The organism is Paraburkholderia sp. GAS82 (assembly GCF_050436285.1).
Lineage (GTDB): Bacteria > Pseudomonadota > Gammaproteobacteria > Burkholderiales > Burkholderiaceae > Paraburkholderia > Paraburkholderia phenazinium_B.
The window spans coordinates 1-111,967 of sequence record NZ_JBNDLX010000017.1; the positions used below are offsets into that span (position 1 = coordinate 1).

At 62.3% G+C, this 111,967-nt stretch carries 110 protein-coding genes, 1 other RNA gene and 1 pseudogene (1 of these 112 cut by a window edge); 41 read left to right on the forward strand and 71 right to left on the reverse strand.

From position 1 onward, the window contains the following. The 3 genes from P3T17_RS35815 to P3T17_RS35825 all read right to left on the reverse strand — a co-directional run. Positions 1-299: NAD(P)(+) transhydrogenase (Re/Si-specific) subunit beta (locus P3T17_RS35815; RefSeq protein WP_429411659.1), on the reverse strand; the 299-nt coding region annotated here is incomplete at its 3' end. After that, complete coding sequence (locus P3T17_RS35820; protein WP_074262435.1) at positions 296-625, reverse strand: NAD(P) transhydrogenase subunit alpha; 330 nt, start codon at positions 623-625, stop codon at positions 296-298. The genes P3T17_RS35815 and P3T17_RS35820, both read right to left, overlap by 4 nt. A gap of 12 nt (positions 626-637) precedes the next feature. Continuing rightward, the gene (locus tag P3T17_RS35825; protein ID WP_429411661.1) at positions 638-1,780 is read right to left on the reverse strand and encodes a Re/Si-specific NAD(P)(+) transhydrogenase subunit alpha; all 1,143 of its coding nucleotides are present in this window, start codon (positions 1,778-1,780) and stop codon (positions 638-640) included. 187 nt (positions 1,781-1,967) lie between these two features. Here P3T17_RS35825 and P3T17_RS35830 point away from each other — a divergent pair, with 187 nt between their 5' ends. The 3 genes from P3T17_RS35830 (at position 1,968) to P3T17_RS35840 (ending at position 5,335) form a co-directional block, all read left to right on the forward strand. Beyond that, on the forward strand, positions 1,968-2,516 hold the full coding sequence (locus P3T17_RS35830) for an NUDIX hydrolase (protein ID WP_429411663.1): 549 nt from the start codon (positions 1,968-1,970) through the stop codon (positions 2,514-2,516). Beyond that, entirely contained in the window at positions 2,513-3,658 is a 1,146-nt protein-coding gene (gene mnmA, locus P3T17_RS35835) for a tRNA 2-thiouridine(34) synthase MnmA (RefSeq protein WP_429411665.1), read from the forward strand. Before P3T17_RS35830 ends, mnmA begins: the two co-directional genes overlap by 4 nt. 66 nt (positions 3,659-3,724) lie before the next feature. After that, on the forward strand, positions 3,725-5,335 hold the full coding sequence (locus P3T17_RS35840) for an FMN-binding glutamate synthase family protein (protein WP_074262438.1): 1,611 nt from the start codon (positions 3,725-3,727) through the stop codon (positions 5,333-5,335). Between the two features lie 64 nt (positions 5,336-5,399). Here P3T17_RS35840 and P3T17_RS35845 read toward each other — a convergent pair whose 3' ends face one another. Beyond that, a complete protein-coding gene (locus P3T17_RS35845; protein WP_429411667.1) occupies positions 5,400-6,020 on the reverse strand; it encodes a glutathione S-transferase C-terminal domain-containing protein in 621 nt (206 codons plus the stop codon). Between the two features lie 198 nt (positions 6,021-6,218). On the opposite strand from P3T17_RS35845, the gene P3T17_RS35850 reads away from it, so the two are divergent. The 5 genes from P3T17_RS35850 (at position 6,219) to purH (ending at position 12,061) form a co-directional block, all read left to right on the forward strand. Beyond that, positions 6,219-7,631 carry an aminopeptidase P N-terminal domain-containing protein gene (locus P3T17_RS35850; RefSeq protein WP_429411669.1) on the forward strand — a complete coding sequence of 471 codons (1,413 nt, stop codon included), beginning with the start codon at positions 6,219-6,221 and terminating at the stop codon, positions 7,629-7,631. Positions 7,632-7,650: 19 nt separating this feature from the next. Next, positions 7,651-8,898 (forward strand): UbiH/UbiF/VisC/COQ6 family ubiquinone biosynthesis hydroxylase, encoded by a 1,248-nt coding sequence (locus tag P3T17_RS35855; protein WP_429411671.1) that lies wholly within the window; start codon positions 7,651-7,653, stop codon positions 8,896-8,898. Positions 8,899-9,143: 245 nt separating this feature from the next. Next, positions 9,144-10,208: a tRNA dihydrouridine synthase DusB gene (gene dusB / locus P3T17_RS35860; protein WP_429411673.1), complete on the forward strand. Its 1,065-nt coding sequence runs from the start codon at positions 9,144-9,146 to the stop codon at positions 10,206-10,208. After that, positions 10,205-10,438 (forward strand): Fis family transcriptional regulator, encoded by a 234-nt coding sequence (locus P3T17_RS35865; RefSeq protein ID WP_007180440.1) that lies wholly within the window; start codon positions 10,205-10,207, stop codon positions 10,436-10,438. Before dusB ends, P3T17_RS35865 begins: the two co-directional genes overlap by 4 nt. Positions 10,439-10,495: 57 nt before the next feature. Continuing rightward, positions 10,496-12,061, forward strand: coding sequence for a bifunctional phosphoribosylaminoimidazolecarboxamide formyltransferase/IMP cyclohydrolase (gene purH, locus P3T17_RS35870; protein ID WP_429411675.1), 1,566 nt, complete (start codon positions 10,496-10,498; stop codon positions 12,059-12,061). A gap of 158 nt (positions 12,062-12,219) precedes the next feature. On the opposite strand, the gene P3T17_RS35875 is transcribed toward purH, so the two are convergent. Next, entirely contained in the window at positions 12,220-12,459 is a 240-nt protein-coding gene (locus P3T17_RS35875; protein ID WP_074262443.1) for a hypothetical protein, read from the reverse strand. A gap of 159 nt (positions 12,460-12,618) precedes the next feature. Here P3T17_RS35875 and ruvC point away from each other — a divergent pair, with 159 nt between their 5' ends. From ruvC to ruvB, 3 genes are all read left to right on the forward strand, one after another. Beyond that, the gene (ruvC, locus tag P3T17_RS35880; RefSeq protein ID WP_429411677.1) at positions 12,619-13,161 is read left to right on the forward strand and encodes a crossover junction endodeoxyribonuclease RuvC; all 543 of its coding nucleotides are present in this window, start codon (positions 12,619-12,621) and stop codon (positions 13,159-13,161) included. A gap of 90 nt (positions 13,162-13,251) precedes the next feature. Continuing rightward, positions 13,252-13,833, forward strand: coding sequence for a Holliday junction branch migration protein RuvA (ruvA, locus tag P3T17_RS35885; RefSeq protein WP_429286594.1), 582 nt, complete (start codon positions 13,252-13,254; stop codon positions 13,831-13,833). A gap of 210 nt (positions 13,834-14,043) precedes the next feature. Then, entirely contained in the window at positions 14,044-15,108 is a 1,065-nt protein-coding gene (gene ruvB, locus P3T17_RS35890; protein ID WP_074262446.1) for a Holliday junction branch migration DNA helicase RuvB, read from the forward strand. 167 nt (positions 15,109-15,275) lie between these two features. On the opposite strand, the gene P3T17_RS35895 is transcribed toward ruvB, so the two are convergent. The 3 genes from P3T17_RS35895 to tyrS all read right to left on the reverse strand — a co-directional run bounded on the left by P3T17_RS35895 (position 15,276) and on the right by tyrS (position 17,755). Then, a complete protein-coding gene (locus tag P3T17_RS35895; RefSeq protein WP_074262447.1) occupies positions 15,276-15,947 on the reverse strand; it encodes a histidine phosphatase family protein in 672 nt (223 codons plus the stop codon). A gap of 82 nt (positions 15,948-16,029) precedes the next feature. Further along, the gene (dtd, locus tag P3T17_RS35900; RefSeq protein ID WP_074262448.1) at positions 16,030-16,494 is read right to left on the reverse strand and encodes a D-aminoacyl-tRNA deacylase; all 465 of its coding nucleotides are present in this window, start codon (positions 16,492-16,494) and stop codon (positions 16,030-16,032) included. Between the two features lie 13 nt (positions 16,495-16,507). Further along, positions 16,508-17,755, reverse strand: coding sequence for a tyrosine--tRNA ligase (gene tyrS, locus P3T17_RS35905; protein WP_429411791.1), 1,248 nt, complete (start codon positions 17,753-17,755; stop codon positions 16,508-16,510). Positions 17,756-17,922: 167 nt separating this feature from the next. On the opposite strand from tyrS, the gene P3T17_RS35910 reads away from it, so the two are divergent. Then, positions 17,923-19,056, forward strand: a complete 1,134-nt coding sequence (locus P3T17_RS35910) for an anhydro-N-acetylmuramic acid kinase (protein ID WP_429411679.1) — start codon at positions 17,923-17,925, stop codon at positions 19,054-19,056. An 85-nt stretch (positions 19,057-19,141) separates the two neighbouring features. On the opposite strand, the gene erpA is transcribed toward P3T17_RS35910, so the two are convergent. The 3 genes from erpA to rplM form a co-directional block, all read right to left on the reverse strand. Further along, entirely contained in the window at positions 19,142-19,507 is a 366-nt protein-coding gene (gene erpA, locus P3T17_RS35915; RefSeq protein ID WP_074262450.1) for an iron-sulfur cluster insertion protein ErpA, read from the reverse strand. A 200-nt stretch (positions 19,508-19,707) separates the two neighbouring features. Next, positions 19,708-20,100 (reverse strand): 30S ribosomal protein S9, encoded by a 393-nt coding sequence (gene rpsI, locus P3T17_RS35920; protein WP_074262451.1) that lies wholly within the window; start codon positions 20,098-20,100, stop codon positions 19,708-19,710. 11 nt (positions 20,101-20,111) lie between these two features. Then, a complete protein-coding gene (rplM, locus tag P3T17_RS35925; RefSeq protein WP_074262452.1) occupies positions 20,112-20,540 on the reverse strand; it encodes a 50S ribosomal protein L13 in 429 nt (142 codons plus the stop codon). A 602-nt stretch (positions 20,541-21,142) separates the two neighbouring features. Here rplM and P3T17_RS35930 point away from each other — a divergent pair. Beyond that, positions 21,143-21,565 (forward strand): OsmC family protein, encoded by a 423-nt coding sequence (locus P3T17_RS35930; protein WP_429411681.1) that lies wholly within the window; start codon positions 21,143-21,145, stop codon positions 21,563-21,565. A gap of 81 nt (positions 21,566-21,646) precedes the next feature. Here P3T17_RS35930 and rnpB read toward each other — a convergent pair. From rnpB to pyrC, 3 genes are all read right to left on the reverse strand, one after another. Next, positions 21,647-22,058, reverse strand: an RNA gene (gene rnpB, locus P3T17_RS35935) — RNase P RNA component class A. Between the two features lie 125 nt (positions 22,059-22,183). After that, a complete protein-coding gene (locus P3T17_RS35940; RefSeq protein ID WP_429411683.1) occupies positions 22,184-23,044 on the reverse strand; it encodes a DUF3025 domain-containing protein in 861 nt (286 codons plus the stop codon). A gap of 19 nt (positions 23,045-23,063) precedes the next feature. Further along, positions 23,064-24,134, reverse strand: coding sequence for a dihydroorotase (gene pyrC / locus P3T17_RS35945; RefSeq protein ID WP_429411685.1), 1,071 nt, complete (start codon positions 24,132-24,134; stop codon positions 23,064-23,066). 164 nt (positions 24,135-24,298) lie between these two features. Here pyrC and P3T17_RS35950 point away from each other — a divergent pair, with 164 nt between their 5' ends. Continuing rightward, the gene (locus tag P3T17_RS35950; protein WP_429411687.1) at positions 24,299-25,234 is read left to right on the forward strand and encodes a class II glutamine amidotransferase; all 936 of its coding nucleotides are present in this window, start codon (positions 24,299-24,301) and stop codon (positions 25,232-25,234) included. 42 nt (positions 25,235-25,276) lie between these two features. On the opposite strand, the gene P3T17_RS35955 is transcribed toward P3T17_RS35950, so the two are convergent. The 5 genes and pseudogenes from P3T17_RS35955 to P3T17_RS35975 all read right to left on the reverse strand — a co-directional run bounded on the left by P3T17_RS35955 (position 25,277) and on the right by P3T17_RS35975 (position 29,818). Further along, positions 25,277-26,002, reverse strand: a complete 726-nt coding sequence (locus P3T17_RS35955; protein ID WP_074262456.1) for an amino acid ABC transporter ATP-binding protein — start codon at positions 26,000-26,002, stop codon at positions 25,277-25,279. Next, positions 25,999-26,136: pseudogene (locus P3T17_RS35960) on the reverse strand (amino acid ABC transporter permease); the annotation flags it as partial. The gene P3T17_RS35955 and the pseudogene P3T17_RS35960, both read right to left, overlap by 4 nt. Positions 26,137-26,172: 36 nt before the next feature. Beyond that, positions 26,173-27,066 (reverse strand): glutamate/aspartate ABC transporter substrate-binding protein, encoded by an 894-nt coding sequence (locus P3T17_RS35965; protein WP_074262457.1) that lies wholly within the window; start codon positions 27,064-27,066, stop codon positions 26,173-26,175. A 288-nt stretch (positions 27,067-27,354) separates the two neighbouring features. Then, entirely contained in the window at positions 27,355-28,659 is a 1,305-nt protein-coding gene (locus P3T17_RS35970; RefSeq protein ID WP_429411689.1) for a Glu/Leu/Phe/Val family dehydrogenase, read from the reverse strand. A 202-nt stretch (positions 28,660-28,861) separates the two neighbouring features. Beyond that, positions 28,862-29,818, reverse strand: coding sequence for a LysR family transcriptional regulator (locus P3T17_RS35975; protein WP_429286599.1), 957 nt, complete (start codon positions 29,816-29,818; stop codon positions 28,862-28,864). A 187-nt stretch (positions 29,819-30,005) separates the two neighbouring features. Between P3T17_RS35975 and purB the strand changes: the two genes are divergently transcribed. The 4 genes from purB to P3T17_RS35995 all read left to right on the forward strand — a co-directional run bounded on the left by purB (position 30,006) and on the right by P3T17_RS35995 (position 32,856). Then, positions 30,006-31,394 (forward strand): adenylosuccinate lyase, encoded by a 1,389-nt coding sequence (gene purB, locus P3T17_RS35980; RefSeq protein ID WP_429411691.1) that lies wholly within the window; start codon positions 30,006-30,008, stop codon positions 31,392-31,394. A 196-nt stretch (positions 31,395-31,590) separates the two neighbouring features. Continuing rightward, on the forward strand, positions 31,591-32,073 hold the full coding sequence (tssD, locus tag P3T17_RS35985; protein ID WP_429411693.1) for a type VI secretion system tube protein TssD: 483 nt from the start codon (positions 31,591-31,593) through the stop codon (positions 32,071-32,073). Between the two features lie 10 nt (positions 32,074-32,083). Then, a complete protein-coding gene (locus P3T17_RS35990; RefSeq protein ID WP_429411695.1) occupies positions 32,084-32,569 on the forward strand; it encodes a DUF2778 domain-containing protein in 486 nt (161 codons plus the stop codon). Beyond that, entirely contained in the window at positions 32,566-32,856 is a 291-nt protein-coding gene (locus P3T17_RS35995; protein WP_429411697.1) for a hypothetical protein, read from the forward strand. Before P3T17_RS35990 ends, P3T17_RS35995 begins: the two co-directional genes overlap by 4 nt. Here P3T17_RS35995 and P3T17_RS36000 read toward each other — a convergent pair. The 4 genes from P3T17_RS36000 to edd form a co-directional block, all read right to left on the reverse strand. Then, the gene (locus P3T17_RS36000) at positions 32,853-33,350 is read right to left on the reverse strand and encodes a gluconokinase (protein ID WP_074262463.1); all 498 of its coding nucleotides are present in this window, start codon (positions 33,348-33,350) and stop codon (positions 32,853-32,855) included. The two genes, P3T17_RS35995 and P3T17_RS36000, sit on opposite strands and share 4 nt — an antisense overlap. 10 nt (positions 33,351-33,360) lie before the next feature. Next, a complete protein-coding gene (locus P3T17_RS36005; protein ID WP_429411699.1) occupies positions 33,361-34,728 on the reverse strand; it encodes a GntP family permease in 1,368 nt (455 codons plus the stop codon). A 328-nt stretch (positions 34,729-35,056) separates the two neighbouring features. Beyond that, on the reverse strand, positions 35,057-35,698 hold the full coding sequence (gene eda, locus P3T17_RS36010) for a bifunctional 4-hydroxy-2-oxoglutarate aldolase/2-dehydro-3-deoxy-phosphogluconate aldolase (protein WP_074262465.1): 642 nt from the start codon (positions 35,696-35,698) through the stop codon (positions 35,057-35,059). Positions 35,699-35,700: 2 nt separating this feature from the next. Then, a complete protein-coding gene (gene edd, locus P3T17_RS36015) occupies positions 35,701-37,584 on the reverse strand; it encodes a phosphogluconate dehydratase (protein ID WP_429411701.1) in 1,884 nt (627 codons plus the stop codon). Between the two features lie 290 nt (positions 37,585-37,874). Between edd and P3T17_RS36020 the strand changes: the two genes are divergently transcribed. Next, positions 37,875-38,720: a MurR/RpiR family transcriptional regulator gene (locus tag P3T17_RS36020; RefSeq protein ID WP_429411703.1), complete on the forward strand. Its 846-nt coding sequence runs from the start codon at positions 37,875-37,877 to the stop codon at positions 38,718-38,720. A 163-nt stretch (positions 38,721-38,883) separates the two neighbouring features. Here the strand turns inward: P3T17_RS36020 and P3T17_RS36025 are convergent, their stop codons facing one another. The 10 genes from P3T17_RS36025 to bamE form a co-directional block, all read right to left on the reverse strand. Beyond that, on the reverse strand, positions 38,884-40,479 hold the full coding sequence (locus P3T17_RS36025) for a YadA family autotransporter adhesin (protein WP_429411705.1): 1,596 nt from the start codon (positions 40,477-40,479) through the stop codon (positions 38,884-38,886). Between the two features lie 707 nt (positions 40,480-41,186). Beyond that, positions 41,187-41,603: a CopD family protein gene (locus P3T17_RS36030; RefSeq protein WP_074262469.1), complete on the reverse strand. Its 417-nt coding sequence runs from the start codon at positions 41,601-41,603 to the stop codon at positions 41,187-41,189. A 60-nt stretch (positions 41,604-41,663) separates the two neighbouring features. After that, on the reverse strand, positions 41,664-42,986 hold the full coding sequence (locus P3T17_RS36035; RefSeq protein ID WP_302050856.1) for a glutamate-5-semialdehyde dehydrogenase: 1,323 nt from the start codon (positions 42,984-42,986) through the stop codon (positions 41,664-41,666). Positions 42,987-43,125: 139 nt separating this feature from the next. Next, complete coding sequence (gene holA / locus P3T17_RS36040) at positions 43,126-44,253, reverse strand: DNA polymerase III subunit delta (protein ID WP_429411707.1); 1,128 nt, start codon at positions 44,251-44,253, stop codon at positions 43,126-43,128. A 48-nt stretch (positions 44,254-44,301) separates the two neighbouring features. Next, a complete protein-coding gene (lptE, locus tag P3T17_RS36045; protein WP_074262472.1) occupies positions 44,302-44,853 on the reverse strand; it encodes an LPS assembly lipoprotein LptE in 552 nt (183 codons plus the stop codon). An 88-nt stretch (positions 44,854-44,941) separates the two neighbouring features. Then, positions 44,942-47,533, reverse strand: a complete 2,592-nt coding sequence (gene leuS / locus P3T17_RS36050) for a leucine--tRNA ligase (protein WP_429411709.1) — start codon at positions 47,531-47,533, stop codon at positions 44,942-44,944. A gap of 142 nt (positions 47,534-47,675) precedes the next feature. Beyond that, complete coding sequence (locus tag P3T17_RS36055) at positions 47,676-48,107, reverse strand: ExbD/TolR family protein (protein WP_429411711.1); 432 nt, start codon at positions 48,105-48,107, stop codon at positions 47,676-47,678. Positions 48,108-48,177: 70 nt separating this feature from the next. Further along, the gene (locus tag P3T17_RS36060) at positions 48,178-48,840 is read right to left on the reverse strand and encodes a MotA/TolQ/ExbB proton channel family protein (RefSeq protein WP_429411713.1); all 663 of its coding nucleotides are present in this window, start codon (positions 48,838-48,840) and stop codon (positions 48,178-48,180) included. Positions 48,841-48,904: 64 nt separating this feature from the next. Then, positions 48,905-49,702 carry a 4-hydroxy-tetrahydrodipicolinate reductase gene (gene dapB / locus P3T17_RS36065; protein WP_429286611.1) on the reverse strand — a complete coding sequence of 266 codons (798 nt, stop codon included), beginning with the start codon at positions 49,700-49,702 and terminating at the stop codon, positions 48,905-48,907. Positions 49,703-49,878: 176 nt separating this feature from the next. Beyond that, positions 49,879-50,688: an outer membrane protein assembly factor BamE gene (gene bamE, locus P3T17_RS36070; RefSeq protein WP_074262477.1), complete on the reverse strand. Its 810-nt coding sequence runs from the start codon at positions 50,686-50,688 to the stop codon at positions 49,879-49,881. A 162-nt stretch (positions 50,689-50,850) separates the two neighbouring features. On the opposite strand from bamE, the gene fur reads away from it, so the two are divergent. Beyond that, positions 50,851-51,279: a ferric iron uptake transcriptional regulator gene (gene fur / locus P3T17_RS36075; protein ID WP_074262478.1), complete on the forward strand. Its 429-nt coding sequence runs from the start codon at positions 50,851-50,853 to the stop codon at positions 51,277-51,279. A gap of 133 nt (positions 51,280-51,412) precedes the next feature. On the opposite strand, the gene P3T17_RS36080 is transcribed toward fur, so the two are convergent. From P3T17_RS36080 to P3T17_RS36090, 3 genes are all read right to left on the reverse strand, one after another. Next, positions 51,413-51,922 carry an ureidoglycolate lyase gene (locus P3T17_RS36080; RefSeq protein WP_429411715.1) on the reverse strand — a complete coding sequence of 170 codons (510 nt, stop codon included), beginning with the start codon at positions 51,920-51,922 and terminating at the stop codon, positions 51,413-51,415. Positions 51,923-51,961: 39 nt separating this feature from the next. Next, positions 51,962-52,972: an allantoicase gene (alc, locus tag P3T17_RS36085; protein ID WP_429411717.1), complete on the reverse strand. Its 1,011-nt coding sequence runs from the start codon at positions 52,970-52,972 to the stop codon at positions 51,962-51,964. Between the two features lie 126 nt (positions 52,973-53,098). Continuing rightward, positions 53,099-54,427 (reverse strand): C4-dicarboxylate transporter DctA, encoded by a 1,329-nt coding sequence (locus tag P3T17_RS36090; protein ID WP_429411719.1) that lies wholly within the window; start codon positions 54,425-54,427, stop codon positions 53,099-53,101. Between the two features lie 227 nt (positions 54,428-54,654). Here P3T17_RS36090 and P3T17_RS36095 point away from each other — a divergent pair, with 227 nt between their 5' ends. Next, on the forward strand, positions 54,655-55,347 hold the full coding sequence (locus tag P3T17_RS36095; protein ID WP_429411721.1) for a FadR/GntR family transcriptional regulator: 693 nt from the start codon (positions 54,655-54,657) through the stop codon (positions 55,345-55,347). 123 nt (positions 55,348-55,470) lie between these two features. Here P3T17_RS36095 and gap read toward each other — a convergent pair whose 3' ends face one another. Further along, positions 55,471-56,481 (reverse strand): type I glyceraldehyde-3-phosphate dehydrogenase, encoded by a 1,011-nt coding sequence (gene gap, locus P3T17_RS36100; protein WP_429411723.1) that lies wholly within the window; start codon positions 56,479-56,481, stop codon positions 55,471-55,473. Between the two features lie 104 nt (positions 56,482-56,585). Next, positions 56,586-58,607, reverse strand: coding sequence for a transketolase (tkt, locus tag P3T17_RS36105; protein WP_429411725.1), 2,022 nt, complete (start codon positions 58,605-58,607; stop codon positions 56,586-56,588). A 287-nt stretch (positions 58,608-58,894) separates the two neighbouring features. On the opposite strand from tkt, the gene speE reads away from it, so the two are divergent. The 3 genes from speE (at position 58,895) to P3T17_RS36120 (ending at position 61,043) form a co-directional block, all read left to right on the forward strand. Further along, complete coding sequence (gene speE, locus P3T17_RS36110) at positions 58,895-59,764, forward strand: polyamine aminopropyltransferase (protein ID WP_429286615.1); 870 nt, start codon at positions 58,895-58,897, stop codon at positions 59,762-59,764. Positions 59,765-59,869: 105 nt separating this feature from the next. Beyond that, positions 59,870-60,283, forward strand: a complete 414-nt coding sequence (locus P3T17_RS36115) for a VOC family protein (RefSeq protein ID WP_074262486.1) — start codon at positions 59,870-59,872, stop codon at positions 60,281-60,283. Between the two features lie 19 nt (positions 60,284-60,302). Further along, the gene (locus P3T17_RS36120) at positions 60,303-61,043 is read left to right on the forward strand and encodes a 16S rRNA (uracil(1498)-N(3))-methyltransferase (RefSeq protein WP_074262487.1); all 741 of its coding nucleotides are present in this window, start codon (positions 60,303-60,305) and stop codon (positions 61,041-61,043) included. A 99-nt stretch (positions 61,044-61,142) separates the two neighbouring features. Here the strand turns inward: P3T17_RS36120 and P3T17_RS36125 are convergent, their stop codons facing one another. The 3 genes from P3T17_RS36125 to P3T17_RS36135 form a co-directional block, all read right to left on the reverse strand. Then, the gene (locus tag P3T17_RS36125; RefSeq protein ID WP_174567496.1) at positions 61,143-61,712 is read right to left on the reverse strand and encodes a barstar family protein; all 570 of its coding nucleotides are present in this window, start codon (positions 61,710-61,712) and stop codon (positions 61,143-61,145) included. A 7-nt stretch (positions 61,713-61,719) separates the two neighbouring features. Further along, positions 61,720-62,136: a ribonuclease gene (locus P3T17_RS36130; protein ID WP_429286616.1), complete on the reverse strand. Its 417-nt coding sequence runs from the start codon at positions 62,134-62,136 to the stop codon at positions 61,720-61,722. Positions 62,137-62,497: 361 nt separating this feature from the next. Continuing rightward, complete coding sequence (locus P3T17_RS36135) at positions 62,498-64,792, reverse strand: NADP-dependent malic enzyme (protein ID WP_074262492.1); 2,295 nt, start codon at positions 64,790-64,792, stop codon at positions 62,498-62,500. A 221-nt stretch (positions 64,793-65,013) separates the two neighbouring features. Between P3T17_RS36135 and thiL the strand changes: the two genes are divergently transcribed. From thiL to P3T17_RS36155, 4 genes are read left to right on the forward strand one after another with little or no spacing between them, the layout of a single operon-like run. After that, on the forward strand, positions 65,014-66,012 hold the full coding sequence (thiL, locus tag P3T17_RS36140) for a thiamine-phosphate kinase (RefSeq protein ID WP_429411727.1): 999 nt from the start codon (positions 65,014-65,016) through the stop codon (positions 66,010-66,012). Next, the gene (locus tag P3T17_RS36145) at positions 66,002-66,580 is read left to right on the forward strand and encodes a phosphatidylglycerophosphatase A family protein (protein ID WP_429411729.1); all 579 of its coding nucleotides are present in this window, start codon (positions 66,002-66,004) and stop codon (positions 66,578-66,580) included. The genes thiL and P3T17_RS36145 overlap by 11 nt, the downstream gene beginning before the upstream one ends. A 27-nt stretch (positions 66,581-66,607) precedes the next feature. After that, positions 66,608-67,108 carry a CinA family protein gene (locus P3T17_RS36150; protein ID WP_074262495.1) on the forward strand — a complete coding sequence of 167 codons (501 nt, stop codon included), beginning with the start codon at positions 66,608-66,610 and terminating at the stop codon, positions 67,106-67,108. Between the two features lie 2 nt (positions 67,109-67,110). Continuing rightward, positions 67,111-67,635 carry a cupin domain-containing protein gene (locus P3T17_RS36155; RefSeq protein WP_429411731.1) on the forward strand — a complete coding sequence of 175 codons (525 nt, stop codon included), beginning with the start codon at positions 67,111-67,113 and terminating at the stop codon, positions 67,633-67,635. A 3-nt stretch (positions 67,636-67,638) separates the two neighbouring features. Here the strand turns inward: P3T17_RS36155 and P3T17_RS36160 are convergent, their stop codons facing one another. The 18 genes from P3T17_RS36160 to mpl form a co-directional block, all read right to left on the reverse strand. After that, a complete protein-coding gene (locus P3T17_RS36160) occupies positions 67,639-67,920 on the reverse strand; it encodes a helix-turn-helix domain-containing protein (protein WP_074262497.1) in 282 nt (93 codons plus the stop codon). Continuing rightward, positions 67,917-68,243 (reverse strand): type II toxin-antitoxin system RelE/ParE family toxin, encoded by a 327-nt coding sequence (locus P3T17_RS36165; RefSeq protein ID WP_074262498.1) that lies wholly within the window; start codon positions 68,241-68,243, stop codon positions 67,917-67,919. The genes P3T17_RS36160 and P3T17_RS36165 overlap by 4 nt, the downstream gene beginning before the upstream one ends. A gap of 64 nt (positions 68,244-68,307) precedes the next feature. Continuing rightward, on the reverse strand, positions 68,308-69,123 hold the full coding sequence (pyrF, locus tag P3T17_RS36170; protein ID WP_429411733.1) for an orotidine-5'-phosphate decarboxylase: 816 nt from the start codon (positions 69,121-69,123) through the stop codon (positions 68,308-68,310). 89 nt (positions 69,124-69,212) lie between these two features. Continuing rightward, positions 69,213-70,277: an aldose 1-epimerase gene (locus P3T17_RS36175; protein ID WP_429411735.1), complete on the reverse strand. Its 1,065-nt coding sequence runs from the start codon at positions 70,275-70,277 to the stop codon at positions 69,213-69,215. 105 nt (positions 70,278-70,382) lie between these two features. Further along, a complete protein-coding gene (locus P3T17_RS36180) occupies positions 70,383-71,306 on the reverse strand; it encodes an SMP-30/gluconolactonase/LRE family protein (RefSeq protein ID WP_429411737.1) in 924 nt (307 codons plus the stop codon). Continuing rightward, positions 71,303-72,103 (reverse strand): SDR family NAD(P)-dependent oxidoreductase, encoded by an 801-nt coding sequence (locus P3T17_RS36185; protein WP_429286623.1) that lies wholly within the window; start codon positions 72,101-72,103, stop codon positions 71,303-71,305. The genes P3T17_RS36180 and P3T17_RS36185 overlap by 4 nt, the downstream gene beginning before the upstream one ends. A 40-nt stretch (positions 72,104-72,143) precedes the next feature. Then, positions 72,144-73,160 carry an L-arabinose ABC transporter permease AraH gene (gene araH, locus P3T17_RS36190; protein ID WP_074262503.1) on the reverse strand — a complete coding sequence of 339 codons (1,017 nt, stop codon included), beginning with the start codon at positions 73,158-73,160 and terminating at the stop codon, positions 72,144-72,146. A gap of 72 nt (positions 73,161-73,232) precedes the next feature. Continuing rightward, the gene (araG, locus tag P3T17_RS36195) at positions 73,233-74,762 is read right to left on the reverse strand and encodes an L-arabinose ABC transporter ATP-binding protein AraG (protein ID WP_429286624.1); all 1,530 of its coding nucleotides are present in this window, start codon (positions 74,760-74,762) and stop codon (positions 73,233-73,235) included. Between the two features lie 196 nt (positions 74,763-74,958). After that, positions 74,959-75,957 (reverse strand): arabinose ABC transporter substrate-binding protein, encoded by a 999-nt coding sequence (locus tag P3T17_RS36200; RefSeq protein ID WP_074262505.1) that lies wholly within the window; start codon positions 75,955-75,957, stop codon positions 74,959-74,961. Between the two features lie 193 nt (positions 75,958-76,150). Then, entirely contained in the window at positions 76,151-76,987 is an 837-nt protein-coding gene (locus P3T17_RS36205; RefSeq protein WP_429411739.1) for an SDR family oxidoreductase, read from the reverse strand. Continuing rightward, the gene (locus tag P3T17_RS36210; RefSeq protein ID WP_074262507.1) at positions 76,984-77,664 is read right to left on the reverse strand and encodes a 2-dehydro-3-deoxy-6-phosphogalactonate aldolase; all 681 of its coding nucleotides are present in this window, start codon (positions 77,662-77,664) and stop codon (positions 76,984-76,986) included. The genes P3T17_RS36205 and P3T17_RS36210 overlap by 4 nt, the downstream gene beginning before the upstream one ends. Positions 77,665-77,708: 44 nt before the next feature. Beyond that, positions 77,709-78,836: a 2-dehydro-3-deoxygalactonokinase gene (locus P3T17_RS36215; RefSeq protein ID WP_429411741.1), complete on the reverse strand. Its 1,128-nt coding sequence runs from the start codon at positions 78,834-78,836 to the stop codon at positions 77,709-77,711. Continuing rightward, positions 78,833-79,786, reverse strand: a complete 954-nt coding sequence (locus P3T17_RS36220; protein ID WP_429411743.1) for an IclR family transcriptional regulator — start codon at positions 79,784-79,786, stop codon at positions 78,833-78,835. The genes P3T17_RS36215 and P3T17_RS36220 overlap by 4 nt, the downstream gene beginning before the upstream one ends. 1,082 nt (positions 79,787-80,868) lie before the next feature. Further along, the gene (gene mtgA, locus P3T17_RS36225) at positions 80,869-81,591 is read right to left on the reverse strand and encodes a monofunctional biosynthetic peptidoglycan transglycosylase (RefSeq protein ID WP_074265842.1); all 723 of its coding nucleotides are present in this window, start codon (positions 81,589-81,591) and stop codon (positions 80,869-80,871) included. Positions 81,592-81,596: 5 nt separating this feature from the next. Further along, positions 81,597-82,541: a shikimate dehydrogenase gene (aroE, locus tag P3T17_RS36230; protein ID WP_429411745.1), complete on the reverse strand. Its 945-nt coding sequence runs from the start codon at positions 82,539-82,541 to the stop codon at positions 81,597-81,599. Beyond that, a complete protein-coding gene (locus tag P3T17_RS36235; protein WP_429411747.1) occupies positions 82,538-84,661 on the reverse strand; it encodes a ribonuclease catalytic domain-containing protein in 2,124 nt (707 codons plus the stop codon). Before P3T17_RS36235 ends, aroE begins: the two co-directional genes overlap by 4 nt. 138 nt (positions 84,662-84,799) lie before the next feature. Continuing rightward, complete coding sequence (locus P3T17_RS36240) at positions 84,800-85,399, reverse strand: YqiA/YcfP family alpha/beta fold hydrolase (protein ID WP_074262512.1); 600 nt, start codon at positions 85,397-85,399, stop codon at positions 84,800-84,802. Beyond that, positions 85,396-86,835 carry a UDP-N-acetylmuramate:L-alanyl-gamma-D-glutamyl-meso-diaminopimelate ligase gene (gene mpl, locus P3T17_RS36245; RefSeq protein ID WP_429411749.1) on the reverse strand — a complete coding sequence of 480 codons (1,440 nt, stop codon included), beginning with the start codon at positions 86,833-86,835 and terminating at the stop codon, positions 85,396-85,398. Before mpl ends, P3T17_RS36240 begins: the two co-directional genes overlap by 4 nt. 232 nt (positions 86,836-87,067) lie before the next feature. Here mpl and P3T17_RS36250 point away from each other — a divergent pair, with 232 nt between their 5' ends. The 9 genes from P3T17_RS36250 to P3T17_RS36290 all read left to right on the forward strand — a co-directional run bounded on the left by P3T17_RS36250 (position 87,068) and on the right by P3T17_RS36290 (position 94,802). Then, complete coding sequence (locus tag P3T17_RS36250; protein WP_074262514.1) at positions 87,068-87,721, forward strand: UDP-N-acetylmuramate--alanine ligase; 654 nt, start codon at positions 87,068-87,070, stop codon at positions 87,719-87,721. A gap of 10 nt (positions 87,722-87,731) precedes the next feature. Then, positions 87,732-88,283: a TlpA family protein disulfide reductase gene (locus P3T17_RS36255; RefSeq protein WP_429411751.1), complete on the forward strand. Its 552-nt coding sequence runs from the start codon at positions 87,732-87,734 to the stop codon at positions 88,281-88,283. A 194-nt stretch (positions 88,284-88,477) separates the two neighbouring features. Next, positions 88,478-88,933, forward strand: a complete 456-nt coding sequence (gene aroQ / locus P3T17_RS36260; protein WP_074262516.1) for a type II 3-dehydroquinate dehydratase — start codon at positions 88,478-88,480, stop codon at positions 88,931-88,933. 70 nt (positions 88,934-89,003) lie between these two features. Beyond that, positions 89,004-89,471, forward strand: a complete 468-nt coding sequence (gene accB / locus P3T17_RS36265; protein ID WP_074262517.1) for an acetyl-CoA carboxylase biotin carboxyl carrier protein — start codon at positions 89,004-89,006, stop codon at positions 89,469-89,471. 111 nt (positions 89,472-89,582) lie between these two features. Continuing rightward, entirely contained in the window at positions 89,583-90,950 is a 1,368-nt protein-coding gene (gene accC, locus P3T17_RS36270; RefSeq protein ID WP_074262518.1) for an acetyl-CoA carboxylase biotin carboxylase subunit, read from the forward strand. Positions 90,951-90,953: 3 nt separating this feature from the next. Continuing rightward, positions 90,954-91,856 carry a 50S ribosomal protein L11 methyltransferase gene (gene prmA / locus P3T17_RS36275; protein ID WP_429411753.1) on the forward strand — a complete coding sequence of 301 codons (903 nt, stop codon included), beginning with the start codon at positions 90,954-90,956 and terminating at the stop codon, positions 91,854-91,856. 48 nt (positions 91,857-91,904) lie between these two features. Then, entirely contained in the window at positions 91,905-93,140 is a 1,236-nt protein-coding gene (locus P3T17_RS36280; RefSeq protein WP_429411755.1) for a zinc-ribbon and DUF3426 domain-containing protein, read from the forward strand. An 80-nt stretch (positions 93,141-93,220) separates the two neighbouring features. Continuing rightward, positions 93,221-93,721 (forward strand): thiol peroxidase, encoded by a 501-nt coding sequence (gene tpx / locus P3T17_RS36285; protein ID WP_074262521.1) that lies wholly within the window; start codon positions 93,221-93,223, stop codon positions 93,719-93,721. 142 nt (positions 93,722-93,863) lie between these two features. Continuing rightward, positions 93,864-94,802: a carbohydrate kinase family protein gene (locus P3T17_RS36290; RefSeq protein ID WP_429286635.1), complete on the forward strand. Its 939-nt coding sequence runs from the start codon at positions 93,864-93,866 to the stop codon at positions 94,800-94,802. Positions 94,803-94,945: 143 nt separating this feature from the next. Here the strand turns inward: P3T17_RS36290 and P3T17_RS36295 are convergent, their stop codons facing one another. The 7 genes from P3T17_RS36295 to P3T17_RS36325 form a co-directional block, all read right to left on the reverse strand. Then, entirely contained in the window at positions 94,946-95,512 is a 567-nt protein-coding gene (locus P3T17_RS36295; RefSeq protein ID WP_074262523.1) for a histone H1-like DNA-binding protein, read from the reverse strand. Between the two features lie 30 nt (positions 95,513-95,542). Next, positions 95,543-95,860, reverse strand: coding sequence for a hypothetical protein (locus P3T17_RS36300; protein WP_429411757.1), 318 nt, complete (start codon positions 95,858-95,860; stop codon positions 95,543-95,545). A 102-nt stretch (positions 95,861-95,962) separates the two neighbouring features. Beyond that, positions 95,963-97,219: a ribonucleotide-diphosphate reductase subunit beta gene (locus P3T17_RS36305; RefSeq protein ID WP_429286636.1), complete on the reverse strand. Its 1,257-nt coding sequence runs from the start codon at positions 97,217-97,219 to the stop codon at positions 95,963-95,965. 521 nt (positions 97,220-97,740) lie between these two features. Beyond that, on the reverse strand, positions 97,741-100,755 hold the full coding sequence (locus tag P3T17_RS36310) for a ribonucleoside-diphosphate reductase subunit alpha (RefSeq protein ID WP_429411759.1): 3,015 nt from the start codon (positions 100,753-100,755) through the stop codon (positions 97,741-97,743). 528 nt (positions 100,756-101,283) lie between these two features. Next, a complete protein-coding gene (gene ampD, locus P3T17_RS36315) occupies positions 101,284-101,880 on the reverse strand; it encodes a 1,6-anhydro-N-acetylmuramyl-L-alanine amidase AmpD (protein ID WP_429411761.1) in 597 nt (198 codons plus the stop codon). Next, a complete protein-coding gene (locus P3T17_RS36320; protein ID WP_074262528.1) occupies positions 101,877-102,227 on the reverse strand; it encodes a PP0621 family protein in 351 nt (116 codons plus the stop codon). The genes ampD and P3T17_RS36320 overlap by 4 nt, the downstream gene beginning before the upstream one ends. Before the next feature lie 7 nt (positions 102,228-102,234). Next, a complete protein-coding gene (locus P3T17_RS36325; protein WP_429286639.1) occupies positions 102,235-103,152 on the reverse strand; it encodes a cytochrome C assembly family protein in 918 nt (305 codons plus the stop codon). An 81-nt stretch (positions 103,153-103,233) separates the two neighbouring features. On the opposite strand from P3T17_RS36325, the gene ffh reads away from it, so the two are divergent. Both ffh and P3T17_RS36335 read left to right on the forward strand, forming a co-directional pair. After that, on the forward strand, positions 103,234-104,601 hold the full coding sequence (gene ffh / locus P3T17_RS36330) for a signal recognition particle protein (RefSeq protein ID WP_074262530.1): 1,368 nt from the start codon (positions 103,234-103,236) through the stop codon (positions 104,599-104,601). Positions 104,602-104,753: 152 nt separating this feature from the next. Then, positions 104,754-105,305, forward strand: coding sequence for a hypoxanthine-guanine phosphoribosyltransferase (locus P3T17_RS36335; RefSeq protein ID WP_429411763.1), 552 nt, complete (start codon positions 104,754-104,756; stop codon positions 105,303-105,305). A gap of 122 nt (positions 105,306-105,427) precedes the next feature. Here the strand turns inward: P3T17_RS36335 and P3T17_RS36340 are convergent, their stop codons facing one another. Both P3T17_RS36340 and P3T17_RS36345 read right to left on the reverse strand, forming a co-directional pair. Beyond that, on the reverse strand, positions 105,428-106,027 hold the full coding sequence (locus P3T17_RS36340) for a MarC family protein (RefSeq protein ID WP_074262532.1): 600 nt from the start codon (positions 106,025-106,027) through the stop codon (positions 105,428-105,430). Positions 106,028-106,039: 12 nt separating this feature from the next. Continuing rightward, a complete protein-coding gene (locus tag P3T17_RS36345; RefSeq protein ID WP_074262533.1) occupies positions 106,040-107,776 on the reverse strand; it encodes a proline--tRNA ligase in 1,737 nt (578 codons plus the stop codon). Positions 107,777-108,077: 301 nt separating this feature from the next. Here P3T17_RS36345 and P3T17_RS36350 point away from each other — a divergent pair, with 301 nt between their 5' ends. After that, positions 108,078-108,737, forward strand: a complete 660-nt coding sequence (locus P3T17_RS36350) for an RNA pyrophosphohydrolase (protein WP_429411766.1) — start codon at positions 108,078-108,080, stop codon at positions 108,735-108,737. 76 nt (positions 108,738-108,813) lie between these two features. Then, complete coding sequence (locus P3T17_RS36355) at positions 108,814-109,365, forward strand: CNP1-like family protein (RefSeq protein ID WP_074262535.1); 552 nt, start codon at positions 108,814-108,816, stop codon at positions 109,363-109,365. Positions 109,366-109,413: 48 nt separating this feature from the next. Here P3T17_RS36355 and proB read toward each other — a convergent pair whose 3' ends face one another. From proB to rpmA, 3 genes are all read right to left on the reverse strand, one after another. Then, positions 109,414-110,532: a glutamate 5-kinase gene (gene proB / locus P3T17_RS36360; RefSeq protein WP_429286642.1), complete on the reverse strand. Its 1,119-nt coding sequence runs from the start codon at positions 110,530-110,532 to the stop codon at positions 109,414-109,416. Positions 110,533-110,610: 78 nt separating this feature from the next. Next, on the reverse strand, positions 110,611-111,735 hold the full coding sequence (gene cgtA / locus P3T17_RS36365; protein WP_074262537.1) for an Obg family GTPase CgtA: 1,125 nt from the start codon (positions 111,733-111,735) through the stop codon (positions 110,611-110,613). Positions 111,736-111,916: 181 nt separating this feature from the next. Then, a protein-coding gene (gene rpmA, locus P3T17_RS36370; RefSeq protein WP_074262538.1) for a 50S ribosomal protein L27 crosses the window boundary here: on the reverse strand, positions 111,917-111,967 show its final stretch. Its footprint extends 213 nt past the window's final position; only the last 51 of its 264 coding nucleotides appear in the window; its start codon lies off the right edge, out of view; it ends in the stop codon at positions 111,917-111,919.

Consider the following 111,967-nt stretch of genomic DNA (forward strand, 5'->3'; position numbering starts at 1 on the left):
ATGGCGGCGACCAGTTCAGGCATCTTGGTCATCTCGACGCGCGCGGCGACGAACGCTCCGATCGCGCCGCCTACCACCAGCGCCGCAAACAGCAGCCCGAGGCCCAGTCCGAGATTCGAGCCGAGTCCAGCCGCTTGCTTGAGGATCAACGCGATGGTGGTAAGGATCGCGATCGCCATCCCGGCCATACCGAACGTATTGCCGATGCGCGCGGTCTTCGGATTCGAGAGCCCTTTGAGCGCCTGAATGAAGCAGACCGAAGCAACCAGATAAAGCAGCGTGACGACGTTCAGACTCATTGCGCCTTCTCCTTTGCCGCTGCGGGGAGCTTCTTCGGCTCTTTCTTCTTGAACATCTCCAGCATTCGCCTGGTGACGAGGAAGCCGCCGAACACGTTGACCGCTGCCAGCCCGACCGCCAGGGTCCCGAAGAACTTGCCTGTGCCGCCCACCGTCAGGCCGGCCGCAAGCATCGCGCCCACAATGACGATCGCGGAAATCGCGTTGGTCACGGCCATCAGCGGCGTATGCAGTGCCGGGGTGACGTTCCAGACCACGTGGTAGCCCACGTAGATCGCCAGGATGAAGATGATCAGGTTGATGACCGTATGGTTGATGACTTCCATCGCGGGCTCCAGTTATGCCTTGCGCGTGACTTCGCCGTCACGGGCCAGCAGCGTGGCCGCGACGATGTCGTCCGCGAGATCGATGTTGAGTGCGCCTTCCTTGTTGATGATCAGCTTCAGGAAGTCGAGCAGGTTGCGTGCGTAGAGCGAGGAGGCGTCGGCGGCCACCATCGAGGCCAGGTTCGTGAAGCCGACGATCTGCACGCCGTTTCTGGTCACGATCTTGTCCGCTACGGTGAGCGGACAGTTGCCGCCGCGCTGGCCTTCGTACTCGGGGCCACGGCCAGCGGCCAGGTCGATCAGCACGGAACCGGGTTTCATGGCCTGCACGGTTTCGACCGAGATCAGCGTCGGTGCAGGACGGCCGGGGATCAGCGCGGTCGTGATGACGATATCGGCCTGCTTGGCGCGTTCGTGGACGAGAGCGCCCTGGCGTTGGAGCCAGCTCGGCGGCATGGGCCGAGCATAACCGCCCACGCCCTGTGCGGCCTCGCGCTCCTCGTCGGTCTCATACGGCACGTCGAGAAACTTGGCGCCGAGCGATTCGATCTGCTCTTTCACCGCCGGACGCACGTCCGAGGCTTCGATCACGGCGCCCAGGCGCTTGGCAGTCGCGATCGCCTGCAGACCCGCCACGCCGGCGCCGAGAATCAGTACGCGCGCCGCTTTCACCGTGCCTGCGGCCGTCATCAGCATCGGCATGAAGCGGGGGTAGAGATCGGCGGCGAGCAGCACGGCCTTGTAGCCGGCAATGTTGGCTTGCGACGACAGCACGTCGAGGCTCTGCGCACGGGTCGTGCGCGGCGCGGCTTCCAGCGCAAAGGCTGTCACGCCAGCCGTTCCGAGCTTCGCCGCGTTGTCGGCATTGAAAGGATCGAGCATGCCCACCAGCACCGCGCCGCGTTTCAGATGCGGCAGCTCGGTCTCAGTCGGGGATTGGACCTTGAGGACGAGATCGGCGCCGAAGGCGGTGACTGCATCGACGATCTCCGCGCCCACCGCGCTGAAAGCCTCGTCAGGAAAGCTGGCGCCAGTTCCGGCGCCGCTTTGGATCGTGACCCGGTGGCCCTGCGATACGTATTTCTTGACCGTCTCGGGGGTGGCGGCAACGCGTGTTTCATGCGCTCGCGTCTCGGCTGGCACTCCGATGTGCATCGTTGAATCCTCCTCGGCCTTCCTGTTGTTACGACAGAGCTGCCGACGAGGCACGCCGGCTTGAACTTGCAACGGCAACGACGCCACTGTAACCGAAACCGGGGGGTTCCCCGAAATCAGGGACAATCCGGGGGGCAGCCGACCGCTTCCGGGCAGCCAGCCGTCATAGACGGTAAAATACCGCCCCATGAATCCGGAAACCTGGGCTGCGCACGTCACCGTGGCCGCCATCGTCGAGCGCGACGGACGCTTCCTCCTCGTCGAGGAACATACGGACGACGGGCTGCGTCTGAACCAGCCCGCCGGCCATCTGGAGGCGGGCGAAACGCTCGTCGAAGCGGCCGTGCGCGAAACGCTCGAAGAATCCGCGCATCTGTTCAGGCCCGAGGCGCTGGTAGGCGTCTATATGGCGCATTTCGGGCGGCCCGCCCCTGCCGCCGCTGTGCAGGAGGCGGGCGGTGGGAATACGGACGGCAGCGCGACTGGCGCCACTTATCTGCGCTTCACTTATTGCGGCAGTGCCGGGGCGGCCGATCCCAACCGCGCGCTCGATCCCGATATCGTCCGCACGCTGTGGATGAGCGCCGACGAGTTGCGCGCGTGCCCCGAGCGGCATCGCACCCCGCTCGTGATGCGCTGTATCGACGATTACCTCGCAGGCCGGCGTTTCCCGCTCGACTTCGTGCATACGCATTCGGTCGGGCCCACCCGATCAAGCAAGTCAGGCAACCCATGAGCAAGCAGAAAGTCGTAGTAGGCATGTCGGGCGGCGTCGATTCGTCGGTCACCGCATGGCTGCTCAAAGAGCAAGGTTACGACGTCGTCGGTCTTTTCATGAAGAACTGGGAAGACGATGACGACGGCGAGTACTGCTCGACCCGGCAGGACTGGATCGACGTCGTTTCGGTGGCCGATCTGATTGGCATCGACGTCGAGGCGGTCAACTTCGCCGCCGAATACAAGGACCGAGTTTTCGCCGAATTCCTGCGCGAATACTCGGCCGGCCGCACGCCGAATCCGGACGTGCTGTGCAACGCCGAGATCAAGTTCAAGGCCTTCCTCGATCACGCCATGACGCTTGGCGCGGAAACCATCGCGACTGGCCACTATGCCCGCGTGCGCGAAGTCGAAGGCCGCTTTGAACTGCTAAAGGCGTTCGACCACACGAAAGATCAGTCGTACTTCCTGCATCGCCTGAATCAGGCGCAGTTGTCGAAGACGATGTTTCCGCTCGGCGAAATCCCCAAGACGAAGGTGCGTGAGATCGCCGAGCAGATCGGTTTGCCGAATGCGAAGAAGAAGGATTCGACCGGCATCTGCTTCATTGGCGAGCGGCCATTCCGCGATTTTCTGAACCGCTATCTGCCGACCAAACCAGGGCCCATGAAGACCACCGACGGCAAGGTGGTTGGCGAGCATATCGGCCTCGCGTTCTACACCTTCGGCCAGCGCAAGGGTATCGGTCTGGGCGGCAGCAAGGAAGGCAGCGGCGAGCCGTGGTTCGTGGCGGGCAAGGATATTCCGTCGAACACGCTCTACGTCGCGCAGGGCCACGATCACTCGTGGCTGCTGAGCCATTCTCTGAGTGCCGGCAATACCAGTTGGGTGGCGGGCCATCCGCCCACCGAAGACTTCGCGTGCGGCGCGAAAACGCGCTACCGCCAGGCCGACGCAGCCTGCACATTCAGCACCTCGGGCGAGGCAGACGGCCACTTCGCGCTGAATTTCGAAGACGCGCAGTGGGCTGTCACACCAGGGCAATCGGCAGTGCTCTACGATGGCGAAATCTGTCTTGGCGGTGGCATCATCGAACACGCAGCAACTGCACAGCCGGCCGTGCGGCAACCTCAAAGCGCTGCACTGCTGACCGCGCGGTAAGGGGCGCGCTCAGCGGCGCAGCAAGATAACAATCAGCGGTCAACCGCTCTCTGCAACGGAGTCCCCATGTTTTCTCGACGCTACCTGGCCATGTGGTGTGCAGTTGCCCTGCTCGTCGCGTGCGCGGCGCTGGCCGCGACACAACACCTGTCGTGGTTCTGGATCATCATTCCCGTGCTGCTGGTCGCGCTCGGCCTGTTCGATCTGACCCAGGAGCGCCACGCGATCCTGCGCAACTATCCGTTGTGGGGCCATTTCCGTTTCATGTTCGAATTCGTCCGGCCTGAGATCCGCCAGTATTTCGTCGAGGACGATACCGAGGAAAGGCCGTTCTCGCGCGCGCAGCGAAGCATCGTCTATCAGCGCGCCAAGAACGACGTCGACAGCCGTCCATACGGCACCGAGCTCGACGTGAAGGCGGTCGCGCACGAATGGATTAGCCACTCGCTCGCGCCGACCAAACTCGACGGCCACGACTTCCGCATCGTCGTGGGCCCGGATCGCAAGCAGCCCTACTCGATGTCGATTTTCAACGTGTCGGCGATGAGCTTCGGCTCGCTCTCGGCTAACGCAATCATGGCGCTCAATCTCGGCGCCAAGAAGGGCAACTTCGCGCACGACACCGGCGAAGGTTCGATGTCGAAATATCACCGCGAGCACGGCGGCGACATCATCTGGGAAATCGCTTCGGGCTACTTCGGATGCCGCAACGACGACGGCAGCTTCAACGCCGACAAGTTCGCGAAACAGGCGCACGAGCCGCAGGTGAAGATGATCGAGGTGAAGCTCTCGCAGGGGGCGAAGCCGGGCCACGGCGGTGTGCTGCCGGCCGCCAAGATCACGCCGGAGATTGCCGAAACGCGTGGTGTGCCGATGGGCCGCGACTGCATCTCGCCCGCGACCCACTCCGAGTTTTCCACGCCGCGCGGCCTGCTCGAATTCGTCGAACGTCTGCGCAATCTCTCAGGCGGCAAACCGACCGGTTTCAAGCTGTGTATCGGCCACCCGTGGGAGTTCTTCGGCATCGCCAAGGCGATGCTGGAGACGGGCATCCTGCCGGACTTCATCGTCGTCGACGGCGCGGAAGGCGGCACCGGCGCGGCGCCGCTGGAGTTCACCGATCACGTCGGCGTGCCGCTGCAGGAAGGCCTGCTGCTGGTGCATAACACGCTGGTAGGCATCGGCCTGCGGACGCGGATTCGCATTGGCGCGAGCGGCAAGATGATCACCGCTTTCGATATCACCAAAACCCTCGCGATCGGCGCCGACTGGGTCAACTCGGCGCGCGGCTTCATGTTCGCGGTCGGCTGCATCCAGGCGCAGACCTGTCACACGGGGCGTTGCCCGACCGGCGTGGCCACCCAGGACCAGGTGCGCCAGCGCGCGCTCGTGGTGCCGGACAAGTCCGACCGCGTCTTCAACTTCCATCACAACACCTTGCACGCGCTGCAGGAGATCATTCAGGCGGCGGGTCTCAAGCATCCGGCGGAACTGCGTGCGCATCACATCGTGCGGCGAGTGTCGTCGCATGAGGTGAGCCTGATGTCGGATCTGCTGAAGTATCTCGAGCCGAATGATCTGCTGAACGGCAACCACCGCTACTCGATCTACGAGAAGTGGTGGCCGGTGGCAAGCGCCGACTCGTTCGCGCCAAAGATCGAGCTCGCGGCGACCTGATACCTGCAACGAACCTGCGGACGAAGGCGGCGAAGCCGTCGTGCGTCACGCCTGCGCAGCGAGATCAGTCCGCCGGAAACGTATCGATAAACGACTGCCGCTGCGACAGCTTCTGGAAGTGTTTGTCGAGATTCGGATAGGCCTCGCGCCAGTTGAGCGCCGGCATGCGGAAATCGAGGTAGCCGAGCGCGCAGCCCATGGCGATATCCGCCAGCGTGTAGCGACTACCCGCACACCACGGGTTGCTACCCAGCCCTTGCGACATCGCCACCAGCCCGTCGTCGATCTTGCGTTGCTGGCGCGCGAGCCACGCCTCCGAACGGTGTTCCTCCGCCCGTAGCGTGCCCTCGAGCCGGATCAGCACGGCGGCATCCATGACGCCGTCCGCAAGCGCTTCCCAGCAGCGCACCTCGACACGCTCCCGGCCCGACGGCGGAATCAGCTTGCCGACCGGCGACAGCGTATCCGCGTACTCGCAGATCACGCGCGAGTCGAATACCGCCTCGTCGTCGTCCATCACGAGGCACGGCACCTTGCCGATCGGATTGAAGGCATGGATGCTGGTATCCGGCGCCCAGACGTTTTCGAGCACCAGCTTGTAGTCGATCTTCTTTTCGGCGAACACGATCCGTGCCTTGCGGACAAACGGACTGCCGAGCGAACCGATGAGTTTCATCATCACCATTTGCCTTTTCTGGAATTGGGCGGAAGTATACGTTGGTTGACCGCGATACAGACGGCCGCTCCCATCTTCTGGACTGGCGGCGGCCGGACCTGTGGACGGATTGCAACATTGCCGTGTGCCGCGCCGGACGTCTATCCGGCCAAATGGCCAGGGGGTGCGCGCCGCAATCCTGGCTCAATTGGGCGCTACAATCTCGCTATGAACCAGCCGAACGAACCCACTCTCGCCATCGACGTTTACCGCAAGCGCCGCGAGCGCGTGCTCGCTGCGCTGCGCGCGGCAGGCGGCGGCGTCGCCATCGTCCCCACCGCACCGGAGGTGGTGCGCAACCGGGACGCCGATTATCCGTACCGGCACGACAGCTACTTCTACTACCTGACCGGCTTTACCGAGCCGCAGGGTCTGCTCGTGCTCGACGCCAGCGCAGGCGGGAGCGGACCGGCTTCGATCCTGTTCTGCCGGGCCAAGAACGAAGAGCGCGAGATCTGGGACGGCTTCCGCTTCGGCCCCGAGGCCGCGCGCGAGGCGTTCGGCTTCGACGCGGCGTTTGCAGTCGAAGATATCGAAAGCCAGATGCCGCTGATCCTCGCCGACAAGCCCGCGCTGCACTACGCGCTCGGCAGCTCGGCGGATCTGGACGAAAAGGTCCGCCGCTGGCTCGACGCGGTGCGTGGCAAAGCCCGCAGCGGCGTCGCCGCTCCGGCTGCCGCGCATGACCTGCTGCCGCTGCTCGACGAGATGCGGCTCTTCAAGGACAGCCACGAACTGTCGATCATGCGTCGTGCCGGCCAGATCTCGGCGCAGGCGCATCGCCGCGCGATGGCCGCGTCTTTTGCAGGCGTGCGTGAGTACGAACTCGAAGCCGAACTGCTGTACACATTCCGCAAACACGGTGCACAAGGGCCGGCATACGGCTCGATCGTCGCAGCGGGCGGCAATGCCTGTGTGCTGCATTACGCAGCCGGCAACACGATTGCCCGCGACGGCGACCTGATCCTGATCGACGCCGCCTGCGAGCTCGACGGCTACGCTTCCGATATTACGCGCACGTTCCCGGCGAACGGCCGCTTTACGCCGGCGCAGCGCGAGCTGTACGACATCGTGCTCGCCGCCCAGGAAGCCGCCGTCGCCGCCACCCGGCCTGGCGCCGCCTTCGACGACCCGCATAACGCCGCGCTGCGCGCGTTGTCGCAGGGCCTGCTCGATACGGGCATCGTCGACCGGGGGCTCTTCTCGTCCGTCGACGATGTGATCGTGGAGCGCGCCTACGCGCCCTTCTACATGCACCGCACCAGCCACTGGATCGGCATGGACGTGCACGACTGCGGCGACTATCGCGAACGCGGCGCACCGCGCGATGCACAAGGCGCGCTGCCGTCGCGCACGTTGCATCCGTCGATGGCGTTGACGATCGAACCGGGTCTCTATATTCGCCCGACGGAAAACGTCCCCGAGCGTTACTGGCATATCGGCATCCGCATCGAAGACGACGCTGTCGTCACGCCGAACGGCTGCGAACTGTTGACGCGCGACGTGCCGGTCAAGGCCGACGAGATCGAAGCGCTGATGCGGGAAGCGCAGGCAACAGCCAGCGCCACGCGCGCGGTTTGAACGGACCGACCGATCGCTCATGAACGACGCTTCTCAACCGGCCGGCGTTGTGCAAGCCGGCTCACAAGACGCCACTGGCGGCGCAGATTCTGCTGAAGCGTCGTTCGATTTCGACGTGACCATCGTCGGCGCGGGGCCGGTCGGGCTCGCGTTGGCCGGTTGGCTCGCGCGGCGCAGTGCGACCCAGGGACTGTCGATCGCGCTGATCGACGCACGCAAGCCGGAAGACGCTTTGCGCGATCCACGCGCAATCGCCGTGTCGCAAGGCAGCCGGATGATTCTGGAGCCGCTGCGCTGGCCCTCGGACGCGACCGCGATTCACCACATCCATGTATCGCAGCGCGGACATTTCGGCCGTACGCTGATCGACCACACCGAGCATGGCTTGCCCGCGCTTGGGTATGTGCTGCGCTATGGCTCGATCGTGCAGTCGCTCGCTGAGGCAGTGCGGCCGACTTCCGTGCACTGGTTCCAGTCCACCTCCGCCCAGACGCCGGTTCAGGAAGAAGACGGCGTGACGCTGCCGGTAGAAACCGAACACGGCGCACGCACGCTGCGCACCCGTATTCTGGTGAACGCCGAAGGTGGGCTGTTTCATGAGCAACAGAAACGCGGCGGCACCGGCGGCACGCGTGATTACGGTCAGACGGCGCTCGTCGGCACGGTCACGGTATCGAGGCCACGCCCGCATGTCGCGTGGGAACGTTTCACCGATCAGGGACCGATTGCGCTGCTGCCGACCGGCGGCGCGCGCGATGCCGACTACGCGTTGGTCTGGTGCTGCGCCCCGGAGGAAGCCGCGCGCCGCGCGCAATTACCCGACGATGCGTTTCTGCGCGAACTCGGCAGCGCGTTTGGCGACCGGATGGGACGCTTCACTCAGATCAAAGGCCGCGCTTCGTTCCCGCTCGGCCTGAACGCGCTCGATACGTTGGTCAAGGGCCGGATCGCGGCGATCGGCAATGCAGCGCAGACGTTGCATCCGGTAGCGGGCCAGGGGCTCAACCTCGGGCTGCGCGACGCCCACGCCCTCACCGACGCGCTCTCGCAACACGGTGCGACACCGCTCGCACTAGCGTTGTTCGCCCAGCGCCGCGCGCTCGACCGGCGTCTGACGATCCGCTCCACCGATACGCTCGCGCGCCTCTTCACGGTCGACCTCCCGGCTCTCGGCACGCTGCGCGGGCTCGCGCTGACGGCGCTCGAATTCGTGCCGCCGGTCAAGACCGCACTGGCACGCCAAATGATGTTCGGACAGCGCCGCTAGACGGCTCAGGAATCGCATCGCGCGGAGATCGTGCGCCGGGCCAGTGCATCGGCGCGCCCCGCTGCCCGCTTGCGGTGATTCGCGTTCCGCGGGTCTATGAACCTAGGCACTTTCATAGAAGATTTAATGGCTTAGGAGCGTCTCAAGTCCGGTGGCGGGAATCCGTTAACGCTAAAATAGCCGTTTTCCCTCGTGATCTGCGACCGTTTCTCATCGATTCGATGTGCCGCGGCTGCGCCCCTGTCATGCCCACTCTCGGCTCCCACAATCTGCGCAACAACCTGTTCGTCGCCCCCATGGCGGGTGTGACCGACCGGCCGTTCCGTCAGCTCTGCAAGCGGCTGGGCGCGGGCTATGCCGTGTCGGAAATGGTCGCATCGAACGCGCAGTTGTGGAAAAGCGAAAAAACCATGCGCCGCGCGAACCACACGGGCGAGGTCGAGCCGATCGCCGTACAGATCGCCGGCGCCGATCCGGACATGATGGCGGAGGCGGCTCGCTATAACGTCGCCAACGGCGCGCAGATCATCGACATCAACATGGGCTGTCCGGCCAAGAAGGTGTGCAATGTGGCGGCCGGCTCCGCGTTGCTGCAGAACGAACCGCTCGTGCAGCGCATCGTCGAGGCGGTGGTCGGCGCGGTTGGCGTGGGTCCCGACGCGGTGCCCGTCACGCTGAAAATCCGCACCGGCTGGAATCGCGACAACAAGAACGCGTTGAGTGTGGCGCATCTGGCCGAAGACGCCGGCATTTCCATGCTGACCGTGCACGGCCGCACGCGCGCGGACCTGTACCACGGCGACGCTGAATACGAAACCATCGCCGCCGTGAAGGCCGCGGTGCGCATCCCGGTGGTCGCCAACGGCGACATCACTTCGCCGCATAAGGCGCGCCAGGTGCTCGCCGCTACCGGCGCGGACGCGATCATGATCGGCCGCGCGGCGCAGGGCCGTCCGTGGCTGTTTCGCGAGATCGGGCATTTCCTGCAAACCGGCGAGCTGTTGCCGCCGCCGCGCATCGACGAGATCCAGCAGGTCATGAACGAGCATCTCGAAGATCACTACGCGTTCTACGGCGAATTTACAGGCGTGCGCACGGCACGCAAGCACATCGGCTGGTACACTCGCGGCCTTTCTGGCGCCAATGTGTTCCGCCACCGCATGAATACGCTGGACACGACGCGCGAACAACTGCTCGCCGTCAACGAGTTCTTCGACGCCCAAAAGGCGTTCTCCGACCGCCTCGTCTACGTGGAAGAGGATGTCAACCCGAACGGCGAGCCGGACCAATCCGACCGACTAGCAGCATGAGCAAGAACAATATCGAACAATCAGTCCGCGACAGCCTGGGAATGTACTTCCAGGACCTCGACGGCTCCAATCCGCACGACGTCTACGACATGGTTATTTCGTGTGTCGAAAAACCGTTGCTCGAGGTGGTGCTCGAGCAGGCCGGCGGCAATCAGTCGCTGGCCGCCGAGTATCTCGGCATTAACCGCAATACGCTGCGCAAGAAGCTGCAACAGCATGGTCTGCTGTAGCGCATTGTAGTTTCCTGACGCCCCTGCCACCTCCCCTTCGGCTTCTCATTCTTCATCATGATCAAGCAAGCGCTCATCTCCGTTTCCGACAAGTCCGGCATCGTCGATTTCGCCAAATCGCTGTCGGACCTCGGCGTCAAGATCCTGTCCACCGGCGGCACCGCGAAACTGCTCGCAGATGCGGGTTTGCCCGTTACCGAAGTGGCCGACTACACGGGCTTCCCGGAAATGCTCGACGGGCGCGTGAAAACGCTGCATCCGAAGGTGCATGGCGGCATCCTCGCGCGGCGCGACCTGCCGGAACACATGGCCGCACTTGAAAAGCACGGCATTCCGACAATCGATCTGCTGGTCGTGAATCTGTATCCGTTCGTGCAGACGGTGGCGAAGGAAGAGTGCTCGCTGGAAGACGCGATCGAGAACATCGATATCGGCGGCCCGACCATGTTGCGCTCGGCGGCGAAGAATCACCGTGATGTGACAGTGGTGGTCGACCCGGCGGATTACGCGGTGGTGCTTGAAGAGATGCGTGCGAACGGCAATGCGGTGGGCTACAAAACCAACTTCCGTCTCGCGACAAAAGTGTTCGCGCACACCGCGCAGTACGACGGCGCGATCACGAACTATCTGACGAGCCTGACCGAAGAGCTGCAACATTCCTCGCGCAACACCTATCCGGCTACGTTCAATCTGGCGTTCGACAAGGTGCAGGATCTGCGCTACGGCGAAAACCCGCATCAGAGCGCCGCGTTCTATCGTGATCTGTCGGTGCCGGCCGGTGCGTTGGCAAACTATGAACAGTTGCAAGGCAAGGAACTCTCGTATAACAACATCGCCGATTCCGACGCGGCGTGGGAATGCGTGAAGACGTTCGACGTGCCGGCCTGCGTGATCGTCAAGCACGCGAATCCGTGTGGCGTCGCCGTGGGCGCGGATGCGAATGAAGCGTATGCAAAGGCGCTGCAGACCGATCCGACCTCGGCGTTTGGCGGCATCATCGCCTTTAACCGTGAAGTGGACGAAGCAACGGCGCAGGCCGTGGCCAAGCAGTTTGTCGAAGTGCTGATTGCGCCTTCGTTCAGCGTGGCCGCGCGTCAGGTGTTCGAGGCGAAGAAGAATGTTCGTCTGCTGGAGATCGCTCTCGGCGATGGTCATAACGCGTTCGACCTGAAGCGCGTCGGTGGTGGTCTACTGGTGCAATCGCTCGATTCGCACAATGTGCAGCCGCATGAGCTGCGCGTCGTCACGAAGCGTCATCCGACGCCGAAGGAAATGGACGATCTGCTGTTCGCGTGGCGTGTGGCGAAGTACGTGAAGTCGAACGCAATCGTGTTCTGTGGCAACGGCATGACGCTCGGTGTCGGCGCGGGCCAGATGAGCCGCGTGGACTCGGCACGGATTGCGAGTATCAAGGCACAGAACGCGGGTTTGACGCTGGCGGGTTCCGCCGTGGCGTCGGATGCGTTCTTCCCGTTTCGCGACGGCCTCGACGTGGTAGTCGCAGCAGGCGCGACCGCGGTGATCCAGCCGGGCGGTTCGATGCGCGATGATGAAGTGGTCGCAGCGGCCGACGAGCACAACATCGCGATGGTGTTGACGGGTGTGCGGCACTTCCGGCACTGATTGATTTGCGCGTGGGCTAGCGGGGGTTACGCGGCGGTTCTGAAGCTGGCGCGTTACGTTAGGCTCGATGGCTTGAAAAAGAATGGCCCGGCAGATTTTCTGCCGGGCCGTTTTGTTTATTACGCGCAATTTTCTGCGTCAAGGCGCGCCGCCCGATCCTAGTCGTCCGGGTTCTTCCTGGCGTAACCGGCACTCACGTCGGGGTGCGTGCTGATGTACGTGCTGAGCCCTTTGCCATTGCAAGCTAATCGCGTCATCTCGGCCACATGATCCGGCCCGACGCTCGCCTCGGTGTACCAATAGATCACCCCGGTCCTGAAGCGAACCGCGATGCAGCCCTCACCGAGCGCGTAGGCCTCGACGCCTGAGTCACCGCTTAGATTCCGATAGCGTTCCACGTTTGCACGTCCCGGTTGCTGCGAATCTCGCCCTTTGTTCAGCTTGCCACGTTGCGGACAATCCAGCGAGCCTATTTATTCCCGTCTCCACAACTCGCGAACGCCGCCTGGCCGCCGGTTCGTTGTAGTATCGCAAGCACCTGGTTCACAGCGTATCTCATGAGAATTCTCGGCATCGACCCCGGCTTGCGTGTGACCGGCTTCGGCGTAATCGACCAGAACGGTCACAAGCTCACTTATGTGGCAAGCGGCGTCATCAAGACGGCTGACGCCGACCTGCCGTCGCGTCTGGGCACGATTTTCGAAGGTATTTCGACGCTGATCCGTCAGCACGCCCCCGATCAATCCGCGATCGAAAAGGTGTTCGTCAACGTCAACCCGCAATCCACGCTCCTGCTCGGCCAGGCGCGTGGCGCTGCCATCTGCGGGCTGGTTGCTGGCGGTGTGCCAGTGGCCGAGTACACCGCACTGCAGTTGAAGCAGGCAGTGGTGGGCTATGGCCGCGCGACCAAGGAGCAGATGCAGCAGATGGTGGTGCGTCTGCTGAGCCTCTCCGGCGTGCCGGGGACAGACGCCGCCGACGCGCTCGGAATGGCGATCTGCCATGCGCATGGCGGCAGCACGCTTACCACGCTGGGCGGTATTGCGCCCTCGCTGGCGAAGAAGGGCCTGAGGGTGCGGCGTGGGCGTCTGGTGGGTTAGGCGTGGTTAGGCCCGCCCCGCTGAGTCCCGCCGTTCGCTCTGCCCGCTCCCTGCGCTACACTCGCCCTTTCTCTCACGATTGAATCCGCCATGATCGGTCGCATTGCCGGCGTCCTGCTGGAAAAAAACCCGCCACACCTGCTCGTCGACTGCAATGGCGTGGGCTACGAAGTCGACGTGCCGATGAGCACGTTTTACAACCTGCCCTCCACCGGCGAACGGGTGGTCCTGCTCACGCAGATGATCGTGCGCGAAGACGCTCATCTGCTGTACGGCTTCGGCACCGCCGAGGAACGCGCCACTTTCCGTGAGCTGCTGAAGATCACCGGCATCGGCGCCCGGATGGCGCTCGCCGTGCTCTCCGGCATGAGCGTGCACGAACTGGCGCAGACCGTCACGCTACAGGATGCGGCGCGCCTCACGCGCGTGCCCGGCATCGGCAAGAAAACCGCCGAGCGGCTGCTGCTGGAACTGAAGGGCAAGCTCGGGGCCGACCTCGGCTCGATGGCTGGAACGGTGTCGGCGTCCGACCACGCTTCCGATATCCTGAACGCATTGCTCGCATTGGGTTACTCCGAGAAAGAAGCCTTGGCAGCGGTCAAGAACGTGCCCGCCGGCACCGGCGTGTCCGAGGGCATCAAGCTTGCATTGAAGGCGCTCTCGAAGGGTTGACGGGAATCGCCGCGGCCGAGGCTGCTCAAAGGTCGCTTGAAGGCCGCTCGAAGGCCGCTCCATGCTGCCAAGGCTTGGCCCATAACGCTTGAGCCGCCGCAGCGAAACGTCTTGCGTGCGACGGCTTAAAGCATCGCACGCTACGGCCCAAAGCGCACCCTGGCCATTCGGCCAGCTTCGGCGGCGAGCACCACGCGGTACAATGCAAACATGATCGAAACCGACAAACTCGCCGCTGAGCGCATCATCGCTGCCACGCCCGTATCGCCGAACGAAGAAGCGTTCGAGCGGGCGTTGCGTCCGCGTCAGCTCGACGAGTACGTCGGGCAGGAAAAGGTGCGCGGCCAGCTCGAAATCTTCATCGAGGCCGCCCGCCGCCGCTCCGAATCGCTCGACCACGTGCTGCTGTTCGGGCCGCCGGGTCTGGGCAAAACCACGCTCGCGCACATCATTGCGCGGGAAATGGGTGTCAATCTGCGGCAAACGTCCGGGCCAGTGCTCGAGCGCGCGGGTGACCTCGCTGCGCTGCTCACCAACCTCGAAAAGAACGACGTCCTGTTCATCGACGAAATCCACCGGCTCTCGCCTGTCGTCGAGGAAATCCTGTACCCGGCACTCGAGGATTATCAGATCGACATCATGATCGGCGAAGGGCCGGCCGCTCGCAGCGTGAAGCTCGACCTGCAGCCCTTCACGCTGGTTGGCGCCACCACACGCGCCGGCATGCTGACCAATCCGTTGCGGGACCGCTTCGGCATCGTCTCGCGGCTCGAGTTTTACAACGCCGAGGAACTGGCGCGCATCGTCACGCGCTCGGCGTCGCTACTGCAGGCGCAGATTCATCCGGACGGCGCGTTCGAGATCGCGAAGCGCGCCCGAGGCACACCGCGTATCGCCAACCGTCTGCTGCGCCGCGTGCGCGACTTTGCCGAGGTCAAGGCGGACGGCAACATCACCGCCAGCGTGGCCGACGCCGCGCTCAAGATGCTGGATGTGGACCCGGTCGGCTTCGATCTGATGGACCGCAAACTGCTCGAGGCGATTCTGCACAAATTCGATGGCGGCCCGGTGGGCGTCGACAATCTGGCTGCGGCAATCGGTGAAGAACGCGACACAATTGAAGACGTGCTGGAGCCGTATCTGATCCAGCAGGGCTTTTTGCAGCGTACGCCGCGTGGCCGCGTCGCTACGCTGCTAACGTATCGTCACTTCGGTCTCGCCGCGCCGGATTCTTCCAGCCCGGTGCGGGATCTGTGGGATTCGGGCGCACCCTGAGTGAGCGAACGTATGGTCGGAGGGTCCGACGAGGACATGCGACCAGGTCAACACCCAAGGCCTAACCAGTGAGGCTAGTCGTTGCAGGACAGGGCACCGTTGTACGCGGTTTCCAAACGCGCCGCTGAACGCTTAACGTCCTCACTCCCGCTTCCGCGCAGTCTCCATCAAAGCCCCGGCGTAACAATCTTGCGTAACGTGTCGTCCTCACTCGGCGCGTCCAGATGCGACACGTCAGCCCACGATTTCACCGTCGCCTTGCCGCCGTCGAAGTCCACCACATTGACGCTCGTATTGAGCAACGCATAGTCACGCGGCACTTCCAGCGACAGGTCACGCGCGAACCGGTAGACGCAATCCAGCACGCCGCCGTGCGCCACGCACGCAACACGGCCGCCGGGATGCGCGGCGACGATCGGCGCAATCGCATCCATGACGCGATGGTAGAACGTTCGCATCGATTCACCCTCCGGCGGTGCAAAGCCCGCGTCGCGGCTTTGCCAGCGCTCGTATTCATCCGGATAGCGTTCGGCGATTTCGTCGCGGTCATAGCCCTGGAACGCGCCGTAAGAGCGCTCGCGCAAACCTTCGCGCAGTTGCAGCGGCAAGCCGAGGACATGCGCGATAGGCTGCGCGGTCTGCTGCGCGCGCTGCAGGTCGCTCGAATAGATTGCATCCAGCCGGGCACCTTGCTGCGCTTCGTCTGCGAGGCGGTGCGCAAGACGCTCGGCCTGCTCGAGACCGCTCGTCGCCAGCGGAATATCAATGAACCCCTGAATCCGCTTGGCGCGGTTCCATTCGGTCTCGCCGTGCCGGATGAAAAGAATCTGTGTGGACATGAGATGGGAGTGGGCGTCGCTAGCCGGTTGTGCCAAGACGCTATTGTCGCAAAACCGGCTCAGAGCCGTGCGAAGGGTTAGGTCAGGTTGAGGCGTGCGTCTGCAGCCAGAACGTCACCGGCCCGTCGTTGACGAGCGAAACCTGCATCTCCGCGCCGAATTCGCCAGTCCCGACAATCGGATGCTTCGCGCGTGCCGCTGCCACGAAGTAGTCGAACAGACGTTTGCCCTCGTCAGGCGGCGCGGCCGGCGTGAAGCTCGGACGCAGGCCGCTGTTCGTGTCCGCTGCCAGAGTGAATTGCGACACCAGCAGCAGGCCCCCAGCGCGGCCTGCGCCGTCGATATTCTGCACGGAGAGATTCATTTTGCCGGCCGCATCGCTAAACACGCGATAGCCGAGCATCTTGGCGAGCAAGCGGTCGGCCGCGGCTTCGGTGTCGCCGCGCTCGGCGCATACCAGCGCCAGCAGGCCAGCCTCGATGGCGCCCGTGACACGTTCGCCGACCCGCACTTCCGCGCGCCGGACCCGCTGAATCAGCCCGATCATGAGCGGTGCTCCATCACGCCGTCAGCGTGACGCGCGCAAAACGACGCTTGCCAACCTGCACGACATACTCGCCCGCTTCGACCTTGAGGCCCTTGTCCGACACCGTGGCGCCATCGATCTTCACCCCGCCCTGCTCGATGTTGCGCAGCGCCTCGCTGGTCGACGGCACCAGGTTTGCCTGCTTCAGCAGTTGGCCAATCGCAAGCGGTGCACCCGCTAGCGTGACGACCGGAATATCGTCAGGCACACCGCCCTTCGCGCGATGATTGAAATCTTCGAGCGCGCGCTCAGCGTCAGCCTGCGAATGGAAACGCGCAACGATCTCTTGCCCGAGCATCACCTTGAAGTCACGTGGATTGCGCCCGCCTTCGATTTCCTTCCTGAAGCCGGCGATCTCGTCCATCGGGCGGAACGACAGCAGTTCGAAGTAACGCCACATCAGGTCGTCCGAAATGCTCATCAGCTTGCCGAACATATCGGTCGGCTTTTCGCTGATACCGATGTAGTTGTGCTTCGACTTCGACATCTTCTCGACGCCATCAAGCCCTTCGAGCAGCGGCATGGTCAGGATGCACTGCTGTTCCTGGCCGTACTGCTTCTGCAGCTCGCGACCCACCAGCAGGTTGAATTTCTGGTCGGTGCCACCGAGTTCGAGGTCGGCATTGAGCGCGACCGAGTCGTAACCCTGCATCAACGGATAGAGGAATTCATGAATCGAGATCGGCTGGCCGCCCTGATATCGCTTGGTGAAGTCTTCGCGCTCGAGAATGCGCGCGACCGTGTAGCGCGACGCCAGCTTGATCATGCCATCGGCGCCGAGCGGCATCGACCATTCGCTGTTGTAGCGAATTTCGGTCTTCTCGCGATCCAGCACCAGCGCGGCCTGCTCGAAGTAGGTCCTGGCATTGGACTCGATCTGCTCGCGCGTGAGCGGTGGACGCGTGGCGTTGCGGCCCGACGGGTCGCCGATCAGCGAGGTGAAATCGCCGATCAGGAAGATCACCGTATGCCCGAGATCCTGCAACTGGCGCATCTTGTTCAGCACGACGGTATGGCCGATGTGGATATCGGGCGCCGTCGGGTCAAGACCGAGCTTGATGCGCAGCGGCGTGCCGGTGGCCGCGCTCTTCGCGAGCTTCTGTGCGAATTCTTCCTCGATCAGCAACTCATCGACGCCGCGCTTGGTAACGGCTAGCGCGTGGCGGACTTCGTCGGTGATCGGGAAGGCGGGAGTGGGCTTGGGGGTGGACTCGGTGCTCATGCTGGAACGGGAGGTCGCAAAAGGGAGATTGTCCCATAGATGCGCGCCGCCGCGCGGCCGGGAAGCGGTCATCCGGCTCCACCGCCGTCACCAGGACTACCTCACCGGCGCGAGCGCTGCTAATCTGCGAAGACGGTTCGCAATCAACAACTGACAGGAGCAGCAACGTGGCGCAAGAGAGTACGGCGGACGGCGTCTATCTCGGACTGATGTCGGGTACCAGCATGGACGGCGTGGATGGCATCGCCGTCGAATTCGCCAAAGGCAAGCCGCCGGTCGTGCTTGCAGAGGCGTTTGTCGGCTTCGCGGAGAGCCTGCGTCAGGCACTGTTCGGTCTGCAGCACCCGGGAGAGAACGAGATCGAACGCGAGGCGCTGGCGGCCAATGCGCTTGCCACACGGTACACGGTCTGCTGCCATGAATTGCTGCGCGCGGGCAATCTGTCTGCCGCGGACGTGCGGGCGATCGGCGTACATGGTCAGACCGTGCGGCATCGTCCCGAAAAGGGCTATACACGCCAGATCAATAATCCGGCGTTGCTGGCGGAAATGGCCCGCATCGACGTTATCGCTGACTTTCGCAGCCGCGATGTCGCCGCAGGCGGTCAAGGCGCACCCCTGGTGCCGGCCTTTCACGCAACGGTGTTCGGGGCGCCGGGCGAAACGCGCGTGGTCTGCAACCTGGGCGGGATCAGCAACATCACGATCCTCAACGCTGCCGGCAGTGTGCGCGGTTTCGACTGCGGGCCGGCGAATGCGCTGCTCGACGAGTGGGCGCAACGGTACGTGGGCAAGCCTTACGACGAAAACGGGCATTTTGCAGCAAGCGGACAGGTACACCGGCCGTTACTGCATGCGCTGCTCGACGAACCGTTCTTCGAGCAAAAGCCGCCCAAAAGCACCGGCCGCGATCTGTTCAACCCCGCGTGGCTCGACGCCAAACTGCAGGGCTTCGCAGGCGTCGCACCCGCCGACGTGCAGGCCACACTCGTTGCGCTGACGGCTATTACGGTGGCGCGGGAGATCGAGCGGCATGCGTCGGATGTCCGCGCGGTCTACGTCTGCGGCGGAGGCGCACGCAACCCGGTCTTGATGAAGGCGATTCAAGGCGCACTGGAGGAAACCGGCGTGAGCGGCGTGCCCGTTCTGACCACCGAGGCGCTCGGCGTGCCGCCCCACCAGGTCGAACCACTGGCGTTCGCGTGGCTGGCGATGCGCTGCGTGGCCCGCGAGCCGGGCAACCTGGCGGCCGTCACGGGCGCTGCGGGCGAGCGGGTACTGGGCGCGATTTATCCGCGCTGAGGGCTCTACCGGAAAGCGGGCACGCAAATAAAAACGGGGCTTAAAAGCCCCGTTTTCGCGTACCGCCAGTGCAATTTTCGATCGTTTAGACCGAGAACGACGAACCGCAACCGCAGGTAGTCGTGGCGTTCGGGTTCTTGATCACGAACTGGGCGCCGTTGATATCGTCCTTGTAGTCGATCTCAGCGCCAACCAGATACTGGTAGCTCATCGAGTCGATCAGCAACTGGACGCCGCTCTTGTTCATCACGGTGTCGTCTTCGTTGACGGCTTCGTCGAACGTAAAACCATACTGGAAGCCCGAGCAGCCGCCACCCTGCACGAATACGCGCAGTTTCAGCTCCGGGTTGCCTTCTTCGTCGATCAGCTGCTTGACCTTGTCAGCCGCTGCGTCGGTAAAAACGAAGGGGCTAGGCATCTCGGTCACAGGGGTGTCGGTGACTGCGTTCATTCGAACTCTCCAAAAAAGCTTCTAACCGCTATTGTAGGGCTGATCTCAATATCGTGCCGAAGCCCACAAAATCAATGGGTTCTCTCCGAGGCGCAGCGATCGCCCCCGCATGACGCCCAGATACGAAAAAAGCCGCCAACGCAAACGCGCCGGCGGCTTTTGCAGTGACCCGGCCCGAAGGCCAGAGCACACCGAAGCGATTAACGCTTCGAGAATTGCTTCCTGCGACGTGCCTTGTGGAAGCCGACCTTCTTACGTTCGACTTCACGAGCGTCACGCGTAACGAAGCCAGCCTTCGACAGTTCCGGCTTCAGCGTTGCGTCATAGTCCATCAGCGCGCGGGTGATGCCGTGGCGAACCGCACCGGCTTGACCCGTTTCACCGCCACCCGACACGTTGACCTTGATGTCGAACGTGACAGCGTGGTTCGTGAGTTCCAGCGGCTGACGCACGATCATCAGCGACGTTTCGCGCGAGAAATACTCAGCGATGGGCTTGCCGTTGACAACGATGTCGCCCTTGCCTGCCTTGATGAACACACGTGCAGTGGCGCTCTTGCGGCGGCCCGTGCCGTAATTCCAGTTACCGATCATGTGGGCTCCCCTTAGATCTCGAGCGCTTTCGGCTGTTGTGCCGAATGCGGATGCGTTGCTTCAGCGTAGACCTTCAGCTTCTTGATCATCGCGTAGCCGAGCGGGCCCTTCGGCAGCATGCCTTTGACCGCTTTCTCGAGCGCACGGCCCGGGAAGCGTTCCTGCATCTTGCCGAACGTCGTTTCATAAATACCGCCCGGGTAACCCGAGTGACGGTAGTACTTCTTGTCCGTGGACTTGTTGCCCGTCACACGGAGCTTGCCGGCGTTGATAACGATGATGAAATCACCGGTGTCGACGTGCGGAGTGAATTCTGGCTTGTGTTTGCCGCGAAGACGGTGTGCCACTTCGCTGGCGACACGCCCGAGAACCTTATCCGTCGCGTCAATCACGTACCATTCGCGCGTAACCTCATGGGCTTTTGCGGAAAATGTCTTCATGATCGATCCAAAAATAATTGCTGCGCCCAGTGTTTTTTTCCTGCTTGTAATGTGCGCATCGAGGCGCGTGCAGGCTCTCCCTGTTCTTCCTCCGCGGGCACGAATGCGGAAAAGCCTTGGATTATAAAGGAAATTCCGGCCTCAGGTCAAAATTTGAGGCGACCGGCGAGCAGGCGAAAAAAAACCCGAACGAGCGGTTCGGGTTTAATCCACCAAAGGAGGAGGGTGGAGGAGACATGCGGAGGTTGTCTGACTGCGGCAACCAATGAAAACGATTATATGAGCCGACCTTGTGCGACGCAAGAATATTTGCATTGCGAAATGCGATTTCATAATGTGGTTGTCACCAAGACCTCTCAACCGGCCTGCAATCTTCTTTAAGATCAAATATATAGCCTCAATCTGGCGCGGTTTCCGGTGTGAAAAAGTAGAGTAAAACCCCTAACCGGATCAGGGCAATCCCCGACCGCCAAACCATGCCGCACCGCAGCACACAAGGTGCCAACGAGCATAAAGGCGTGCCCGAGTGCCCTCGGGCGAACGCGCAGGCCTCGGGCTACAATGGCATTTCGAATACAAGTTATGCGAGCTGGGGTACAGGGATGGAATGCAAAGTAAGCTGGATGGGGCAGGACGGCATGGCGTTCGCCGCCGAAACGGGTAGCGGCCACCTCGTCGCCATGGACGGCGCGCCCGAAGGTGGCGGCCGCAATCTGGCCCCGCGGCCCATGGAAATGGTGCTGCTCGGCACCGGCGGTTGCACCGCGTACGACGTGGTGATGATCCTGAAGAAGAGCCGCCAGGAAATCGCCGGATGCTCGGTGACCTTGAAAGCCGAGCGAGCCAGCGAAGATCCGAAGGTGTTCACGAAGGTCCACTTTCACTTCACCGTGACCGGCAAGAACCTGAATCCGGCCACCGTCGAACGGGCGATCAACCTGTCGCACGACAAGTACTGCTCAGCGTCGATCATGATCGCCAAGACTGCTGAACTGACGCACTCGTTCGATATCGTCGTGGGCTGAATCGGGCGACAACGCAAAGCACCGAAGAGCACCAAAAGGAAATGCCGGCATCCTCACGGATACCGGCATTTTTCTAGTCAGCGGCAAAGCAGGCCGATAAGCCGGATTCTGTGCACACGCCGCGCCGAAGCGCCGCGCGCGTGGCAGTCATTCCTCTAGACGCGCCATTACTGGCGCGCTCAAGCTTCCTACCCGCAGACGTGACGGGGGCCCCATCCTGCATCTCGAAGATGCTAGCCTGCCTACTTGGAATTGCTCCGGGTGGAGGTTACCGTGCCGGTCTGCCTCGCAGCAGCCGCGGTGCGCTCTTACCGCACCGTTTCACCCTTACCTGATCCCGGCTTGCGCCGGGCCATCGGCGGTTTGCTTTCTGTTGCCCTGTTCCGCGTGTTGCCACGGATGGCCGTTAGCCATCACCCTGCCCTATGGAGTCCGGACTTTCCTCGCCCTCGTTGGCCGAAGCCGCAGAGGCCGCGACTGCCTAGCCTGCTTTGCTGGCGGGATTTTAACATTAGTGGTGGCGACGGCTTTGAGCGGATGAAGCAGACGTGCGGCGATTTCGACATGCAGGAAGCCGATTGAGCGCGGCCTGGATCGATGATCGTGCGGTTTTTTGGGTTACCGGACCCGGCGCCCCGTGCGAAACACAGCGGGATCGTCATAGAAAGATGGCACTTCGTTTTCGGGCCACCAGCCGGGGATACCCAGCACCGGAAGCGGCGCGAACAGACGGCTCGTCAGTTCCTCGGTGGACAACAGAGCAGTGCTAATCGCCTCGTCGAGCCACGCATCACGCGATGCCCTCGGCCAGGAGAAATACTCGGCCGGGACGTCGACAATCCATGTGTGACCGGTACACGCCTTATATGGCGCGATCAGTTTCTCCAGCAGCGCGTGGCCAAAGCAACGCACCTCGCAACGCGTGCTCCACGCTGTGCGGTTGGCGACCAATAACGTTGACCAGTCGAAGCCGCGCAGTGCGCTGCTCAGCGCCGGGTCGGCGCATGCGAACAACAGCGCGTTCTCGTCGAACAAGGTCAGCGCGTCCCGCACGCCACCACGCGTCGGACCGACGCCCAGCGAATCTATCGCTGTGGACTGCCGCGTGTTCAGCGCCGCCTTGATCCGTGGAAACGCAAACCAGACCGACGCGTTGAAAAAATCATGCAGATTATGGCGAGTCGGCACGCAGCCGGTCGAAGCGATATGCGCCTCGTAAGCTGCGCCCGGTGGTAGGTCGTCCTGGGCGATGAACGCGAGCCGTTGACCGCGGCCCGTGGTCTGGCCGGACTGCTGCGCATCGACATTCATTTCCGCGAGCAGCGCGGCGTAGCTCATCAACGCTGCCTGCTGCCAGCGCACGCCACGTCCGGCAAACTGAGCGAACCACGGCAGCGACCAGTCGATATCGGCGAAGCCCGGTTTGCGGGCTTGCGCAGCCTCGTTGGCACCGGCGCGTGCAGATGCGGGTGCGGTCACCACCGTCCCCACCCCAGCCTTAAATCAACCGCCAACCAATCGGCTCCCCACCACGCAACGGCACAACCGGCGTATCGCCAACCGCCACCTCAGCCGGCAACGTCCATTGTTCACGGCGCAGCGTGACCTTCTCGCCGGCATGCGGCAAACCGTAGAAATCCGCGCCGAAAAAGCTCGCAAATCCTTCCAGCTTATCAAGCGCGCCAACCTGATCGAACGCTTCCGCATACAGCTCAAGCGCATGCAGCGCCGTATAGCATCCAGCACAGCCGCACGCATGTTCCTTCAGCCCCTTCGGATGCGGCGCGCTATCCGTGCCGAGGAAAAAGCGCGGATTACCCGACGTGGCCGCCTCAACCAGCGCCACGCGATGCGTCTCACGCTTGAGCACCGGCAGACAGTAGTAATGCGGACGAATACCGCCCTGGAAGATCGCGTTGCGGTTGTACAGCAGATGATGCGCGGTAATCGTCGCACCCAGCAGCCCCGGCGCCACGCCAGCCTCGCGGATGTAGTCCACCGCGTCTTTCGTCGTGATGTGCTCGAACACCACCTTCAGCGCCGGAAACGCACGGCGCAGCGGCGTCATCACCCGGTCGATAAACACCTTCTCGCGGTCAAACAGATCAATCGACGAATCCGTCACTTCGCCATGCACCAGCAGCGGCATGCCGGTTTCCTGCATGACTTCGAGCGTCTTCGCGCACTTCATGATGTCTGTCACGCCCGCATCCGAATTCGTTGTAGCACCCGCCGGATACAGCTTCACACCATGCACGAAGCCGCTTTCACGCGCGCGGCGAATCTCGTCGGGCGGAGTGTTGTCGGTGAGGTACAGCGTCATTAGCGGCTCGAACTTCACGCCGGCCGGAATTGCCGCGACGATGCGCTCGCGATAGGCCTGCGCCATCGCCGTGGTCGTCACGGGCGGCTTCAGGTTCGGCATGATGATCGCGCGGCCGAACTGGCGTGCGGTGTGCGGCAGGACCGCTGCCAGCATGGCGCCGTCGCGCACATGCAGATGCCAGTCGTCGGGACGGGCGAGCGTCAGGGAATCGGGGGAAGCGGAAGAGGCTAAGGAGGCAGTCATGGCGTGAAGTTGACCTGCCCGGCGCAACAGGATTGACGTGAACAAACCGCAAGTTACGGCCTATACATAGATCAATTTAGCTATTTGACGCGCCTGGCTCGGTGATATGCTTGGAAATCATCATTGTAACGGTTCACCCCGTTAAGACGCTCCGCTTCAGTACTATGTGCCAACTCCTCGGAATGAACTGCGCCGCGCCGACGGACGTTACGTTCTCGTTCACCGGCTTTGCCGCGCGCGGCGGCGTCACGGATCATCACGCGGACGGCTGGGGCATCGCCTTCTTCGAAGACAAGGCTTGCCGGCTCTTCATCGACCATCAATCGTCGGCCACCTCGCCGATCGCCGAGATGGTCAAGCGCTACCCGATCAAATCGAAGAACACCATCGCGCATATTCGCAAAGCGACGCAAGGCCATATCCAGCTGGAGAACTGCCACCCGTTCATGCGCGAACTGTGGGGCCGTCACTGGATCTTCGCGCACAACGGCGACCTGAATAACTATTCGCCGTTTCTGACCGGTGTCTACCAGCCGGTCGGCACCACCGACAGCGAACTCGCCTTCTGCGCGTTGCTGCAAGGATTGCGTAAGGCTTTCCCGAGCACCCAGCCTCCGCTCAACGAACTGTTTGAAGCGCTCGGCACGCTTACGCGCGAGATTACACAGTTCGGGGTATTTAACTTTTTGATGTCCAACGGACAGGCGTTGTTCGCGCATTGCTCGACCAACCTGCACTACATCGTGCGCCGCTGGCCGTTCTCAACCGCGCATCTGGTCGACGCGGACGTGTCGATCGATTTCGCCAAGTACACCACGCCGGAAGACCGCGTCGCGGTCATCGCCACCGCGCCACTGACCGACAACGAAGTGTGGACCGCGTTCAAGCCCGGCGATCTGCTGATGTTCCAGCACGGCGAAGTCGTGGGCCGCGTGAATGTGCCGGTACCGCTGTGTGTGCTCGAGAAGCTGCGCAATCCGGCGCTGGATGCGTCGGCTTCGGCCGCGATGGCGACTGCGTCCATCCATCCCACGCCATCGCTCGAATCCGTTACGCTCGACCTCGAAGCCGCGGACGACGCCGCAGCGTTCGAGTCCTGAACCAAACGAGCAGCCGTTTAACCGGCGCTCACGCTCAGCGCATCAGTGCAGGATCTTCGCCAGAAAATCCTTCGCCCGATCCGACTTCGGATTAGCAAAGAAGTCCTCCTTACGATCGTCTTCGACGATCAAGCCCTTGTCCATGAAGATCACGCGGTGCGCAACCTTCTTGGCGAAGCCCATTTCGTGCGTGACGCACATCATCGTCATGCCTTCCTGCGCAAGCTCGACCATCACGTCGAGCACTTCGTTGATCATCTCGGGGTCGAGCGCCGAGGTGGGTTCGTCGAACAACATCGCGATCGGGTCCATTGAGAGCGCGCGGGCAATCGCCACACGCTGCTGCTGACCGCCCGACAATTGCCCCGGAAACTTGTCCGCATGCGCGCGCAGTCCGACACGCTCCAGTAGCTTCAACGCCTTCGCGGCCGCTTCGTCCTTCGAGCGGCCCAGCACCTTGATCTGCGCGAGCGTCAGATTTTCTGTGATCGAGAGATGCGGGAACAGTTCGAAATGCTGGAACACCATGCCGACTTTCGCGCGCAGCTTCGACAGATTGGTCTTCTTGTCGCCGACCGATTGACCGTCAATGGTGATCTCGCCTTTCTGGAACGGTTCGAGGCCGTTGACCGTCTTGATCAGCGTCGACTTGCCCGAGCCCGACGGGCCGCACACCACCACCACTTCACCCTTTTTGACTTCCGTCGAGCAGTTGGTCAGTACCTGGAACTGACCGTACCACTTCGAAACGTCTTTGATAGAAATCATCTCGCAACCTTTTTCTGTAGACCTTTGACGAGGCTCGACGCGGTCCCACGGACCGCAGAATAACGCGCACCCGGGAACAGTACCATTTCGACATTCGTGCCGTCACGGTCGCCAATATTCGCCTTCGTAAGGAAAAGGCTGGGAGATGGCATCCCGGCACGGATGCCCGGCTAGTCGATAGGCTTGTCGTTCGGACTTTTGAAAAGCGCCCTGATGGCGTCGCTTTCGGGGAAGTTCAGGTTCAGGCCTTTGGGTGGAATCGGCGATTCGAACCACTTCTGGTAGATCTGGTCCGCCTCGCCCGAGGTCTCTATCTTCGCAATTGCTCCGTCCACCACTTTCTTGAACTCGGGGTCGTTCTTGCGCATCATGCAGCCGTACGCTTCTTCCGACTGCGGCGCGCCGAGGATCACGAATTCAGCTGGATGGCCCGACTTCGCGCGCTCACCGGCGAGCAGCGCGTCGTCCATCATGAACGCGGAAGCACGGCCGCTGGCGAGCGCCTGGAACGCCTCCTCGTGATCCTTCGCGCTGATGATGTTCATCCCCATGCCCTTGTCCTGGTTCATCCTGCGCAAGAGCCGCTCGGAGGTGGTGCCGGCCGTCGTCACAACCGTCTTGCCCTTGAGGTCCAGCCAGTCCTTGATGCCCGAATCCTTGCGGGTCATCAGGCGGGTTCCGATCACGAAGATGGTGTTTGAAAACGTGACCTGCTGCTCGCGTTCCATGTTGTTGGTGGTCGAGCCGCATTCGAGGTCGACGGTGCCGTTCTGCACCAGCGGGATGCGGTTTTGCGGCGTGACCGGAGTCAGTTTGGTCTTCAGGTCAGGCGTGTTGAGTTTCTGCTTGACCGCGTCCACGATCTTCATCATGAATTCGTGCGAGTAACCAATGACGTTCTGCTGTTCGTCGTAGTACGAAAACGGAATCGACGATTCGCGGTACCCGAGAGAAATAACGCCCGTGTCCTTGATCTTCTTTAATGTACCGGCCTCCTGAGCGTGCGCGCCCCCTGCGAACAGTCCGAGTGTCGCGACCAGCAGCGCAGCCTTCCTGACCTTCATAGGTGATCTCCTCTCGACCAGAGCTAGCGCTTTGAGCGCCTAGCTTACTCCGGTCCCCTGCAAAGCCCGGCAAGGAACCGTATCTGTTCAACTGTAATTGAATTGACACTATTCCTGTAGCACAAGGCATTACAGGGTACCTTGCCAGGCCCTTCGGGCGTACCCGGTTGCATGCGCCAGGGCAATGCATCAACAAAAAAACGGACGGCATCATTACGATGCCGCCCGTCGAGGAGACCCGCGGCCGTGTGCATCGGCCGCGTGACAGGGGAAAGGGATACTGTCCGATCAGGGATACAGGCCACGCAGTTCGCGTGCTTCGAGGATGCGCTTACAGGCGACGATAAACGCTGCCGTACGCACCGAAACCTTCTGCTCGCTCGACACTTGCCACACCGCGGCAAACGCTTCGCGCATCACGCGCTCGAGACGCTGGTTGATCTCGTCCTCGGTCCAGAAGAAGCTTGAGAAATCCTGCACCCATTCGAAGTACGACACGGTCACGCCACCGGCATTCGCCACCACGTCCGGGATCACGAGGATGCCCTTGTCATGCAGGATGTCGTCCGCCGCGGTGGTGGTCGGGCCGTTTGCACCTTCCACGACGATCTTCGTCCTGATCTTGCCGGCGTTCTCCTCGGTGATCTGGTTTTCCAAAGCGGCCGGGATCAGGATGTCCGACTCAACGGTCCAGAAATCTTCGTTCGCGATCGTGTCCGCTTCAGGGAAGCCACCCACGCCGCCATTCTTCGCCACGTACGCAAACAGCGCCACGGCGTCGATACCCGTCGATTTGAAGATCGTGCCCGTGTGATCCTGCACCGCCACGACCTTCGCGCCGGCTTCCTGGAACAGGCGTGCGGCGATGCCGCCCACATTACCGAAGCCCTGCACGGCGATGCGTGCGCCTTCAATATCGACACCGATACGGCGTGCCGCTTCCGCAGCGACCACGAACACACCCCGCCCAGTTGCTTCACGACGGCCCAGCGAACCACCGAGTGCGATCGGCTTGCCGGTCACGACGCCGGTGGCCGTTTGGCCCTGGTTCATGGAGTACGTGTCCATCATCCACGCCATGATCTGCTCGTTCGTGTTCACGTCCGGCGCGGGGATGTCGGTATTCGGTCCAATGATGATGCCGATTTCGCTGGTATAGCGGCGCGTGACGCGCTCGAGCTCACCACGCGAGAGCGTGCGCGGATCGACACGAATACCCCCCTTGGCGCCGCCGTACGGCACGTTCACAGCTGCGTTCTTGACCGACATCCACGCGGACAGTGCCATCACTTCCGACAGCGTCACGTCCTGGTGATAACGCACGCCACCCTTACCCGGACCGCGCGACACGTTGTGCTGCACGCGATAGCCTTCGAAGTGAGCCACGGTGCCGTTATCGAGTTCGATAGGGACGTCGACGATGAGAATGCGCTTCGGACGCTTGAGGGTTTCGAGCCAGCGCGACAGCGAGCCGAGATACGGTGCGACGCGGTCGACCTGGCGAAGATAGTTGCCCCAAGGGCCGAGGTTATCGCTATTCAGATAGGACGGGACGGATTGCAACGACGATGCGGACTGCGGTTGGGATGACATGAACGCTCCAAGCGTTTTGACCGAATGACGACATTGTCGAAAAACGCCAATTTGAAATCCAATGCCGTTTGATCATCCCGTTATGTCTTTCGTGCATAACGTTGAAATTCCGCAAAAACCTGTCGCGCAGAGCGTAACAATACGCCGTCGCAATGACGAGCGTCTCGCCGCACATAGCGCACGTGATGGGCTTGCGGCGAGCTTACACCGCGTCCTGAGCGAGTTCGCCGGTGACCGTGTCCCAGAGCTTGCGCGCCAGCACGTGACGCGCATCGTCGCCCTGCACCGCGAGCTTGTCGCGATACAGACGAATCTCCATGGTCAATGTGAACTGCCCTTCCACGGTGCCGCGCGTTGCACGGTCGAGGCGGATCAGCTTGCCCTCGGCAACTGCATCCTCCACCGCACTATGCGGCAAAAAGGCGATGCCGTGGCCAGCCAGCGCCATCGCCTTGAGTCCCTCGGCCATGTCGGTTTCGTAAAGACGGTCCAGCGACAGACGCGTCGGCGCATTGGCGATGATCACCTCCGTCATGCGGCCAAGGTACGCGTTCGGCGTGTACGACAGATACGGTGCCGGCTCGTCAGGTGTGCCCGGCAACGTGTAGCGCGGGCGACCCGCACGGCCCGGAGCGGAGAACGGACTGATCGGCTCGATGCCGAGCGTGAGCATGTCGTAACGCGCGGGGTCAAGCGCTACGGGATGGCTCGGATGATGGTAGCCCATCACCAGATCACAGCCGCCTTCCACCAGCGAGAGCACCGCGTCGTGCACGTTAAGCGCGCGCAGGCGGGTATGCACGGGGCCTAACTGCGCCTCGATGCGTTGCAGCCAGCGCGGAAAATACGTGAGCGAGAGCGTATGCGGCACCGCGAACTCGATCGTCGCAGCAGGCGTCGCCGTGTGTCCGCGCAACAGCGTACGTGCTTCGTGGAACTGCGAGAGCATCGCCAAGGCCTGCTCGTAGAACACCTGACCCGCGGCCGTGAGCCGCGTCGGATAAACCGAACGATCGATCAGTTCCGTTCCGAGCCACGCTTCGAGCGCCTGAATACGGCGTGAAAACGCGGGTTGCGTGACATGCCGCAACTCCGCAGAACGGCTAAAACTGCGGGTTTCCGCAAGCGAAACGAAGTCTTCGAGCCATTTCAGTTCCATGCGGAGCGTGCGGCCGGCAGGGGAGGAGAAGTCAGCATTCTAGCGGGGCGATGCCGGCGCCGCGACGTTTGACGCAATAGCCGGTGTTAGCGGCAATAGGCCGGCGAATCAGGAGCATGCCCGTCCGGTGGTAAAATTCCGGGTTCCCTCCGTTCCGATCTGCTCACCGAGCGCTCACGCCTCCATCATGTCCGACACCCGCCCCGATACCCTGTTCGCGCTCACCGCGCTCTCCCCGCTCGACGGCCGCTACGCGTCGAAAACCGAAGCCCTGCGCGAATGGCTTTCGGAAGCCGCGTTCATGCGCCATCGCGTGACGGTCGAAATCCATTGGCTGATCGCGCTGTCGCAGGCCGGTTTCGCTGAAGTGCCGCGCTTCTCGGCGGCGTCCGAGCAATTCCTGCTGCAACTGGCCGAGCGCTTCACCGCGCACGACGCCGCTCGCATCAAGGAAATCGAGCGCGTCACCAACCATGACGTGAAGGCCGTCGAATACTGGCTCAAGGAATCGGTGAAGGGTCAGCCGGAACTGGAACGCGCGAGCGAGTTCATCCACTTCGCCTGCACCTCGGAAGACATCAACAACACGTCGCACGGCCTGATGCTCGCGGGTGCGCGTGAGCACGTAATCGTGCCGGCGCTGCGTTCGGTGCACGCGCGTCTCGTCGCGCTCGCGCATGCGCAAGCCGCGCAACCGCTGCTGTCGCGCACGCACGGTCAACCAGCCAGCCCGACCACACTCGGCAAGGAAATCGCCAACGTTGCGGCGCGTCTCTCGCGCGCGATCGAACGTATCGAGAACGTTGAACTGCTCGGCAAGATGAACGGCGCGGTGGGCAACTTCAATGCGCATTTGTCCGCCTATCCTGAGTTCGACTGGGAAGCGTTTTCGCGCGAAGTGGTCGAGAAGCGTCTGAAACTTAAGTTCAATCCGTACACGATCCAGATCGAACCGCACGACTATATGGCCGAACTGTTCGACGCCGTCGCGCGCGCCAACACAATCCTGCTGGATCTGGACCGCGACGTGTGGGGCTATATCTCGCTCGGCTACTTCAAGCAACGTCTGAAGGCTGGCGAGATCGGTTCGTCGACGATGCCGCACAAGGTCAATCCGATCGACTTCGAAAACTCGGAAGGCAACCTCGGGCTGGCGAATGCAACGTTGCGGCATCTGGCAGACAAGCTGCCTATCTCGCGCTGGCAGCGCGATCTGACCGACTCGACCGTGTTGCGCAATATCGGCGTCGCGTTTGGCTACTCGCTGCTGGCGTATGACGCGTTGATCCGCGGTCTGGACAAGCTCGAAGTGAACCCCGCGCGTCTGAACGAAGATCTGGATAACTGCTGGGAAGTCCTGGCTGAGCCGGTGCAAACCGTAATGCGCCGTTACGGCATCGAGAATCCGTACGAGCAGCTGAAGGAACTCACGCGCGGCAAGGGTATTACGCGCGAGGCGCTGCAGACGTTTATTGGCGGGTTGAATATTCCTGCGGATGCGAAGGAACGCTTGCTGGCCATGACGCCGGCTTCGTATGTGGGCAAGGCGATTGAGCTGGCCAAGCGGATTGCTTAAGCTGGGCGGCAGTAATCGCTGCGGTTAGCGGCAGCGCCACAATTCGGAAAAATGCCGTTCAGTTAAACACTGAACGGCATTTTTGTTTTTGGAGTCGTAGGTAGCGCGAATTAGCGGCGATGGCACGATAACAAACATTAACAATTGACCCAGATGCAACCCTTACATTGACATCTTTTGACCACGGGGTTTCGTCATGGCAATTCCCTTGCATCTTTGGCTCAAGGACGACGGTGGCGCCGACATCAGAGGCTCAAGCCAGGTAGTGGGTCGCGAACACAGTATCGAGGTGCTGAGTTTGTCCCATGGTATGCATGCACCGGCGGACAGTTACACGGGCAAGCTAATGGGGGGACGCTCGCATCGACCGCTGATCATAGAAAAAGAAATCGATAAGTCCTCCCCGGTCCTATATCAGGCAGTCGCCCGGGGAATGACGTTGGCGTCAGCCGAACTAAAGTGGTACCGGGTCAATGAGGCGGGCTGCGAAGAAGAGTACTTCAACATGTTGATGCGCAACGTCAAGGTAGTTTCGGTTTCTCCTCGCGTACCCAACATAAAAGAACAGGCGAGCGCGCATCAAAATCACGTCGAGGTCGTCGAGTTCATGTACGAGGAAATTCAATGGTCCTATCTGGATGGGAACCTGATCTTCAAGGACGCCTGGAACCTGATTTGAGGAGCTTTGAATGCGTGCGGTCAGGTGTACATTTTATCTTAACGACCAGCGGACATCGTGGCTTCATTGTTCCGGAGCAGGCCCAATGGCGGCGTTTTCAGGGCAGAAGGACGGCCGAGACAATCCGGCATACGTCGACCGGGAAGATGTCGGACCGCTTCCCAAAGGGACCTACTATATCGTTGACCGAAAATCGGGCGGTCGTTTAGGATTTCTTTACGACCTTTGGGGCGAGTACGGCCTCGGCACAACGGACCACAAAAAATGGTTCATGCTATGGAACCCGAAGACAGGCGATTCAACGATGATAAATGGCATCAAGCGGGGCAACTTTCGATTGCATCCGATGGGATCGCGCCGCCTAAGCGAAGGCTGTATAACCGTTGTCGATCCTTCCGACTTCGATCGCCTCTCGCGCTACCTACGCTCGCACGCGCCGGATTTGCCAGTTCCCGGAGCGACGCTCAAGGCTTACGGAACCGTCGAGGTCCGATGAAAAAAATTCTTGTAAGACCGTTATTGGTTCTGGGAAATATCGCCGTAACGATTGCCGGCGCATTGGGCCTTGTGCGTTTTGTTGACACGTTACCGATGAACATGCCGTACGGAGTCGACATGTTCATCCGAGCAATACTGAGAATTTCCGGGCATACCGAACTGGCAAACCCCGACGACATGGAAGTACTCGCGCTACTTCTCTATCTGTTCGTGTCGTTGGTGCTCGTAGGAGCCGGCGTCTTGCTTTGCAACATTGCTTTGCGCCGGTACTTCATACGATCTTAACGAAGCTTCATCTGCTTCAAAACTTCATCCACGATCTCATCCGGCGTCAACTCGATACTCACCGTAATTGCCTCATCCGCACCCGGCTCTTCAAGCGTATCCAACTGGCTTTGCAGCAACGAAGGATCGAAGAAGTGTCCGGTGCGCGTCGCCAGACGCTCGTGCAGCACCTCGTATGAGCCCTTCAGATAGACAAACACCACGTCCTTATCACCACCTCCACGCAGAACGTCGCGATACGAACGCTTCAGCGACGAACACGTGAACACCGCCGTCTCCCCCGCCCGTTGCTTCTCTTCGATCGCCGCACGAATCGTCTTCAGCCAGGGCCAACGGTCTTCGTCCGTCAGCGGGATGCCTTTGTGCATCTTCTCCTTGTTGGCTGCGCTATGAAACGCGTCGCCATCGGTGAAGCTGCAGTGCAGACGCTCCGCCAGCATCTCGCCGATCCGCGTCTTGCCGGCGCCCGAGACGCCCATTCCGATCAGAATCATTCAATACTCCTTACAGGACCGTCGCGAGCGCGAAGGTCAACCCCAAACCCGTCAAGGAAATGATGGTTTCGAGCAGCGACCACGTCTTGAACGTCTGTCCCACCGTCATTCCAAAGTATTCCTTGATCAACCAGAATCCGCCGTCGTTGACGTGTGAAAAAATCAGCGAGCCCGAACCCGTCGCCAGCACCAGCAACTCCGGACGCACCTGCACGCCTCCCGCCGCCGCGATAGGCGCGACAATGCCGCAGGCCGTCGTCATGGCAACCGTAGCCGAACCTGTGGCAAGACGGATCAGCGCAGCCACGCACCAGGCAAACACCAGCGGCGACAGATGCGCCGCAGTCGCCGCATTGACGATTTCCTTCGAAATACCGCTATCCATCAGCACACGTCCGAAGCCACCGCCAGCACCGACGATCAGTGTAATGCCGGCGATCGGCGCCAGACACTCTCCGCAGAACTTCTGGATCTGCTCGCGATTGAAGCCGCGCTTCGCGCCGAACGTCCAGAAGCTGACGAGCACCGCGATCAGCAACGCCACATCCGAGTTGCCGACGAAATGCAGCAAGTCATTCGGCAAGGTCTTTGGGGCGAACACAAGGTCCGCCCAACTGCCGATCAACATCAGAATCACCGGCAGCAAAATCGTGAACAGCGTGATGCCAAAGCTCGGCAGCTCACGCTTCGTTGCCTTGTCGTCGCCAGCCGAGCCGAGAAATTGAGCAGCCAGAGGATTATGCTCGGGCAACTTGATGTAGCGGCTGACCAGCAGCGCGAACAGCGGCCCCGCGACAATCGCACAGGGCACACCCACGATCAGGCCAAACACGATCGTCTTGCCAATGTCCGCGTGATACGCCTGCACGGCGAGCATCGCGGCAGGGTGCGGCGGAATCAGCCCGTGCACGACGGACAAACCGGCGATCATCGGTAAACCGATCAGCAACAGCGACTTGCCGGTTCGCTTCGCGACGTTGAACGCAATCGGAATCAGCAGCACGAAGCCCACTTCAAAGAACACCGGCAAACCGACGATGATCGCCACGACCATCATCGCCCAGTGGATATGCTTTTCGCCGAACTTGTCAATCAACGTCGTCGCAATGCGTTCCGCCCCGCCGGATTCGGCCATCATCTTGCCGAGCATGGTGCCGAGTCCAACCACGATCGCAATGTGCCCGAGCGTGTTGCCGTTGCCGGTCTCGAACGACTTGACGATCGTGCCCATCGGCATGCCGGCCACAAGACCAAGCAGCAGCGACACGATGATCAGGACAAGGAACGGATAGACCTTGTAGCGCGTAATCAGCAGGATCAACGCGGCGATGGCGACCACCGCGTAAATCAGCAGCAAGCTGCCATGGCTAGCTCCCATGGAGCTCCTCCTTTTGCATTGTTGGTTCTAGTTGCAAACGCGGTGCAGACTTTCTCGCGCTGCCTGTCTCTACGCCTGACGTGAAACGGCAGTGTCACCGGTAATCACGTGGACGCCAATTTTACTGTCTGTTTGAGGATGAGCGCGCGGAAACTCTGCACGCGGATTAAAAAGAAGCCTCGCCGTCGCGGCCTTAACGGCTGCAGCGGCGAGGCTTCTTCGGATGCAGCCGGACTCTGACGTCACTCTCTGCTCCATCTACTGCTTACGTGGATGCTGGTGCTTGCTGTCCCACCTCCAGCATCATTCGGTTCGACTCAGTCCGAACTCAATGCGCCGGTGCAGCAAGTTCGCTTGCCGCACGGGCGAGACGCGTGACTTCATCCCAGTTCTGCGCCGCGAGTGCGGCCTTCGGCGTGAGCCAGGAGCCGCCCACGCACACAACGTTCGGCAGTGCGAGGAAATTGGGGGCGGTTTCAGCCGTAATCCCGCCGGTCGGACAGAACTTCAGGGCCGGGAACGGACCGTGGAAGGCCTGCAGCATCGGCACGCCACCGGCCTGTTGGGCCGGGAAGAATTTGACGATCTCATAGCCGAGTTCCAGCGCGACTATGATGTCGGACGGCGTCATCACGCCCGGCAGCAGCGGTAAGCCGGCATCCTGCGCAGCCTGGTGCATCTCCCTCGTGAGGCCCGGCGACACGCCGAACTGTGCGCCAGCCTTCTTGGCTTGCGCGCAGTGCTCCGGCCTCGTGATCGTGCCGACGCCGACGACGATGTCTTCCGCCAGATGGCTCGCGCGTTCGATGGCTTCCAGACCGGCCGCCGTACGCAGCGTGATCTCGAGCACCTTTACGCCACCAGCATGCAGTGCGCGCGACACGTTCTCGCCCTGTTCCGCCGAGTCGAACGCCAGCACCGGAATCACCGGGCCGAGACGCACGATGTCGCTTACTTTCTTTGCCGTCATAGTCAGACTCCTTGTTTCTGCAGTTCGTGGCTTGGGTGAACGCTTGCGTGAACTTCGCCCACCATCGGACCAAACACCGAAGCGCCCAGTTCCGCAGGCGCAGCGGCCGCACGGAAGACGCCAAACAGTTCGCGGCCGAAGCCGACTTCGTTTTCCGCCTGATGCTGCGGGACGGCCTCAGGCCGCGCCGCCCATTCGGCCGCATCGATTTCGACGTCGAGCACGCCCGCTTCAGCGTCGATCACCAGCATGTCGCCATCGCGCACCTTGCCGATCGGGCCTTCCAGCAGCGCTTCCGGCGACACGTGGATCACCGCCGGCACTTTGCCCGACGCACCCGACATGCGTCCATCGGTAACCAGCGCGACATGGAAACCCTGATCCTGCAACACGCCGAGCAGCGGCGTCAAACGATGCAGCTCGGGCATGCCGTTTGCACGAGCGCCCTGGAAGCGGACGACGGCCACGAAGTCGCGCTTCAGTTCGCCTTTATCGAAGGCTTCCTGCACCGCTTCCTGCGAATCGAACACGATGGCCGGCGCCTTCACCTTGCGATGCTGCGCCGCAACCGCCGAAATCTTGATGACGCCGCGGCCCAGCTTGCCCTGCATCAGCCGCAGACCGCCGTCAGCCTGGAACGGTTCCTTGATGCCGCGCAGCACAGCCGTTTCCTGGCTCTCCGTCACGCCCGGTACCCACGTCAGCTTGCCGTCGAGCAGCTTGGGCTCTTCCGTGTAGTGATGAAGCCCCTTGCCCGCCACGGTGTTGACGTCTTCGTGCAGCAAGCCCCCTTCCAGCAGATTGCGGACCAGGAACGCCACGCCGCCCGCCGCGTGGAAGTGATTCACGTCGGCCTTGCCGTTCGGATAGATCTTCGCCAGCAGCGGCACGTTTTGCGACAGTTGATCGAAGTCGTCCCAGTCGATCACGATGCCCGCCGCACGCGCAATCGCCACGAGGTGCAGCGTGTGATTGGTCGAACCACCCGTCGCCAGCAATGCAACGATGCCATTGACGATCGCCTTCTCGTCGACCACATGACCGATCGGCGTGTAATTGCCGCGTTCCACCGTCAGGTCGAGCACGCGACGCGCAGCTTGCGCCGTAAGTGCATCGCGCAGCGGCGTGTGCGGATGCACAAATGCCGAACCCGGCAGGTGCAGGCCCATCACTTCCATCAGCATCTGGTTGCTGTTGGCCGTGCCGTAGAACGTGCAGGTGCCGTGGCTGTGATACGCAGCGGCTTCCGCTTCGAGCAGCGCGCTGCGGTCACAATGACCGGTCGCGAACTGCTGGCGCACCTTCGCCTTGTCGTCGTTGCCCAGACCACTCGTCATCGGGCCAGCCGGCACGAAGATGGTCGGGATATGGCCAAACTGCAGCGCACCAATCAGCAGACCCGGCACGATCTTGTCGCAGATGCCGAGGCACAGCGCCGCGTCGAACATGTTGTGCGTGAGCGCGACCGCCGTGCTCATCGCAATCACTTCACGCGAGAACAGCGACAGTTCCATGCCCGCGTTGCCCTGCGTGACGCCATCGCACATGGCCGGCACACCGCCCGCGAATTGCGCCACGCCACCGTTTTCACGGGCGGCCTGCTTGATCAGATCGGGATAATTCTTGAAGGGCGCGTGGGCCGACAGCATCTCGTTGTACGACGACACGATGCCGATATTCGGCTCGCGGATCTGCTTGATCACGAGCTTGTCGTTACCCTCGAGGCCGGCAAAGCCGTGCGCGAGATTCGCGCAGGACAGCGCGCCACGCACCGGAAACTTGCCCTGGGCTTTATCGATGCGGGCCAGGTAGGCGTCGCGGGTAGGCTTGCTGCGTTCGATTACGCGTTGCGTAACCTTGAGCAATTGCGAATGCGGGGAAACCATCGAAGCTCCTTCGTCGCTGGCTGGGGCGAACATGCGCGGGGCCAGGTGGGGATCGCGGGGACGTCGGATTAGACCGACATCGAGAGTTTAGTAGAAAAACTACACGATCGCAATGCGTCTATCTTTCCATTTTCCATCGCCCGGAATTCCATGAAACGCCCACTACAAAGCCGTTCGACCAAAAACGCGAATCACTTAGGGAATACACCTACAGCGCGAAATGTAGTTTTTGTACATCTTCAGCAATCAGCTATAGTCCACGCATTCTTCAGCATAGTGCGAGTTTTCCAATGATGCTGTCCCAGGTGGAAGCGATGCGCGAGCAGTTGCGCCCGTCCGAGCGGAAGTTAGCGGACTACGTGATCGAAGCGCCGCGCGAAGTACTGGATCTGTCGATGAACGAGGTGGCCGCTCGTGCAGGCGTGAGTCAGCCGACCATTGCGCGCTTTTGTCATGCACTCGGCTTTTCGGGCTTTCGGGAGTTCAAGATCCGGCTCGCGCAAGGCATCGCTGCGGAGGTGCCGGTCGTCTATCGCGATGTTCGGCCCGACGAGCCGGCGCCCGGCGTCGCGGCCAAGGTGCTGGACCGGACTATCGGCGCACTGATCCAGGTGCGCAACAACCTGTCGTCGGACAGTGTGGCAGCGGCCATCGATCTGCTTTCCAAAGCACGGCGGATCGAGTTTTACGGCGCCGGCGGCTCCGGCGTCGCAGCACTCGATGTGCAGCACAAGTTTTTCCGGCTCGGCATGCCGAGCGTCGCCTATTCGGACCCGCATACGTTTCTGATGTCGGCGTCGCTGCTAGGCGAAGGCGACGTCGTGGTGGCGATTTCGAACACGGGACGCACACGCGACATCGTCGATGCGGTCAAGGCGGCGCTGGCCGCAGGCGCAAAGGTGATTGCTATCACGCATGGCAATTCGCCCCTCGCGCGACTGGCGACCGTCGGACTCTTTGCGAATGTGGATGAGGATACGGATATCTTTTCGCCGATGACCTCGCGCGTCTCACATCTGGCCATCGGAGACATCCTCGCGGTCGGGGTAGCGTTGAGCCGAGGACCGGAGTTGGTGGAGAAACTGGCGCAGGCAAAGGAAGTGATCAACCGCCGAAGGATCGATCCGCAGACGTGATCAGCGTCACGCGTGGCGCCGTGCGTGGCATGGTCCGTAGAAACAAAACACCCTGCAGCGCGACTCGCACGCAGGGTGGGAACGATAATCCCCTCACTTGTGGTGACCTTCCGGCCACCGGGGATTTCAGCTCAGCTACCGTGCGCTATCCAAGGCAACCAGTTCAGAACTCGTAACCGACCTGAGCGCGCACGCCCGCGTCGCCGGTCGACGTCACAGACACCGCGCCGTTCGCAAGCCAATGGCCGCTCAGCGAGCGATAGGTAACACCCGCCGCGGCCGCCGATGCGCCCTTGTATGTTCCGCCACCAGCCGCGACGACGGTCCTGCCCGGACCCGACGGCGTCATGTTCGGCATCGCCATAGCGGCGGCTACGCCGGCATAGGCATTCTTCGCGACGTCGTTGATCGAGTTTTGCACACCCGCGATGCGAGTGTCCGTGTAGCTATTCGCCTGCGTTGTGGCCGCGTTCAACTGGTCCACGTTGACCGCGTCGGTGCCCTGCTGCCCAGCCGCAACGTTCGTCAACTGGCGTTCACTACCCACCGCACCCACCGACACCGAGTTGGCACGGTCGGCCACCGAGTTCGCACCTAGCGCGACCGAGTTGTCAGCCTGCGCGACCGAGCCTGCACCCACTGCAACCGCATTGACACCCGCAGCCGCGGCGTTGGCGCCCATCGCCGTAGCGTGCGTGCCGCTTGCCATTGCTGCTTCCGCATTGCGATCACCGCTAGCCGTGAAAAGCGGATTCGTGGCATTGACCGCGACATTCGCCACGGCGCCGAGCGCCGCATTCATCTGGGCGACATTCACTGCGTCGGTATCGGTAACACCTGCCGCCACGTTGTGGATCGTCGTTCCGCCCGAGGCGCCGCCGCCCATTGTCACGCTACCGTAGTCGACCGAACCGTCGGCGTTATGATCGTAAATGACCGCGGCATTTGCGTTGCCATTCTTGTCCACGAGACCAGCCGCCTTCAACTGCGATACGTTTACCGCGTCGGTATCGGCCGTACCGGCTGCGACGTTGGTGATCTGCCGTTCCTTGCCCACTGAGCCAACCGACACCGAATTCGGACGATTCGCCACCGAGTTCGCGCCCAGGGCGACCGAGCCTTCGTCCCAGGCCTGCGCGTTGCCGCCGATCGCCACTGAATCCACCCCCATTGCCTGCGAATCCACCAGCGTCGAGTTCGAGTGGAAATACATGATGCCCGCGCCACCGCCGATGTTGTTCAGGATGCTGTTGATATTCGCGATGCTGTCGGTATTCTGCGCTGTGCGGCCGTCCAGATTATTCAGCGCATCGCCGACGGTATAGAACGTGCTGCCTCCGATGTCGTATTGCGGTCTCGCGACCGAACCATCCGGATTCACAGTGGAGTTGCCGCCCAATGCACCCGCGACGCTTTGCGAAACGCCATACAGTTGGCTGCCGTTCACGGCGTCCGTGCTAGCCGCCACCACCGTGCCCGCCGCCACGCCAATAATCTTGTTCGCGGTGCCCGAGGTCGTGCCATTGCTAAACAGGCTGAGCTGACCATGAAGGTACGCAACGGGAGACCCGGCAGAAACACCGTCGCCGAAAATCTCCAGGCCACCTCTGGCAATCAGGCCAGATGAGTTCGAGATAAGGTTGAGAGACGTATTGCTGGCGAGCGCAGTTTGGGAACTGCTCTTATTGCCGATGGTCGCCTGGCAGGCCGGCGAAGTCAGAGCGGTAGTGGTGCCGCCGCCTGGAATGCCATCGTTCACCGCGGCACAGGTATCGTCGGTAGCGTCATTAAAAACCGCAACGGGAGCTGTCGCCGCATACGCTGTTCCGGCAGAAAGAAAGCCGGCCGCAACCAGTGAAAGAACACCATTCTTTACGGAGGATTTTTTCGCAGAGGCGCGAATAAATTTTGAAGCTGCTGTCCATGCGCACGTGACGTCGTTCCACATTGACCGAGATATTTTATTCATTAAGTTGTCCCCATTAGATACACAGATTTCAATTCGCAGAAACGTGCGCGCTTGCAGCGAACACGCGACGCGCTGGCCGGGGTCAACTCGTTCAACAGTCGCCGCTCACGGTCAAAGGAGACGAGAGCAGTATGTCGAGTGGCAAAACAGAATTGAGGTCCAGACCAGGAAATCTACGTTATTGATCTGAGTATCCGGTCGACATCGGATCAGTCTTAAATCCGTTAAATAGACGCAGCAAGTTATGTCGATTGCATAACTCTTATTTAAATCGCATAGAACGTGACACAGGGTGGCCAAATCCTTGCCTCCGCGTTGGAGACGGGAGACCGTATCGTCACAGGCTGAATATTAGAAGTGCGTATCGATGGATAGCATCCGAACGGATCTCAAGACGCCAAAAGGACGCTTTAACCCGGCATTTATCAATTGATACCGGGTTGCCGCAATTGATGAAGATTTACCGCATCGGTTCTTTAGAAGAATTTCGATTATTTTTAAAACGGCTTTAAAACCACCAACGCCACCGCCGCCAGCATCCCCAGCACGGGCAGTTCATTGAACATCCGATACCACTTATGCGTACGACGGTTCTCACCCCGTTCGAACGTCGCCAGCAAACGTCCGCAATAGAAGTGATAGACGATCAGCAGCACGACGACGGTGAGCTTCGCGTGCATCCAGCCCTGCCCACGCCCAATGCCGACCACCAGCCACAGCCACAGCCCACAGGCGAGCGCGGGAACTGCAATGAAGCTCATAAAGCGATAAAGCTTCCTCGCCATGATCAGCAGGCGTGCCGTGGCGGCCGGTTCCGTTTCCATCGCCAGATTGACGAAGATGCGCGGCAAGTAGAACAGGCCGGCAAACCAGGAAGCAATCAGAACGATGTGAAACGTTTTTACCAGAAGCATTGGCGGTCCTCGTGCGTCGAGTTGGCGTTGTTGATCGCGCGCCCATCAGCGCGTCGAGGGTTACTGACGGCCTTCGCCGTGCCCGAGCACAACGTACTTCAGCGACGTCAGCCCTTCCAGTCCCACCGGCCCGCGCGCGTGCAGCTTGTCGTTCGAAATGCCGATTTCTGCGCCAAGGCCAAATTCGAAGCCATCGGCAAAGCGCGTCGATGCGTTGACCATCACGCTCGCCGAATCCACTTCGCGCAAGAAACGCATCGCGCGGTCGTGGTCTTCGGTGACGATCGCATCGGTGTGCGCGGAACTGTAGGTGTTGATGTGCTCGATCGCCGCATCGAGGTCGTCGACCACCTTGATCGCCAGCACCGGTGCGAGATATTCGGTGCTCCAGTCTTCCTCGGTTGCATCGACGAGCGGGCCGACGCCCGCCGCTTCGAGTACCTCGCGCGCTGCCGGATCGACGCGCAGTTCGACTTCCTTGACGCGATACAGGCGCCCAAGCTGCGGTAGCACTTCATGCGCAATGCCACGCGCCACCAGCAGCGTTTCCATCGTGTTGCAGGTGCCGTAGCGGTGCGTCTTCGCGTTGTCGCACACGGTCATTGCCTTGGTGATGTCCGCACGGTCGTCGACGTACACGTGGCAGATTCCGTCGAGGTGCTTGATCATCGGCACGCGCGCTTCTTCCATCAGACGTGCGATCAGGCTCTTGCCGCCGCGCGGCACGATCACGTCGACGTATTCCGTCATCGTGATCAGCGCACCCACGGCAGCGCGATCCGAAGTCGCCACCACCTGCACGGCATCCTGCGGCAGACCGGCCATCTCGAGGCCTTCGCCAATCAGCTTCGCCAGCGCGGTATTGCATTCGAGCGCTTCCGAACCACCGCGCAGAATCGTTGCGTTGCCTGACTTCAGACACAACGCGGCGGCGTCGATCGTCACATTCGGCCGCGATTCGTAGATGATGCCGATCACGCCTAGCGGCACGCGCATCTGCCCGACCTGGATGCCGCTCGGACGGTATTTGAGGTTGCTGATCTCACCGATCTGATCCGGTAGCGCCGCGACCTGGCGCAGGCCTTCGACCATCGTCTTCAGCGCCTTGTCCGACAAGGTGAGACGGTCGATAAACGCAGCGTCGTGCCCTTTCTCGCGTGCGCGTGCAACGTCGCGTGCATTGGCCTCTTTCAGCTGCGCCGACTCACGTTCGATCGCGCGGGCCACTGCCTCGAGCGCGGTGTTTTTCGCTGCCGTCGACGCCCGCGCCATCGCACGCGAAGCGTGCCGGGCGCGGCGGCCGAGGTCGGTCATGTACTGGTCGATATTCATGGTGATTCTCGTGATGTCCGTCCGCGTCTTCGGTACGCGGTGGACAGGCAGTATTGGCGAAAGATCAAACGATTGTAAGTCTGGTTGCAGAGGCTTGCCGAATGCGTAGCCAGCGGCGCCGATCAGAGTGGTGGCTGCGCGCTGACAGTCAAACCAGCGTCAAAACGCAGCCTGCAGGCGTGCGCTCTGTTCAGACCGGCCTGCGCGCTGGCGTGGCTGGCGGTCGTGGCCTGCCAGGCGACCCGATTGGTGCAGCCGTCGCCTTCGCCGGCGCAGCGACTGTCATCGCCAGTTCGAACAGCCCATCCCATGGGTCAGGCGGTGGGTCATTGCGATGATTGCCAGGCGTGCCGCCGGACAGCCCCTTGACCTGGCGATCGAGCTTCGCCGCGAGCGCGAGCGCCTTCTCCAGCGCCGCTTCGGTTACGCGCGACAAAGCCGGGCCGATCAGCCGCTCACGCGGCCCCCACACGCGGTTTTCGCGCACCAGCATCGCAAGCGGCTTGCCCGCCGCCACGCCGCGTTTGATGCGCAAAAGTGTCCGCACTTCCTCGACAACGGCCCACAGCACCAGCACCGCCGCCTCGCCTTCGCCGCGCAAGCCGTCGAGCATGCGGGCAAGCCGTCCCACGTCGCCCGCCAGCATCGCCTCGTTCAGCTTGAAGACGTCATAGCGCGCGACGTTCAACACAGCGTCCTGCACCTGCTCGAGACTCAACGCCCCGGCCGGATAGAGCAATCCGAGCTTCTGAATTTCCTGATGCGCAGCAAGCAGATTGCCTTCCACGCGCTCCGCAATAAACTGCAAGGCGCGCCGCCCTTCCTCGCCGGCAGCCACACGCTGCCCCTGCTGCGACAACCGCTGGCCGACCCAGTTGGGCAACTGCGCCCGCTCCACCGGATCGATCTTCAGCGCCACACCCGCCTCGGCCAACGCAGTAAACCAGCCGGACTTCTGCGTTGCCGCATCGAGACGAGGCAGCGTGATCATCGTCAGGACGTCGGAATTCACCGCGTCTGCGAGCGACTTCAACGCATCCGCACCTTCCTTGCCCGGCTTGCCCGACGGAATCCGCAGCTCGACCAGCTGCTTGTCGCCGAACAGCGACATCGACTGGCTCGCACCCAGCAGCGAACTCCAGTCGAAGCCACGCTCCACCGTGAACACCGAGCGATCGGTATAGCCGGCCGAACGCGCGGTCGCGCGGATCCGGTCGCCCGCTTCCTGCGCGAGCAGGTGCTCGTCGCCGTACACGACGTACAGGTCGGCGAGTCCCTTCGCGAGGTGCGCTTCGAGCGCGTCAAGTCGCAGTTGCATGGCTACGGATCAACAGGATTGGCAAAACACGTCCGTGCAAGGCGCCGCTCAAAGCGGCGGCGGCGGCAACGGCACGCGCGGCGCAACGGCAGGCGCGCCTTGGCCCGGCGCCGGATGCAGCGAATGCACGACACCCAGACGGCGGATCAACTGATCGACGGCGTCACTTTGCATATCCGCGTACAGGAGATCCGCTTCGGCCATTTTCGCCTGCGTGAACTCATCGCTGTAAGTCATGGCGCGGTTCAGCTCGATCGCGCTTTGCGGAATCAGTACCGTTCCGTCCGTGCCGTTGAGCGAGTAGAGCAACGTGTAGGTGACTTCATATTCTTCGACGACGCCGAGAGAATTCATCGTCAGCACGCTGTTGCCACGAACCTCGGAAACATGCAGAACGGCATCCGCGTTCGACACCGCTTTGACGATCACCGTGTCGCTGCCGCCTTGAACCATTCGAGTCAAACGGCCCAGGAACGGGGCCGGCGCGCCCGCAACAGCGAGGCGCTTAAACGGATAGTCCTGCTGACCGCGTAGCTGAAAGCCGCACGCGGACAACACCATTACCCCACACGCCAGCGTCAAAAACGATCTGCGAGTCACATTGGCTCCTGGTTCGCAGTAAATGCTGTACCACACTCGGGTGGCGCCACGGCTCGTGGCGCCGCCCTGCTTATTGCCAGCTTCGGCGTCAAACGACGATGTTCACCAGGCGGCCCGGCACGACGATGATTTTCTTCGGCGCATTGCCTTCGCTGAACTTGGCGAACATCTCGTGCGCGAGCGCGGCCTGCTCGATCGCGTCGCGCGGGGCGTCCTTCGCGACCGTGACCGCACCGCGCACCTTGCCGTTCACCTGCAGCACGAGTTCGATCTCGGCCTGCTCCAGCGCCTTCTCGTCGATCTTCGGCCAGGGCGCGTCCAGCAGCGTACCAAATTCGTCGGCATAGCCGAGTTCCTGCCACAGCTGATAGGTCGCATGCGGCACAACCGGGTACAGCACGCGCAGCAGCACGCCATAGCATTCGCGCAGCACGGCGGGGTGAGCGCCCTTGGCGCTGTCGAGCGCGTTGAGCATCTTCATGGCCGCCGACACCACCGTGTTGTACTGCAAACGCTGGTAATCGAAATCGGCCTGCTTCAGCACGCTGTAGATCTCGCGGCGCAGTACCTTGTCCGTTTCGCCGAGTTGGGCGGCGTCGAACGAAGCCTGTTTGCGCAAGGCCGCTTCGTTCGCGTGGCCAAAGCCCCAAACGCGGCGCAGGAAGCGGCTCGCACCTTCCACACCGGAACCCGACCATTCAAGCTGCTGCTCGGGCGGAGAGGCGAACATCACGAACAGACGCGCCGTGTCGGCACCGTACTCGTCGATCAGCACCTGCGGATCGACGCCGTTATTCTTCGACTTCGACATTTTCTCGATGCCGCCAAGCACCACAGCCTCGCCGTCCGAGTTCAGCACGGCGCCGACCGGACGGCCCTTTTCGTCGTGGGTTACGGTGACGTCGGCCGGGTTGTACCAGGTCTTCTTGCCCGCTTCACTTTCGCGGTAGAAGGTTTCGTTGAGCACCATGCCCTGCGTGAGCAGGTTCTTGGCCGGCTCGCCGAAATTCACCAGGCCCATGTCGCGCATCACCTTCGCCCAGAAACGCGAGTACAGCAAGTGCAGGATCGCGTGCTCGATGCCGCCGATGTACTGATCCATCGGCGCCCAGTAATCGGTGCGCTGGTCGACCATGGTCTTCGCATCCGGCGACGCATAGCGATAGAAGTACCACGACGAATCGACGAAGGTGTCCATCGTATCGGTTTCGCGCTTCGCGGCGCCGCCACACGTCGGACACGTGCAGTTCACGAACGCTTCGGATTTGGCAAGCGGGTTGCCCGTGCCGTCCGGCACGAGATCCTCAGGCAGCACGACCGGCAGATCCTTCTCCGGCACCGGCACGTCGCCGCAGGTCGGGCAATGGATGATCGGAATCGGCGTGCCCCAGTAGCGCTGACGCGAGACACCCCAGTCGCGCAGACGGTAGGTGACCTGCTTGTCGCCGAGGCCCAGATCCTTCAGGTCGCCTGCGATCGCATCCACGGCTTGCGTGTAGGTCATGCCGTCGTACTTGCCGCTGTTGATCAGCGTACCGTCCTTGTCGCCATACCATTCCTGCCAGGCGTCGGTCGAGTATTCCTTGCCTTCGAGCGCCACCACCTGTCTGATCAGCAGACCGTACTTCTTCGCGAAAGCGAAATCGCGCTCGTCGTGCGACGGCACGCCCATCACGGCGCCCTCGCCGTAGCTCATCAGCACGTAGTTGCCGATCCACACCTCGACCTGTTCCTGCGTCAGCGGATGCGTGACGTAGAAACCGGTGGCCATGCCCTTCTTTTCCATCGTTGCAACGTCGGCCTCGGCGACACCGCCGCGCTTGCATTCTTCGATGAACGCCTGCAGTTCCGGCTTGTCTCGCGCCAGACGCGTGGCGAGCGGATGCTCGGCCGCGACTGCACAGAAGGTCACGCCCATGATCGTATCGGCGCGCGTGGTGAAGACGCGCAGCACTTTCTGCTCGCCGTCGATCTCGTACGGGAAGCCGAAGTTCACGCCGAAGCTCTTGCCGATCCAGTTCTGCTGCATGACCTTCACACGCTCGGGCCAGCCGAGGCCTTCGAGGTCGTTCAGCAGTTCGTCGGCGTACTGCGTGATCCGCATGTAGTACATCGGGATCTCGCGCTTTTCGACCAGAGCGCCGGAGCGCCAGCCGCGCCCGTCGATCACCTGCTCGTTGGCGAGCACGGTCTGGTCGACCGGGTCCCAGTTCACCGTGCCGGTCTTCTTGTACGCAATGCCCTTTTCGAGCATCTTCAGGAACAGCCACTGGTTCCACTTGTAGTAATCGGGGCTGCAGGTGGCGACTTCGCGCGACCAGTCGATGGCGAGGCCCATCGCCTGCATCTGCTTCTTCATGTACGCGATGTTGTCGTACGTCCACTTGGCCGGCGGCACGTTGTTGGCGATCGCGGCGTTTTCCGCCGGCATACCGAACGCGTCCCAACCCATCGGCATCAGCACGTTGTTGCCGTTCATCCGCAGATAGCGGTACATCACGTCGTTGATCGTATAGTTGCGCACGTGGCCCATGTGCAGCTTGCCCGACGGGTACGGCAGCATCGAGACGCAATAAAACTTGGGCTTGTCGGTGATTTCCGTTGTCTTATAGGCGTCGCTGGCGCGCCATTGCCCTTGCGCGGCGGCTTCGACGTCGGAGGGAACGTATTTTTCGTGCATGGTGTGATGGGATCGCTAGGTTCGGTGCTTTCGCACCGGGCCTGGTGCTCTGCTAGATGAAATGGCGTCGTTTCCCCTTGTGCAGGGGAAAACGCTGATTATACCGTTCGCCGAGGGGTCTGCCGCGCGCCGCGCGGCATGGCTAATGGCTCACTACGGGCGGCGGCGGGTCCGTCACAAAGCCTAGCCGCTGTAGTCCCGCCTGCTGCGCCGCGCCCATCACCTGGGCGATGACCTCGTAGCGCGTCGAACGCTCGGCGCGCAGCTGGATCTCCGGCTGTTCCTGCTGCTTGCCCGCTTCCACAAAGCGCGCGCGCATCTGGTCGAGCGTCAGGGCATTGCCGTTCCAGTAGATCTTGCCCGCCGCGTCGATGGACAGCGAGATCGTCTGCGGCGTCTGACGGGCCGGCGCGGCGGCGACTTTCGGCAGGTCAAGCCGGATCGCGTGTGTGAATAAAGGCGCGGTAATGATAAAAATCACGAGCAGCACCAGCATCACGTCGATCAACGGCGTCATGTTGATCTCTGCCATCGGCGCTGCGGTCTGCCGTTTTTCGAGTCCGCCGAATGCCATGTCGACCTCCTGCCTGACTAAAGCTGAACTGGGCTAAGCTGGTTTCACCTGATGCGAGCGGCGGCGCCGCTCAAGCGGGCGCGCAGACATAGGCGTGCAGATCGTGCGCGAAGCCGTCCAGTTCCTCGGACAGTTGCCGCACCATGCGGCCGAGCACGTTGTAGGCAAGCACCGCGGGAATCGCCACCACGAGGCCGAAGGCCGTCATGATCAGCGCCTCGCCGACCGGCCCGGCAACGTTTTCGATCATCGCCTGCCCGCTCGCGGCAATACTGCCGAGCGCGTGATAGATGCCCCACACGGTGCCGAGCAAGCCGACGAACGGCGCCGTGCTACCCACCGATGCCAATAGCACCTGACCGAACTCCAGCCGCCGTTGCGAGGTGGTAAGCGCCTGACGCAGTGCCCGCAAGACCCGCTCGCTGCGCTCGACGCGTGCGAGCAACGCGCCGGGGATATCCACCTCCGAGGCATGCAACGCGGCTTCGGCGAGCGGCGTGAAGACCCGTTCGCTATCGACACGCCGCAGCGCCGCGATACCGTCGGTTAAGGTCGACGCCTGCCAGAACTCGGTTATCGCGCGCGACGCCTGACGCTTCGCGCGGCTCAGAACCCAGCTTTTGACGATCAGAAAACACCAGCTCGCCACCGACATCGCTAGCAGCACATAGGCTACCGCATGGGTGATCGTGTCGCTGGATTGCAGGTAGTGAAGAATGCCGGTGCCTGCCATTGGACCTCGCCGTCGGAAAGTGTGCGCAGATGGGATACGGGGCGCACGCCGAGCATACGTGCGCTCAGCGCAGGCCGAGTACGTCCTGCATGTCGTACAGGCCGCTTGCGTGGCCTTCGAGGAAACGCGCCGCGCGTAGCGCGCCCTGTGCATAAGACAAGCGGCTCGCCGATTTGTGCGTAATCTCGACGCGTTCGCCGGTACCGGCGAACAGCACGGTGTGATCGCCGACGATATCGCCGCCGCGGATCGCCGCGAAACCGATGGTGGACGGGTCACGCTCGCCGGTGATGCCCTCGCGGCCATAGACCGCGCAGTCGTCGAGATTGCGGCCGAGCGCGCCGGCGATCACTTCGCCCATCGCCAGCGCGGTACCGGACGGCGCGTCGACCTTGTGGCGGTGATGCGCCTCGATGATCTCGATGTCGTACCCGGTCGCGAAGTGCCGCGCCGCGTATTCGAGCAGCTTCAGCGTGACATTGACACCTACGCTCATGTTGGCGGCGAAGACGATGCCGATCTTTTCAGCCGCCGCGCGCAGTTGCGCCTTCTGCTCGCTTTCGAAACCCGTGGTGCCGATCACCATCTTGACGTTGTGGCGCTGCGCCGCTTCGAGATGCACGAGCGTGGCCGCCGGCCGCGTGAAATCGATCAGGGCGTCGGACTGGGCGAACACCTGCTCGATATCGTCGCTCAGCAGAATCCCAGTTTGCTTGCCGAGGAAAGCACCGGCATCCTGACCAAGTTGCGCCGACCCGGTCCGCACGAGCGCGCCGGAAAGCTTGACGCCAGAATCGTTCAGGACGGTTTCGATCAGCATCCGGCCCATACGGCCCGAGGCACCGGCAATAGCAATGTTCATGGCAGTCACGCGCGAAATATGACGTTAGAAACGACGGGGTAAAAAACAACGCAAAGCGCAAGGCGCGTCACAGAGCACCTGAAAGCGCGCCCTACAGGACAGAACACAAGGCGCAACAAACACAAATGACGGGCTCGCGCGCTAAACGCGGCCCGTCATTGTCAGGGACAGCGTATTTAGCTACCCGTTCCCGTGGTCGCCGGAGCGGACGTCAGCGGTGCGTTGTAGGTCGGCCCGTTGTTGCTCTGCGAGCCAGCCGGTCCCACCGGGTTGTCCTGCTGCTCGCTCGGCACGGTAGGCGGCGCCGGACGCGTGAACTGGAACTGCGGCGCCCCAGGCGACGTAGCGCCTTGCGGGACCACACCACCGTTCGCGGTCGGCGTACCTGCCCGCACCGACGGTGTGATCTTGCCGCTCGGGGCCTGCACGGCGTCCGTTGCACGATTGGCCGCCTGCGCGGCTTCGGCGTTCGGATCCATGGACTGCGCAGACACCGTGCCGGCCGTTGCCGGCGGCGTAGCCGCAGCGGCGCCCGAAGCGGCAACCGCCCCGCTGGCTGCCGCAGCCTCTGCTGCCACAAACGCTTTCTTGCCGCGCTTGTCGCCGTCGATTTCGGCGAGCAATTCAAGGTTGGACGGCAGATCCTGACCGCCCGACCAGTTCGCAACCGTATCGCCCGAGAAGTTCACGACGAAGTCACGCTGTTGCACGACGCTCGTATTGCCACGCTTGAAATAGAACACGTAGTCCCAACGGTCTGCGTGGAACATATCCGCCAGGAGCGGCGTGCCGAGCAACTGGCGCACCTGGTCCCGTGTCATACCCACCTTCATTTGCGCAGCTGCCTCAGCCGAGACAAAATTGCCCTGCACAACGGTAATCCGATAAGGCGTGATGCTTTGCGCGATTCGCTGCGTTACGCTGTCGTAGGTCGAGCACCCGGCAAGAACCGCGACAGTCGCTGCAGCAATCAAGGTACCCCGCATGCGGCTCCCCCGGTAGATCAGTAGAGATTTTGAAATCATTTCACTCACCGTGCGGGCCCTGCCTGTGGCGGACCGCGCGAGTTTCATTGCATCGAAGATGACCTGAACAGCGTAAACACATTACTATTAGAACCCTGCATTGTACTCTAGGGATCCCTTGTCATGACCAATCCAACCGATCTGAAAAATATCGGGCTCAAGGCGACCCTACCGCGCCTCAAGATTCTGGAGATTTTCCAGCACAGCCCGGTGCGCCACCTGACTGCGGAAGACGTCTACCGCAACCTGCTGCACGAGGAGCTCGATATCGGGCTTGCTACGGTCTATCGCGTGCTGACTCAGTTCGAGCAGGCGGGGCTTTTGTCGCGTAGCAACTTCGAATCCGGCAAAGCCGTGTTCGAACTCAACGAAGGCACCCACCACGATCACCTGGTGTGTATCGACTGCGGACTGGTCGAGGAGTTCTTCGACCAGGAAATCGAGAGCCGCCAGCAGGCTATTGCCAAAGAGCGCGGTTTCAAGCTGCAGGAGCACGCGCTCGCGCTGTACGGCGCCTGCACGAAGGAAAACTGCCCGCATCGCAAGCATTGAGCGGCATTATCGTCGCGAGCCTCATGGTTCGCGAGCCGCGCAGGTAATAAAGAGAAACCCGGTCGTCGTCAGTCGGCCGGGTTTTTTTGCGTCCAGGGTACGCAGGGCCTACCGTACGGTGCGTTCGAGCTGCTCAGAGGCCGTAAGCGTAGGTAACACGCGCGAGATGCCACGGCTCAGCCAGCGCAATCTCGTCGCAATTGGGCTGATCGCCGCCTCGATCCACCACCACGAAATCGCTGACGCGCTCGAGCGCGAGCAGCGGGTGGTGCCAGACCCCTTTTGCGTAGTTGACGCCCTGCCAACCCTCGGTCCAGAAGCCGCGCATGTGCGCCGGATCGAACTCGCCAGCCGGCGCGACGACGATCAGGTAGCTCAACTCTGAAAGCGGGAGGAAAGCCTGACTGCCGAGCGGGTGGCGCTCCATCATGTTGATCTCGACCGGCAACGCACGCGGTTGCGCGCGAAACAGGTTGATCAGTGGGCGGCCGCCCTGCTCGCCCACGTCGACCTGCGCAAGATCGTGGTAGCGCTCGGTCGTGCCGCCATTGATAGGAAAGTGACGTGCGCCGTCCAGTTCGATCACGTCTCCAAACGGTGCGAAAGCTTCGCGCGTCAGGCGCTCCATCTGCAGGATCTTCATTGCGGTGTCTCCGTTGCCATGCTCCTCCGGGTGCTTCGCTTACGCCAACTCACCCCACAGACGCAGGCGGGAAACACCACCGTCCGGATAGATATTGAAGCGCACATGGGTGACCGGGCCAAGCTTGGACAGTTCGGCCTCAAACGGATGCACGTGGTCCATCTGCAGTTTCTGCTCGCCCATCAGCACCGGCCAGAACATGGCCTGGGTGACGAGCGACTCGTCCGTGCCGCCTGTCACGCTCGCAGCCTGCAGCGAACAGCGGTCCGGGAAATTGCCCTTGAAATGCGCCGTGTCCACTTCGACCTTGCGAATCACACCGGGCCGCGCCAGCGCGACGATCGCCCAATCGTTGCCTGGCTCGCGGCGGCGGCGCGTTTCCCAGCCGTCGCCCATGTTGACCCCGCGTCCTGGCATCAGCATCTGCGAAGCCGGTCCGAAATGCTGGTTGTTCGCTGCGACCAGATAGGCGCCGTTTTCGATCGCCGCCAGATCGATCAGGCTGGCACGTTCGACGCGATCCCAATCGCGCTTCGGCTGTCCGTAGACACGCAGACGCGCGAGACCGCCGTCCGGGTAAAGGTTCACACGCAGGTGCGTGAAGGCGCGCGGGTCGCTGACTTCCACGTAGTGGTGCTGATTGCCCTGCAGCGTCATCGCGGGCACGACGACTTGCCAGTCGGCGTTGTCGGGCGGCGTGTCGCTTTCTGCATGGCAACCTTCCAGTGACGCCGCCGGCGGAAAGTTGCCGGTGAAGTGGCTCGTATCCAGGTCCACGCCATGAATGACGCCTGGGCGCGCGAGCCGCACCACGCAATAGTCGTGTCCGGTGGTGCGCTTGCGGCGGGTCTCCCAGCCGTCCATCCATTTGCCGTGATCGTCGTACTTGCCGGGAATGAACACCGCGGGTTGCGGTTCGAGCATGCGCTCTTTGGGCGCGAAGAATTCATCGCTTGCATAGAGCGCCTGCGCACCCAGGCGCGAGTCGGCCAGGTTCATGTAGCGGCGCGTGAAAGCGGGTGCGTTCGGGTCGAGGGTCGGAGTAGCCATGGTCTCGGTCTGACGGTAAGAGGGTGAAAATCCGCTGGCGCGGCTGCGTGTGTTGCCTGCATTGGCGTACCGCTGCGTTGCGCCTGACGGACCAGTGATGAGATGTAGTTGGTGGTGCCGTTTGAATCAGGTTGCGTGCGCGGGATTGACTGAGACGCCCGGCACATTCGTTTCTTCGCCTGCGGGAACATAGAGGAACGCGGCTTCCCGGTTCAATACGCTTCGAGCGCGGGCTCTGTCGATATCGTTTTCCCAGACGGCAACGACCACCGTGGCAACACAATTGCCGATCAGATTCGTCAATGCACGCGCAATGCCGACGAACCAGTCCACCGGCAGGATCAGCACCAGACCGAGTACCGGGATCGCAGGAATCGCAGAAAGCGTCGCGGCCAGAATCACGATTGCCGAACCGGGGATACCATGCGCCCCTTTCGACGTCACCAGCGACACCAGCACCACCACGATCAGATCGTGAAGCGACAGGGGCGTGTTGGTGGCCTGCGCAATGAAGATCACCGCGAGCGTCAGATAGATCGAGAAGCCGTCGAGATTGAACGAGTAGCCCGTCGGGATCACGAGGCCTACCGTCGAGTCTTTTACCCCCATCCATTCGAGCTTGCGCATCACCTGCGGCAACACCGCATCGGAGGAGGCCGTGCCGAGCACGATCGACATTTCCTCACGCAGATAGCGGATCAGCTTGAAGACGCTAAAGCCGGCCAGACGCATCACGACGCCAAGCACCACGGCCACGAACACGATACAACTCGCGTAGAACACCACCACCAGCAATCCGAGTTGTTCGAGCGAAGCGACACCATAAGTGCCCGTCGTAAACGCAATCGCGCCAAGCACGCCGAGCGGCGCCAGCTTGATGATGAAGCTCATCACGCGAAAGAACACCTGTGCCAGTTCGTCGATCAGGCCGCTCACCTTCTGCGCCTTGTCGCCGAGCAGCGACAGAGCCGAACCGAACAGCACCGAGAACACGAGAATCTGCAGGATGTCGCCGGTGGCGAACGCGTTGAAAGCGGTATCGGGGATGATCTTCAGCAGAAATCCTGCGGTGTCCTTCAGATCTTTGGTGTGTTCGGTGTACGTATTGAGCGAGGCCGCATCGAGTGAATGCAGGTTGATGTTCATGCCGACGCCGGGCTTCGTGACATAGGCCAGCACCGCGCCGATCACCAGAGCAATCGTCGTCATGAACTCGAAGTAGACCACCGCTTTCAGGCCCACCCGTCCCACTTTCTTCAGATCGCCCGCATGCGCCATGCCGCTCACCACCACGCAGAACACGATCGGACCAATCACCATCTTGATCAGTTTGAGAAAGCCGTCGCCGAGCGGTCGCAACGACTGGGCGAAATGCGGAAACAGCGCGCCGATCACGATGCCCGCCACGAGAGCGATCACCACCCGGCCAAACAGCGAATTGAAAAACTTCAACACGGCCTTCTCCCGGTTACGGATTTCATCTGTTCATACTGGTCCGACCAGTACTCTTATGGCGAATAGTAGGAAGCCGATATAGTCCCGTCAAGGTCGAAATAAATAGCGTTTACCCGCCTGTCTTCGCCCTGCTTACGGGCTATTTTGCCGGGAGATTAATTGCGCGATGCGTGCGTCGAAGCCCGGGATTACAATGCCGGTCAGACCACGCGCTTCCGTCGAGGATCATGAAGAACGTCCCGCATACCGTCACCGACTCCGCCATTGCCACCATCCGCGAACGGATCGAGGGCGGCGTGTATCCGGTGGGAAGTTTGTTGCCCGCACAACGTCAGCTCTCCGAAGAACTGGCCATCAGCCGTGCTTCGCTGCGCGAGGCGCTCTCAACGCTCGAGGCGCTCGGCCTGTTGATGATCCGTCCCGGCAAGGGCGTATATGTCGAGAGTTCGCAGGTGTCCTCAGCGAATCCATGGCGTTTCGCGGAGCAGTCTTCCCTGCCGGATACGTATCAGATGCGCTTTGCGCTCGAAGGCTTCGTTGCGCGCATGGCGGCGCTGGCGATCAGCGACACTGACCTTGGCTGGTTCGAGGAGAACATCGACGCGATGCACGGCGCCCTCGCCAGCAACGAACTTGATGAAGCCGCGCAACTGGATTTTGATTTTCATATGCGCATGGTCAGCATTGCCGGCAACGCCGCGATCGAGTCGATCCTGCGCAGCAGTTCGGACATCATGAAAGAAAGCCAGCGCATGCCGTTCTTCAAGCGCGAGCTGGTGCTCTCCACTTATCACGAGCACCGCGAGATTCTCGATGCGCTCAAGACGCGCGATTCCGCCGCGGCCGGTGAAGCGATTGAGACGCACATCACCAATGCTGCGCAGCGTGCGGGCGTGTTCTTCCCGGTGCCGAAGGCATAGCCCCGCCCGAGAGAGAAGGGTTGGCCGCTTAACCAAACGCACATAAAAAAAGCCGCTCCTTAGAGCGGCTTTCTAATCTACGGCGCCTGAATTCAATCAGGCGCAATGCAGCGGCGGTCGAGCTTACTTCGCGTTCGCGAGCGCCACAGCCGTATCCAGCATGCGGTTCGAGAAGCCCCACTCGTTGTCGTACCAGCTCGACACCTTCACCAGACGGCCCGACACCTTGGTCAGCGTCGCGTCGAACGTCGACGAAGCCGGGTTGTGGTTGAAGTCGATCGACACCAGCGGCGCCTTGTTGTAGCCGAGGATGCCCTTCAGTTCGCCTTCCGACGCTTCCTTCATGATGGCATTGACTTCATCCACCGTCGTATCGCGCTTGGCGATGAACGACAGATCGACGATCGACACGTTGATGGTCGGGACGCGAATTGCGTAGCCGTCCAGCTTGCCGTTCAGTTCCGGCAGCACGAGGCCGACAGCCGATGCAGCACCCGTCTTCGTGGGGATCTGGCTGTGCGTGGCCGAGCGCGCGCGGCGCAGGTCTTCGTGATACACGTCAGTCAGAACCTGGTCGTTCGTGTACGCGTGGATCGTGGTCATCAGACCGTTTTCCAGACCGATCTTGTCGTTCAGCGGCTTCACCAGCGGCGCGAGGCAGTTGGTGGTGCACGATGCGTTGGAGATGACCGTGTCCGATGCCTTGAGCACATTGTGGTTCACGCCGTACACGATCGTTGCGTCGACATCCTTACCGCCCGGTGCCGAGATGATGACCTTCTTCGCGCCACCCTTGATGTGCGCGCTGGCCTTTTCCTTGGTCGTGAAAAAGCCCGTGCATTCCATCACGACGTCGACGTTCAGCTCGCCCCACGGCAGTTCGGCCGGGTTACGGTTAGCCAGCACGCGGATACGGTCGCCGTTGACGACGAGGTAATCGCCGTCCACCGACACTTCGCCCGGGAACTTGCCGTGAGCCGTGTCGTATTGCGTCAGATGAGCGTTGGTGTTGGCATCGCCCAGGTCGTTGATGGCGACGATCTGGATGTCGTGCTTCTTGCCGTTTTCATAGAAGGCGCGCAGCGTGTTGCGGCCGATCCGGCCGTAGCCGTTGATTGCGACGCGAATCGTCATGGTCTATCTCCTGATGGCTGAAAAAATACGTCCATGTTTGGCTCTGCCAGGCCGGTTCCCGCCAGGCGTCGTATACACGCCACGCGGCGAGAACCGGACACTCATCAGCCGAGTGCGGCTTTAGCCGTCGCTACGACGTTCTCGACAGTGAAGCCGAAATGCTTGAACAGCACGCCAGCCGGGGCCGATTCGCCGAACGTGTCGATCCCGACCACGCCGCCTTCCAGACCCACGTACTTGCGCCAGAAATCCGTCACGCCCGCTTCGATCGCGACACGGCGCACGCCCGTAGGCAGCACGCGTTCGCGGTACTCGGCGTCCTGCTGGTCGAACACGGTGGTAGCCGGCATCGACACCACGCGCGCTGCAATTCCTTCGCGCGCCAGCGGCTCAACCGCATTCAGCGCCAGCTCGACTTCCGAGCCGGTGGCGATCAGGATGATCTTGCGCGCGACGATCTCGTCGTTCCAGTCGCGCAGTACATAGCCGCCCTTGGCGACGTTGGCGATCTGCGCATCCGTGCGTTCCGAGAACAGCAGGTTCTGACGGCTAAAAATCAGCACCGACGGACCGTGGTGCTCAACCGCCTGGGTCCACGCCACTGCCGTTTCAACGGTGTCGGCCGGACGCCAGACTTGCAGATGCGGAATCAGACGCAGGCTCGCAACGTGTTCGATGGACTGGTGGGTCGGGCCGTCTTCGCCGAGGCCGATCGAATCGTGCGTGAACACGAAGATCGACGGCGCCTTCATCAGCGCGGCGACGCGCAGCGCGTTGCGGCTGTAGTCGGAGAACGTCAGGAACGTGCCGCCGAATGCCTTGAAGCCGCCGTGCACCGCGATGCCGTTGATGGCGGCGCTCATGCCGAATTCGCGCACGCCGTAGTTGACGTAGTTACCGGCTGCGCGGCCTTCCGCGTTGACGCGCACCGGCTTGGCCGCCTTCCAGTTGGTGAGGTTCGAGCCGGTCAGGTCGGCCGAGCCGCCAAGCAGTTCAGGCAAAGCAGTCGACAGGCCTTCAATGGTCTGCTGCGATGCCTTACGCGTGGCGATGGTTTCCGCGCGCTCGTTCGCACCGGCGATGATGGCCTGAGCCTTCTGCGCCCAATCGGCCGGCAGTTGCTTGGCCATACGGCGCGTGAATTCCGCCGCTTCCTGCGGATACTTGGCCTGATAGGCGGCAAACGCCTTGTTCCACTCGCCTTCGTTTTGCGCGCCGGCTTCCTTCGCATCCCATGCTGCGTAGACTTCCGCCGGGATCTCGAACGGTGCCCACTTCCAGCCGAGCTTTTCACGCGCACCCGCGATTTCCTTCTCGCCGAGCGGCGCGCCGTGCGAATCGTGGCTACCGGCTTTGGTCGGTGTGCCTTCGCCGATCACCGTCTTGCAGCAGATCAGCGTGGGCTTGTCCGACAGTTTGGCTTTCTTGATGGCCGCATCCACCGCTTCGACGTCGTGGCCGATCACGTTCGGCACCACGTTCCAGCCGTACGCTTCGAAGCGCTTCGGCGTGTCGTCGTGGAACCAGTTCACCACTTCACCGTCGATCGAAATGCCGTTGTCGTCGTAGAACGCGATCAGCTTGTTCAGCTTCAACACGCCAGCGAGCGAGCAGGCTTCGTGCGAGATGCCTTCCATCAGGCAACCGTCGCCGACGAACACGTACGTGTGGTGATCGACGATCTTTGCGTCCGGCTTGTTGAATTCCGTAGCGAGCAGCGACTCGGCGAGCGCCATGCCAACTGCATTGGCCAGACCCTGGCCGAGCGGGCCGGTGGTCGTTTCGACGCCCGGCGTCATGCCGTATTCCGGGTGGCCCGGCGTCTTCGAATGCATCTGGCGGAAGTTCTTCAGCTCACCGATCGGCAGGTCGTAGCCGGTCAGATGCAGCAGCGAATACAGCAGCATCGAGCCGTGACCATTCGACAGCACGAAGCGGTCGCGATCAGCCCACTGCGGATTCTTGGGGTTGTGGCGCAGATGGCGCGACCACAGCGCAACGCCGATCTCGGCCATGCCCATCGGCATGCCGGGGTGACCGGAGTTCGCTTGCTGAACTGCATCCATAGCCAGCGCGCGGATCGCATTGGCCATCAGGGAGGTAGGGGCGGGAGACGAGGTCGTCATGTCGAGTTCCGGAGAACGAGTCCAAAAAGCGGGGCGCGGGCGGCGGGTCCGGAAGCTCGGCGGCCAGTCTGCTACGGCGCACGGTGCGGCGCCTGGAGACGCGATACGGGCAGAGCAAACGGACAAGGCTGCAAAGCGTCACATTCTAACAGATGGTTGTGGCCTTTCCGGCTGCAAACCGCATGGGACGGCGGGTTTAGATTGGGGCCGGACGCCAGTTCACCCCATCTTCGACTCTATAATCCGAGCATCGCCAACTCGCCGCGCCCGTCCGCGCCCCGTTCACCGTGAGCGTCCCGCTACTTTTCCAGCCGACCCCTTACGTCCTGTACGGCTTCCCCAACTCGCGACGCCTCGCGAGTGTCGCGTCGCCTCATCAGCAGATCGAGGTCTGGGACACGCCGCAACTCGGGCGGCTTTTCACGCTCGACGGCCGCCCGATGACTTCCGTCGGCGACGAGTTCATCTATCACGAATGCATGGTGCATCCGAACGCGCTGGCCCATCCGGCGCCGCGCGCGGCCTTGGTGCTGGGCGGTGGCGACGGTGGAGCGGCGCGGCAACTGCTGCGGCATCCGAGCATTACGCGAATCGTGGTAGCCGAACTCGACGCGGAAGTCGTGCGCCTCACACGTGAGTATCTGCCGCAGGTCCACGACGGCGCGTTCGACGATCCGCGTGTGGAACTGGTAATAGGAGACGCCGCCGAATTCGTCGCGACCTGCGAAGAACGATTCGACCTGGTCGTATTCGACCTGACTCCACCCGACTCTCCGGCCGCGGTCCTGTACACCCAGGCGTTCTATGCACAGCTCAAACGCGTGATGAACCCGAACGCAGCCTTGTCGATGCATCTCGGCGCGCCGTATTTCCAGGCCACGCGTGCTGCGAAGCTGTTAGACGGGCTGAACGAAGCCTTCACTGTGGTCCGCACCATGGGCGCATACGTGCCGCTGCACGGCTCGCTCTGGATGATGGCCACCGCCAGCGATTCGCTCGATCCCGCCGCCCTGACTCCGGCCGAACTCGCCGGACGCCTCGCCGCCCGGCAGATTTCCGGGCTCGGCTGGTACGACGAGCACGCCCATGCCGGACTCTTCTCCGCATCTCGCGCAGTGCGCGATAAACTAAGTCAATTCTTAAAGCCAGTAAGGTAACGCAGCGGCAGAATGTGCGGTTTGGTCGGCGCGGAGGTCTCGTGCGCCGGCCACCTGGCTCTGCTGCTCGTGCCCCGCTGACCCTAGCTAGATCCGGAGAACTCCATGACCGCCTCCCGCCCAGCCGGTGTGCCCTGGTTGACCCCCTATCTGACGGTACGGGATGCACGTGCCGCCATTGCATTCTTCGAAGCCGCCTTTGGCTTCGAGGTACGCGACAGCGTCCAGGACGACGGGATCGTCATGCATGTCGAAATGGTCTATCAAGGCCAGCTGATTGTGATGTTCGCGCCGGAAGGCGCGTTCGGCTCGACAGCGAAGACTCCCAAAAGCGCGGGCGCAATTGCACCGCAATCGTTCTATGTTTATGTCGACGATGTCGACGCGGTTTATGCGCGAGCGCTGGCGGCTGGCGCGAAATCGTTGAGCGAGCCGCAAGATCAGTTCTGGGGTGACCGTTTTGCACAGGTCGAAGACCTGGACGGCTACCGATGGGCGCTCGCTCGCCACCTTTCGTGAACTAATGAGTATTTTCCTGATGCCTCGCTTCTTCGTCGGTACGTCACTCAAGCCCGACGACATCATGCAGCTTCCCGATGACGTCACACGGCACATCCTGGTCCTGCGTCTGCAACCGGGCGATTCGATCGTGCTTTTCAATGGCGACGGCGGCGAGTACAGCGCTGAACTGATCGAAGTGGAACGCCGTTCGGCCACCGTCAAGATTCGGGAATTCCGCGAAATCGAGGTGGAACCGCCCTATCACCTGACCCTCGCGCAAGGCATTGCCGGTGGGGACAAGATGGACTGGCTGATCGAGAAGGCCGTCGAACTCGGCGCATCCAGTTTCGTGCCGCTCACCACGACGCGCAGCGTGGTGCGCCTGTCCGGCGAACGCGCACAGCGGCGTCACGTGCACTGGCAAGGCATCGTGCGCGCGGCGTGCGAACAGTGCGGACGCAATCGCCTGCCTGAAGTCGCACCGGTGCGTGAAATCGCGACATGGCTGGGCGCGCTGCCGCGTGCCACCGAAGAAGGCGAGTTGCGCCTGCTGTTGTCGCCGCGGGCAAGCATCAGCTTCAACGCATTGCCGGTCGAACCGCCGCGCGGGCGCGTCATGTTGCTAATCGGACCGGAAGGCGGATTTTCGGCTGCAGAAGAAGCGGCAGCGACGAGCCATGGCTTTACCGCTGTGGGGCTAGGACCGCGTGTGTTGCGCACGGAAACAGCGGGGATCGCCGTGCTGGCCGCGCTGGCTGCACGCTGGGGTGGCTGGTAATCTGATCAGTATGTCGAACTGACCCGATCCAAAGCAAAGGCCCGCCAATTGGCGGGCCTTTGCTTTGTTCAGTCATGCGTATTCTGGCGATTCGGACGCTCAGGCGAACGAATAAAACACACGGAACGCCACTTTGCGCTCGGCCCAGAATTCGGAGGCCTCGCGGAATACGTCGAGCAGCGTTTCGCGCCCTTCCTTATCGAATTTCTGTGCCACCGGCAGCGCCTCCAGCACGATGACGAAACCCGGTTGCGCACCCGCCTTGGCGACCAGATCGGTCAGGCAATCGTAGAGGGCATCGTAATTTTTGCCGAAGTGCTTCGGAAACAGAAATGACGTCGCAATCGTTTCGAGAACTTCTTGTTTGGACTGCGCGTTCGCGCAGAACGCATACAGAAAGTGCTGGCCGAGCTGGCTGGCCTCGTCAGCGAGATCCTGCACGCGAAAGGCGCGGATCGACTGTACGATGTTCGGTCGTACGGTCTTGAAAAGACTCATAGGCCCCTCGTTCGATGAAAGCACAGTGCTGGCTTCGCTCTGGGTGTCCCGTCCGTCACCGGCCGTGCGCATCTGCATGACGCGCTGAAACATATTGCCGTCGCCGGCCGCGAAAAGATCCGTCGCGACTCCGGAGTCGTGCGCGTAGACGTTGTCGCTCATGCCGTTCATCCCGATGTCATTCAACAATACGATTAAAACTGGTGTAGTGGTCGTCCGAGTAGAAGCAATTATCGGTGCGCTGCAGCGGACCCCCACAGACAATGCGACGCGCGCCGCGATTGTGGGCGCGCGGCGTAGGAACGGTGTATTCGTGATAATAGCCGCGCCGATGCGGTGGCAGCAGCCCTTCGCGGTTGCCGAATACGATCCCGTCCTTCTCATACGGGTAAGGCCCGCCTGCGGCAATCAAGTTCAAAGTATTGACTGCTTCACGCGGTAACTGCGCGACCGCGATGGTGCCCTGCACCTGATTGTCGCCATTGCTGGGCGCCGAATAGTCCCGCGCAAACGCGCTGTTGACCAGACCCCCGCACAAACCGCCAAACGCCAGGGCGCCGATCAGCACGCCGTTGCGGAGCCACTTGCGTGCCATGAATCAGGTTCCCGCTGTCAGATCACGAGTTTGACGACCATGAAAGACGTAAGGGTATCGCTAATGGTCTCTGGAATCAACGTTCGTTCGGCGAACGAAAGGTTCCCATGTTGCGGGAACACGCCGCTCAAGCAATCTTGACGACTTTTGACAGATTTTTATAGCTTGGTCAAGATAAAATTAGCCTCGACGGTAAGGTGCGGGATGGGCGAATCTGGCCGCTCTGTTTCGCGCACAGTGAGGTGGATTTACCGTCGTGTTTGGTCTTTATTGGGTGACAATCCCCTGTTTGCCCAAAGGCGTGCCCATTGCGGGCACGCCTTTTTTTTCGCCTTGCGGCGCTCGTGTGGGCTATCGCCGCTTAGCGCGCAGCGATCACGTCTGCCACCAGCAGCGCCGTCATGTTGACGATCCGGCGCACCGTCGCCGAAGCCGTCAGCACATGGACCGGCTTGGCCGCGCCCAACAGGATCGGGCCAATCGCGATGTTGTTGCCGGCAGCCGTCTTCAGCAGGTTGTAGGAAATGTTGGCCGCGTCGATGTTCGGCAGGACCAGCAGGTTCGCGTCCCCCTCGAGCGTCGATTCGGGCAGCACTTCGCGGCGCAGGTTGTGATCGAGCGCGACGTCGCCGTGCATTTCGCCGTCTACTTGCAGGTCAGGCGCGCGCTCGCGCAGGATCTCGAGCGTGTCGCGCATTTTCTGGGCAGTCGGCGCGTTGCTGGTGCCGAAGTTGGAATGCGAAACCAGCGCGATCTTCGGCTCGATGCCGAAACGGCGCACTTCCTCGGCCGCCATGATGGTGATCTCGGCGAGCTGCTCAGGCGTCGGATCGACGTTCACATGAGTGTCGACGAGGAAAATCTGCCGGCCCGGCAGCACCAGTCCGTTCATCGCGGCGTAGGTGTTGCGGCCTTCCTTCTTGCCGATCACCTGGTCGATAAAGTGCAGATGGCGATGTGTCGTGCTGACCGTGCCGCAGATCATGCCGTCGGCCTCGCCCTTCTTCACCAGCATCGAGCCGATCAGCGTGGTGCGGCGGCGCATTTCGAGCTTGGCCATCTGCTCGCTGATGCCCTTGCGCGCCATCATCTTGTGATACGTCTGCCAGAAGTCGCGATAACGCTCGTCGTGGTCCGTGTTGACCACCGTGTAGTCCTGACCGTTGATCAAACGCAGGCCATAGCGCGCAATGCGCTGCTCGATCACCGCCGGACGGCCGATCAGGATCGGCTTGGCCAGCTTTTCGTCGACGATGATCTGCAAGGCGCGCAGCACGCGTTCTTCTTCGCCTTCCGCGAACACAATGCGCTTCTTCTCCGGCTCGACGCCACGGGCGAGCTGGAAAATCGGCTTCATCGTCGTGCCGCTGTGGTAGACGAACTGCTGCAGATGCTGCTCGTACGCGTCCATATCTTCGATCGGACGCTCCGCCACGCCTGATGCCATCGCGGCCTTCGCAACAGCAGGCGCGACCTTGACGATCAGACGCGGATCGAACGGCTTCGGAATCAGGTAAGCCGGCCCAAACGACAGGTCCTGGATGCCATAAGCCGTCGCGACGATGTCGCTCTGCTCCTGACGCGCCAGCTCAGCAATGGCATTGACCGCAGCAATTTCCATTTCCCGCGTTACCGTCGTCGCGCCCACATCCAGCGCGCCGCGGAACAGGAATGGGAACACGAGGACGTTGTTCACCTGATTCGGGTAATCGGTACGGCCGGTGCACAGCACGGCATCCGGGCGCACTTCGAGTGCCAGTTCCGGCAGGATTTCCGGCGTCGGATTGGCCAGTGCCAGAATCAGCGGCTTGTCCGCCATCTGCTTGACCATGTCCTGCTTGAGCACGCCCCCAGCTGACAGGCCGAGAAAAACATCCGCGCCGCCGATCGCTTCCGCCAGCGAGCGGGCGTCGGTTTCGCGCGCGAAACGCTCCTTGTCCGGATCCATCAGCTCGGTACGGCCCTTGTAGACCACGCCGGCCAGGTCGGTCACGGTGATGTTCTCGAGCGGCAGTCCGATGTCGACCAGCAGGTCCAGACACGCTAGCGCGGCAGCGCCTGCGCCGGACGAAACCAGCTTGACCTCCTTGATACTCTTGCCGACGACCTTCAGGCCGTTGGTGATCGCCGCCGCAACGACGATAGCCGTGCCGTGCTGGTCGTCGTGGAACACCGGGATCTTCATGCGTTTGCGGCATTCGCGCTCGACGATGAAGCAGTCCGGCGCCTTGATGTCTTCGAGGTTGATGCCGCCAAAGGTCGGTTCGAGCGCCGCGATCACTTCGACCAGCTTGTGCGGATCGGACTCGTTCAACTCGATATCGAACACATCGATGCCGGCAAACTTCTTGAACAGCACCGCCTTGCCTTCCATGACCGGCTTGGATGCGAGCGGGCCGATATTGCCGAGACCCAGTACCGCTGTGCCGTTCGTCACAACGCCGACCAGGTTGCTGCGCGAGGTGAAGCGCGCGGCATTCAACGGGTTCTCGACGATTTCTTCGCACGCGAACGCGACACCCGGGGAATACGCCAGTGCGAGGTCGCGCTGGTTGATCATTTGCTTGGTCGGCGCGATCGCGATCTTCCCGGGGGTCGGGAATTCGTGATAATCGAGAGCGGCTTCGCGGAGTTTGGTGTTGACGGGATTCGACATAAGGCGGGCTTGGAGTGCGGATTAGAATAGATACTCGACGGCATTGTAGCGCCATTCCCCATCGTGATTCCTGCAATCAGGGACATAGCTGCCGCGACTGAAATAAAGCGAAAGTTTTCGTGCCTCCGTGGTCGCGATCATTGCCGCGGCGCAGCAATTTAACCGTACAATGCGCGCCGTTGGCCGCTGCTAAAGCGCTTTTCCGTGCACGGACCTCTACTATGCTCTCCGAGTTTTCGCTAATCGACCGTTTTTTTGCGCGCCGCGCCGACGCCATGGGTCGGCGCCTTGAACAGGGGGAACTCGGCATCGGCGACGATTGCGCATTGCTGGCGCCGCGTCCTCGCGAAATGATGGCGATTTCGACGGACATGCTGGTCGAAGGACGTCATTTCTTCCCAGATATCGATCCGCACGCCCTCGGACATAAAGCATTGGCGGTGAACCTCTCGGATCTGGCCGCGATGGGCGCGCAGCCGCAAGGGTTCACGCTGGCGTTCGCCCTGCCGGAGGCGCGCGAAGATTGGCTCTCCGCGTTTAGCGACGGCCTCTTTGAACTTGCAGAACGCTATGGTTGCGACCTGATCGGCGGCGATACGACCGCCGGACCGCTGAACCTGTGCATCACCGTTTTCGGCAGCGTCCCGCCACAGTTGGCGCTGCGCCGCGATGCAGCCAAGCCCGGCGACGACATCTGGATTTCCGGCACGCTCGGCGACGCGCGCGCGGGGCTGGGCGTGATACGCGGCGAGTGGTCAGCCGGTGAGACGGACGCTGCGACATTTCGCCGCGCCCTTGAACGCCCCGAACCGCGCGTCGAACTGGGCCTGGCGTTACGCGGTATTGCACATGCCGCGCTCGATATCTCCGACGGCCTCGCCGGCGACCTCTTGCATATCCTCGAACGCTCGCAACTCGAAGCGCGGGTCGACGCCGACGCCGTGCCCCGCTCGAATGCGCTGCGCAGGCTGCCCGCCGAAGTGCAACGCCGCTGCACACTGGCGGGCGGCGACGACTACGAACTGTGCTTCACCGCGCCGGTGAGCGCGCGCGCAGCGGTCGAAGAAGCTGGTCACAAGGTAAATCTTCCGCTCACCCGTGTCGGTACAATAAACGCTCCTGGGCCATCGGCAAACGGCCCTGCGATCCATTGGCATGACGCAACCGGTGCCCCGCTCACCTTGACCTTGCAAGGCTTCGATCATTTCCATGCAGACTGAACCCTCGCTCGGCCCAGCCGACGAATTGTCCGACGGCCCGTTAAGCGGAGAGCCGCCGGAGTCGCCCGAGCCCCGTCCTGTCCGGCCGCGCCGGGCCACCGCGCGTTTCATGCTGACGCATCCGCTGCATCTGATCTCGCTCGGTTTTGGCAGCGGCCTGTCGCCGATCATGCCCGGCACGGTCGGCACGCTGTTCGGATGGGCGTCGTTCGCCGTGCTCAACCGCTATCTGACGGTGCTCGACTGGGGCGTGCTGATTATCGTCGGCTTTTTCGCCGGCATCTCGATCACCGCCTTTACCGCGAAAAAGCTCGCCATCGACGATCCATCGGCAATCGTCTGGGACGAAATTGTTGCGTTCTGGCTGGTGCTGCTGATGGTGACCCCGATCACTTTCACCGGCCAGGTGTGGTCCTTCATCCTGTTCCGCTTCTTCGACATGGTGAAACCTCCGCCTATCCGTTACTTCGACCGCAGACTGAAAGGTGGTTTTGGCATCATGTTCGATGACCTGGTCGCCGCCTTTTTCACTTTGCTCGTGATCGCGCTGTGGCGCATGGCGGTCTGACCGTCACACGTTTTTCCGGACCTACGCATGGCTACCGATTCCGTCGTCCACCAACTCGCTATCCGCGTCAGCAACCGGTTGCGCGACGAACGCCTGATGCTCGTGACCGCCGAGTCCTGCACGGGCGGCATGGTCGCAACGGCGATTACCGACATCTCCGGCAGCAGCGGCTGGTTCGAGCGCGGCTTCGTCACGTATTCGAATCAGGCCAAGAGCGAAATGATCGGCGTGCCGCCGGATCTGATCGAAAAACACGGGGCAGTCAGCGAACCAGTCGCCCGCGCGATGGCCGAGGGCGCGCTGCGCAATAGCCGCGCGCAGGTGTCGCTGGCGATTACCGGCGTGGCCGGCCCGAGCGGCGGCACCGAGACGAAGCCGGTCGGAACCGTGTCGTTCGGCTGGACCAACCGGCTGCATACGTCGGTGGAAACGGTTGTATTTAAGGGTGACCGCGAGAGGATCCGCGTGCAGGCGGCGGCGCATGCGCTGCGCGGACTGCTAGCGTTGCTCGACGAGCGCGAGCGATAACGATGCCGGTTTCCTCGTTGGCTAAAGACGATCTGGTTCGGCGCTTCGAATTGCAGGCGCATCCTGAGGGCGGCTACTTTCGCGAAACGTATCGCTCGGCGGCGAGGGTGGATCGTGATGGGGCCGGGACTGGAGAAACGCGAGCGGCGTCTACGGCGATTTACTACCTGTTATGCGACGGCGCGCACTCGGCATGGCATCGGATCAAGTCCGATGAAGTCTGGCACTTCTATGCTGGCGAGCCGCTGCTGGTTCACGTTCTTGATGAGAATGGGCAACTGGTCACGCATCGGCTCGGCAACGCACTGACGCATCCTGGCACCGTGTTTCAGGCGGTGGTGCCAGCCGGTTTGTGGTTTGCAGCGGAATGCGCAGATCCAGCGACGTTCGCGCTGGTCGGTTGCACGGTCGCACCGGGGTTCGAGTTCAGTGAGTTTGAACTGGCTGATGTCGACGCACTGCGAAGCGCCTATCCGGCGCAGGCGGAATTTATCACGCGGCTGGGGCCGACGGCGCCGATCGATTAGCGCCTAGGCCGCTTCCAGTTCCACGTGCACTCGTCGACCCAGTGCGGTGGCAATGTTCACCAGCGCATCAAGCGAAAAGCGCGATACACGGCCACGCAGTAAATCGTTGATGCGAGGCTGCGTCACACCACAATGCGACGCCGCTTCCACCTGCGTCCATCCGCTCGATTTAACAAGCTCGGCGATCTGCTGCATCAGTTCGGCGCGAGTACGCAAATTGGCAGCCTGCTCCGGCGTATCAGCTAGTGCGTCCCAGACGCTGGCGTAGGTTTCGGTTCGAGTCATTTCACACCCCTCATCAGTTCGTTATATCTCGCCTTGGCAACGTCTACATCACGTTGCGATGTGGCCTGAGTTTTCTTCTGGAAGGCATGCAATACATACACCGCTTCGGCCACGCGAGCGGTGTAAACAACACGGTAAGTGCCAGACTCATCCCAGACACGAAGTTCCTCTACGCCCCTGCCAATCGAAGGCATGGGCTTAAAGTCGTCCGGCTGGTGACCTCGTTGCACTTTGTCTAACTGATAACCCACGTCCTGCCTGGCGTCTTCAGGGAACTCGCGCAAGCACTTCAGCGAGTCTCCAAGAAATCGCACTGGCTTCATGAACGAAATTATATCCAAATGGATATAATTCGCAAGAGGTCATCTGCGCTAGCTCGCCCTTCCCTCACCGATACCCGTTAATCCGATCCCGCGTTTCCAGCGCCGCCTTCGCCGCGGCCTGGGCGTAGTCGTCGCCCTTGCCCGCATAAATAATCGCGCGCGACGAATTGATCAGCATGCCCGTACCCGCCGCGGTGCGCCCCGCATTCACCGTTGCCTCGACATCGCCGCCTTGAGCGCCGATGCCCGGAATCAGCAGCGGCATCTCACCGACAATGCCGCGCACCACTTCGATTTCCTTCGGGAAAGTCGCGCCCACCACCAGCCCGAGCTGGCCGCTCGCGTTCCACTTCTGAGCCGCCAGTTGCGCGACCACCTGATACAGCGGACGCCCCGCCGTATCCAGAAACTGCAGATCGGAGCCGCCCGGGTTCGACGTCCGGCACAGCACGATCACGCCTTTACCCTCGTGTTCCAGATACGGCTCGATCGAATCGAAGCCCATATACGGATTGACGGTCACCGCATCGGCCTGGTAGCGCTCGAACACCTCGCGTGCGTATTGCTCGGCAGTGCTGCCGATATCACCGCGCTTCGCATCGAGAATCACCGGCAGGCCCGGATGTTGAGCATGAATATGCGCGATCAACTGTTCAAGCTGGTCTTCCGCGCGATGAGCGGCAAAGTACGCAATCTGCGGCTTGAATGACGAGGCATAAGGCGCGGTCGCGTCGACGATCGTGCGGCAAAACTCGAAGATCGAATCGGCGCGGCCGGCGAGCGCACCCGGAAATTTCGCGGGCTCGGGATCAAGGCCGACGCACAGCAGCGAATTCGTGCGCTGCCAGGCGTCGTTGAGTGTCTGGATAAAAGTGGACATATCGGGCTCGCGGCGGGCTGATGAAAGAAGTGGCGCGCGTATTCTACCCGTCCTCGCGCAGAGCACGGCGGGCAGGCTGCCACCTCCTCTCACTGCCGGCGCGAACCCCGCGCCCCTGCCGCTGCGCGCAAGCCGGTCCGTTCGACCGTAAACCGGAACGAGCGGCGCAAGTGCTCGCCGCGCGCCAGCATGGTCATGCCATGGGAGGCCGCCCCGCCGGGCAGGTTCATCGCATTAATCGGATGATCGACCGGCTCGAAGCAAAAGAAATCCTCGCCCGGCGGCGTGTAGAGCACGTAGTAGTCGGTGTCCGAGGCAATCGTCAGCGACAACCGCCGCTTCGGCCAGACCACCGCGGCCTGTCCGCTCCAGCCGGTAAACGCGTGATTGACGATGGTCTGCGGCAACGGATAGGCCACGCCGAACTGCCACGCCGGCGGCGCCGGCACGTGACGCAGCGGCAGCCAGTCGTCACCCTGCAACCAGAGTCCCGCGGCAGCCGCGGACAGCTCAGTTTGCGCATCGCGCACCAGAAACGGATGGATACCGAGTCCGAACGGCAGCACATCGCGTCCCGTATTCTCGACCTCGAGCGTAATCACGAGCGTCGGGCCTTCGAGCGCATACGTCTGCGTCGCGCGGTATGCGAAGGGCTTGCCATCGCTGCGGTCAAGCGTCAGGCGCACGCGGTCCGGGCTCGTTTCCGCCACACCCCAGTGGGCCAGCCAACCATCGCCATGAATGGGCAGCGGCTCAGCCACACGATTGCGCGGCACGTCGATGCGTCGCCCGCCCACGCCGAAATGACCGCCGCCGATGCGATTCGAGTAAGGCAGCATCGGATAGCACGCCAATTGATTCGGATCGGTATCGGTCGCGACATGACGGCAGCGGCGGAATATCGGCACCAGCGCGCCGTCGCTGCGCCAGTCGAAGCGGGTGATGCCGCCGCCCAGCGACGGCGCCACGTCGAGCCGCAAATGGGTGTTGGCGAGCGTCACGCACGCCACGTCGCCGCCACTCGTCTCACCCACCGCCACCGCCGATGTGCTCGGCCCCGCCAGCACCGGATGGGCGGCGGCCGCCAGCCGGGCGCGGCGCGTCTGTGCAGTCTGGGAATTCTGTGAAGCGGATGCGAGATTCGCTACAGTCATATCAGGCTCCAATCGAGAGGCGTGAGACGTTGCCGTCATCGCTGACGGATGTTTTATTGGTGGGCGCCTTGGCCGGCTGCCTCTTTGAGTCCTTCCTTGCTCAACTCACTCGTCCTGCGTCCTGCACCGCAGCGGTGCGCCCTGAAATACCGCTTCGGGCAAGCCTCGCTGTCCCGGCACGGCCACGAACACGCCGCCCGCGCGGGAATCGCCGGCAAGCGCCGCCGCATCCAGATCGGTACGCGCGCTCGTGATGTACAGCGTGCCAAGCTGTGTGCCGCCCAGCGCCACACAACTCGGTTGCACGGTCGGCACCGTGACGCGCGCGGTTTCGACACCATCGGCGCCGTAGCGCACCACGCGAGCGCCGCCCCACTGCGCATTCCACAGGCCGCCGTCGCGATCGACGGTCGAACCGTCGGGCTCGCCGGTGGCGTCCGCGAGCGTCGTGAACACCCGGTCGTTCGCGATACTGCCGTCCGCGCCGTAATCGCACGCGCGAATCTCGCGGGTCGGCGAATCGCAGTAATACATCGTCGCGCCATCCGGACTGAACGCAATGCTGTTCGAAATCGCGGGCGCCGGCAGCGGCAGGCGCTCGAGCGACAGATCGTGCTTCAAACGGTAGAACCCACCCACTGCGCGTAAGGGCGAACCCTCATCCTTCGTACCGAAGACGAAACGCCCCTGACGGTCGCAGCGGCCGTCGTTGACGCGTGTATTCAAACCCGGCTCGACATCGACAATACGCTCTGTCTCGCCAGTTGCAAGGTCGAAGAACGCGAGATGCGAGGCGAGTCCGAGTAAAAGGTAGTGCGGATTGGCGCAGAGCGCAAATGTCGCGAGCCGTTCCGGCATGCGCCAGAACGTGCTGCGGCCGTCGCGCGGGTCATAGCGCCAGAGCTTCGCGCCTTCGATATCGGTCCAGTAGAAACGGCCGCTGCGCGAGCACCACGTCGCGCCCTCGCCGAGCGTGCATTTGGCGTCGACCAGCAGCGCCGCACGCGTGACAGACACGGCTGCGCTCACGCCCAGCCTCCATCCACGACGAGGTCCTGCGCGGTGATCATGCTGCTGTCGTCGGCGGCAAGGAACAGCGCCATACGTGCCAGATCAGCGGGCATCAACTCGGCATCGATGCACTGGCCATCCTTGATCGCACGGCGCCCCGCATCGTCGAGCCACAGGCGCTTTTGCTTCTCGGTCATGACCCAGCCCGGCACCAGTGTATTCACGCGGATATTGAAGTGGCCGAGATCGCGCGCCAGACCGCGCGTGAGGCCCTGCACGGCCGATTTCGACATCGTGTAGACCGGAAAACCACCCTGCTTCAACATCCAGCTAATCGAGCCGAGATTGATGATCGAACCGCGTCCGGCCACTTTCATGTCGTCCATCACGGCCTGCGCCACAAAGAACTGGTGGCGGATGTTCACGGCAATAGCCGCATCGAAAAACGCCGGCGTCACCTCTTCGATCTTGTGACGCTTGTCGTTCGCAGCATTGTTGACGAGCACCTCGACCGGGCCGAGTGCCGCTTTGACATCGGCAACGGCCTTGCGCAGTGCGTCGAGGTCGGTCAGATCGCAGGACAGAAACAGCGGCTTGTGACGCGAATCGCCGAGTTCGTCCGCAAGCGCCTCGCCGGCGCTCGCGTCGATATCGAAGAAGGCAACCCGCGAACCCTGTGCCGCAAAATGCTCGACGAACGACGCGCCAATCCCGGTCGCGCCGCCCGTGATCAACACGGTGCGGTCTACAAGACTCGGATAACGCGCGTACACGTTGTCCGCCTGGCGGGCGTTGGCATTGGCAGGTGACGACATCGTTCGTTTCCTCAGAAGGCAGTTAGTCAGACGCCGCGCGTCAATCGCGCGAGCCGCGGTTCTTCAGCTGGTCGAGCAGCACGGCAGCGAGCAGGATCGCACCGCGCACCAGGTACTGGTAGAACGCGTCGATATTCAAAAGGTTCATCACGTTTTCGACCGTGCCCATGATCAGCACGCCGATCACCACGCCCGAAATCGTCGCACGGCCGCCCAGCAGCGAGACGCCGCCCAGCACGCACGCGGAGATCACGTTCAGCTCGAAGCCTTCGGCAGCGTTCGGCTGACCCGAGGTGATACGCGAGGCGAGGATCACACCGGCCAGCGCGGTCACCGCGCCTTGCACCAGGAAGATGTACACACGGGTGCGCTCGACGTTGATACCAGCGAGACGCGAGGCTTCCGGATTGCCGCCGATTGCCAGCGTGTTGCGGCCATACACGGTCTGGTTAAGCATCACGCCGAACACAACGAAGCACAACAGCGTGACCCAGATCGGCAGCGAGACGCCGAACATCGACAGGCCGCCCAGCGCGATAAACGTATCAGACGACACGCCCACCGCCTGACCATGCGACACGATAAAGCCGAGGCCACGGACGATTTCCATCGTCGCGAGCGTGGTGATCAGCGCATTGATGCGCAGGTACGCAATCACAGCGCCGTTGATGAAGCCGATCACGCCACCCGCCACGACCGCTGCAATGATGGCGATAAACGTGTTACCCGTCGCGTTGAGCACCATTGCGCACAGCACGCCGGCAAACGCCACGGTGGAACCCACGGACAAATCGAAGTCACGTGAAGCGAGACAGAACATCATCGTGCACGCCACCATGCCGATCTGCGAGATCGACAGCGCGAGCCCGAGCATGTTTTCGATCGAGAAGAAGTGATCGACGGTCAGCGACATCGTAATGAACATGATCGCGAAGATCACGATCAGGCTGTAGTCGGTGACCTGCTGCCACCATTTCTGCTTGTCGTTGCTCTGCGGAATCAGCGCTTCGGCGGCACTCTTGGCGGCCTGTTGCGCGAGGTTTTCTCTGGCTTGCATTTGATTTACTCCTCCCGTTTTCGTCACGGGCTGACGGGTTATTGGGGACTTGCGTCCGGTCGGTGGTCGATATCAGGCCGCTTCGGGCGCGGCGGCTTGCGGTGCGGTCGAACTTTGCGGCAATGCGAGACTCAGCACTGCCTGCTCGTTCGCCTTGCTGCGCAGCAATTCGCCGGAGATGCGCCCCTGCCGCATCACCACGATCCGGTCGGACACGCCGAGCACTTCCGGCAGCTCCGACGAAATCATCACGATCGCGCAACCCCGTTCCGCAAGCTGATAAATCACGTTATAGATCTCATGCTTCGCGCCGACGTCAATGCCGCGTGTCGGTTCGTCGAGAATCACCACTTTCAGATCCGGCTCCGCGAGCCAGCGCGACAGAATCGCTTTCTGCTGATTGCCGCCGGAGAGAAAACGGATCTTCTGGCGACGGCTCGGCGTCTTGATCTTCAGCAGCTTGATAAAACTGTCCGCTGTTTGCGCTTCTTTCTTGCGGTTCAGGAAGAAACCCGCACGCAGATAGTGGCGGCGACAGCTGATGTTGATGTTCTCGGACACGGTCGCCATCGCGACGATGCCCTCTTCCTTGCGGTCTTCCGGACACAGCACGATGCCGTGGCGAATCGCTTCGCCGGCGCTGCGCACCTTGATCGGCTTGCCGTCAAGCACGATCTCGCCGTTCTTCTTGCTGTCGGCGCCGTACACGAGGTGCATCAATTCGCTACGGCCCGCGCCCACCAGACCAAAAAAGCCGACGATTTCACCGCGCCGCACTTCGAAGTTGGCCGGCTCCTTGAGCGCGTGCCCTTCGATCCCCTTGGCGGCAAAGCGTACTTCGCCGAGCTCGCGCGGCTTGTAGCTATAGATGTCCGAAATCTCGCGGCCGACCATTTCGGCCACGATCGTGTCGCGCTTCACGCCTTCCAGCGTCGGATGCGAGGCCACCTTGCGGCCGTCGCGGAAAATCGTGCAGGCGTCGCACAACTCATAAATCTCATCCATCCGGTGCGAGATATAGATCATCGCCCGGTTGTCGGCGCGAAGGTCGCGCACCAGTTTGAACAGCACCTCGGTCTCGCTGTGCGACAGCGAGCTGGTCGGCTCGTCCAGCGCGATCACACGCGCATTGCGCAGCAGCGCCTTGCAGATTTCCACCATCTGACGCTGTGCGATCGAGAGCCTGCGCAGCTTCGCGTTCGGATCGAGCGCCACGCCCATCGCTTCGAGCCGCTCGCGCACGAAGCGTTTGGCTTCGCGCTTGTTGACCCAGCCGAGCGAGTTCGGCAACTGGCCAAGCAGCAGGTTTTCCGCGACCGTGAGGTCGGGCACGTATTGCAGTTCCTGGTGAATCACCGCGATTCCGGACGCAATCGACGCGGCCGCGCTACCGAAGCGCACCTCGTTGCCGTCGATCAACAGGCGGCCGGAATTCGGCTGATATTCACCACCGAGAATCTTCAGCAAGGTCGATTTCCCCGCGCCGTTCTCGCCCATCAGGCCGTGCACCTGGCCGACGTTCACGTCGAAGGACACGCCGTCGAGCGCACGCACGCCTGGGAAGACCTTACCAATATTGTCAAAACGCAGCGTCGCTGACACTTCGCCTCCTGTTGCATCCTGTGAACCGAGCGGTCCGGCGCGTTTCTCCCGCGTCGCCGGCACATCGGTTTGTCTCTACTGCTGTTGCGCCTGCGAGCACGGCAATTGATCCGCGCCTTGCATGTGCTGCCGGGACGACCAGGCGCCGGATCATTGCTGTCCGGCGCCCAGCCGCTGCACGTCTATTAAAGACTGCTTACTTCGATGCCAGACCCATCTTTTCACGCACGTCCGCGACGTTGTCACGCGTGGCCAGCATGCCGGTCGTCAGCGTGAGTGCCGGCGGTTCCTTGCCTTGCGTGATCCAGTCGTACATCAGCGTCGAGGTTTCTTCGCCATGGCGCTTCGGGCTGATGATGACGGTGCCGTAGAAGCCCGTCGGCGTCGGCTTCTTGAACTCGTTCAGAGCCGAGTCCGAACCACCGATACCGATGCCGATCATGTTGTCGGCCTTGAAGCCACGGCCTTCCGCTGCACGCACAGCGCCGAGCACGGCTTCGTCGTTCAGGCCGTAGGCGATCCAGTGCTTGAATTGCGGGTTCTTGGTGAGCGCGATGTTGGCGGCGTTGAAAGCGTTTTCCGTATCGGTCTTCGCTTGCGGCGCTTCGATCACGTTAGCCTTCGGGAAGCCGGCGGCCACGAGCGCGTCGGTTGCACCGCCGGTGCGGTCGACTGCGGTCGGCAGCTGGTTGTAGGTCACGTCGATCGCGCCCACGTCCTTCATGTCCCAGCCACGCTTCTTGATTTCCGCAGCCAGACCGTCGCCGACCTGCTTGCCGATGTTGTAGGCCGAAATGCCCATATGCGGCACCGATGCGATCGGCTTGCCGGCACCGTCGACGAGGCGGTCGTCAACCGTCATCATCTTCAGTCCGTCAGCCTTCGCCTTGGCGACGATCCCCGGTCCAAGCTTGACGTCCGGCGTGCAGATAATGAAACCCTGCGCCTTCTGTGCAGCCAGGTTGTCGATCGCGCTCATGACCTTCTCGCCGGAAGGAGCACCGATTTTCACCAGCGTGAAACCCTTTTCCTTGGCAGCGATCTCGGCGAACTTCCATTCGTCCTGGAACCACGGTTCTTCCGGCTGCTTCACCAGAAAACCGATCTTGACCTGATCGGCGGCCTGGACGACCGGTGCATTGAACAGCACCCCTGCTGCTGCAGCTGCCAGCGTGAGGAAAATTCTACGTTTCATGTTGCAGTCTCCTGACTAATTAGTAGATAACGAGAAGGTATCGGCCGCGTCTTCTTATCCGGTCCTTGACACACGCGGCCAGCGCGTCAACCGGCTGAAACTGATCGTCGCGCTCTGTGGCGCTTTGCTTCGTTGTGCTTCACAGCGGCACACTTTCCACGGCGTGCCGCCTGGGTTTTCTCCAGACGGTGGCTCAGTCGTGATACAGCGCTGAGCGCCCGCCATCTACCGTGATACAGCTCGCGTTGATGAACGGTGCCTCGTCCGAGGCGAGAAACACCGCCGTCATCGCGACTTCTTCCGGGCGGCCAATTCGCTTCATCGGCTGCAGATCGAGCGTCGCCTGCTGCGCGGCCGCCGGGTCCGGCTGACCGTTCCACCAGTCATGCGTCAACTGCGTTTCAATGTAGCCCGGTGCGATTGCGTTGACGCGCACATTGCGCGGCGCGTATTCGATACCGAGGGCCCGGGTCAATCCAATCACACCGTGCTTCGCAACCGGGTACGGGAAGCAGCCCGGGATGATCTTGAAGGCATGTGTCGAAGCGATGTTCACGATGCTGCCCGCACCACGTTCCACCATTCCCGGCAACACCGCGCGACAACCGTTCCAGACGCCGTCGAGATCCACCGCGAAGCAGCGGCGCCAGTCGTCGTCGGTCATCGTCAGCGGGTCGCAGAACACGTTGATGCCGGCGTTGTTGACCAGCACATCGACCGCGCCGAAGGTGCTTTCCGCTTCGTGCACGGCGTGCTGCACAGAGGCGGATTGCGTCACGTCGGTCTGCACCGCGAGTACTCTGGCGCCGCTTGCTGCAGGGCCACGCGCTGCACTCGTGCCATTCGCACTGCCGGCGCCACTTGCCTTGCACGCCGCCTCGATGTCGCGCGCGGTGCGCTGCGCGGTTTCAACATCCAGTTCCGCCAGCACGACCGCCGCACCTTCGCGCGCAAACGCCAGCGCGATGGCTGCGCCGATGCCGCGACCGGCACCGGTAATCAACGCGACCTTGTTGGCGAGCCGGTTCATTTCTTTGCACTCGCCCGTGCGATTCGCAAGCCGTTGATATAGGCCCGCGCATGCGACGCCGTCGCCGCCACATTCTGGCCCGGCTTGTAAAGCGCAGAACCGAGCCCGAAACCATTCGCGCCTGCGGTCAGGAACGGCCCCATGTTGTCCGGCGTAATGCCGCCGACTGGCACCAGCGGCACCTCGGCGGCGATCACCGCGCGCCAGGCTTTCACGACCTGGCAGCCCAGCTGTTCAGCCGGGAACATCTTCAGCACGTCTGCTCCGTTCTTCAGCGCGAGGAACGCTTCGTTCGGCGTAGCGACGCCCGGGGCACAGGCAAGGCCACGCGCCTTCGCTGCCGCCACCACCTCGGCGTCGCTATGCGGCATCACGATCAGTTCGCCACCGGCCAACAGCACATCGTGGACGAAGCTCGCATGCAGGACGGTGCCCGCGCCGACGATCGCATCGGCCGGCAATGCCTTACGGATCGCGGCAATGCTGTCGAACGGCTGCGGTGAATTCAGCGGCACTTCGACGATCCGAAACCCCGCCTCATACAGCGCCTGAGCGTGCTCGGCGGCGTCCGCCGGCGTGACGCCGCGCAGGATGGCGATAAGCGGACACGCTTCGAATGCCGCCATCAGACCGGCATGCGGCAGATACGGAGCGGGTAGGTTGATATGAGGTTGCATGTCGATTCCTTGTCTATGTCGTGCGCGGCCGCTTAACCTTCTGGCTAACCGCCGGCCGCACGTGCGGCCTGTGCAGCACCGGACGCCGGCGCGACAAGCCCGGCCTGCGTCGCGATGCGCCACAGACCGCGTTCGGTCGCTTGCCGGGCCAGTTCCGCCTCGGTACAACCGAATTGGGTCAGCGCGAGCTGATAACGCCCGCACAGCGCCTCATTGCCGATCAGGCGCAGCGCGTGCCCGTCGAGCTTGCTTTGATGTTGCACGAGGACCGCGTCGAGGCCGGCAAGCTCATGGCCGATCAGCAGACCTGACAGATAGTCGGGCTGCTGCTGGCCCGCAAGCTGCCCGGTCAGGCCGAGCGTGCGCGTGCTGAATATCGTGGCGAGCACCCCAGCCTGCCCTTTCAGGCGTGCGTTGTTCACGCCGCGCAGAAATGCCTCGGTGTCCATACGATCGGGCGTCACCATGGTGCGGCCGAGAATCGTATGCTCCCGCAGCGCTGCGAAGACTTCGCCGGTCATGAAGGTATGAAAGCGCTCGATGCGGCTGCCACGCACCACCACCCATTTCGCGTGCGTGCCGGGCAGGCCGATCAGTTCGTGCTGTCCATCGGTTGCGGCTGCGGGGCTATCGCCGAGCGCGCCGAAAATTTGCGTTTCTTCGCCACGCATGACGTTCGGCAGTTCGCCGCGCTCAAGCACGCCTGGCACGATATGCAGCGTCACTCCCCGTGCCGTTTGCACACGGACGATGCCATCGACCAGCGCATCGGCGCTCGCCGGCGCATCCACATAGGGTGCTTCGAGCCAGCCTTGCGCACTGCCGACCATACCGGCTGCGATCACCGGGACATTGGGTGCACGCTCCAGCCAGGCGCCGCAAGCGGACTCGAAGGCCGCATCGAAGCCGCCATCCGCCGCCGGACGCGGCAGATTCATGATGCCCGCGGTCGACTCGCGTGTGTCCAGCACGTTACCGGCGGCGTCGAACAGATAGGCGCGCAACGATGTCGTGCCCCAGTCGAGCGCGACCAACGCGGCCTGATCGAGGCTGACGGCCTGCGTTTGCGCGGTTGCTGCGCCACTCGCGTCGAGCGCGGCGTCCGTCACGCTGGCGGCCTCTACAGCGCCTGCGAGTTGAGCGGCCGGCATGGGGGAACCCGCTTGCGTCATCGTTTGATCCTGCGCGTCGCCGGCTGCGGCACACGCCAGCCGAGTTCTTCCGAGATGGCGCGTGCTTCGCGCTGCACGACTGGAATCAGTTCGTCCATCCGTTCGAGCGACATATAGGGAATCGTGCTCGCCACCGACAGCGCCGCGACGATCGAACCCGACGCATCGCGCACGGGCGCGGCGACGCACCGAATCGACGCCTCGTTCTCCTCGAGGTCGAACGTATAGCCACCGGCCGAGTAGTTCGTCATGCGTTGCATGAAGGTCGGCATGTCGGGGCGGTTATCGGGTTTGAAGCTGACGCCAGCGAGCGCACGACGCGAGGCGTCGAATAGCGACTGCCAGGAATCGGGCGTGAGATCGAGCATCATCGCCTTGCCGATGCCAGTGGAGGCCAGCGGCATGCGGTGCCCCACGCGCGAGCGCATTTCCAGACCACGCGTGCCGGGGATCTTGTCGATGTAGAGCACGTCGTCGCCATCGCGCACGCCGAGGTGGATCGTATCGAGCGTCTGTTCGGCGAGCGATTCGAGATGTTGCCGGGCCACGGTGGTGAGCGGCATCTGTTCGAGCGCGATGGTGCCGAGTTCGATCAGCTTCGGGCCGAGCAGATAGCCGCCTTGCACCTGACGCAGATAGCGCGCCTGGACGAGGCTGCTGACGAGCCGGTGCGTCGTGCTGCGGGTCGTGCCGAGCGCGGCGCCGAAGGTACGCAGATCGCGTACACCCGCGGCGGCAGCTTCGAGAATCGCGAGACCGCGCAACAAGGTCTGCGTGCCGGCTTGCTGCGGCGTGATGTCGAGCAGCGTGCTGGGCAGCGCGATTCCGTCGGCGGGGGCATGTGAGCCGGGCGCACCGTTGGGCGTGCGGGGGCGCGATTGCGGCAGGGCTTCGGAGTCGGCGTCGTGGTCGTGGTCGGCTGCGGCGTGGGTGGACATCGCTTTGTTCATGGCGATTGGGCGACTGGTTGGGGTGTTAGCGCGCGGGACCGGCGTGGCGGCCAGAGAAACGGGACGGCGCGCTATATGCGCGCGATTGCTGCCTGACGGTGAGGGGCATGGCTGTTGTCTCCGATCGTATGGTCCAGCCGGCCGCGCTTGCTGGGTGCGCGGAGGTTCTGGACTCTTTTTGCCTTGCAGGCGGCTCTAATTCGCGCTCGGCGCGTGGGCTTCTTAGCCGTGCCCTGCAGGCTTGGTGCTTCGGATTGTAGGGCGGTTTTATTCAAATCTCCAATATGTGAGTGTTGTATTCATATAATGGGATTTGGCCGCTGGGCGCGGGGTTTAGGGGGTTTGCCTGCGGCGCCTTGGTTTGGTTTGTTGTTCTTGTGGTGTTGGCCTTTCCTTGCTTTCTTATCGGTTTGCTTGCGTTGCCCCTGTGCGGGGCGGCACCTACTTTTCTTTGCCGCCGCAAAGAAAAGTAGGCAAAAGAAAGCGGGCTCACACCGCCAGCCTGTAGGTGTCCACCTCTCGCTTCACGGCGGAGCGGTCCGCGCACGAAATCGTCCCTCGCACACTCACCCCTCGTGACAAAGGACTCATCCATCCCGCCAGCGCACTACGTGCGCGGCGGATCGGTCTGCAAGGGGAGACGGTGAGGGTGGCGCGCAGGACATGCCGAGCGAACTCGGCTGGCCGTACGTTCAATTGCGCGATCGCAAAAGCGGAGCTCGGCAGTCCACCGAATGGGCAGACGCTCAGTAAAGTTAGAATTCCTGCAGAGTTTGCAGAAGGAGGGTTATGCCCGACGGCGGGGTGCGAAGCGCAACGCTGGAACGGATGAGCGCTGTGTCACTGACGGGTGTGGTGCGAGAGCGCAGTGCGTGCGCGGACCACTCCGGCTTTATGCCAGTGGTGCACACCTACAGGCTGGCGGTGTGAGCCCGCTTTCTTTTGCCTACTTTTCTTTGCGGCGGCAAAGAAAAGTAGGTGCCGCCCCGCACAGGGGCAACGCTAATAAACCACTAAGAACGCAAGGAAAGGCCAGCGCCGCCAGGAAACCACCCAACCCAAGCCGCCGCAGGCCCCCACCTTCATTCCGGCAATTCAGCCGCCCCCATCCGATGAGCGATCACCCCCGCCCTCTGCGCGAGATACGGCGAACTCCGATGCTCATCAAAATACTTAGGCCTCGGCAACATCACCGCCAGCCGCGCCGACTGCCACGCGGTGAGCTTAGCCGCCGAAGTCTTATAGTAATAGTTCGCGGCAGCCTGAGCCCCATAAACCCCATTCCCCCACTCGACCGAGTTGAGGTAAATCTCGTAGATCCGCTCCTTGTCCATCAAAGTCTCGAGCATCCACGTGATGATCAACTCCTGCCCCTTACGGATATAACTCTTCTGCCGCGATAGAAACAGATTGCGCGCCAGTTGTTGCGAAATCGTAGAACCGCCCGCCACGATCTTGCCGCGCGCCTTGTTCTTTTCCCACGCCTGCAGAATCGCGTCGGTCTCGTAGCCGTTGTTGTTCACGAAGTTCGCGTCCTCAGACGCAATGATCGCGCGCTTGAGATTGCGCGAGATCTGATCGTATGGCACCCATGTATGCTGGATCGACAGGTCGGGGCGGTCCTGCGAGAGCGTCCACGCGTCCGAGCGCATGAATGCCGTCGACTGCGGATTGACGTAGTTCCAGACGCCAATCTGCACGAAGTAGAACAGTTGCGTCGCTATCCAGGCAATCGCGACCACCGCGCCAACGTAAAGAGTCCAGCGGGTCGGTCCCGGCCTGCCTGATCCCCTCGTTCGCGCCATCATCGTCACGCTGCGCCCGGTGCAGACAACATCTGACGCAATTGCACCAGCACCGGCGCGCCGTCAGGACGCACGCCACGCCAGATATAAAACGACTCGGCGGCCTGCTCGACCAGCATGCCCAAGCCGTCCGCCGCTCGCGCGCCCAGCGTTTGCGCATGCTGCATGAACACGGTCGGCTGCGCGCCGTACATCATGTCGTAGGCAAGCGTGCCGCTGCCGAATGCGCCGTCGTCGAACTCGGGCAACGCGGCATCCAGACTGCCGGCGGTTGCATTGATGATGACGTCGTAAGCGCCTGGCTCGATCGCTGTTGCGCTGCCGCCGCTCAAACGGCAACCGGCCGCCTGCGCCGCCGCGCTGAACTGGTCGACCAGCGCACTGGCCTTCCCGGCGGTGCGGTTGACAATGGTCAACGTGTGCGGTGCGCGCTCCAGCATCGGCAGCACCACGCCGCGCGCCGCGCCGCCTGCGCCCAGCAGCAGGATGCGAGCACCCTTGAGTGGCGTAGCCAGATTCACTTCGATGTCGCGCACAAGCCCAAAGCCGTCGGTATTGTCGCCGTGGATACCGGCAGCATCGAAGCGCAAGGTATTCACCGCACCGGCTGCCGCGGCGCGAGGCGACAGCGTCGTCGACAACGCGTGGGCGTCCAGCTTGAACGGCACCGTGACGTTGAGCCCGCATCCGCCGGCTTCCATGAAAGCGCGTACGTGCGGCACAAACGCATCGATCGGCGCCAGCAAATGGGTGTATTCGATCGGTTCGCCAGTCTGCTCGGCGAAGCGTGCATGAATGAACGGCGACTTGCTGTGGCTAACCGGATTGCCGATTACTGCGTAGCGGTCGCGCACACCGGATGCCGTTAGTTGCCCAGACGCACTTGAGCTCGCCTGAGCAGCAGCAGCGGCTCCGCCGCCGAAGTTAGCCGCGTTAGCCGTTTGACTCATTGCCCAGGCTCCGCCACGTGCTGATCGGCGGGCGCCGCCTCACCGTTGTCAGTGCCTGCGCCGCTGTTTTCCGCGGAATCTGCGTCGGCCTCGCCTTCAGCTTCTCCCGACGCTTCCGCCGCAGCTTCCGCTTCGCTTTCCGCAGAGTCATCCGCGGCGTCGATGACCTCTTCTTCGCCCTCGTCAGCCTCTTCCGCTTCCGTACCGCTCGTGACCGTCGGCGCGTCGAGCACGTGCAGCATTCGCACGGACGCTTCGACCGTCAGCTCGTCGATCGACATCACTTCCATCAACAGGCGTGTACCGCGCGCATGCACCCCGAGCGCCGGCACATGCAACAGCAACGGAATCTCTTCAAGCCGCACGAGGTCGTCCTTCACCACCGATGCCACCACCTGCTTCCTGTTCTCCTGCTTCAACCAGCGCAAGCACCAGAAGTACTCCATGCGGCGCTGGTGATCGGCATAGGCCGAATACGTGTCGTCGAAACCTTGCACGACAGCAAACAGATCGGCGTCCTTCGGCTTGAACGGTGCGGCCAGCTTGGCGGTCACGCCATGTTGCACGCAGGCGAGCAACTGCCATTGATTGACCAGGTCCACATAACGGCGCAGCGGCGACGTGCTCCACGCATACTGCGTCACCCCAAGGCCTTCGTGCGGCGCGGCGGTGGTCTGCATACGCGTGCGCTTCGGACCCGTCGGCGCGCCGAACGCCCGCTGCGTGCGGTAAATCCCCGGCACGCCGTGGTCATGCAGGAATGCGCCCCATGACGAATTGGCCAGAATCGCCAGCTCGGCGACGATCGTGTCGAGCGGTGAACCGCGGCGGCGCGGCGTGATCGTGATGTGCTCGCCGTCCACGTAGAAATTGAAGTCGGTATTGCGCTGCACTTCGCGACGCAAACCATAGCCCGCGCGCGCCTGCTGGCGCTTCTCGAACAACGCCAGCGCGAACGGCCACAGCACCGCAATGTCTTCCTTATGCGGATATTCGCCGCTACCGGCGGCAAGCGCCTCTTCGGTGACCAGTTCGTCCAGCGTGTTGTGGCGCAGATTGTTCTTCACGAAGACGCGCTCGGCGCGCGTCTCGCTTGCCACAATTTCCTGCGTCTCGCGATTGACAATCACATACAGCGAGAGCGCCGGCCGCAGGCCGCCCTCAGCCAGCGTGAACGCCTCCACCACGCTGTCCGGCAGCATCGTGATCTTGTCACCCGGCATATATACCGTCGACAGACGCGTGCGGGCAATGCCATCCACCTCGTCGCCACGCTGGATGCCCAGCGCCGGCGCCGCGATGTGTACGCCAATGCGCACGCGGCCATCCGCGAGATGCTCGACCGAGAACGCATCGTCGATTTCGGTGGTGGTGACGTCATCGATCGAGAACGCCTGTACGTCCGCTGTCGGCAAGTCCTCCGGCACAGCGCCGACCGTTACGGGCGCAAAACCCGTACCGTGCGGGAAGAATTCCGACAGGAAGCGTGCTTCATGCAATGCGCGCGCCGAGGGAATGCCGCCACATTCGAGCATCAGTCGCGCCTGCGAAATGCCGCGCGCCGCCGCGGCAGCTTCGAGCGCCTTGTATTCGATGGTGTTCTTGTCAGGCTTGGTCAACAGGCCAAGCGCCTTGCCGACGAAGACTTCGGGCAGACGGCCGGCCTTCAGCTCCTCTTCATACCCGGCCTGCACCAACCCCTGCTGACGTTTGCGTTCGAGCGCGGCCAGCGCCAGCTTGAGCTGCTCTTCCGGCGCGCGTTGATACTGGCCGCGGCCCTTGCGGCGGAAGTACACCGGTGCGCTGTGCATCCGCAACACCAGCGCCGCCCGCTCCACCGGACCGAACGACGCGCCGAAGTAATCGGCGCCCAGCGTCGCAAACGGGAATTCATCCTCGGGGGCGCACTCCCACAGGAAATCCAGATCGATCTCCTGCGCAGCAGCGTCGGCCTGCTGGATCAGATCGCCGGCGCTCGGCTTCTCGAATTCGATCAGCACGTCTTTTGACCGTACCTTCGTGCGCCGTCCGCCCGGCAACTCCACCTGGAATGCATCGCCCTGGCGCGACAGCACGCTGCCCGCCTTGAAACTGCCCGATTCCTCGAAGAAAACGTTCACTCAATACTCTCGTTCTGACTTGCATCTGCCGCAGCGCCTGGCGGTTGAATCCGGCCTGCGCGTCGGCAACGTGTTCGTGGTGGTAGATCCGCCGCGCTCGTGTTGGGCGCCGGCGGCATGAATCAATGCATTACCGGATCAGGCCGCCGCGCGTGGCGCCGGCGGTTCCAGATCCTCTGCGTCGCAAAAGGCCAGCACGTCGTCGACGTACTGCTCGAATTCACTGATTGCGTGGTCGCTGCCTTCGATCAGCGTCGTGCGTGCGCCCGGATAGTGGGCGAGCATCTCACGGTAATCGAGTACTTCGTCACCGGTCGCTGCAATCAAATAATAGCGTTCGGGCCGCGTGATGGCGGTGACACCCAGTGCCCGCAGTTCGTCCAGATGATGCGGTTCGACGACGATGCTGCCGCCACCATGCCACAGCGGCTGCTCGCCGAGATACTGGCTAAGATCGCGCTGCGGCACGACCGCCGGATTCAGCAGGACCGCTGGCCAGCCGTGTTTTTCGGCCAGATGCGTGGCGAAATAACCGCCGAGCGAACTGCCGATCACGGTCACCGGCGTTGCTGCCCTGGCGGCCAGCGATTCAGCCAGCGCGATGGTTTCGAGCGGCGACACCGGCAACATCGGGCAGCACCATTCCGCCGAGCGGCCGAGTTCGGCCAGACGCGTCGCCATCACGCGTGCCTTGAACGAATTCGGCGACGAGCGGAAGCCGTGCAGATAGAGGATCACGCCTCGCCCCGTCCGGTTGAATCGGGCCGCGCCTCAGCCGGCCGCGCCTGAACCAGCCGCGCCGACAGCGCATCGAGCAGCTTCTGATGGACACCACCGAAGCCACCATTACTCATCACCAGCACCTGATCACCAGGCCGGGCGGCTGCCACAACCGCTTTGACGAGCGCATCGAGGTTGTCGAAGGCCTGCGCCTTGTCGCCGAGCGGCGCCAGCGCCTCGCCGAGATTCCAGCCCAGCGCGTCGCGTCCGGTAGGCGCGCCATAACCGAACACCAGATCCGCATCCGCGAGACTCGCCGGCAATTGCGCCTTCATCACACCGAGCTTCATCGTGTTCGAACGCGGTTCCAGCACGGCGAGGATGCGCGTGCGTTCGCGGCCGACGCGTGTCCGCAGACCGGCGACGGTCGTTTCGATGGCGGTGGGATGATGCGCAAAGTCGTCGTAGACCGTCACGCCGTCGACGCTGCCGCGCACTTCCATCCGGCGCTTCACATTACGGAAGCTCGCCAGCGACTGCGCGGCCTGCGCGGGCGGCACGCCGACGCTGCGCGCCGCGGCGATCGCCGCGATCGCATTCATGCGGTTATGTTCGCCTTGCACCTGCCAGTCGACCACCCCGACACGCGCACCGTTGTGATACACCGCGAAGCGCTCGTCGACGGGCACGCCGTCTTCAGCCGGCAGCGCTTCCCAACCGCCCTGCACGCCAAAGCGCTCCACTTCGCTCCAGCAGCCGCGCGAAAGCACGCGTTCAAGCGCGTCCTCGCGACCGTTGGTGACAATCCGCCCAATGCCCGGCACGGTACGCACCAGATGATGGAACTGCGTCTCGATAGCGGCGAGATCGGGGAAAATGTCGGCGTGATCGAACTCGAGGTTATTCAGAACCGCCGTGCGCGGCCGGTAGTGGACGAACTTCGAACGCTTGTCGAAGAAGGCCGTGTCGTACTCGTCGGCCTCGATCACGAAGAAGCTCGAATCGGTCAGCCGCGCCGAGATGCCGAAGTTCAGCGGCACACCGCCGATGAGAAACCCCGGATTCAGCCCCGCATCCTCGAGCAGCCAGGTGAGCATCGAACTCGTGGTGGTCTTGCCGTGCGTGCCAGCTACAGCCAGCACCCACTTGCCGTTCAGCACGTGCTCGCCGAGCCACTGCGGGCCGGACACATACGGCAGGCCGCGATCGAGAATCGCTTCCATCAGCGGATTGCCGCGTGAAACCACGTTGCCGATCACGAACAGATCGGGGTTCAGATCGACCTGCTCCGCGCCGTAACCCTCTATAAGACGAATCCCCTGGGCCTCGAGCTGCGTGCTCATGGGCGGGTAGACACCGGCGTCGCAGCCGGTCACCGTATGCCCGGCGCCACGCGCGAGTACCGCGAGACCGCCCATGAACGTACCGCAGATGCCGAGGATGTGGATGTGCATAAGCCTGTCGTGCCGCGCGGGCGTATTTGCGTGGGAGGAGGTGCGCAGGAGGGGCCGAAAAGGTCCGTCTGCAAAGGACGCTATTGTAACCGACGCCCTCCGAATGCCCTACGCCGCGCGGACGTGCCCAGCCGTTCAGGGCCGCCGGGCGGACTTCACGCCGGTCACCCCGGCGCGGAACAGACCGCCCGGCGCGAAAAGGCCGCACTTCAATCTCTAGTATGATTGTGAGATGGTTCGCAAATCACATTTCGATCCGCAGCGGGTGCGCGAGGAAATCGCCATCGCCGCTGCGCGGATGATCGCCGAGGACGGTCTGGACTACTCGACGGCCAAGCGCAAAGCTGCGCGGCAAGTCGTCGGGGAGACACGTGTCGCTGGTGAATGGCTGCCAGATAACGACCAGATCGAGGAAGAAATCCGCGAATACCAGTCGCTTTTTCAGGGCGACAGCCAGCCAGTGGTGCTGCGCCGCTTGCGCGGCGTCGCGCTGGACTGGATGCAGCGGCTCGCCCCATTTAATCCCTATCTGACCGGCGCGGTGCTCAACGGCACCGCGGGCGAGCATTCGGATGTCTATCTGCAGGCGTTCTGCGACAACCCGAAAGACGTCGCGATCTATTTCCTCAATGCCAACGTGCAATACGACGTGTCGGAGACGCGCCATTTCGCGGGCCGCGGCTACGTCGAAACGCTGAGTTTCCTGTGGCGCCCCGAGCGGGCAACGCCTGGCGACGAGCCGGTCGGCATCCACGTGGCGCTTTACGGCACTGACGACTTGCGCGGCGCGGTGCGTGCCGATGCGCGCGGCCGCCACGCCCGCGCGAGCGTGCAGGCCGTGCAGGCATTGCTCGATAAAGACGGCATCACCTCCCCCAATAATTGATCGGACAATAATGAAGACCAAGTTGATTGTGGCAAGTGCGTTCGTAGCGTTGATCGCAGCAGGCGCGGGCGTATTCGCGGGCCGCAGCGCGCTCAACGCAGGCGGGATGGAAGTCGCGGAGGCCGCTCAGCCGGCTCCGCAAAACGCCGTCGCACAGTTGTGGGCGGCCCCCGTCACCAATGCCGATGGCAAACCGCAGTCGCTCAGCCTGCTCAAGGGACACCCGGTGGTGGTCAACTTCTGGGCTTCGTGGTGCGGGCCGTGCGTGGAAGAGATGCCGTCGCTCGCCCAACTGCATCGCGAATACGCGAAAAAAGGCATCGAGTTCGTCGGACTTGGCGTCGATTCGGACAAAAACGTGAAAGCGTTTCTGCAGAAGGTGCCGGTGGACTACCCCGTCTATGTGATCGGCTTTGGCGGTGCGGACCTCGCCCGGGCCTTCGGTAATAATGCGGGCGGCTTGCCGTTCACCGTCGTGATCGACGCAAAAGGCAACGTTCGCTCGACAAAATTAGGGCAAATCCAGCCGGACGAGCTGAAACATACCCTCGACACGCTCTGAATTTGACATTCGCCTAACGGTTAATTGCGGCCGGAACGGGTCGCATTGGGTGCAAATTGCATAAAATTGCCGGAAGATGCGGGCACGGACGATCCGCCGAGGACCGTCCAGATCAAGCGTCGTGCGCGTGAAACTAGACAAGTTTCTCTAATCAGCGCTAAAGTGCGCCCAACTCCACGGAAATAGAAGCGACCATGACGCGACTGCTGGTACTGCACGGACCTAACCTCAATCTTCTCGGTACCCGGGAACCGGAGGTCTATGGTCACGTGACGCTGCCGCAGATCGATCAGGCGCTGGCCGACCGTGCAACGGACGCCGGTGTCGAACTCGCGTCGTTCCAGAGCAATCATGAAGGCGCCCTGGTCGATCGCATCCAGTCCGCACGGATCGAAAAAACCGATTTCATTCTGATCAATCCCGCCGCGTACACGCACACCAGCGTGGCGGTTCGGGACGCACTGGCGGGGGTCGGCATCCCGTTCGTCGAGATTCATCTGTCGAACGTGCATCGTCGCGAACCGTTCCGGCATCACTCGTATTTCTCCGACCAGGCCGAGGGCGTCATTTGCGGCCTCGGCTGGAAGGGATATCTGTACGCGCTCGAATTCGCGCTGGACCGGCTCGCCGCCGGCTCGTCGCGCGGCTGATTCCAACAAACTACTTTTAGCCGGCAGGCAACGCCGCCGGCACTTCATGTATTGAAAGGGGATGTGCCCAATGGATCTACGTAAACTGAAGACTCTGATCGACCTCGTCTCCGAGTCCGGCATTTCGGAACTGGAAGTGACTGAAGGTGAAGGCAAGGTCCGCATCGTCAAGAATGCGCCGCCGGTTTACGTGCAGCCGTCCGCGTCCTATGCACCGCAGTACGCCGCGCCGGCGCCGGCCGCAGCAGGCCCCGCCGCTGAAGCGCCGGCTGCTCCGGCAACGCCCGCCCCCGTCGCACAGCAAGGCCATGTCGTGACCTCGCCGATGGTCGGCACGTTCTATCGCGCGCCGTCGCCGGGTGCCGAGGCGTTCGTCCAGGTGGGCGATACGGTCAAGGAAGGCCAGACCATTTGCATCATCGAAGCGATGAAGCTGCTCAACGAGATCGAGTCGGACAAGTCCGGCGTGGTCAAGGAAATCCTCGTCGACAACGGGCAAGCCGTCGAATACGGTCAGCCGCTGTTCGTGGTCGGCTAACGCGGCACGCTTTGCGTTTGCCGTCCGCGCACCTGCAGGAACGGGGTGCGCGACCGATCCTCTGAGGCTCCCGCTACCCTGCGGCGCCCATTGATGAGTCGAAAATCCGCTATGTTTGAAAAAATTCTCATTGCCAATCGCGGCGAGATCGCGCTTCGAATTCAGCGCGCCTGCCGTGAACTCGGCGTCAAGACGGTCGTCGTCTATTCCGAGGCCGACAAAGAAGCCAAGTATGTGAAGCTCGCCGACGAGGCCGTCTGTATCGGCCCGGCGCCTTCGAACCTGAGCTATCTGAACATGCCGGCGCTGATCAGCGCGGCCGAAGTCACCGACGCCGAAGCGATCCACCCCGGCTACGGCTTTCTCTCCGAGAACGCCGACTTCGCCGAGCGCGTCGAACAGTCCGGCTTCACCTTCATCGGCCCGCGCCCGGAAACAATCCGGATGATGGGCGACAAGGTCACGGCCAAGCAGACCATGATCAAAACCGGCGTGCCCTGCGTGCCGGGTTCTGAAGGCGCGTTGCCCGACGATCCGAAAGAGATCGTGAAAATTGCCCGCCAGGTCGGCTATCCGGTGATCATCAAGGCAGCTGGCGGCGGCGGTGGCCGCGGCATGCGCGTGGTCCACACGGAAGCGGCGCTCGTCAACGCGGTCAACATGACGCGCGAAGAAGCCGGCCGCGCTTTCGGCAACCCGCAGGTCTACATGGAGAAATTCCTGGAGAACCCGCGGCACATCGAAATCCAGATCCTCGCCGATTCGTTCAAGAACGCCATCTGGTTGGGTGAGCGCGATTGCTCGATGCAGCGCCGTCACCAGAAGGTGATCGAAGAAGCGCCGGCGCCTGGAATTGCACGCCGCCTGATCGACCGGATCGGCGATCGTTGCGCGGATGCCTGCAAGAAGATGGGCTATCTCGGCGCGGGCACGTTCGAGTTCCTGTACGAAAACGGCGAGTTCTACTTCATCGAAATGAACACGCGCGTGCAGGTCGAACATCCGGTGACCGAACTGATTACCGGTGTCGATATCGTCCAGGAACAGATCCGCATCGCGGCCGGCGAAAAGCTCGCCTTCCGCCAGCGCGACATCGTGTTCAAGGGCCATGCAATCGAATGCCGGATCAACGCCGAAGATCCGTTCAAGTTCACGCCGTCGCCGGGACGCCTGACCTCCTGGCATATGCCGGGCGGCCCCGGCATCCGTGTCGATTCGCACGCGTACAACGGCTACTTCGTGCCGCCGAACTACGATTCGATGATCGGCAAGCTGATCGCCTATGGCGCGACGCGCGAGCAGGCTATCAAGCGGATGCGCATCGCGCTGTCGGAAATGGTGGTTGAAGGGATTCAGACCAACATCCCGCTGCACCGCGAGCTGATGCTCGACGCAAAGTTCGTCGAGGGCGGCACCAGCATTCACTACCTCGAAAACCGTCTGGCCGCAAAGCAGCAGGCCGCGCCGGAAGAAGCGTAAGCCATGAGTTACCGGGAACTGATCGTCGAGCTGGCACGTGAGCACGCGGAGGAACTGTCCGACGCGCTGCTTGAGCTCGGCGCGTTGTCCGTGTCGGTGGAAGATGCGGATGCCGATACGCCCGACGAGCAGCCGCTCTTCGGCGAACCCGGTCTCACACCTGATCGCACGGCATGGCAGCATTCGCGCGTGATCGCGCTGCTGGCGCCGGAACACGAGCCGGCGGTTCTGCTGACCGCCGCCGCGAACGAACTGGGTTTAAGTCCCGCGCCTACGTTCGGCGTGCGTGAAGTCGAAGAACAGGACTGGGTGCGGCTCACGCAGTCGCAGTTCGATCCGATTCCAATCGGCGAACGCATCTGGGTCGTGCCGTCATGGCACGATGCACCGGACCCCGATGCGCTCGTGCTCGAACTCGACCCGGGTCTCGCCTTCGGCACCGGCAGTCATCCGACCACGCGCCTGTGTATGGAATGGCTCGAGCAGTCGGTCAAGCCGAACCTGTCGGTGCTCGACTACGGTTGCGGCTCCGGCATTCTCGCGATCCTGGCAAAGAAGTGCGGCGCGAATCCCGTCTACGGTATCGACATCGACCCGCAAGCCGTCGAATCGGCTCGCCATAACAGCGAGCGTAACCGCGCCGAAGTCATCTACGGCTTGCCCGAAAACTGCCCGGCCGGCGAGTTCGATATCGTCGTCGCCAACATCCTGTCCAATCCGCTCAAGCTGATGGCGTCGATGCTATCGTCGAAGGTGAAGCCGGGTGGACGCCTTGCGCTGTCGGGGATTCTGGCGCGCCAGGCCGATGAAGTCGCGCGCGTTTATCAACAGTGGATCGACATCGCCGTATGGCGTGAACACGAAGGTTGGGTATGCCTGACGGGAACGCGTCGGGAAAGCCATTAGAATAAGACGTATTGTCCAACCACCGGCCCTGCGGCCAATCGGCTCAATATGCTCCTGGCGACGCGCTGTCCTTTCTGCGAAACGGTCTTCCGGCTTCAGCCGGCGCAGCTCGCGCTGCGCCGCGGCCTTGTGCGCTGCGGGCATTGCCAGGAAGTGTTCGACGCATCGAGTAGTCTGTATGAGACCGCCGAGGGCGGCGACTTCGCCACGGCCACGCCGATTTCTCCGGCAGCCGTGACTGCGTTGAACCCGGCTTCGAGTGCGGCCCCCGCGCCGGCCCCGCGCCCGAAAGCGCCGAATTTCAGCGCCGAGGCATGGGACCCGTGGGCACCGCGGGCCGACGCCGTCATCGATCAGAGCTTGCTGCACAACGCAAGCAACCTGCCGCTGGCGCCTGTCTCCGGCAACCTCGCTGTCACCCCGTGGCACGCCTCGGAGCGGGATGCTGCCGATCATCGGGAACCCGTATTTGCGGCCGAGCCGGAACCGGTCAGCGTGGATGACGATCACTTCGTGTCCCACGCGGCGCCCGAGGTAGAACCGGAACTCGTGTCCGAGGCCACTCCCGAGGTCGCACCCGAGCCTGCGCCGGTATGGCGTCAGCCGGAACATCGCGCGGACGACGAGCCTGCCTTGCAGGACGCGCATGCCGCCGCTGAAACGCTACGCGCCGCTCCAGACCACGAACCGCATTTCGGTACCGCCGCTGCCACTGCCAGCGCCACGCCCTTCGCCACCAATCCGCCGGCGGATGAAGCCGATCCGTTCCAGGTGATCCGCGAGACGCGTGCGGCCCCGCCACGCCGCATCGGCTGGACGATCTTCGGCGCGCTGGTTGCTTTCATCCTGTTGCTCGGTCTGCTCGCGCAGCTCGCCTGGTGGCAACGCGAACTCATCATGGTCGATTGGCCGGCCTCGCAAGCGCTCTATGCACAGGTTTGTGCGCCGCTTGGCTGCACCGTCATGCCGCCGCACGATATTGATGGCCTGCAGGTCGAGCCGTCCGATCTCCGCCAGATCGACGGGCCGCACAAGCTCGAGCTGAAGATGCCGCTGCGCAACCGCTACAACGTCGCGCTCGCCTATCCGGCTATCGAACTCACGCTGCTCGACGATCAGAACAACGTCGCCGTGCGCCGTGTACTGTGGCCGCAGGACTACGTCAAACCCGGCACGCCGATCGCAGCCGGCCTGCCGCCACGCACGACGCAAACCATGGTCGTTCACCTGGATACCGGCAACGCAGTCGCATCGAATTTCCGCGTACAGATCTTCTACCCCTGAACATAAGCCGCAGTTTTCTTGCGCCCGCGACACAGCGGGCGCGTTCACCGTCAATCCCTGATAAATCTTCGGAGCACAACATGAGTCAAGTCACGCTGGGTGGCAACCCGATCGAAGTCGCCGGCACGTTTCCGGCCGTGGGCCAGAAGGCGCCTGCGTTCTCGCTGGTCGGCAAGGATCTGAAGCCGGTCACGCTCGCCGATTTCGCCGGCAAGCGCAAAGTGCTAAACATCGTGCCGAGTCTCGACACGCCGACCTGCGCCACCTCCACCCGCAAGTTCAACGAGGCCGCAGGCAAGCTGTCGAATACGGCCGTGATCGTGGTGTCGGGCGATCTGCCGTTCGCGGCCACGCGCTTCTGCACGACCGAAGGCATCGAAAACGTCTCGACCGCTTCGACTTTCCGCGGTCACGAGTTCGCGCAGGCCTACGGCGTCGACGTGACGAGCGGCCCGCTGACCGGCCTGACGGCGCGCGCCGTGGTCGTCATCGACGAGAACGACAATGTGGTTCACGCTGAGCTCGTCGGCGAGATCAAGAACGAACCGAACTACGACGCGGCACTCGACGCACTGAAGTAAGCGTCCAGCACCCGGACCCGCGCCGCGCCTTTTTGCGCGGCGCTTTCGCATCCGTCGCACGGTTTATGCGGTGCGCGAAGCGCGCGGGTCCGGGAGCGCCGCCCGTGTTTTATCTTTGCAGATTTCTACAGGACTACTCGCCTTGGCTACGCTGATTTGCGGCTCGCTCGCCTACGACAACATCATGACCTTTGAGGGCCGCTTTCGGGAGCACATCCTGCCCGAGCAGGTCCATATCCTCAACGTGAGCTTCCTGGTGCCGACCATGCGCAGCGAGTTCGGGGGTTGCGCCGGCAACATGGCCTACTCGCTGAATCTGCTGGGCGGCGACGCACGCATCATGGGCGCGCTCGGCGCGGTCGACGCACAACGCTACCTGGATCGCTTCGACCAGCTGGGCCTCTCGCGCGAGCACGTGCTCGTGCTGGAGAACACCTACTCCGCGCAAGCGATGATCACTACCGATCTGGAAAACAATCAGATCACCGCCTTCCACCCCGGCGCGATGATGCAGGCACATCTGAACCACGCTGACGAAGCGAAAGACATCACGCTCGCGATCGTAGGACCGGACGGCTACGACGCGATGACCCAGCACTCCGAACGACTCGCCGCTGCCGGCGTGCCGTTCATCTTCGATCCGGGCCAGGGGCTGCCGCTGTTCGACGGCGCAACGCTACGCCGCATGATCGAGCTCGCCACTTACGTGGCGGTGAACGACTACGAGGCCAAACTGGTGAGCGACAAGACCGGCTGGTCAGTCGAAGAAATTGCCGCAAAGGTCGAAGCGCTGATCGTGACGCGCGGCGAGCATGGCTCGCAAATCCATCACGCGGGCGGTATTGAGGAGATCCCTCCCGTCACGGCCAGGCAGGTACTCGACCCGACCGGCTGCGGCGATGCCTTCCGCGGCGGTTTGCTCTACGGTATCGAGAAGCAGCTCGGCTGGGCCACTACGGGCCGTCTCGCAGGCCTGATGGGCACGCTCAAGATAGAGCATCTCGGACCGCAAAACTATGCGCCCACCCGGGCAGAGATCAACGAGCGGTTCAAGCAGGCATTTGGCTACGATCTGACGTAACGCCAAAGCGCCCGCGCACGAAACACAGCGGGCAAAAAAAATCCCGCCGCCGGAAACCCGGCGACGGGACGGTGATTGAGCAGCGAGACTGAAGGGCTACTCAATCATCGGACACATCGAAATGTGCCTAACGACTCAGCCAGTTACGGACGGCTGCCGGTCGGGAACGGCCATGCTGCAGCCGGGTTCAACGCGGTCTTCACCGTAGCTGCCGGTGCTGCGCTCGTTGCAGCGGGAGCAGCAGGTGCCGGTGCAGCCTTCTTGGCAACAGCCTTCTTCGGAGCAGCAGCCTTCTTGGCAGGCGCAGCGGGGGCTTTCGCAGCCTTCTTCGCAGGGGCCTTGGCGGCCTTCTTCGCGGGGGCCTTGGCAGCCTTCTTGGCAGGCGCCTTCTTGGCAGCGGCCTTCTTAGCCGGTGCTGCCTTCTTGGCAACCTTCTTCGCTGCAACCTTCTTTACTGCTGCCTTCTTTGCCGGTGCTGCCTTCTTAGCTGCAACCTTCTTCACTGCAACTTTCTTGGCTGCAACCTTCTTCACAGCGGCCTTCTTAGCCGGCGCCTTCTTCGCTGCAACCTTCTTCACAGCGACTTTCTTCGCAGCAACCTTCTTCACTGCGACTTTCTTCGCTGCGGCCTTCTTTGCCGGTGCTGCCTTCTTCGCTGCAACCTTCTTCACAGCGACTTTCTTAGCGGCGGCTTTTTTTGCAGTTGCCATCATTTTCTCCTTCAGGTTTTCAGATGAGAGTCAGTTCAAACTACACCCTTCGTCAAAACCCGCTTCCCGCGGACGCTTCTCAGGGCGCGCACTACGAAGCGGGCTATTCATCGGCGTACGCAGGTGCTGCGCGCTTACGCTAATGAATACGGTAAGGCGCGCCGTGCCATCGGGCACCGCGCGCCAAGTCCAGTCAGCGTCGGATCTCGACGCCGGCAATCGTTTGATCGAGCCGCCGGCCGTCAGGCCAGCGGCTTTTTCCGGGGGGAAGTCTGCCCATCCCACTGAAGGGTTCGCAAAGTGCCTATCATGTTTGTGGGCCGCTAAGGCACCGGGCACGCTTTGCATCAGGCGGTTCTGCTCCTAACCATAACTGCCGCGGGCTCGGCCGGCGGCATCCCCATCAAAGAGTTCGCATTCCAACTGCGTTCAACCGCAGCGCACCCGGGATTACTCCCAGCTCAGCGCACCGCCGGTCTGATATTCAATCACTCGCGTTTCGAAGAAGTTGCGTTCCTTCTTCAGGTCGATCATCTCGCTCATCCACGGGAACGGGTTTTCCTCGTTCGGGTACAGCGGATCGAGACCGATCTGCTGGCAACGGCGGTTGCAGATGAAGCGCAGATAGCTCTTGAACATCGACGCATTGAGGCCGAGCACCCCGCGCGGCATCGTGTCTTCTGCGTAACGATATTCAAGGTCGACCGCTTGCTTGAAGATTTCGCGGATTTCCGCGCGGAACTCAGCCGTCCACAAGTGCGGGTTTTCGAGTTTGATCTGGTTGATCAGGTCAATGCCGAAATTGCAGTGCATCGACTCGTCGCGCAGGATGTATTGGTACTGTTCCGCCGCGCCGGTCATCTTGTTCTGACGGCCAAGCGCCAGGATCTGGGTAAAGCCGACGTAGAAGAACAGCCCTTCCATCACACAGGCGAACACGATCAGCGAACGCAGCAGCGTCTGGTCTGCCTCGACGGTCCCGGTCTTGAAGGCCGGATCGGTCAGCACGTGGATGTACGGAATCAGGAATTCGTCTTTCGCGCGGATCGAGGAAACCTCGTGGTACGCGTTGAAGATTTCACCTTCGTCGAGGCCCAGCGATTCGACGATGTACTGGTAGGCGTGCGTGTGGATCGCCTCTTCGAATGCCTGGCGCAGCAGGAACTGGCGGCATTCGGGCGCCGTGATGTGGCGGTAGGTGCCCAGCACGATGTTATTGGCGGCGAGCGAGTCGGCCGTCACGAAGAAGCCGAGGTTGCGCTTGACGATGCGGCGCTCGTCCTCGGTCAGCCCATTCGGGTCTTTCCACAGGGCGATGTCGCGGGACATGTTGATTTCCTGCGGCATCCAGTGGTTCGCACAGCCGGAGAGATACTTCTCCCACGCCCACTTGTACTTGAACGGCACCAGCTGATTGACGTCGGTCTGGCCGTTGATGATGCGCTTGTCGGCGACATTCACGCGCGCTTCGGAGACGGCGGCGGATGTGTCGGCGGAGGTTTGAGCGGTAGATGGAGTAGCGGCACGGGTGGCGACGGGAGCGACAGCGATGTCGTTCGCGAAGATTTCCTGGGCCGAGGGAGCTTGATGAGGGGCACGCGTTCCGACTTGCGTACCGACAGCCGATCCCGAGGCGTTGCGCAACTCATTCAGTTGCGTAGCGCTCGAGGGAGTTACGGCAGTGATCTCGTCATCCCAGTTGAGCATAAATGTCACCATCAATTTAGAACGGTTTGTACCATCTTTTCACGAGCGATAAAAGAGTTCGCTGATGAAAAATCCTGTTTTCGATTCGCGTTGCGACCTTCATACAACACTTTGGTCAACAGACTGTCTCTGATACCTCATGTGAGGTGACCCAAACATGTGTTGTCGAAGTGCTTCGCTCTCTCGAGAGAACATCGAATCGAAGCGATCCCGATGCTCTGAAAACTGTGTTGTGTTGCCTGATGTACTGCCTGGCTTTTGCACGTTGCCTTGGCTGTTGCTAGTTCGTCAGCACGAGCAAGGCAAAGTTCAATGAGTCGTGAGAGCTGGCGAGTGCGTGTTGCTCGTATGTTGCTCGCGTGCTGCGCGCTTCTTCGTGTCGAGCGCCTGGGGTTGCCTGGTAGTGCGTGCCGCTGTTCGTTACTGTTTGTTGCTGCTTCTCGCTGATGCTGATCGCAAGACAAGTGCCCGGTCGAAATCGGGTCGACGCCTGGCGAAAGCCAGGCATCGACCCTGAACGATTACTGGCAAGCCTCGCACTCGTCGAAGCCAGGATCGCCCGGACGCATCATGCACACCGGACCATCGGCTTCAGGCGCCGCTTCGACTGCGACTGCCGGCGCCGCTGCTGCTGCCGCCTGCAGACCGCCCGACGCTGCGCCACCGCTCACGCCGAAGCCACCTGCAGCGCCGCCGCCGATACCACCCGCGCCGCCCGCACCTTCACCGCCGCCCGAGCTCACCGCGTTCAGCGCGCCGTGCGCCACCGTCGATTTCTCGACGTGCGTCGCCGCCATCGTGCGGAGGTAGTAGGTCGTCTTCAGGCCGCGCAACCAGGCGAGCTTGTAGACCTCGTCCAGCTTCTTGCCCGACACGCCACCCATATAGATGTTCAGCGACTGCGCCTGGTCGATCCACTTCTGACGACGCGAGGCCGCCTCGACCAGCCACGTGGCGTCGACTTCGAACGCCGTCGCGTAGATCGCGCGCAGGTCGGCCGGGATGCGGTCGATGCGCGAGAGCGTGCCGTCGAAGTACTTCAGGTCGGCGACCATCACTTCATCCCACAGGCCGCGCGCCTTCAGGTCGCGCACCAGGTAGTCGTTGACCACCGTGAATTCGCCCGACAGATTCGACTTCACATACAGGTTCTGGAAGGTCGGTTCGATGCAGGCCGACACGCCGATGATGTTGGAGATCGTCGCCGTCGGCGCGATCGCCACGCAGTTCGAGTTGCGCATGCCGTACGTTGCGATGCGCGAACGCAGCTCCGTCCAGTCCATCGACTCGCTCGAATCCACTTCCACGTAGCCGCCACGCGCGTCGGCCAGCAGCTTCAGCGTGTCTTGCGGGAGGATGCCGCGATCCCACAGCGAACCGCGGTAGCTGGAGTAACGGCCGCGTTCCTGCGCCAGCTCCGTCGACGCGTAGTAGGCGTAATAGCAGACCGCTTCCATCGACGTATCCGCAAACTTGACCGCCTCTTGCGACGCGTACGGCGTGCGCAGCAGGTGCAGGCAGTCCTGGAAGCCCATGATGCCCAGACCCACCGGACGGTGCTTCAGGTTCGAGTTACGCGCCTTGGCAACCGCGTAATAGTTGATGTCGATCACGTTGTCGAGCATGCGCATGGCCACGCTGACGGTGCGCTTCAGCTTGTCGTGGTCGAGCACCAGCGTGCCGTCGGCCTGAGTCTTCAGGTGGGCGACGAGGTTCACCGAACCCAGATTGCAGACGGCGATTTCGGTGTCGCTGGTGTTCAGCGTGATTTCCGTGCACAGGTTCGACGAGTGGACGACGCCCACGTGCTGCTGCGGCGAACGGATGTTGCACGGATCCTTGAACGTGATCCACGGATGGCCGGTTTCGAACAGCATGCCGAGCATCTTGCGCCACAGTTGCGCCGCCGGGATCTTCTTGAACAGCTTGATCTCGCCGCGCGCGACCTTGTCTTCGTAAGCTGTGTAAGCTGCTTCGAACTCGGCGCCGAACTTGTCGTGCAGATCCGGGCAGGTGGACGGCGAGAACAGCGTCCAGTCGCCGCCTTCGTGCACACGCTTCATGAACAGGTCGGGAATCCAGTTCGCCGTGTTCATGTCGTGCGTGCGGCGACGGTCGTCACCGGTGTTCTTGCGCAGCTCGAGGAATTCTTCGAGATCCAGGTGCCACGATTCCAGGTACGCGCACACCGCGCCCTTGCGCTTGCCGCCCTGGTTCACGGCGACAGCCGTGTCGTTGACCACCTTCAGGAACGGCACGACGCCTTGCGACTTGCCGTTGGTGCCCTTGATGTGCGAGCCGAGCGCACGCACGCGCGTCCAGTCGTTGCCCAGACCGCCGGCGAACTTCGACAGCAGCGCGTTTTCCTTCAGCGCTTCGTAGATGCCGTCGAGGTCGTCGTCCACTGTGGTCAGGTAGCACGACGACAGTTGCGAACGGCGCGTGCCCGAGTTGAACAGGGTAGGCGTGGACGACATGAAGTCGAAGCTCGACAGCACGTTGTAGAACTCGATGGCGCGCGCTTCGCGGTCGATCTCGTTCAGCGCCAGGCCCATCGCTACACGCATAAAGAATGCCTGGGGCATTTCGATACGCACGCCGTCGTGATGCAGGAAGTAGCGGTCATACAGCGTTTGCAGGCCGAGGTAGCCGAACTGCAGGTCGCGATCGGCGTCGAGCGCGGCGCCCAGGCGCTTCAGATCGTACTGTTGCAGCTTCTCGTCGAGCAGCTCGGCTTGCACGCCGCGCTTGATGAAGGTCGGGAAGTACTCGGCGTAGCGCTCACCCATTTGCGCCTGGGTGACTTCCTCTTCGAGGATTTCGCGGCGAATCGTATGCAGCAGAATGCGTGCGGTGACCTGGCTGTACGCCGGATCTTTTTCAATCATCGTGCGCGCAGCGAGAATGGCCGAGTCGTAGACCTGGCTCATCGGCACGCCGTCGTACAGGTTCTTCACCGTTTCCGTGACGATCGGCTCGGCGCTCACCGCGTCGCCCAAGTTTGCACAGGCCGATTCGATGATGCCGCGCAGCGCCACCATATCCAGCGGACGCGACACACCGCCGTCGGTGACGGTGAGGCCGAGCGAGCCGTTCGGCGCTTCGACCGCGTCATGGCCACGCTCCTGAGTGCGCTTCTCGCGATACAGCACGTACGCACGAGCGACGTTGTGCTCGCCGCCGCGCATCAGCGCAAGTTCGACCTGATCCTGGATGTCTTCAATATGGAAGGTGCCGCCGTTCGGGCGGCTGCGCAGCAGCGCGCGCACCACGCTTTGCGTGAGTTGCTCGACCAGTTCGCGCACGCGTGCCGACGCCGCGCCTTGCCCACCATTGACGGCCAGAAAGGCCTTCGTCACGGCGATGGCGATCTTCGACGGCTCAAACGACACTACGCTGCCGTTGCGGCGGATCACCTTGTAGTCAGCGAAGGTCGCTTGCGGCGCGAGCGCCTGCGTGCCCGGCACCTGGCCGCCGAAGTTCTGGCCAGCGGTTGCGCCCTCGTACCGGGTCGACGCGTTATCGGTGGTTTGCATGTGCAAAGCTCCTGGTCCTGGAAGTGTGCGAAGAGAATTCGCGGATTAATACGAACGCTGCGCCGCCAGCGCAAGCGATGAGGTGCAGGAAAAAGACCGGCTGAGCCAGGTGGCGGGATGCGACAGCAATGAAGCCAGATTCGAGTTGTTGATGGTCTTCATTGTCCGTGTCGCGATCACTTGCTAAGCCCCTTTCCTGAATGCTTCTTTCTGGACGCGGCCGGCGGTCTCTCCGGCTGCACCGCAGGAATATTTTTGCTGTCGGGAATGCTTACGGCGCCCCGCTACAGAGCGGGACACCGCATAACTTATGCACCCAGTTATTCACATGGTTATGCACAGGACACACAACATATAGTGCAAAACTGAACCCCTAGCACCAAGTATAGTGGAGTTTCGGGACAGCGCAAATTGATTTATTTCGCCTTACGGGGTTGACTTTTGCGCTTGCGATGCGCTCATGCATGGCCCGGAAAACGAGGCTGGGCCTGGCTCTCCACCTATCTCGCAAATGGGGACGGAGGGTCGTTACCGCGTTTTGGAAAACTTTAGATAGGGGAAGTACTGATCCGCGAGATGTGTGTCGCGCTGCAGGCGAGACCACTCGAAATGGGGCCCAGGATCGGTCTTGCGGCCGGGTGCAATGTCCGAGTGACCGGCGAGCGATTCGACCGGATAGCGGAGCATCAGCGCTTTCACGAGCGCTCCCAGCGTCTCGTATTGCGCCGCTTCGAATGCGGTTGCGTCGCTGCCTTCCAGTTCGATGCCGATCGAGAAATCGTTGCAGCGCTCGCGGCCGAAAAAGTTCGACGCACCGGCATGCCATGCACGCTGCTCGCACGAGACATATTGCTCAAGCGCACCGTCGCGATGGATCACGAAATGCGCGGAGACCCGCACGCCACGCAGATGGGTGTCGTAGTACGGGTGTGCGTCGCAGTCGAGACGGTTCAGAAACAGGTCCGCAATCGCCGTGCCGCCGAACTCGCCGGGCGGCAAGCTCATGTTGTGCACCACGATCAGGCTCGGCACCGCGCCTGCGGGACGCGCCTCGAAGTTCGGCGACGGCAGCTTGCGCGCGCTCGTCACCCAGCCATCGGCGTCGACGGTGAAGCCACCGTTCATCGGGCGTCGCGGCCCGTCGGTCGCGCAGCGCGACGTTGCGCGTGAGCGGTGCAGCAGAACGGCTCGCCCGCCACGACAATCGAATCGCTCGCCGGCGCATGCACGCCGCACTCGACACAGCGGATCATCGGCTCAGGCAGTTGCAGGGGTCTCGACGCACGGGCCTGCGCACCGCCGCCTGCCGTCGCTCCGGCTCCGTTGCTGGAAGCGCGGCCGCCTGCAGACCCACCCGCGGGACCACCGGGCGCGCCGGTACGCTGTGCGTTTTGCGCGTCGGAGCGACGCAGCGCCTTCACCAGCCATTGGCCGATGACGAACATCAGGATCAGCAGAAAAATTTGTCGCATGAAGCGCTCACACTACAGGACGGTGCAACAGCACCTGGAAAACGAAACGGCTACCGACGTACGCCAGCAGCAGCGCCACGAACGACGCCAGCACCCAGCGCAGCGCCGCACGGCCGCGCCACCCTGACACCTTGCGGGCGGTCAGGAGCGCACCGAACATCAGCCACGAGAGAATCGCAAAGACGGTCTTGTGATCGAGCCGCAGCGCGCGGTCGACCAGTTGTTCGCTGAACATAATCCCGGAGAGCAAGGTCAGCGTGAGCAGCACGAAGCCGGCGCTGATCAGACGGAACAGCAGCTTCTCCAGCGTGAGCAGCGGCGGCAGCGTGTCGAGCCAGCTCGACAGCCAGCCGTTGCCGGCCGCGGCGCCCTGGCGCTGCAGTTCACCGCCGCGCATCGCATGCAGGCGCCGCTCGACCAGCAGCATCAGCACCGCGTGCAGCGCGGCAATCGCAAACAGACCATAGGCGACATTGGCGATCAGAAAGTGCAGCTTGAACATCGGCGCGGCCGAATACGACAGCACCCGCACGCCGCCGAAGGCGAGCGGCAGCAGCGAGGCCACGCAGGCGAGCGGCAACACCAGCAGTTGCAGACCGTCGAGCGGGAAGAAAAAACTTTCGATCCAGTAGATCCCGGCGCCGAGCCAGAACATCGCGGAGAGCGCGAACGCGAAACCGAACACCATAGCGTTCTGCGGGAAGATGGTGGTATGCAGCAATACGCCATGTGCGAGCAGCGCTACAAACAGCAGCAACCGGCCCGGCGCGCTGAACGCGGCGACCGACGGCGTGCTCGCCACGGGTGGCAGCGCGGGCACGCTCTCGAGCACCGGGCGCAACGCGGTGTGCCGGTGCGAGCGCCAGCCTGCGACGGCGAGACCGCCGTACAGGAGCGCAGTGAGGGCATACAGTACAATATCCATATTCGAAGTTTACACTAGGCCCCTGCTCCGCGACGTGTCCCGCGTCGCGCCCTGCTCCGGCCGCACAGTTCATCGCTCCCCATGCTCGACAATCTGACTCAACGGATGGCGCGCGTCGTCAAGACGCTGCGCGGCGAAGCCCGGCTCACCGAGGCGAACACCCAGGAGATGCTGCGCGAAGTGCGCCTCGCGCTCCTCGAGGCCGACGTGGCGCTGCCCGTCGTGCGCGAATTCATCGCCAAGGTGAAAGAGAAGGCGCTCGGCGAGGAAGTCATCAGCAGCCTGTCGCCTGGTCAGGCGCTGGTCGGCGTGGTGCAGCGCGAGCTGACCGCGATCATCGGCGGCGACTACGAAGGCAAAGCGGTCGAACTGAATCTCGCCGTCACGCCACCCGCTGTCATCCTGATGGCGGGTCTGCAGGGTGCCGGTAAGACGACCACGGTCGGCAAGCTTGCCAAGTTACTACGCGAAAAATACAAAAAGAAAGTCCTGACCGTTTCGTGCGACGTGTACCGCCCGGCTGCCATCGCGCAGTTGAAGACGGTGACCGAGCAGGTCGGCGCGGATTTCTTCCCGTCGGAACCCGATCAGAAGCCGGTGGACATCGCACGCGCCGCCGTGGATTGGGCCAAGCGTCACTATCACGATGTGCTGCTGGTCGACACCGCCGGCCGTCTCGGTATCGACGAAGCGATGATGCAGGAAATCGCTGCGCTGCACAGCACACTGAATCCCGCCGAAACACTCTTCGTGGTCGACGCGATGCTCGGCCAGGACGCGGTCAACACCGCCAAAGCGTTTAGCGACGCGCTGCCGCTCACCGGCGTGGTGCTTACCAAGCTCGACGGCGACTCGCGCGGTGGCGCGGCGCTGTCGGTGCGTCACGTGACCGGCAAGCCGATCAAGTTCGTCGGCGTCGCCGAAAAGCTCGACGGCTTGGAAATTTTCTATCCGGACCGGATGGCGAACCGGATTCTCGGCATGGGCGACATTCTTGCCCTCGTCGAGGAGGCCCAGCGCGGCGTCGACGTGGAAGCCGCGCAGAAGCTCGCCAACAAGGTCAAGAAAGGCGGCGACTTCGACCTCAACGATTTCCGCGCGCAACTCACGCAGATGAAGAGCATGGGCGGCCTGTCGTCGCTGATGGACAAGCTGCCCGCGCAGTTCCAGCAGGCCGCCGCCGGCGCTAACATGGGCATGGCCGAGTCGCAGATGCGTCGCATGGAAGGCATCATCAATTCCATGACGCCCACTGAGCGCGCCAAGCCGGAGCTGATCAAGGCTACCCGCAAGCGCCGCATTGCAGCGGGCGCGGGCGTGCAGGTGCAGGAGGTCAACCGCATGCTGAATCAATACGAGCAGATGCGCACGATGATGAAGAAGCTCAAGGGCGGCAATCTGCAGAAGATGATGCGCGGCATGAAGGGCATGCTGCCTGGCATGCGCTAGGCCTCGCTGCCTGCATTCGGGCTGGATGATCCGGGTCCGCCGGATCGTCCCAACGACCAGCGCGCGCGTTTCGGGACGCACGGGTATATGCTGTAGCGCGCGCCGTCGTTATTTCTCACACTAATGTATACAGCTACCGCCCGCCAGACGTCATGAATCGCGAAGAAGCTCTCCACATATTCCGCCACTCCGAAGAAATCGTTTCGGCCCACGACGTCAATGCGTCGATCAGCGGAATGGCTGCGGCCATCGCCACCGAAATGAGCGAGGAGTTTCCGCTCGTACTCTCGGTGATGGGCGGCGCGGCGGTGTTCACCGGCATGCTGTTGCCGCACCTCGATTTCCCGCTTGAGTTCGACTACATCCACCTCACCCGCTATCGCAACACCACCAAGGGTGGCAGCGAGATGCAGTGGCGCGTGGCGCCGGCCGAATCGGTGAAGGATCGCGTCGTGCTGGTGCTCGACGACATCCTCGACGAAGGCGAGACGATGGCCGCGATCCGCGACCGCATCCTCGATATGGGCGCGAAACGCTTCATGAGCGCGGTGCTGTGCGAGAAGATCATCCCGAAGGCCAAGCCGCTGCGTCCGGACTTCTGTGGCTTCGAAGTGCCGGACCGCTATGTCTTCGGCTGCGGGATGGATGCGAAGGGATACTGGCGCAATTTGCCCACGATTCGTGCTTTGATCGATGGGGCGTGAGGGACTGCGCTCAAACCGCAGCGGCTGTGGTCTGGTCAGCGGTCAGCGCCCGGCAACAAAAAAGCGGCCTGCGTGGCCGCTTTTTTGTTGATCTCAGCGCGTTGAAACCGGCGACGCGCAACTCACAGCTGATGCACGAAGGACCGGATCCCACCGAGAATCATTTCGACCGAGATCGCCACCAGCACGAGTCCCATCAGCCGTTCGAACGCCATCATCGTGCGCTCGCCTAGCCACTTCTGGATGCGCTCCGCCAGCATCAAAACAATCGCGCAAACCAGCATGGTCACGGTCAACGCACCGATCCACTCGAACGTCTTGCCGGGCGCCTGCGAGGTCAGCAGCATCACCGTTGCCAGCGCCGACGGACCTGCGAGCGCGGGGATCGCGAGCGGCACGATCAGTGGCTCGCCGCCGCGCGTGTCGTTGCCGAATGGGCCGTCCGGATGCGGAAAGACCATGCGGATCGCGATCAGAAACAGCACGATGCCCCCGCCAATCCGCAACGACTGATCGGTGAGGCTCATCATCCGCAGAAAGCGGTCGCCGACCACCATGAACACCAGCAGGATCACAAACGCGATCGCCACCTCGCGGAGGATGACGACGGTCCGCCGATCCGGCGCCACCCCGCGCAGGCAACTGATAAAGAGCGGGATGTTGCCCAGCGGGTCGGTGATCAGAAGGAGCAGGACGGTCGCAGACAGGAAGTTGTACTCCACCGTCCGCCCCGGTTAATGCGCGAGTGCTGCGCGGATCTTCTCCGACACCGTCTGCACGGCGCTTTCGACAGGCAGCAGGGTCGCTTCGGTATCTCGGCGCGCCTGATACTCGACCTTGCCTTCCTTCAGGCCGCGGTCGCCGATCACCAGACGGTGCGGCACGCCAATCAGCTCCCAGTCGGCGAACATCACGCCCGGGCGCTCGCCGCGGTCGTCGAGGATCACGTCCACGCCAGCTGCGACCAGTTCCGCATACAGCTTGTCGGCCTGCTCGCGCACAGCGTCGCTGCGGTCGTAGCCCATCGGGCACAGCACGACTTCGAACGGGGCGATTGCTTCCGGCCAGATGATGCCCTTGTCGTCGAAGTTCTGTTCGATCGCCGCGCCGAGGATACGCGTGACGCCGATGCCGTAGCAGCCCATTTCCATCCGCTGCGGCTTGCCGGTTTCGTCCAGAAACGTGGCGTTCATGGCTTCCGAATATTTCTTGCCGAGCTGGAACACGTGGCCCACTTCGATACCGCGGCAAATGTCGATGACGCCCTTGCCGTCCGGCGACGGGTCGCCCTTCTGGACATTGCGGATGTCTGCGACGACCGGCTCCGGCAGATCGCGGCCCCAGTTCACACCGGTGATGTGGTAATCCACCTCGTTCGCGCCGACCACGAAGTCGCTCATGTTCGCGACCGTGCTGTCCGCGATCACCTTGACCGGCTTCTTCGTGTTGATGGGCCCGAGATAGCCCGGAGGCGTGCCAAAGGCCGCGACAATTTCCGCTTCCGTCGCCATGCGGAAGTCAGCCAGACCCGGCAGCTTGCTCGCCTTGATCTCGTTCAGATCGTGGTCGCCGCGCAGCATCAACAGCCAGACCGTCGGCTCGGCGCCTTCGTTTTCGGTCGCCAGCACGATCGACTTGATGGTGCGCTCGAGCGGGATATTCAACAGCTCGGCTACGGCCTCGCACTTTGCCTTGCCGGGCGTGGCGGTCTTCTTCATCTCTTCGGCGGGCGCGGCGCGCTGCGCGATCAGCGGCAGCGCTTCCGCCGCTTCGACGTTCGCCGCGAACTCCGAGGTCGGGCAGTAAGCGATCGCGTCTTCGCCCGTGTCGGCAATCACGTGGAACTCGTGCGAGCCGCTGCCGCCGATCGACCCGTTGTCCGCCGCCACCGCGCGGAAGTCGAGACCGAGGCGCGTGAAGATGCGCACGTACGCGTCGTACATCTTGCGATACGACTCTTTCAGACCGTCCAGGTCCTTATCGAACGAGTACGCGTCTTTCATGATGAATTCGCGGCCGCGCATCACGCCGAAACGCGGACGGATCTCGTCGCGGAACTTCGTCTGGATCTGATAAAAGTTCACCGGCATCTGCCGATAGCTCTTGATCTGGTTGCGGGCGATGTCCGTGACCACTTCCTCGTGCGTCGGCCCGATCACGAAATCGGACTGCTTACGGTCCTTGAAACGCAGCAGTTCCGGCCCGTATTTCTCCCAGCGACCCGATTCCTGCCACAACTCGGCCGGTTGCACCGCCGGCATCAGCAGTTCGATCGCGCCTGCCCGGTTCATTTCCTCGCGCACGATGGCTTCCACCTTGCGGATCGAGCGCAGGCCGACGGGCAGGTAGTTATAGATGCCGCCTGCCACGCGACGGATCATGCCGGCGCGCACCATGAGCTGGTGGCTGACGATTTCGGCGTCGGCCGGGGCTTCTTTGAGGGTGCCGATAAAGAAACGGGAAGCTTTCATTCAGAATTTTTCCAAAAGCGGCGGCGCCGGAGCGACCGCCCGAAAGGTGAAAACGGTGGGGAACCCGACAAAGGCGCGACAAAGACGTCACAAACGCTTCGCAGACCTGTGAAAAACCCTTAGGCCGAAGCCATCGCCATACGTGCCACCACGGCGCCGTTGCGCCGGATGGCCCACAGACAAAGGCTATAGCAAACGCGCCTATGTTGCGGCGAATCATTCCAATCCAGAGCGATCCGCTGCGTCAGGCCCGTTATCTGTTTATAATCAAAGCAATTTTAAAGGATTCGAAGGTGGTTGTATGCTGGATCGTGAAGGCTTTCGCCCGAACGTCGGCATCATCCTCTTGAACGCGCACAACGAGGTGTTTTGGGGCAAACGGCTCCGTGAACATTCCTGGCAGTTTCCGCAAGGGGGCATCAAGTATGGTGAAACCCCCGTGCAAGCGATGTATCGGGAGTTACACGAAGAAACCGGTCTGCTTCCGGAGCACGTCAAGATCATCGGTCGCACGCGCGACTGGTTGCGCTATGAGGTGCCGGACAAGTTCATCAAGCGTGAAGTACGCGGTCATTACCGCGGCCAGAAACAGATCTGGTTCCTGCTTCGGATGGTGGGGCGCGACTGCGATATTTGCCTGCGCGCCTGCGATCATCCGGAGTTCGATGCGTGGCGCTGGAACGAGTACTGGGTACCCCTCGACTGTGTGATCGAGTTCAAGCGGGATGTGTATCAGTTGGCGTTGACGGAGTTGTCCCGTTTTCTGCGCCGTGCTGCGCCGCGTTCGGATAAACCTGGCGGCCATCACGGGCCGCGCTATCCCCGGATAGCGTCGACCGTGACGGAGTTGCAGGAAGTGTCGGTAACGACCGTAACCGTTGAGACTACGATTCGCACGACGATCGAGTCCGACTGCGGACCTGCCGACAACACCCTGACCCAGCCAGGTCTGCGCGACTAAACCCTGTGCGGCTTTCTGCGCCGCATCTGCCGGTGCGGCTCATGAAAAGCCGCGCCGGCGTTTCGAGGAAATCATATTGAAAGCATTTGCTCTTGTCGTGGCGTGCGTCGCCACCGGCGCCCTGCTGGCTGGTTGTTCGAACACCCCCACCAACAAGGATGACAGCGCGTTTACGTATCTGCTTGATCGCAAGCCTAACTGGACCGAAGACAAGGTCGACACACTGCCCTCGCTGCCGCTGGCTTCAAATCTGATCCCGTTCGATGTATCCGGCAACACGCCGCTGAAGTTTGCGGTCGACGCGAAATCGCTGTCGGTTGGCAATGACGGTGTGGTGCGCTACACGGTGGTCGTGACGAGCCCGAGCGGCGCGCACAACGTGAACTACGAAGGAATTCGCTGCGATACCTATGAGTGGCGCCAGTACGCCGCTCTCAATGCGGATCACGATGGCTGGGACAACACCGTCGCCACGGCGTTTGCACGTATCGAAGACAGTACGCTGAATGGCTATCAGGCGTCGCTCTATCAGGACTACTTCTGCGCGAACAAGATTCCGACGGGTTCAGCCAAGACGATCGTCGATAACTTACGCATGCACCGTACCGCGGCGTCGCAACTTCATTGAGTTTCGCGCGGTTTGCACGCTTACCTTTCCTTTCGGGTTAGCGTGATATCAGACCAGTACGAGGTTGTCGCGGTGGATCAGTTCGGGCTCCAGCATATAGCCCAGCACGCCTTCGATATCGCCACTCGGGCGGCGCTGAATCAGCTTGGTCTCGGCGCTGCTGTAGTTCGTGAGTCCCCGCGCGACCTCGCGTCCCGCCGCGCTTAAACAGGCAATCACCTCGCCACGCGCAAACGCGCCCTGCACGCCGACCACGCCGATCGGCAGCAGGCTCTTGCCGCCTTCCGTCAGCTTTTCGACCGCGCCGTCGTCGATCACCACGTGTCCGCGCACCTGCAGGTGATCGGCCATCCATTGCTTGCGCGCCGCCATCCGCGCGGTGCGGGCAATCAACTGGGTACCGATCGCCTCGCCGGTGGCGAGCCGCGCCAGCACATCAGGCTCCCGACCGCTCGCGATTACCGTATTGGCGCCGCTATGGGCCGCCCGCTTGGCCGCGAGAATCTTGGTCAGCATGCCGCCGCGGCCGAGGCTCGAGCCCGCGCCACCGGCCATCGCCTCAAGCTCTGGTGCACCAGCGTCGGCCTGCTGGACGAGCGTGGCTGACGGGTCCTTACGCGGATCAGCGGTGAAGAGACCTTGCTGGTCGGTAAGGATGATCAGCGCATCGCCTTCGATCAGATTCGCCACCAGTGCGCCCAGCGTATCGTTATCGCCGAACTTGATTTCATCGGTAACGACCGTGTCGTTTTCATTGATGATCGGCACCACGCCCAGGCGCAGCAGCGTCAACAGTGTGGAACGTGCGTTCAGATAGCGTTCGCGGTCGGCCAGGTCGGCATGGGTCAGCAGGATCTGCGCTGTGCGGATCGAATGTTCGGCAAAGCGGCTCTCGTACACTTGCGCGAGCCCCATCTGCCCGACAGCGGCAGCCGCCTGCAACTCGTCGATTTCGCGCGGGCGTTTGGTCCAGCCAAGCCGCTGCATCCCCTCGGCGATAGCCCCAGAACTCACCAGCACGACCTCTTTGCCCTGCGCCCGTAAGGCGGCGATCTGCGCCGCCCAGCGGCCGATCGCGGCATGGTCCAGGCCGCGCCCGTCATTAGTGACGAGGCTCGACCCGACTTTCACTACCAATCGCCTGGAGTCTGCGATGACGGAACGCATTCTGCGCGGTCTCCCAAGATGATGCGTATGCTGGCCGGCGGCCCTATTCGGACACGTCGGCGCCCAAGCTATGCCCGTTTATTCCTGCGGCTGGACCGGCTCACCGGTTTCACCCGACGCCGCGCCCTGTTGCTTCTCACGGAAACGCACGTCTGCGGCGAGATCTTCGGCTTCCGCCTGGCGCTGCGCGTCCGAATGCGCGGCAATATAGTCGTACACCGCATAGGTCAGCGCTTCGCATCCCTGACCCGTCAACGCCGAAATTTCGAATACCGGGCCGTCCCAGCCAAAGCCGTCGCGGAAGGCCGCGACGCGCGCTTCACGCTCGTCTTCCGGCACCATGTCGAGCTTGTTCAGGACCAGCCAGCGGGGTTTTTCGTACAACAGTTCGTCGTACTTGCGCAGTTCGTTGACGATCGCCTTGGCTTCCGCAACCGGATCGACCTCAGCATCAAACGGCGCGATGTCGACGATGTGCAGCAACAGCCCCGTACGCTGCAAATGGCGCAGGAACTGGTGCCCCAGGCCGGCGCCTTCTGCGGCGCCCTCAATCAGCCCAGGGATGTCGGCGATCACGAAGCTGCGGCTCGGCCCGACGCGCACCACGCCCAGATTCGGCGCGAGTGTGGTGAACGGATAGTCGGCAATCTTCGGCTTTGCGTTCGACACCGAGGAAATGAAGGTGGATTTGCCGGCATTCGGCATGCCGAGCAGGCCGACATCGGCCAGCACCTTCAGCTCAAGACGCACCATGCGGCGTTCGCCCGGCTTGCCGTCGGTCTTCTGACGCGGCGCGCGGTTCGTGCTGGACTTGAAATGCAGGTTACCGAGGCCACCCGCGCCACCCTGCGCGATCTGGACGCTCTGATTGTGCTCGGTCAGGTCGGCGATCAGCTCGCCGGTCTCCATGTCCGAGATAGTCGTGCCAACCGGCATGCGCAGCGTAACGTCGTCGCCACCCTTGCCGTAGCAATCCGCACCGCGACCGTTTTCGCCGTTGCGCGCCAGATGCTTCTTGGCGTACCGGTAGTCGATCAGAGTGTTGATGTTGCGGTCCGCCACAGCGTACACGCTGCCGCCGCGGCCACCGTCGCCGCCATCCGGACCGCCGAACGGGACGAACTTCTCGCGGCGCATCGACGCGCTGCCATCCCCTCCGTCGCCGGCGATGACTTCAATCCTCGCTTCGTCAATGAACTTCATGCCTAACTCCGTCCCGTATCGTGTTGCTATTTTGCCGTGCCCGCAGTGCGTTGGACAATCGACCGATCGGCCATCCGCGCGGACTCACGACACCCCTCTCACCCGTGAACCTGGAATGAAAAAGGCCCCGCTAACTTCGCGGGGCCTTTGTTCCGGTCCTGAAGCCCGTGCCTGAATAAACTCAGGCTGCTGCCGGGACTACGTTGACCGTTTGCTTCTTCGCTGCGCCCTT

What these genes read in the sequence shown, in the direction of transcription:
- P3T17_RS36325 (WP_429286639.1), bottom strand. Translation starts at nt 103,152, where the DNA reads ATGGATATTGTACTGTATGCCCTCACTGCGCTCCTGTACGGCGGTCTC.
- P3T17_RS35950 (WP_429411687.1), top strand. Translation starts at nt 24,299, where the DNA reads ATGTGCCAACTCCTCGGAATGAACTGCGCCGCGCCGACGGACGTTACG.
- eda (WP_074262465.1), bottom strand. Translation starts at nt 35,698, where the DNA reads ATGACGGCAAAGAAAGTAAGCGACATCGTGCGTCTCGGCCCGGTGATT.
- ruvB (WP_074262446.1), top strand. Translation starts at nt 14,044, where the DNA reads ATGATCGAAACCGACAAACTCGCCGCTGAGCGCATCATCGCTGCCACG.
- P3T17_RS36185 (WP_429286623.1), bottom strand. Translation starts at nt 72,103, where the DNA reads ATGTCGTCACCTGCCAATGCCAACGCCCGCCAGGCGGACAACGTGTAC.
- P3T17_RS36320 (WP_074262528.1), bottom strand. Translation starts at nt 102,227, where the DNA reads ATGCGACAAATTTTTCTGCTGATCCTGATGTTCGTCATCGGCCAATGG.
- P3T17_RS36175 (WP_429411735.1), bottom strand. Translation starts at nt 70,277, where the DNA reads ATGACTGTAGCGAATCTCGCATCCGCTTCACAGAATTCCCAGACTGCA.
- P3T17_RS36205 (WP_429411739.1), bottom strand. Translation starts at nt 76,987, where the DNA reads ATGAACCGGCTCGCCAACAAGGTCGCGTTGATTACCGGTGCCGGTCGC.
- P3T17_RS36125 (WP_174567496.1), bottom strand. Translation starts at nt 61,712, where the DNA reads ATGAACGGCATGAGCGACAACGTCTACGCGCACGACTCCGGAGTCGCG.
- P3T17_RS36155 (WP_429411731.1), top strand. Translation starts at nt 67,111, where the DNA reads ATGCCGGTTTCCTCGTTGGCTAAAGACGATCTGGTTCGGCGCTTCGAA.
- P3T17_RS35970 (WP_429411689.1), bottom strand. Translation starts at nt 28,659, where the DNA reads ATGTCATCCCAACCGCAGTCCGCATCGTCGTTGCAATCCGTCCCGTCC.
- P3T17_RS35995 (WP_429411697.1), top strand. Translation starts at nt 32,566, where the DNA reads ATGAAAAAAATTCTTGTAAGACCGTTATTGGTTCTGGGAAATATCGCC.
- P3T17_RS35855 (WP_429411671.1), top strand. Translation starts at nt 7,651, where the DNA reads ATGAACGACGCTTCTCAACCGGCCGGCGTTGTGCAAGCCGGCTCACAA.
- P3T17_RS35975 (WP_429286599.1), bottom strand. Translation starts at nt 29,818, where the DNA reads ATGGAACTGAAATGGCTCGAAGACTTCGTTTCGCTTGCGGAAACCCGC.
- ffh (WP_074262530.1), top strand. Translation starts at nt 103,234, where the DNA reads ATGCTCGACAATCTGACTCAACGGATGGCGCGCGTCGTCAAGACGCTG.
- P3T17_RS35990 (WP_429411695.1), top strand. Translation starts at nt 32,084, where the DNA reads ATGCGTGCGGTCAGGTGTACATTTTATCTTAACGACCAGCGGACATCG.
- pyrC (WP_429411685.1), bottom strand. Translation starts at nt 24,134, where the DNA reads ATGACTGCCTCCTTAGCCTCTTCCGCTTCCCCCGATTCCCTGACGCTC.
- purH (WP_429411675.1), top strand. Translation starts at nt 10,496, where the DNA reads ATGATCAAGCAAGCGCTCATCTCCGTTTCCGACAAGTCCGGCATCGTC.
- P3T17_RS35965 (WP_074262457.1), bottom strand. Translation starts at nt 27,066, where the DNA reads ATGAAGGTCAGGAAGGCTGCGCTGCTGGTCGCGACACTCGGACTGTTC.
- P3T17_RS36300 (WP_429411757.1), bottom strand. Translation starts at nt 95,860, where the DNA reads ATGCAAAGCGTGCCCGGTGCCTTAGCGGCCCACAAACATGATAGGCAC.
- pyrF (WP_429411733.1), bottom strand. Translation starts at nt 69,123, where the DNA reads ATGTCCACTTTTATCCAGACACTCAACGACGCCTGGCAGCGCACGAAT.
- ruvA (WP_429286594.1), top strand. Translation starts at nt 13,252, where the DNA reads ATGATCGGTCGCATTGCCGGCGTCCTGCTGGAAAAAAACCCGCCACAC.
- P3T17_RS35840 (WP_074262438.1), top strand. Translation starts at nt 3,725, where the DNA reads ATGTTTTCTCGACGCTACCTGGCCATGTGGTGTGCAGTTGCCCTGCTC.
- ampD (WP_429411761.1), bottom strand. Translation starts at nt 101,880, where the DNA reads ATGAACGGTGGCTTCACCGTCGACGCCGATGGCTGGGTGACGAGCGCG.
- tkt (WP_429411725.1), bottom strand. Translation starts at nt 58,607, where the DNA reads ATGACGACCTCGTCTCCCGCCCCTACCTCCCTGATGGCCAATGCGATC.
- P3T17_RS36135 (WP_074262492.1), bottom strand. Translation starts at nt 64,792, where the DNA reads ATGTCGAATCCCGTCAACACCAAACTCCGCGAAGCCGCTCTCGATTAT.
- P3T17_RS35895 (WP_074262447.1), bottom strand. Translation starts at nt 15,947, where the DNA reads ATGTCCACACAGATTCTTTTCATCCGGCACGGCGAGACCGAATGGAAC.
- gap (WP_429411723.1), bottom strand. Translation starts at nt 56,481, where the DNA reads ATGACGATTCGCGTCGCAATCAACGGCTACGGCCGGATCGGCCGCAAC.
- proB (WP_429286642.1), bottom strand. Translation starts at nt 110,532, where the DNA reads ATGCGTTCCGTCATCGCAGACTCCAGGCGATTGGTAGTGAAAGTCGGG.
- bamE (WP_074262477.1), bottom strand. Translation starts at nt 50,688, where the DNA reads ATGCGGGGTACCTTGATTGCTGCAGCGACTGTCGCGGTTCTTGCCGGG.
- accC (WP_074262518.1), top strand. Translation starts at nt 89,583, where the DNA reads ATGTTTGAAAAAATTCTCATTGCCAATCGCGGCGAGATCGCGCTTCGA.
- accB (WP_074262517.1), top strand. Translation starts at nt 89,004, where the DNA reads ATGGATCTACGTAAACTGAAGACTCTGATCGACCTCGTCTCCGAGTCC.
- cgtA (WP_074262537.1), bottom strand. Translation starts at nt 111,735, where the DNA reads ATGAAGTTCATTGACGAAGCGAGGATTGAAGTCATCGCCGGCGACGGA.
- P3T17_RS36055 (WP_429411711.1), bottom strand. Translation starts at nt 48,107, where the DNA reads ATGGCATTCGGCGGACTCGAAAAACGGCAGACCGCAGCGCCGATGGCA.
- P3T17_RS36305 (WP_429286636.1), bottom strand. Translation starts at nt 97,219, where the DNA reads ATGCTCAACTGGGATGACGAGATCACTGCCGTAACTCCCTCGAGCGCT.
- P3T17_RS36220 (WP_429411743.1), bottom strand. Translation starts at nt 79,786, where the DNA reads ATGAACAAAGCGATGTCCACCCACGCCGCAGCCGACCACGACCACGAC.
- P3T17_RS36335 (WP_429411763.1), top strand. Translation starts at nt 104,754, where the DNA reads ATGAATCGCGAAGAAGCTCTCCACATATTCCGCCACTCCGAAGAAATC.
- P3T17_RS36145 (WP_429411729.1), top strand. Translation starts at nt 66,002, where the DNA reads ATGCAGACTGAACCCTCGCTCGGCCCAGCCGACGAATTGTCCGACGGC.
- erpA (WP_074262450.1), bottom strand. Translation starts at nt 19,507, where the DNA reads ATGAACGCAGTCACCGACACCCCTGTGACCGAGATGCCTAGCCCCTTC.
- tpx (WP_074262521.1), top strand. Translation starts at nt 93,221, where the DNA reads ATGAGTCAAGTCACGCTGGGTGGCAACCCGATCGAAGTCGCCGGCACG.
- edd (WP_429411701.1), bottom strand. Translation starts at nt 37,584, where the DNA reads ATGGTTTCCCCGCATTCGCAATTGCTCAAGGTTACGCAACGCGTAATC.
- P3T17_RS35825 (WP_429411661.1), bottom strand. Translation starts at nt 1,780, where the DNA reads ATGCACATCGGAGTGCCAGCCGAGACGCGAGCGCATGAAACACGCGTT.
- P3T17_RS35955 (WP_074262456.1), bottom strand. Translation starts at nt 26,002, where the DNA reads ATGATTTCTATCAAAGACGTTTCGAAGTGGTACGGTCAGTTCCAGGTA.
- dusB (WP_429411673.1), top strand. Translation starts at nt 9,144, where the DNA reads ATGCCCACTCTCGGCTCCCACAATCTGCGCAACAACCTGTTCGTCGCC.
- araH (WP_074262503.1), bottom strand. Translation starts at nt 73,160, where the DNA reads ATGCAAGCCAGAGAAAACCTCGCGCAACAGGCCGCCAAGAGTGCCGCC.
- fur (WP_074262478.1), top strand. Translation starts at nt 50,851, where the DNA reads ATGACCAATCCAACCGATCTGAAAAATATCGGGCTCAAGGCGACCCTA.
- P3T17_RS36210 (WP_074262507.1), bottom strand. Translation starts at nt 77,664, where the DNA reads ATGCAACCTCATATCAACCTACCCGCTCCGTATCTGCCGCATGCCGGT.
- P3T17_RS36060 (WP_429411713.1), bottom strand. Translation starts at nt 48,840, where the DNA reads ATGGCAGGCACCGGCATTCTTCACTACCTGCAATCCAGCGACACGATC.
- aroQ (WP_074262516.1), top strand. Translation starts at nt 88,478, where the DNA reads ATGACGCGACTGCTGGTACTGCACGGACCTAACCTCAATCTTCTCGGT.
- P3T17_RS36200 (WP_074262505.1), bottom strand. Translation starts at nt 75,957, where the DNA reads ATGAAACGTAGAATTTTCCTCACGCTGGCAGCTGCAGCAGCAGGGGTG.
- thiL (WP_429411727.1), top strand. Translation starts at nt 65,014, where the DNA reads ATGCTCTCCGAGTTTTCGCTAATCGACCGTTTTTTTGCGCGCCGCGCC.
- P3T17_RS36165 (WP_074262498.1), bottom strand. Translation starts at nt 68,243, where the DNA reads ATGAAGCCAGTGCGATTTCTTGGAGACTCGCTGAAGTGCTTGCGCGAG.
- leuS (WP_429411709.1), bottom strand. Translation starts at nt 47,533, where the DNA reads ATGCACGAAAAATACGTTCCCTCCGACGTCGAAGCCGCCGCGCAAGGG.
- P3T17_RS36345 (WP_074262533.1), bottom strand. Translation starts at nt 107,776, where the DNA reads ATGAAAGCTTCCCGTTTCTTTATCGGCACCCTCAAAGAAGCCCCGGCC.
- P3T17_RS36310 (WP_429411759.1), bottom strand. Translation starts at nt 100,755, where the DNA reads ATGCAAACCACCGATAACGCGTCGACCCGGTACGAGGGCGCAACCGCT.
- purB (WP_429411691.1), top strand. Translation starts at nt 30,006, where the DNA reads ATGTCCGACACCCGCCCCGATACCCTGTTCGCGCTCACCGCGCTCTCC.
- P3T17_RS36250 (WP_074262514.1), top strand. Translation starts at nt 87,068, where the DNA reads ATGGTTCGCAAATCACATTTCGATCCGCAGCGGGTGCGCGAGGAAATC.
- rpsI (WP_074262451.1), bottom strand. Translation starts at nt 20,100, where the DNA reads ATGATCGGTAACTGGAATTACGGCACGGGCCGCCGCAAGAGCGCCACT.
- P3T17_RS36215 (WP_429411741.1), bottom strand. Translation starts at nt 78,836, where the DNA reads ATGACGCAAGCGGGTTCCCCCATGCCGGCCGCTCAACTCGCAGGCGCT.
- P3T17_RS36350 (WP_429411766.1), top strand. Translation starts at nt 108,078, where the DNA reads ATGCTGGATCGTGAAGGCTTTCGCCCGAACGTCGGCATCATCCTCTTG.
- P3T17_RS35820 (WP_074262435.1), bottom strand. Translation starts at nt 625, where the DNA reads ATGGAAGTCATCAACCATACGGTCATCAACCTGATCATCTTCATCCTG.
- alc (WP_429411717.1), bottom strand. Translation starts at nt 52,972, where the DNA reads ATGGCTACTCCGACCCTCGACCCGAACGCACCCGCTTTCACGCGCCGC.
- P3T17_RS36080 (WP_429411715.1), bottom strand. Translation starts at nt 51,922, where the DNA reads ATGAAGATCCTGCAGATGGAGCGCCTGACGCGCGAAGCTTTCGCACCG.
- rplM (WP_074262452.1), bottom strand. Translation starts at nt 20,540, where the DNA reads ATGAAGACATTTTCCGCAAAAGCCCATGAGGTTACGCGCGAATGGTAC.
- ruvC (WP_429411677.1), top strand. Translation starts at nt 12,619, where the DNA reads ATGAGAATTCTCGGCATCGACCCCGGCTTGCGTGTGACCGGCTTCGGC.
- P3T17_RS35830 (WP_429411663.1), top strand. Translation starts at nt 1,968, where the DNA reads ATGAATCCGGAAACCTGGGCTGCGCACGTCACCGTGGCCGCCATCGTC.
- P3T17_RS36030 (WP_074262469.1), bottom strand. Translation starts at nt 41,603, where the DNA reads ATGCTTCTGGTAAAAACGTTTCACATCGTTCTGATTGCTTCCTGGTTT.
- P3T17_RS36280 (WP_429411755.1), top strand. Translation starts at nt 91,905, where the DNA reads ATGCTCCTGGCGACGCGCTGTCCTTTCTGCGAAACGGTCTTCCGGCTT.
- P3T17_RS36255 (WP_429411751.1), top strand. Translation starts at nt 87,732, where the DNA reads ATGAAGACCAAGTTGATTGTGGCAAGTGCGTTCGTAGCGTTGATCGCA.
- P3T17_RS35845 (WP_429411667.1), bottom strand. Translation starts at nt 6,020, where the DNA reads ATGGTGATGATGAAACTCATCGGTTCGCTCGGCAGTCCGTTTGTCCGC.
- dtd (WP_074262448.1), bottom strand. Translation starts at nt 16,494, where the DNA reads ATGATCGGGCTGATTCAGCGGGTCCGGCGCGCGGAAGTGCGGGTCGGC.
- P3T17_RS36095 (WP_429411721.1), top strand. Translation starts at nt 54,655, where the DNA reads ATGAAGAACGTCCCGCATACCGTCACCGACTCCGCCATTGCCACCATC.
- P3T17_RS35930 (WP_429411681.1), top strand. Translation starts at nt 21,143, where the DNA reads ATGGAATGCAAAGTAAGCTGGATGGGGCAGGACGGCATGGCGTTCGCC.
- P3T17_RS36005 (WP_429411699.1), bottom strand. Translation starts at nt 34,728, where the DNA reads ATGGGAGCTAGCCATGGCAGCTTGCTGCTGATTTACGCGGTGGTCGCC.
- aroE (WP_429411745.1), bottom strand. Translation starts at nt 82,541, where the DNA reads ATGAGTCAAACGGCTAACGCGGCTAACTTCGGCGGCGGAGCCGCTGCT.
- dapB (WP_429286611.1), bottom strand. Translation starts at nt 49,702, where the DNA reads ATGAACATTGCTATTGCCGGTGCCTCGGGCCGTATGGGCCGGATGCTG.
- P3T17_RS36000 (WP_074262463.1), bottom strand. Translation starts at nt 33,350, where the DNA reads ATGATTCTGATCGGAATGGGCGTCTCGGGCGCCGGCAAGACGCGGATC.
- P3T17_RS36020 (WP_429411703.1), top strand. Translation starts at nt 37,875, where the DNA reads ATGATGCTGTCCCAGGTGGAAGCGATGCGCGAGCAGTTGCGCCCGTCC.
- mpl (WP_429411749.1), bottom strand. Translation starts at nt 86,835, where the DNA reads ATGCACATCCACATCCTCGGCATCTGCGGTACGTTCATGGGCGGTCTC.
- P3T17_RS36120 (WP_074262487.1), top strand. Translation starts at nt 60,303, where the DNA reads ATGCCTCGCTTCTTCGTCGGTACGTCACTCAAGCCCGACGACATCATG.
- P3T17_RS36115 (WP_074262486.1), top strand. Translation starts at nt 59,870, where the DNA reads ATGACCGCCTCCCGCCCAGCCGGTGTGCCCTGGTTGACCCCCTATCTG.
- P3T17_RS36130 (WP_429286616.1), bottom strand. Translation starts at nt 62,136, where the DNA reads ATGGCACGCAAGTGGCTCCGCAACGGCGTGCTGATCGGCGCCCTGGCG.
- mnmA (WP_429411665.1), top strand. Translation starts at nt 2,513, where the DNA reads ATGAGCAAGCAGAAAGTCGTAGTAGGCATGTCGGGCGGCGTCGATTCG.
- P3T17_RS35850 (WP_429411669.1), top strand. Translation starts at nt 6,219, where the DNA reads ATGAACCAGCCGAACGAACCCACTCTCGCCATCGACGTTTACCGCAAG.
- P3T17_RS35865 (WP_007180440.1), top strand. Translation starts at nt 10,205, where the DNA reads ATGAGCAAGAACAATATCGAACAATCAGTCCGCGACAGCCTGGGAATG.
- P3T17_RS36295 (WP_074262523.1), bottom strand. Translation starts at nt 95,512, where the DNA reads ATGGCAACTGCAAAAAAAGCCGCCGCTAAGAAAGTCGCTGTGAAGAAG.
- mtgA (WP_074265842.1), bottom strand. Translation starts at nt 81,591, where the DNA reads ATGGCGCGAACGAGGGGATCAGGCAGGCCGGGACCGACCCGCTGGACT.
- tssD (WP_429411693.1), top strand. Translation starts at nt 31,591, where the DNA reads ATGGCAATTCCCTTGCATCTTTGGCTCAAGGACGACGGTGGCGCCGAC.
- holA (WP_429411707.1), bottom strand. Translation starts at nt 44,253, where the DNA reads ATGCAACTGCGACTTGACGCGCTCGAAGCGCACCTCGCGAAGGGACTC.
- P3T17_RS36160 (WP_074262497.1), bottom strand. Translation starts at nt 67,920, where the DNA reads ATGACTCGAACCGAAACCTACGCCAGCGTCTGGGACGCACTAGCTGAT.
- P3T17_RS36150 (WP_074262495.1), top strand. Translation starts at nt 66,608, where the DNA reads ATGGCTACCGATTCCGTCGTCCACCAACTCGCTATCCGCGTCAGCAAC.
- tyrS (WP_429411791.1), bottom strand. Translation starts at nt 17,755, where the DNA reads ATGAGCACCGAGTCCACCCCCAAGCCCACTCCCGCCTTCCCGATCACC.
- prmA (WP_429411753.1), top strand. Translation starts at nt 90,954, where the DNA reads ATGAGTTACCGGGAACTGATCGTCGAGCTGGCACGTGAGCACGCGGAG.